The organism is Emticicia aquatilis (genome assembly GCF_014644295.1).
Lineage (GTDB): Bacteria > Bacteroidota > Bacteroidia > Cytophagales > Spirosomataceae > Emticicia > Emticicia aquatilis.
This window is the reverse complement of record NZ_BMKK01000001.1, coordinates 346,030-461,372: the sequence shown is the minus strand read 5'-3', so window position 1 is coordinate 461,372 and position 115,343 is coordinate 346,030. Positions and strand designations below refer to the sequence as shown.

General features: G+C 37.7%; 99 protein-coding genes (1 of these 99 running past the window's edge). 51 read left to right on the top strand and 48 right to left on the bottom strand.

Annotated features, from left to right (window positions below; translation table 11 throughout):
- Positions 1 to 6: 6 nt before the first annotated feature.
- From IEX65_RS01975 to IEX65_RS01965, 3 genes are all read right to left on the bottom strand, one after another.
- Entirely contained in the window at positions 7 to 534 is a 528-nt protein-coding gene (locus IEX65_RS01975; RefSeq protein ID WP_188764114.1) for a histidine phosphatase family protein, read from the bottom strand.
- 1 nt (position 535) lies between these two features.
- Positions 536 to 955 carry a DUF1801 domain-containing protein gene (locus IEX65_RS01970; protein WP_188764112.1) on the bottom strand — a complete coding sequence of 140 codons (420 nt, stop codon included), beginning with the start codon at positions 953 to 955 and terminating at the stop codon, positions 536 to 538.
- Positions 956 to 1,103: 148 nt separating this feature from the next.
- Positions 1,104 to 2,096 (bottom strand): Omp28-related outer membrane protein, encoded by a 993-nt coding sequence (locus IEX65_RS01965; protein ID WP_188764110.1) that lies wholly within the window; start codon positions 2,094 to 2,096, stop codon positions 1,104 to 1,106.
- A 96-nt stretch (positions 2,097 to 2,192) separates the two neighbouring features.
- Between IEX65_RS01965 and IEX65_RS01960 the strand changes: the two genes are divergently transcribed.
- The 4 genes from IEX65_RS01960 (at position 2,193) to IEX65_RS01945 (ending at position 7,742) form a co-directional block, all read left to right on the top strand.
- A complete protein-coding gene (locus tag IEX65_RS01960; RefSeq protein ID WP_188764107.1) occupies positions 2,193 to 2,690 on the top strand; it encodes a TlpA family protein disulfide reductase in 498 nt (165 codons plus the stop codon).
- Positions 2,687 to 4,267 (top strand): DUF6029 family protein, encoded by a 1,581-nt coding sequence (locus IEX65_RS01955; RefSeq protein ID WP_188764105.1) that lies wholly within the window; start codon positions 2,687 to 2,689, stop codon positions 4,265 to 4,267. Before IEX65_RS01960 ends, IEX65_RS01955 begins: the two co-directional genes overlap by 4 nt.
- Before the next feature lie 21 nt (positions 4,268 to 4,288).
- On the top strand, positions 4,289 to 5,347 hold the full coding sequence (locus IEX65_RS01950; protein WP_188764103.1) for a DUF922 domain-containing protein: 1,059 nt from the start codon (positions 4,289 to 4,291) through the stop codon (positions 5,345 to 5,347).
- Between the two features lie 109 nt (positions 5,348 to 5,456).
- Entirely contained in the window at positions 5,457 to 7,742 is a 2,286-nt protein-coding gene (locus IEX65_RS01945) for a T9SS type A sorting domain-containing protein (protein WP_188764101.1), read from the top strand.
- Positions 7,743 to 7,797: 55 nt separating this feature from the next.
- Here the strand turns inward: IEX65_RS01945 and uvrC are convergent, their stop codons facing one another.
- Positions 7,798 to 9,612, bottom strand: coding sequence for an excinuclease ABC subunit UvrC (gene uvrC / locus IEX65_RS01940; protein ID WP_188764099.1), 1,815 nt, complete (start codon positions 9,610 to 9,612; stop codon positions 7,798 to 7,800).
- A 161-nt stretch (positions 9,613 to 9,773) separates the two neighbouring features.
- Here uvrC and IEX65_RS01935 point away from each other — a divergent pair, with 161 nt between their 5' ends.
- The 11 genes from IEX65_RS01935 (at position 9,774) to IEX65_RS01885 (ending at position 19,690) form a co-directional block, all read left to right on the top strand.
- Entirely contained in the window at positions 9,774 to 12,053 is a 2,280-nt protein-coding gene (locus IEX65_RS01935) for a PQQ-dependent sugar dehydrogenase (protein ID WP_188764097.1), read from the top strand.
- Positions 12,054 to 12,211: 158 nt separating this feature from the next.
- Positions 12,212 to 12,904, top strand: a complete 693-nt coding sequence (locus tag IEX65_RS01930; RefSeq protein ID WP_188764095.1) for a DUF1361 domain-containing protein — start codon at positions 12,212 to 12,214, stop codon at positions 12,902 to 12,904.
- Positions 12,879 to 13,238: a diacylglycerol kinase family protein gene (locus IEX65_RS01925; protein WP_188764094.1), complete on the top strand. Its 360-nt coding sequence runs from the start codon at positions 12,879 to 12,881 to the stop codon at positions 13,236 to 13,238. Before IEX65_RS01930 ends, IEX65_RS01925 begins: the two co-directional genes overlap by 26 nt.
- Positions 13,235 to 13,861 (top strand): hypothetical protein, encoded by a 627-nt coding sequence (locus IEX65_RS01920; protein WP_188764092.1) that lies wholly within the window; start codon positions 13,235 to 13,237, stop codon positions 13,859 to 13,861. The genes IEX65_RS01925 and IEX65_RS01920 overlap by 4 nt, the downstream gene beginning before the upstream one ends.
- A gap of 83 nt (positions 13,862 to 13,944) precedes the next feature.
- Positions 13,945 to 14,238 carry a winged helix-turn-helix domain-containing protein gene (locus tag IEX65_RS01915; RefSeq protein ID WP_188764090.1) on the top strand — a complete coding sequence of 98 codons (294 nt, stop codon included), beginning with the start codon at positions 13,945 to 13,947 and terminating at the stop codon, positions 14,236 to 14,238.
- Between the two features lie 73 nt (positions 14,239 to 14,311).
- Entirely contained in the window at positions 14,312 to 15,682 is a 1,371-nt protein-coding gene (gene creD, locus IEX65_RS01910) for a cell envelope integrity protein CreD (protein WP_188764088.1), read from the top strand.
- 5 nt (positions 15,683 to 15,687) lie between these two features.
- Positions 15,688 to 16,152 carry a hypothetical protein gene (locus tag IEX65_RS01905; protein ID WP_188764086.1) on the top strand — a complete coding sequence of 155 codons (465 nt, stop codon included), beginning with the start codon at positions 15,688 to 15,690 and terminating at the stop codon, positions 16,150 to 16,152.
- Between the two features lie 33 nt (positions 16,153 to 16,185).
- Positions 16,186 to 16,563, top strand: coding sequence for a ribosomal maturation YjgA family protein (locus IEX65_RS01900; RefSeq protein ID WP_188764084.1), 378 nt, complete (start codon positions 16,186 to 16,188; stop codon positions 16,561 to 16,563).
- Positions 16,564 to 16,593: 30 nt separating this feature from the next.
- Positions 16,594 to 17,364, top strand: coding sequence for an oxygenase MpaB family protein (locus IEX65_RS01895; RefSeq protein WP_188764082.1), 771 nt, complete (start codon positions 16,594 to 16,596; stop codon positions 17,362 to 17,364).
- A gap of 193 nt (positions 17,365 to 17,557) precedes the next feature.
- Positions 17,558 to 18,820 carry an ATP-dependent Clp protease ATP-binding subunit ClpX gene (gene clpX / locus IEX65_RS01890; RefSeq protein WP_188764081.1) on the top strand — a complete coding sequence of 421 codons (1,263 nt, stop codon included), beginning with the start codon at positions 17,558 to 17,560 and terminating at the stop codon, positions 18,818 to 18,820.
- Between the two features lie 153 nt (positions 18,821 to 18,973).
- On the top strand, positions 18,974 to 19,690 hold the full coding sequence (locus IEX65_RS01885; protein WP_188764079.1) for an alpha/beta fold hydrolase: 717 nt from the start codon (positions 18,974 to 18,976) through the stop codon (positions 19,688 to 19,690).
- A 260-nt stretch (positions 19,691 to 19,950) separates the two neighbouring features.
- Here the strand turns inward: IEX65_RS01885 and IEX65_RS01880 are convergent, their stop codons facing one another.
- Both IEX65_RS01880 and IEX65_RS01875 read right to left on the bottom strand, forming a co-directional pair.
- Positions 19,951 to 20,499: a nuclear transport factor 2 family protein gene (locus IEX65_RS01880; protein WP_188764078.1), complete on the bottom strand. Its 549-nt coding sequence runs from the start codon at positions 20,497 to 20,499 to the stop codon at positions 19,951 to 19,953.
- A 130-nt stretch (positions 20,500 to 20,629) separates the two neighbouring features.
- Entirely contained in the window at positions 20,630 to 21,397 is a 768-nt protein-coding gene (locus tag IEX65_RS01875; protein WP_188764076.1) for a DUF2927 domain-containing protein, read from the bottom strand.
- Positions 21,398 to 21,737: 340 nt separating this feature from the next.
- Between IEX65_RS01875 and lysM the strand changes: the two genes are divergently transcribed.
- Complete coding sequence (gene lysM / locus IEX65_RS01870; RefSeq protein ID WP_188764073.1) at positions 21,738 to 22,196, top strand: peptidoglycan-binding protein LysM; 459 nt, start codon at positions 21,738 to 21,740, stop codon at positions 22,194 to 22,196.
- 66 nt (positions 22,197 to 22,262) lie between these two features.
- Here the strand turns inward: lysM and IEX65_RS01865 are convergent, their stop codons facing one another.
- Complete coding sequence (locus tag IEX65_RS01865; protein ID WP_188764071.1) at positions 22,263 to 24,794, bottom strand: T9SS type A sorting domain-containing protein; 2,532 nt, start codon at positions 24,792 to 24,794, stop codon at positions 22,263 to 22,265.
- Between the two features lie 279 nt (positions 24,795 to 25,073).
- Positions 25,074 to 28,376, bottom strand: coding sequence for a PAS domain-containing hybrid sensor histidine kinase/response regulator (locus IEX65_RS01860; RefSeq protein WP_188764069.1), 3,303 nt, complete (start codon positions 28,374 to 28,376; stop codon positions 25,074 to 25,076).
- Between the two features lie 159 nt (positions 28,377 to 28,535).
- Between IEX65_RS01860 and IEX65_RS01855 the strand changes: the two genes are divergently transcribed.
- The gene (locus tag IEX65_RS01855) at positions 28,536 to 29,537 is read left to right on the top strand and encodes an AlbA family DNA-binding domain-containing protein (RefSeq protein WP_188764067.1); all 1,002 of its coding nucleotides are present in this window, start codon (positions 28,536 to 28,538) and stop codon (positions 29,535 to 29,537) included.
- Positions 29,538 to 29,543: 6 nt separating this feature from the next.
- On the opposite strand, the gene IEX65_RS01850 is transcribed toward IEX65_RS01855, so the two are convergent.
- Together IEX65_RS01850 and IEX65_RS01845 are read right to left on the bottom strand one after the other, a co-directional pair.
- On the bottom strand, positions 29,544 to 31,964 hold the full coding sequence (locus IEX65_RS01850) for a TonB-dependent receptor (protein ID WP_188764065.1): 2,421 nt from the start codon (positions 31,962 to 31,964) through the stop codon (positions 29,544 to 29,546).
- A gap of 378 nt (positions 31,965 to 32,342) precedes the next feature.
- The gene (locus IEX65_RS01845) at positions 32,343 to 33,365 is read right to left on the bottom strand and encodes a DUF3500 domain-containing protein (protein WP_188764063.1); all 1,023 of its coding nucleotides are present in this window, start codon (positions 33,363 to 33,365) and stop codon (positions 32,343 to 32,345) included.
- Between the two features lie 148 nt (positions 33,366 to 33,513).
- On the opposite strand from IEX65_RS01845, the gene rsmA reads away from it, so the two are divergent.
- The 6 genes from rsmA (at position 33,514) to IEX65_RS01815 (ending at position 39,130) form a co-directional block, all read left to right on the top strand.
- Positions 33,514 to 34,293 carry a 16S rRNA (adenine(1518)-N(6)/adenine(1519)-N(6))-dimethyltransferase RsmA gene (rsmA, locus tag IEX65_RS01840; RefSeq protein ID WP_188764061.1) on the top strand — a complete coding sequence of 260 codons (780 nt, stop codon included), beginning with the start codon at positions 33,514 to 33,516 and terminating at the stop codon, positions 34,291 to 34,293.
- A gap of 72 nt (positions 34,294 to 34,365) precedes the next feature.
- Positions 34,366 to 35,721 carry a magnesium transporter gene (gene mgtE, locus IEX65_RS01835; protein ID WP_188764059.1) on the top strand — a complete coding sequence of 452 codons (1,356 nt, stop codon included), beginning with the start codon at positions 34,366 to 34,368 and terminating at the stop codon, positions 35,719 to 35,721.
- An 81-nt stretch (positions 35,722 to 35,802) separates the two neighbouring features.
- A complete protein-coding gene (gene dtd / locus IEX65_RS01830) occupies positions 35,803 to 36,255 on the top strand; it encodes a D-aminoacyl-tRNA deacylase (RefSeq protein ID WP_188764057.1) in 453 nt (150 codons plus the stop codon).
- Positions 36,256 to 36,311: 56 nt separating this feature from the next.
- Positions 36,312 to 36,512 (top strand): DUF8507 family protein, encoded by a 201-nt coding sequence (locus tag IEX65_RS01825; protein ID WP_188764055.1) that lies wholly within the window; start codon positions 36,312 to 36,314, stop codon positions 36,510 to 36,512.
- The gene (locus IEX65_RS01820) at positions 36,512 to 36,931 is read left to right on the top strand and encodes a putative toxin-antitoxin system toxin component, PIN family (protein WP_188764053.1); all 420 of its coding nucleotides are present in this window, start codon (positions 36,512 to 36,514) and stop codon (positions 36,929 to 36,931) included. The genes IEX65_RS01825 and IEX65_RS01820 overlap by 1 nt, the downstream gene beginning before the upstream one ends.
- 30 nt (positions 36,932 to 36,961) lie before the next feature.
- Positions 36,962 to 39,130, top strand: a complete 2,169-nt coding sequence (locus IEX65_RS01815; protein WP_188764051.1) for a S9 family peptidase — start codon at positions 36,962 to 36,964, stop codon at positions 39,128 to 39,130.
- A gap of 98 nt (positions 39,131 to 39,228) precedes the next feature.
- Here IEX65_RS01815 and IEX65_RS01810 read toward each other — a convergent pair whose 3' ends face one another.
- Positions 39,229 to 40,668 carry a sulfatase family protein gene (locus IEX65_RS01810; RefSeq protein WP_188764048.1) on the bottom strand — a complete coding sequence of 480 codons (1,440 nt, stop codon included), beginning with the start codon at positions 40,666 to 40,668 and terminating at the stop codon, positions 39,229 to 39,231.
- A 217-nt stretch (positions 40,669 to 40,885) separates the two neighbouring features.
- Positions 40,886 to 42,253, bottom strand: coding sequence for a Gfo/Idh/MocA family protein (locus IEX65_RS01805; protein WP_188764046.1), 1,368 nt, complete (start codon positions 42,251 to 42,253; stop codon positions 40,886 to 40,888).
- 210 nt (positions 42,254 to 42,463) lie between these two features.
- Between IEX65_RS01805 and IEX65_RS01800 the strand changes: the two genes are divergently transcribed.
- Together IEX65_RS01800 and IEX65_RS01795 are read left to right on the top strand one after the other, a co-directional pair.
- Positions 42,464 to 43,261, top strand: coding sequence for an SDR family NAD(P)-dependent oxidoreductase (locus IEX65_RS01800; protein WP_188764045.1), 798 nt, complete (start codon positions 42,464 to 42,466; stop codon positions 43,259 to 43,261).
- 36 nt (positions 43,262 to 43,297) lie between these two features.
- Positions 43,298 to 43,825 carry a DUF4833 domain-containing protein gene (locus tag IEX65_RS01795; protein WP_188764042.1) on the top strand — a complete coding sequence of 176 codons (528 nt, stop codon included), beginning with the start codon at positions 43,298 to 43,300 and terminating at the stop codon, positions 43,823 to 43,825.
- Between the two features lie 81 nt (positions 43,826 to 43,906).
- Here the strand turns inward: IEX65_RS01795 and IEX65_RS01790 are convergent, their stop codons facing one another.
- The 3 genes from IEX65_RS01790 to IEX65_RS01780 form a co-directional block, all read right to left on the bottom strand.
- Positions 43,907 to 45,631: a hypothetical protein gene (locus IEX65_RS01790; protein WP_188764041.1), complete on the bottom strand. Its 1,725-nt coding sequence runs from the start codon at positions 45,629 to 45,631 to the stop codon at positions 43,907 to 43,909.
- A gap of 217 nt (positions 45,632 to 45,848) precedes the next feature.
- A complete protein-coding gene (locus IEX65_RS01785) occupies positions 45,849 to 47,828 on the bottom strand; it encodes a S9 family peptidase (RefSeq protein ID WP_188764039.1) in 1,980 nt (659 codons plus the stop codon).
- Positions 47,829 to 48,187: 359 nt separating this feature from the next.
- A complete protein-coding gene (locus tag IEX65_RS01780; protein ID WP_188764037.1) occupies positions 48,188 to 49,552 on the bottom strand; it encodes an aldehyde dehydrogenase family protein in 1,365 nt (454 codons plus the stop codon).
- A gap of 171 nt (positions 49,553 to 49,723) precedes the next feature.
- Between IEX65_RS01780 and IEX65_RS01775 the strand changes: the two genes are divergently transcribed.
- Positions 49,724 to 51,532: a MutS-related protein gene (locus tag IEX65_RS01775; RefSeq protein ID WP_188764035.1), complete on the top strand. Its 1,809-nt coding sequence runs from the start codon at positions 49,724 to 49,726 to the stop codon at positions 51,530 to 51,532.
- Positions 51,533 to 51,580: 48 nt separating this feature from the next.
- Here the strand turns inward: IEX65_RS01775 and IEX65_RS01770 are convergent, their stop codons facing one another.
- From IEX65_RS01770 to panD, 8 genes are all read right to left on the bottom strand, one after another.
- Complete coding sequence (locus IEX65_RS01770) at positions 51,581 to 51,925, bottom strand: HopJ type III effector protein (RefSeq protein ID WP_188764033.1); 345 nt, start codon at positions 51,923 to 51,925, stop codon at positions 51,581 to 51,583.
- Positions 51,925 to 52,746: a gamma-glutamyl-gamma-aminobutyrate hydrolase family protein gene (locus IEX65_RS01765; RefSeq protein ID WP_188764031.1), complete on the bottom strand. Its 822-nt coding sequence runs from the start codon at positions 52,744 to 52,746 to the stop codon at positions 51,925 to 51,927. The genes IEX65_RS01770 and IEX65_RS01765 overlap by 1 nt, the downstream gene beginning before the upstream one ends.
- Positions 52,743 to 53,486, bottom strand: coding sequence for a hypothetical protein (locus tag IEX65_RS01760; RefSeq protein ID WP_188764029.1), 744 nt, complete (start codon positions 53,484 to 53,486; stop codon positions 52,743 to 52,745). Before IEX65_RS01760 ends, IEX65_RS01765 begins: the two co-directional genes overlap by 4 nt.
- A 132-nt stretch (positions 53,487 to 53,618) precedes the next feature.
- Complete coding sequence (locus IEX65_RS01755; protein ID WP_188764027.1) at positions 53,619 to 54,755, bottom strand: iron-containing alcohol dehydrogenase; 1,137 nt, start codon at positions 54,753 to 54,755, stop codon at positions 53,619 to 53,621.
- 118 nt (positions 54,756 to 54,873) lie between these two features.
- Complete coding sequence (locus tag IEX65_RS01750; RefSeq protein ID WP_188764024.1) at positions 54,874 to 55,575, bottom strand: zinc metallopeptidase; 702 nt, start codon at positions 55,573 to 55,575, stop codon at positions 54,874 to 54,876.
- A 79-nt stretch (positions 55,576 to 55,654) separates the two neighbouring features.
- Positions 55,655 to 56,140 carry a D-glycero-beta-D-manno-heptose 1-phosphate adenylyltransferase gene (rfaE2, locus tag IEX65_RS01745; RefSeq protein WP_188764022.1) on the bottom strand — a complete coding sequence of 162 codons (486 nt, stop codon included), beginning with the start codon at positions 56,138 to 56,140 and terminating at the stop codon, positions 55,655 to 55,657.
- Positions 56,141 to 56,227: 87 nt separating this feature from the next.
- Positions 56,228 to 57,214, bottom strand: a complete 987-nt coding sequence (locus IEX65_RS01740) for a lysylphosphatidylglycerol synthase transmembrane domain-containing protein (protein WP_188764020.1) — start codon at positions 57,212 to 57,214, stop codon at positions 56,228 to 56,230.
- A gap of 43 nt (positions 57,215 to 57,257) precedes the next feature.
- Entirely contained in the window at positions 57,258 to 57,608 is a 351-nt protein-coding gene (gene panD, locus IEX65_RS01735) for an aspartate 1-decarboxylase (RefSeq protein WP_064198132.1), read from the bottom strand.
- 153 nt (positions 57,609 to 57,761) lie between these two features.
- Here panD and IEX65_RS01730 point away from each other — a divergent pair, with 153 nt between their 5' ends.
- From IEX65_RS01730 to IEX65_RS01720, 3 genes are all read left to right on the top strand, one after another.
- Positions 57,762 to 59,981, top strand: a complete 2,220-nt coding sequence (locus IEX65_RS01730) for a carbohydrate binding family 9 domain-containing protein (protein WP_188764018.1) — start codon at positions 57,762 to 57,764, stop codon at positions 59,979 to 59,981.
- Between the two features lie 97 nt (positions 59,982 to 60,078).
- The gene (locus IEX65_RS01725; protein ID WP_188764016.1) at positions 60,079 to 60,594 is read left to right on the top strand and encodes a gluconate 2-dehydrogenase subunit 3 family protein; all 516 of its coding nucleotides are present in this window, start codon (positions 60,079 to 60,081) and stop codon (positions 60,592 to 60,594) included.
- Between the two features lie 95 nt (positions 60,595 to 60,689).
- The gene (locus IEX65_RS01720; protein WP_188764014.1) at positions 60,690 to 62,408 is read left to right on the top strand and encodes a GMC oxidoreductase; all 1,719 of its coding nucleotides are present in this window, start codon (positions 60,690 to 60,692) and stop codon (positions 62,406 to 62,408) included.
- A gap of 99 nt (positions 62,409 to 62,507) precedes the next feature.
- On the opposite strand, the gene IEX65_RS01715 is transcribed toward IEX65_RS01720, so the two are convergent.
- The 3 genes from IEX65_RS01715 to IEX65_RS01705 form a co-directional block, all read right to left on the bottom strand.
- The gene (locus IEX65_RS01715) at positions 62,508 to 62,807 is read right to left on the bottom strand and encodes a hypothetical protein (RefSeq protein WP_188764012.1); all 300 of its coding nucleotides are present in this window, start codon (positions 62,805 to 62,807) and stop codon (positions 62,508 to 62,510) included.
- A 353-nt stretch (positions 62,808 to 63,160) separates the two neighbouring features.
- Positions 63,161 to 64,090 (bottom strand): DUF4249 domain-containing protein, encoded by a 930-nt coding sequence (locus IEX65_RS01710; RefSeq protein ID WP_188764010.1) that lies wholly within the window; start codon positions 64,088 to 64,090, stop codon positions 63,161 to 63,163.
- A 60-nt stretch (positions 64,091 to 64,150) separates the two neighbouring features.
- Positions 64,151 to 66,598, bottom strand: coding sequence for a TonB-dependent receptor (locus IEX65_RS01705; RefSeq protein WP_188764008.1), 2,448 nt, complete (start codon positions 66,596 to 66,598; stop codon positions 64,151 to 64,153).
- Between the two features lie 212 nt (positions 66,599 to 66,810).
- Between IEX65_RS01705 and IEX65_RS01700 the strand changes: the two genes are divergently transcribed.
- On the top strand, positions 66,811 to 67,401 hold the full coding sequence (locus tag IEX65_RS01700; RefSeq protein ID WP_188764006.1) for a hypothetical protein: 591 nt from the start codon (positions 66,811 to 66,813) through the stop codon (positions 67,399 to 67,401).
- Positions 67,402 to 67,545: 144 nt separating this feature from the next.
- Here the strand turns inward: IEX65_RS01700 and IEX65_RS01695 are convergent, their stop codons facing one another.
- Both IEX65_RS01695 and IEX65_RS01690 read right to left on the bottom strand, forming a co-directional pair.
- Positions 67,546 to 67,869, bottom strand: coding sequence for a phage holin family protein (locus tag IEX65_RS01695; protein ID WP_188764004.1), 324 nt, complete (start codon positions 67,867 to 67,869; stop codon positions 67,546 to 67,548).
- An 85-nt stretch (positions 67,870 to 67,954) separates the two neighbouring features.
- Positions 67,955 to 69,655 carry an N-acyl-D-amino-acid deacylase family protein gene (locus tag IEX65_RS01690; RefSeq protein WP_188764002.1) on the bottom strand — a complete coding sequence of 567 codons (1,701 nt, stop codon included), beginning with the start codon at positions 69,653 to 69,655 and terminating at the stop codon, positions 67,955 to 67,957.
- Between the two features lie 274 nt (positions 69,656 to 69,929).
- Between IEX65_RS01690 and IEX65_RS01685 the strand changes: the two genes are divergently transcribed.
- Positions 69,930 to 70,715, top strand: coding sequence for a hypothetical protein (locus IEX65_RS01685; protein ID WP_188764000.1), 786 nt, complete (start codon positions 69,930 to 69,932; stop codon positions 70,713 to 70,715).
- 106 nt (positions 70,716 to 70,821) lie between these two features.
- Here the strand turns inward: IEX65_RS01685 and IEX65_RS01680 are convergent, their stop codons facing one another.
- On the bottom strand, positions 70,822 to 71,325 hold the full coding sequence (locus IEX65_RS01680; protein ID WP_188763998.1) for a dihydrofolate reductase: 504 nt from the start codon (positions 71,323 to 71,325) through the stop codon (positions 70,822 to 70,824).
- A 169-nt stretch (positions 71,326 to 71,494) separates the two neighbouring features.
- Here IEX65_RS01680 and IEX65_RS01675 point away from each other — a divergent pair, with 169 nt between their 5' ends.
- The 3 genes from IEX65_RS01675 to IEX65_RS01665 all read left to right on the top strand — a co-directional run bounded on the left by IEX65_RS01675 (position 71,495) and on the right by IEX65_RS01665 (position 75,903).
- Positions 71,495 to 72,910 carry an inorganic phosphate transporter gene (locus IEX65_RS01675; RefSeq protein WP_188763996.1) on the top strand — a complete coding sequence of 472 codons (1,416 nt, stop codon included), beginning with the start codon at positions 71,495 to 71,497 and terminating at the stop codon, positions 72,908 to 72,910.
- Positions 72,911 to 73,088: 178 nt separating this feature from the next.
- Positions 73,089 to 74,405 (top strand): putative porin, encoded by a 1,317-nt coding sequence (locus IEX65_RS01670; protein WP_229250478.1) that lies wholly within the window; start codon positions 73,089 to 73,091, stop codon positions 74,403 to 74,405.
- A 226-nt stretch (positions 74,406 to 74,631) separates the two neighbouring features.
- Entirely contained in the window at positions 74,632 to 75,903 is a 1,272-nt protein-coding gene (locus tag IEX65_RS01665; RefSeq protein WP_188763994.1) for a sterol desaturase family protein, read from the top strand.
- Positions 75,904 to 75,965: 62 nt separating this feature from the next.
- Here the strand turns inward: IEX65_RS01665 and IEX65_RS01660 are convergent, their stop codons facing one another.
- Positions 75,966 to 76,880, bottom strand: a complete 915-nt coding sequence (locus tag IEX65_RS01660; RefSeq protein ID WP_188763993.1) for a patatin-like phospholipase family protein — start codon at positions 76,878 to 76,880, stop codon at positions 75,966 to 75,968.
- A gap of 298 nt (positions 76,881 to 77,178) precedes the next feature.
- On the opposite strand from IEX65_RS01660, the gene IEX65_RS01655 reads away from it, so the two are divergent.
- From IEX65_RS01655 to IEX65_RS01640, 4 genes are all read left to right on the top strand, one after another.
- Positions 77,179 to 78,153: a polyprenyl synthetase family protein gene (locus IEX65_RS01655; protein ID WP_188763990.1), complete on the top strand. Its 975-nt coding sequence runs from the start codon at positions 77,179 to 77,181 to the stop codon at positions 78,151 to 78,153.
- 300 nt (positions 78,154 to 78,453) lie between these two features.
- A complete protein-coding gene (locus IEX65_RS01650) occupies positions 78,454 to 79,209 on the top strand; it encodes a serine hydrolase (RefSeq protein ID WP_188763988.1) in 756 nt (251 codons plus the stop codon).
- 122 nt (positions 79,210 to 79,331) lie between these two features.
- Positions 79,332 to 80,498, top strand: coding sequence for an RDD family protein (locus tag IEX65_RS01645; RefSeq protein WP_188763986.1), 1,167 nt, complete (start codon positions 79,332 to 79,334; stop codon positions 80,496 to 80,498).
- A gap of 207 nt (positions 80,499 to 80,705) precedes the next feature.
- Positions 80,706 to 81,488 carry a hypothetical protein gene (locus tag IEX65_RS01640; RefSeq protein ID WP_188763983.1) on the top strand — a complete coding sequence of 261 codons (783 nt, stop codon included), beginning with the start codon at positions 80,706 to 80,708 and terminating at the stop codon, positions 81,486 to 81,488.
- Between the two features lie 75 nt (positions 81,489 to 81,563).
- On the opposite strand, the gene IEX65_RS01635 is transcribed toward IEX65_RS01640, so the two are convergent.
- Together IEX65_RS01635 and IEX65_RS01630 are read right to left on the bottom strand one after the other, a co-directional pair.
- Positions 81,564 to 83,075: a choice-of-anchor I family protein gene (locus tag IEX65_RS01635; protein ID WP_188763981.1), complete on the bottom strand. Its 1,512-nt coding sequence runs from the start codon at positions 83,073 to 83,075 to the stop codon at positions 81,564 to 81,566.
- 95 nt (positions 83,076 to 83,170) lie between these two features.
- Positions 83,171 to 83,971 (bottom strand): Fpg/Nei family DNA glycosylase, encoded by an 801-nt coding sequence (locus tag IEX65_RS01630; protein WP_188763979.1) that lies wholly within the window; start codon positions 83,969 to 83,971, stop codon positions 83,171 to 83,173.
- Between the two features lie 152 nt (positions 83,972 to 84,123).
- On the opposite strand from IEX65_RS01630, the gene IEX65_RS01625 reads away from it, so the two are divergent.
- From IEX65_RS01625 to IEX65_RS01595, 7 genes are all read left to right on the top strand, one after another.
- Positions 84,124 to 86,355 carry a transferrin receptor-like dimerization domain-containing protein gene (locus IEX65_RS01625; RefSeq protein ID WP_188763977.1) on the top strand — a complete coding sequence of 744 codons (2,232 nt, stop codon included), beginning with the start codon at positions 84,124 to 84,126 and terminating at the stop codon, positions 86,353 to 86,355.
- A 103-nt stretch (positions 86,356 to 86,458) separates the two neighbouring features.
- Complete coding sequence (locus tag IEX65_RS01620) at positions 86,459 to 87,436, top strand: hypothetical protein (protein ID WP_188763976.1); 978 nt, start codon at positions 86,459 to 86,461, stop codon at positions 87,434 to 87,436.
- Position 87,437: 1 nt separating this feature from the next.
- Entirely contained in the window at positions 87,438 to 87,662 is a 225-nt protein-coding gene (locus IEX65_RS01615; protein WP_188763974.1) for an ABC-three component system middle component 6, read from the top strand.
- A 2-nt stretch (positions 87,663 to 87,664) separates the two neighbouring features.
- Positions 87,665 to 89,437, top strand: a complete 1,773-nt coding sequence (locus IEX65_RS01610) for a DUF2326 domain-containing protein (RefSeq protein WP_188763972.1) — start codon at positions 87,665 to 87,667, stop codon at positions 89,435 to 89,437.
- A 126-nt stretch (positions 89,438 to 89,563) separates the two neighbouring features.
- On the top strand, positions 89,564 to 91,288 hold the full coding sequence (locus IEX65_RS01605; protein WP_188763970.1) for a GMC oxidoreductase: 1,725 nt from the start codon (positions 89,564 to 89,566) through the stop codon (positions 91,286 to 91,288).
- Positions 91,289 to 91,386: 98 nt separating this feature from the next.
- Positions 91,387 to 91,980 carry a gluconate 2-dehydrogenase subunit 3 family protein gene (locus IEX65_RS01600; protein WP_188763968.1) on the top strand — a complete coding sequence of 198 codons (594 nt, stop codon included), beginning with the start codon at positions 91,387 to 91,389 and terminating at the stop codon, positions 91,978 to 91,980.
- Positions 91,981 to 92,174: 194 nt separating this feature from the next.
- Positions 92,175 to 94,052: a M61 family metallopeptidase gene (locus tag IEX65_RS01595; RefSeq protein ID WP_188763966.1), complete on the top strand. Its 1,878-nt coding sequence runs from the start codon at positions 92,175 to 92,177 to the stop codon at positions 94,050 to 94,052.
- 65 nt (positions 94,053 to 94,117) lie between these two features.
- On the opposite strand, the gene IEX65_RS01590 is transcribed toward IEX65_RS01595, so the two are convergent.
- The 3 genes from IEX65_RS01590 to IEX65_RS01580 are packed head-to-tail and all read right to left on the bottom strand — an operon-like array spanning position 94,118 to position 97,383.
- Positions 94,118 to 95,170: a hypothetical protein gene (locus tag IEX65_RS01590; protein ID WP_188763964.1), complete on the bottom strand. Its 1,053-nt coding sequence runs from the start codon at positions 95,168 to 95,170 to the stop codon at positions 94,118 to 94,120.
- Positions 95,171 to 95,195: 25 nt separating this feature from the next.
- Positions 95,196 to 96,599, bottom strand: a complete 1,404-nt coding sequence (locus IEX65_RS01585; protein ID WP_188763962.1) for a tail fiber domain-containing protein — start codon at positions 96,597 to 96,599, stop codon at positions 95,196 to 95,198.
- A gap of 22 nt (positions 96,600 to 96,621) precedes the next feature.
- Positions 96,622 to 97,383 carry a hypothetical protein gene (locus tag IEX65_RS01580; RefSeq protein WP_188763960.1) on the bottom strand — a complete coding sequence of 254 codons (762 nt, stop codon included), beginning with the start codon at positions 97,381 to 97,383 and terminating at the stop codon, positions 96,622 to 96,624.
- A 177-nt stretch (positions 97,384 to 97,560) separates the two neighbouring features.
- Between IEX65_RS01580 and IEX65_RS01575 the strand changes: the two genes are divergently transcribed.
- A complete protein-coding gene (locus IEX65_RS01575; protein WP_188763957.1) occupies positions 97,561 to 99,543 on the top strand; it encodes a tetratricopeptide repeat-containing sensor histidine kinase in 1,983 nt (660 codons plus the stop codon).
- Positions 99,536 to 100,195 carry a response regulator gene (locus tag IEX65_RS01570; protein ID WP_188763955.1) on the top strand — a complete coding sequence of 220 codons (660 nt, stop codon included), beginning with the start codon at positions 99,536 to 99,538 and terminating at the stop codon, positions 100,193 to 100,195. Before IEX65_RS01575 ends, IEX65_RS01570 begins: the two co-directional genes overlap by 8 nt.
- A 6-nt stretch (positions 100,196 to 100,201) precedes the next feature.
- On the opposite strand, the gene IEX65_RS01565 is transcribed toward IEX65_RS01570, so the two are convergent.
- The 3 genes from IEX65_RS01565 to IEX65_RS01555 all read right to left on the bottom strand — a co-directional run bounded on the left by IEX65_RS01565 (position 100,202) and on the right by IEX65_RS01555 (position 102,048).
- Positions 100,202 to 100,483: a GNAT family N-acetyltransferase gene (locus tag IEX65_RS01565; RefSeq protein ID WP_188763954.1), complete on the bottom strand. Its 282-nt coding sequence runs from the start codon at positions 100,481 to 100,483 to the stop codon at positions 100,202 to 100,204.
- Between the two features lie 10 nt (positions 100,484 to 100,493).
- Positions 100,494 to 100,874: a hypothetical protein gene (locus IEX65_RS01560; protein WP_188763951.1), complete on the bottom strand. Its 381-nt coding sequence runs from the start codon at positions 100,872 to 100,874 to the stop codon at positions 100,494 to 100,496.
- 61 nt (positions 100,875 to 100,935) lie between these two features.
- Positions 100,936 to 102,048, bottom strand: a complete 1,113-nt coding sequence (locus IEX65_RS01555; protein WP_188763949.1) for a DUF2911 domain-containing protein — start codon at positions 102,046 to 102,048, stop codon at positions 100,936 to 100,938.
- 669 nt (positions 102,049 to 102,717) lie between these two features.
- Here IEX65_RS01555 and IEX65_RS01550 point away from each other — a divergent pair.
- The gene (locus IEX65_RS01550) at positions 102,718 to 104,463 is read left to right on the top strand and encodes a DEAD/DEAH box helicase (RefSeq protein WP_188763948.1); all 1,746 of its coding nucleotides are present in this window, start codon (positions 102,718 to 102,720) and stop codon (positions 104,461 to 104,463) included.
- A gap of 169 nt (positions 104,464 to 104,632) precedes the next feature.
- On the opposite strand, the gene IEX65_RS01545 is transcribed toward IEX65_RS01550, so the two are convergent.
- From IEX65_RS01545 to IEX65_RS01530, 4 genes are all read right to left on the bottom strand, one after another.
- Positions 104,633 to 105,109: a GIY-YIG nuclease family protein gene (locus IEX65_RS01545; RefSeq protein WP_229250476.1), complete on the bottom strand. Its 477-nt coding sequence runs from the start codon at positions 105,107 to 105,109 to the stop codon at positions 104,633 to 104,635.
- Between the two features lie 63 nt (positions 105,110 to 105,172).
- Complete coding sequence (locus IEX65_RS01540; protein ID WP_188763946.1) at positions 105,173 to 105,547, bottom strand: hypothetical protein; 375 nt, start codon at positions 105,545 to 105,547, stop codon at positions 105,173 to 105,175.
- Between the two features lie 23 nt (positions 105,548 to 105,570).
- The gene (locus IEX65_RS01535) at positions 105,571 to 106,854 is read right to left on the bottom strand and encodes a Gfo/Idh/MocA family protein (RefSeq protein WP_188763944.1); all 1,284 of its coding nucleotides are present in this window, start codon (positions 106,852 to 106,854) and stop codon (positions 105,571 to 105,573) included.
- Positions 106,855 to 106,950: 96 nt separating this feature from the next.
- Positions 106,951 to 107,565, bottom strand: a complete 615-nt coding sequence (locus tag IEX65_RS01530) for an HD domain-containing protein (protein WP_188763942.1) — start codon at positions 107,563 to 107,565, stop codon at positions 106,951 to 106,953.
- Positions 107,566 to 107,705: 140 nt separating this feature from the next.
- Here IEX65_RS01530 and IEX65_RS01525 point away from each other — a divergent pair, with 140 nt between their 5' ends.
- Positions 107,706 to 108,746: a Vgb family protein gene (locus IEX65_RS01525; protein ID WP_188763940.1), complete on the top strand. Its 1,041-nt coding sequence runs from the start codon at positions 107,706 to 107,708 to the stop codon at positions 108,744 to 108,746.
- A gap of 42 nt (positions 108,747 to 108,788) precedes the next feature.
- Here the strand turns inward: IEX65_RS01525 and IEX65_RS01520 are convergent, their stop codons facing one another.
- From IEX65_RS01520 to IEX65_RS01505, 4 genes are all read right to left on the bottom strand, one after another.
- Positions 108,789 to 109,193 carry an OmpA family protein gene (locus tag IEX65_RS01520; protein WP_188763938.1) on the bottom strand — a complete coding sequence of 135 codons (405 nt, stop codon included), beginning with the start codon at positions 109,191 to 109,193 and terminating at the stop codon, positions 108,789 to 108,791.
- A 49-nt stretch (positions 109,194 to 109,242) separates the two neighbouring features.
- Positions 109,243 to 110,607 (bottom strand): CotH kinase family protein, encoded by a 1,365-nt coding sequence (locus IEX65_RS01515; RefSeq protein ID WP_188763936.1) that lies wholly within the window; start codon positions 110,605 to 110,607, stop codon positions 109,243 to 109,245.
- Positions 110,608 to 110,716: 109 nt separating this feature from the next.
- Positions 110,717 to 111,298, bottom strand: coding sequence for a DUF1287 domain-containing protein (locus IEX65_RS01510; RefSeq protein WP_188763934.1), 582 nt, complete (start codon positions 111,296 to 111,298; stop codon positions 110,717 to 110,719).
- A 70-nt stretch (positions 111,299 to 111,368) separates the two neighbouring features.
- The gene (locus IEX65_RS01505) at positions 111,369 to 112,718 is read right to left on the bottom strand and encodes a monooxygenase (RefSeq protein ID WP_188763931.1); all 1,350 of its coding nucleotides are present in this window, start codon (positions 112,716 to 112,718) and stop codon (positions 111,369 to 111,371) included.
- A gap of 219 nt (positions 112,719 to 112,937) precedes the next feature.
- Here IEX65_RS01505 and IEX65_RS01500 point away from each other — a divergent pair, with 219 nt between their 5' ends.
- On the top strand, positions 112,938 to 114,026 hold the full coding sequence (locus IEX65_RS01500) for a DUF2975 domain-containing protein (protein WP_188763929.1): 1,089 nt from the start codon (positions 112,938 to 112,940) through the stop codon (positions 114,024 to 114,026).
- Between the two features lie 3 nt (positions 114,027 to 114,029).
- On the top strand, positions 114,030 to 114,257 hold the full coding sequence (locus IEX65_RS01495) for a helix-turn-helix domain-containing protein (RefSeq protein ID WP_188763927.1): 228 nt from the start codon (positions 114,030 to 114,032) through the stop codon (positions 114,255 to 114,257).
- An 11-nt stretch (positions 114,258 to 114,268) separates the two neighbouring features.
- On the opposite strand, the gene IEX65_RS01490 is transcribed toward IEX65_RS01495, so the two are convergent.
- Positions 114,269 to 115,135 carry a DMT family transporter gene (locus IEX65_RS01490; RefSeq protein ID WP_188763925.1) on the bottom strand — a complete coding sequence of 289 codons (867 nt, stop codon included), beginning with the start codon at positions 115,133 to 115,135 and terminating at the stop codon, positions 114,269 to 114,271.
- 3 nt (positions 115,136 to 115,138) lie between these two features.
- On the bottom strand, positions 115,139 to 115,343 hold the 3' end of the coding sequence (locus IEX65_RS01485) for a TatD family hydrolase (RefSeq protein WP_188763922.1). Its footprint extends 584 nt past the window's final position; only the last 205 of its 789 coding nucleotides appear in the window; its start codon lies off the right edge, out of view; its stop codon occupies positions 115,139 to 115,141.

The window sequence follows — 115,343 nt, the reverse complement described above, 5'->3', positions numbered from 1 at the left end:
GGGTATCTATTTTTCAAATATATAAACTTTTGCATTGGCAGGGTTACCAAAACCTTTGCCTTTAAAACCTCTTGTTTTTAACTCTTTTTGCAAATACATCATCACAAACCCATGACTCACTACAAGCGTTTGTTTTTCTTCTTGCAATAATAGTTCATCAACAAAGGTCTTAATCGTATTTCTAAATTTTTTTAGCGTATCGTCTTCGGAAGAAGATTTAATACGAATCACTATTGCCCAGACGATAAATGGAAGTTTTAAATTTGTATTAAGTAAAGGAAAAACTGCCAATTCTTTCAATTCATCAATTACTTCAATTTCTCCATCGAAAATTGTTTTTGCAGTTGTCAAAGCTCTCGGCAATGGACTACTCAAACACCTTTCCCAATTTACATTTTTCAAATCTACTGTTTGATGCTCCACATCGGCTAAATCGTATCCCGAAAACCATTCGATAACCTCCGATGCAGTTAATAGTATCTTTTTTGGTGCTTTATGCTTTACTTTAAAGTGTCTGACTAATCCAATTTTCATTTCAAGACGGATATAATTTTTTGAGAGAACTCACCGAAATATCAATCAGCTCATTAAGCACATCGAGATTAATATCCGAGAGCTTTTTTACATAAATACAGCCTTTACCAGATTTAGTTTTACCCAATTTTTGCAATAACTCTTCTCTTTGTTCGGCTGGTACATGAAGATACAACGAAATAGCCGAAGCCCGTGGCGAAAACGCTGCTAATGGAGCGTCGCCCTCGTGTCCGCTGGCGTATTTGTAATGATAACTTCCGAAACCAATGATACTTGGTCCCCAAAGAATAGCTTCAAAGCCAGTATATTTTTTGAAAATATCTACTAATTTAAAAGCATCGCTGCGTTTGGTTTCGTCGTTGATTTGATTGATAAAATCACTGATACTGGCTTGAGTTTCGGTGGTTTTGTTGGTTGCCATAGTCTTTTAAGAAAGAAGGTTTTCAGTCCTAAATTAACAAAAAACCTCTGCATACCAAAATATACAGAGGTTTTAAGATTTTTGAATAATTGAAGAAAGCATAAATTTGCTTTCCTGCGGACCGTTGACTGAAAACTGCTGACTAAACTTAATCCCAATCTTTCAATTGGCCGACTGGAGCAATCTGAACGTTTATAATTTCATTGGTTTTCTGATTCATCAAAAATGCTACTATTTGACAGTTTTCTTTCACGTTAATGCTACTTGGAAGAGTAATCTTAAATAATTTCTTATAAATTTTGCCATTCTTGGTTGTGGCCGATGGAATATTCAAGCCACCAATCAATGGTGCGATAGCATCACGAGCTACATTTTGATGAAGAATATTATCAATCATTGTTGGCAAATTATAGGCCTCATATTTTTGGAAAAGCGAATTTCGACTGGCATAATTTGCTTGCGGAAATCCAGCTACTTTATCTTCAACCAAGTAGATACCCAAACCGTAAGTTTCATCGGTAGCGGTGTGTACTTTTACATGGCTCAAAATCGTCAAATCGTTGCCGTTAAGACTACTTTCGATGGCAATTCCTGCCGCAGTTTTCTCTGTCTGTAATAAATCATTAACATTTACTGACCAGTCGCTTTCGCCAATTATATAGGTGCTTCCAACAATCGACTTCCTACGATTAACCATGCCCGAAGGCCAAGCAGGATACCCATATTTATTTTTTAGAGGGGTGAAAATCTTATCTTTATCGGCTGTCATTTCATCGTTGTAATGAATCTCAACGCTTATCACTCTTGGATTTATGGTTAGCTTATTAGAAGTTTCTTTAGCCAACGGACACCAACCGCACCAAGTACCCGAATGTTCTTCCATCAAAACCTTCTTCGTAAAATCTTGTGGAGTTTTGGTCGAAACTCTACTCACATAATCATACTTACAGCTGCAATCATCTTCGGTAGCGGTTGATTTGAAATTGGTAGCAGCTGCATCAGTACAACCAACATTTGGGTCGGTCGAAACAGGTTCGGTAATAACAATAGGTTCTGGCTCGGAAGCGGTTTCTTTGGTGCATTGTAAAAACACAAATGTGCTAAAAACAAAGACAATCGCCTTGAGAAGTATTTTATTCATCGTGATGTATGTTTTTTCGGAAATAATTACAAAAATCATGCCTTACAATGTTTGGCATCAGAATTGCGTTCTCAATCATAAAAACTTGCTTATCAAATGCTTGCTTTCGTTCGTGTTAATCAATTGCTCTTTTTTCTGCTTTTAGTTTCGTTGAAGCTTTCGGCTCAGAAATCCCTACCCGATGTTTCAATCAAAGATTTACAAGGTCTGAGTTTTTCTACCAAACAACTCGGCGAAAGTTCTCAGCCAACAATCATTAGTTTTTGGGCTACTTGGTGCAAGCCTTGTTTGCAAGAAATGAACGCTATCAACGAAAATTTAGCCGATTGGCAAGCCGAAAAAAAAGTACGATTTATAGCAATTTCGGTGGATGATAGCCGTAGTAAAGGCCGTGTGCCGACGCTCGTAAATAGTAAAAAGTGGAAATTTGAGGTGTATTTAGATGAAAATGGTGATTTACAACGAGCTATGAATGTGCTGAATGTACCGCATACATTTGTATTGGATGCTAAAGGGAAAATAATTTATCAGCATACTTCTTACGCCTCGGGCGATGAAGAAGCCTACATCGAAGCCATCCGAAAAATCAAATGAGAAATATTATTAAAGCTTGCTTAATATGCTATATTTTAACTCCCCTGTTGGGGGTGGAGGGGGCTTTTGGCCAGTCATTTTCTGGCAGTTTTCAATCTGATTTTCAGCGATATATCAATGACAATTCTTTGATATATGAGCAATTAGAATCTAAAATCGCTTCAAATAATTATCTCACACTACAAGGTCAGTATCGAAAGTTTAGAGCAGGTGTAAGATATGAGGCATACCTTCCGCCATTGTTGGGCTATCCGTATAATTTAGAAGGCCGAGGCTTGGTTAATAAATTTATTACTTACCAAAATGATAAGATTACGGCAACGATTGGTAATTTTTATGAGCAATTTGGCAGCGGAATGATACTTCGCACACAAGAACAACGCTTTTTGGGTATGGATACTTCGCTCGATGGTTTTCAGCTAAAGACAAATCCAACTAAAAATTATACCGTAAAACTGATAGGAGGAAAGCAACGATTGGGCTTCAAACACGCCGATGGGGTAGTCATTGGGCTGGACAATGATTTTAGATTAAGTAAAGATTCGGCCAGCAATCAATGGAGCGGAGGCCTAAGTTTTGTGAATAAAAATGAACCTTATGACGGTATTCTGACCAGCGTCAAACCCAATGTTTGGGCAGTGGGAGGTAGGCTAAATTTTCAAAGAAATAATTTTAGTTTTTCTACCGAATACATCACGAAATCGGCTGATGCCACACCCGCTAACCGATACATTACCCGCCGAGGTTCGGGGTTGTTGCTGAGTAGTAATCTTGATTTTGAAAAACTTTCACTGGCTTTAAATCTTAAACGCATTGAAAACTTCGACTTTCGCAGCCAACGCTCCGAAACCCTCAATAATGCACTACTAAGTTTTATTCCTGCCACCACCAAACAACATTCTTATCGACTCCTGACGCTCTATCCGTACGCCTCACAAGTGATGGGTGAAGTAGGTGGACAAATTGACGTGGTTTACTCACCCAACGAAACAACTACTATCACGAGTAATTTTGCGGCACTAAATGCCCTCAACAAAAAAACAATCGAAGGAGAAGAAGGTTATAAGAGTAATTTTTTTGAGATTGGGAAAGAAAAATATTACCGAGATTTGAATATCGAATTCGAGAAAAAATGGTCGAAGAAATTTAAAACCAATATGGTTTTTGTCTATCTCAATTATAACAAAGGTCAGATTTTGGGAACTTACCAAGAAATGGTAAAATCTTATACGTTTATTTTTGATGCGACATACAAGTTCTTGAAAAAGAGAGCTTTACGCTTTGAATTACAGCATCTCGCTACCAAACAAGATAAAGGAAACTGGGCTATGAGTTTGATTGAATACAGTGTTTCACCAAAATATTTTTTCTATATTTCTGATGAAATCAACTATCGAAACTTTAGTTTTGAGAAAGTAACGCACTACCCAAATATTGGTTCGGCTTTTAGCTATAAATCGCACCGATTATCAGTAGGTTATGGTCGTCAGCGAGAAGGTCTGTTGTGTGTTGGCGGTATTTGTCGGCTTATGCCTGCTTACACGGGCTTTAGTGCATCGCTTACGAGTAGTTTTTGATAGAGAAACGTGAATAATTCAATGAGAACAATCAAGATTTTGTGCTTAATGTTGATTTTGGGACTGGAAGCATATTCTCAAAAACTACTGATGCTCAGCCCCGAAAAATTAAGCTTTTCTCCAAGTTTTAGCATTGTAGATGTCACCGATGCTCGCTTACAACGAGAAAATATCGGCCAAGCCTTTATCTCTACTTCCCAGAAAGAACCCATTAATTTTAAAACAGGAATCGAAACTGCTATCAAGAAATTTCTTTCGCAATCATTATCCAATAAAGAAACCCCACTGCTGCTTAGATACCGAATTCTTGATTTTAAAATAAGCGAATCGAAGCTACCAAACGGAAATTTTTCGGGCCAAGTCCAATTAAAAGTTGCCTTTGACCGAATCGGTAAAAAAGACACCGTTTTCCTTACCGAAACAACCATAGGCACTTCGTTTATTCGTTCTGACCCTCAAATGTCCAACAGCAGATACGAATCAATTTTGGGTTCTATCTTTGGTAAATCGGTTGAATATTTCGATAAGTGGCTTACGCTCAATGGCAGTAAACACGAAGCACTCATCAAGGGTGTGAAGATTATCTTTTTGCCCGAAAATGATGCAAACGATAATGACACGATTTATTACCACACCCGAAAAATAAACTGGGATGATTTCAGAGGGAAACCAACCAATACTCGCTACGGAGCAGCCATCTTTGCCAATTTTGCTTATGGAGCAAGTTTTCAAGTCATTGATAATTACATTGTGGCTAAAATTTCGACCAAAACCTATATGGTGCGAGGAATGTCGTGGGTTCAGCCAAACGCTTTGAGCGATTACGCTCTTGCACACGAACAACTTCATTTTGATATTGCCAAAGTTGTCACGGAGCGGTTTAAGAAGAAAATTTCGGCGATGCAAGCCGATTTAATTATTGACCTCAATAGCATGATTCAGTACGAATATTTGGAATCGTATCGAGAAATGAATCAATTACAAAAGCAATACGATAGCGAATCGAACCATAGTATTTATCGACAAGGACAAGCAGATTGGGAGATAAAAGTGAAAAAATGGTTGAGTGAGAAAAGCTAAGAGATTAAAAAATGATTGGGAAACTTAGATTAAGGTTAAGAAATTAAAGAAAATTTTAAGTTTTTGAGTATATTTGCGGTCATTTTTTAACGAAATACAGTATTTACTGATGCGAAACCTTGTTTTGTTTTTTTTCCTATTATTTGTCAACATTGCTGGATTTGCCCAAATTACGATTAATCTGCCACTAACAAGAAGTGTTTTTCAGAGAGATAACAACAATACTTCGAGTATCTACATATCGGGTATTTATGAAGATGCCATCGAGAAAGTCGAGGCAAGACTTGTTCCTGTAAAAGTAGGGCAGGGTGTTGCTACTGATTGGGCTACCGTAACTGACAAACCACAGAATGGTTCATTTGTAGGCTCAATAAAAGGTACTGGTGGTTGGTATCAACTACAAGTAAGAGGCTGGAAAAACGGAGCAGTTGTAGCACAGTCTGCTGTTGAGAAAGTAGGTATTGGAGAAGTCTTTTTGATTGCTGGACAATCAAATGCCGAAGGCAAACGAAACTTTGGCGAAAAAGCTTCAGTTGATGACCGTGTAAACTGCTTTGATTATCAGAAACTTGATTTTTTAGATGAAATACCACCTTTTCAGAGTTTCTCGCACATCGAACGCACATCATCTATTGCTCCACGTGGGCAAGGAACTTGGTGTTGGGGAGAATTGGGAGATTTACTGGCCAAACGCTTAAATGTGCCTATTTTATTTTTTAATGCAGCTTACGAAGGTTCAAGCATCGAAAACTGGTATAGTAGTTCGATTGGCGTGGCAACCAAACACCCATTTTTTCAATTTACATTCCCTCGTGAAACACCATACTCATATTTACGAATTTCGCTACAATATTATATTTCTCAGTTAGGTTTACGCTCGGTTTTATGGGACCAAGGCGAAGCCGAGGCCGAACTCAATACAACTCAAGATTATTATGCAACAGCTCTCAAAAGGGTCATAGACAAAAGCCGTGCAGAATCTGGAAAAAAAATAAGTTGGATGATTACTCGAACCTCTTTGTTCAAAACTAATCAGCTTTACCCTACGGTGATAAAAGCTCAAAATAGCCTTATTAATCCAGCCGATTATATTTTTGAAGGGCCATACACTGATTCAATTCAAAATCCTCGTCCTGAGGGGGTACACTTTACCGATTCAGGAATTACTGATTTGGCAAAAGCTTGGGATGTAAAAATGAGTACAAGTTTTTTTAGTAAATCAGTACCGTTTTTAGCTTCGCCAATTATCGCTTTGAATGCTTCTTGCCAAGTTAATGATAAAGTAACTTTGAGTTTGCCTACTGCATATAGTTCGCAAAGGTGGTCGAATAATACTACTTCGCCCAATCTTGTGGCATCTACAGGTTCGTATAGTAGTATCGTAAGAGACCAAACTGGTAATTATTTCTTTACTTCGACCATTGATGTAAAGAAGGTGTTTCCAACCGTTAAGCCCTTCGCTTATGCCAAGAAAAGTCCACTATTCTGTGAAGGGACAAGTACCGATTTATTGACAGATACACCAGACTATGCTTCATTTGTGTGGAATACTGGCGAAACCCAAAAGCAAATCACCGTAAAAAATGCAGGCTCATATAGTGTGCGTGGTATTAGTGCTTTGGGTTGTGCATCGCCAGAATCAAATATTATACAGGCCCAAACGCTCCCATTGCCAGGAAAACCTGTAATATATCAAAGTGATATTGCAGTTTGTGAAGGAAATCCTATTACATTGGCTTCAACAAGTTTGAAAGAGAGTGTTTGGAGTACTAACGAAACCGCTCCTGTCATTACGCTTCGTACGGCAGGAGATTATCGAGTTACTGTGCGTCAGAAAGATGAAAATGGTTGTTTTTCTGCTGAGTCTGAACCTGCAATTTTTGCTATTAAGCCACGCCCCGAAACTCCCGAAATAATACAAGTAGGCCCCTATACATTACAGGCTAAGCAGAAAACTGAGGTAACCGATTTAGCCTATGAATGGAAGCAAGATGGCGGTACATCTGCCAATAAAACAGCATTTATCAAGATTAATGCACCAAGTTTTATAACCGTTACTGCACTCCGAAACTTCACGGTTTCTAACAAAACTCTTACCTGCCGTTCTAACCTTTCGGGAGCATATTCGTTTGTGCCAAATACCGAATTATCGGGTATTATTATTTATCCGAATCCAACGACCAATGGTATAGTTACACTCGAAGCAAAAGAAAATATTGAAGATTTTACGTTGACAATTTATGATAGTAGAGGGCGATTTATTTATTCAAGCCCAATTCCAAATCTAACCGAACGTCGAGTGGTAGATTTATCGAATTTAGGGCCGGGCAGATACATCGTGAAACTGACTCATGGAGTGTTTGTCGAAACGAAGAATATTGTAATCATGAAATAAAATCAAAACCAGTAAGAATAGCGATGAATCTTTGCTATCCTTACTGGTTAGTTTCTTAACTTTCTTTCTCCAAAAACTCCTTAATTCGGTGGGTTTTATCTTTTCCGATTAATTTTATTAGTTCTTCTTCTGGAGCATTCTTAATATTAGAAATAGTCTTGTATTGTTTCAAAACTTTTGTGGCAGTCAGTTTCCCAATTCCATCTGCACTTTCGAGGCTACTAATCAAGAAATTTTTGCTTCGGCGGTCACGGTGATGCGTGATTCCGAAACGGTGAGCTTCATCTCGACAACGCTGAATGAGTTTCAGAGACTCTGATTTTTTATCAATGTAAAGCGGTAGCGTATCTTCAGGGAAATAAATTTCTTCCAAACGCTTCGCAATGCCAATGATTGGAATTTGGCCGTAAAGTCCGATTTCTTTGAGGGCATCGCATGCTGCCGAAAGTTGTCCCTTCCCACCATCAATAATAATCAAATCGGGTAATTCGGCTTTTTCTTCCAGTAAACGACTATATCGACGGCCTACAACCTCTTTCATGGTTGCAAAGTCGTTTGGCCCTTCAACCGTTTTTGGAATGTAGTGGCGGTAATCTCTCACCGAAGGCTGCCCGTTGATAAAGCAAACCATTGCCGAAACTGGGTTTGTGCCTTGAATATTCGAGTTATCGAAACACTCGATGTGGCGAGGCAGATTTTTTAATTGTAAATCTTGCTTCAACTTTACCAGCACACGGTCACGTTTGTTGGTTGCTCCACTGGCAGCAATCGCTTCTCGCTCGGCTTTTTCACGCTGAAAATACATCACGTTTTTGAGCGACATTTCCATTAACTTCCGTTTATCGCCGATTTGTGGAACGGCAATTTCGGCTTTCATGTCAATTTCGAGTGGAATATTCGTCACAATTTCCTTCGATTCACTCTCATATTTTTGGCGAAGTTCCACAATCAACATCGTCAGAATTTCGTCTTCGGTTTCATCGAGCTTTTTCTTTACTTCCAGCGTTTGGCTTTGAGTAATTGTTCCGTTAATGACTTTCAGATAATTGATATAAGCTGAACTTTCATCAGAAACAATACTGAAAACATCCAAGTCTTTAATGGCTGGATTGACAACCGTGGCTTTGCTTTGGTAATTTTGGAGAAAATCCAGTTTTAGCTTAAACTGATGTGCTTCTTCAAAAGCCAATTTAGCTGCCGATTCTTGCATTTTTTGTGCAAAATATTGTTTAGCAGGAGCAATATTACCTTTCAGAATATGGTGTACCTGCTCAATTTCTTTGTTGTATTCTTCCTCTGGCTGGCGATTTTCGCACGGCCCTTTACAGTTGCCGATGTGGTATTCTAAACAAATTTTATATTTTTTTGCTGCTACATTTTCTTCCGAAAGATTCAGAATACATGTCCGAATCGTATAAAGTTGGCTGAACATTTCGAGCAGGGCATACATGGCTTTTGAATTAACAAATGGCCCGTAAAGTTTGCCTTTACTTTTATCTTCCATGCGGCGAGTGGTAATAACTCTCGGGAAACGCTCGTTGGTTACGCACACATACGGGTACATTTTATCGTCTCGCAGTAAGATATTAAAGCGAGGTTGATATTTTTTTATGAGCGTGTTTTCAAGCAAAAGGGCATCGTATTCGGTCGGAACGATGGTAAACTCAAGTTTACGAATATTTATTACCAAACGACGAGTTTTGCGGTCATGCCTATTGAAGTTATAAAAATAACTACTTACCCGATTTTTTAGATTTTTAGCTTTTCCAACATAAATTACTTCGCCAGTTTCATCAAAATAGCGATAAACCCCCGGTTCTTCGGGAAGTTGTGGAAGCACAGATTTATAATCAAATGTTATTTCAGACATAAATGTATTTGACTGATGTAAGAAACACGTTCTTATTAAACAGTCTCTATCGAAAACAAAATTAACTTATTTTACGGTTCAATATTTTTTTTGAGCCTCTTTGTTTGACAACTTATTGCATAAATTTGTTTCTTAATTTGTAAGAAAATTCAACAGCTATCATGATTAAAAGGATTTTTGTGCTTGCTCTGAGGTGTTTATGTCTGCTACTTTTTAATTTTAATACTTTTGCTCAACCTTCTGGTTTTATAGATGAGGTCATTTCTGATAATTGGACAATCCCTTCTGGACTTACTTTTGATGCCAACGGACGGATGTATGTATGGGAAAAAAGCGGAAAGGTTTTTATAGTTGAAAATGGTGTAAAATCGACCAAACCAATCATTGATATAAGCGAAGAAGTACTTGATTACGGAGACCACGGACTCAATGGCTTTGCTCTCGACCCTGATTTTCTGAAAAATGGCTACGTTTATCTAATGTATGCCGCCAAACGTCATCATGTACTCAATTTCGGTAAACCAGATTACCAAGCTCAAGAAGAAACCCCTTTTCAGACTACAATCGGCCGAATTACTCGTTATTCGCTTACAGTTTCGAGTGGTTTTACCGAAATTGATTTGAATTCAAGAAAGGTATTGATAGGCGAAACTCCATCAACTGGGATTCCGATTTTGGTTGATAATCATGGTGTTGGGTCTTTGGTTTTTGCTTTAGATGGTACACTTATGGCAAGTGTTGGTGATGCCGCTTTAGCAACCGAAGGAGTGGTTGATGATACACAAAGCGATTGGTTTAAGGAAGCCATAAGTTTGGGATTTATCACTGCTGACGAAAATATCAATGCCTACAAATGTCAATCACTAACATCCTTGAATGGAAAAATTCTTAGGATAGACCCAAACACTGGCGATGGAATTGCCTCAAATCCTTTTTTTGAGAGCGGTAAACCACGTTCGGCTAAATCACGAATTTGGAGTTATGGATTGCGTAATCCATTTCGATTTTCAATCAAACCAAACACAGGAAGCACAAACCCTGCTGATGCAAATCCTGGGACAATTTATATGGGGGATGTGGGGTGGTCGCATCGAGAAGAGATTAATGTGGCTACCAAAGGCGGATTAAATTTCGGTTGGCCAACCTACGAGGGCATTGATTTTATCAATAAAGCCTACCAAGACCCAACGTATTTACCAAAAAATCATCAAAAACCTATCATTGATTGGCGTGGCACTTTCGCACAAGGCATTGTAGAGGGCGATGCTTTTGCCGTTGGCTCTCCACAATTCAAAGGCAATAAATTTTCAGGAATTGCTTCGATTGGGGGTATTTGGTATAATTATCAGCAGTTTCCGAGAGAATACCAAAACCTCTATTATCACGCAGACTACGAAGGCTGGATAAAAGCTTTTAAGTTCGATACAAAAGGAAACCCGACCGAAGTGATTGATTTTGTGAGTGATATTCACCCAACGTCGTTTGCAATCAATCCGAAAGATGGAGCAATTTATTATACCAATTATTTTTACCCAAATATTCACGAAATCAGACGTTTGTCTTATAACCCAAATGCCAATCGCCGCCCAACGGTTGTGCAATCTGCTACGCCAATTTATGGAAAAGCACCTTTAACCGTAAATTTCAAAGCAAGCGACTCGAAAGACCCCGAAGGAACAGCCTTGCAATATGAATGGAATTTTGGTGACGGCCAAAGCTCAAATGAAGCTAATCCCAGTCATACTTATAATTCAATAGGAAAAGTAGCCACTTATGGTGCAAGCGTTAAAGTGACCGATGCGGCAGGGCTTTCTTCTTTCAAGACAATGAATATTTTTGTGGATAATACACCTCCCCAAATCATTAACACAAGTATCGATAAATTAGAGATTTTTGATAATACCAAGGATTTTCCAGTAAGCCTCAATGCCCAAGTAACGGATGCTGAGCATAGCAAAGAACAACTTAGTTATTTATGGTCAGTGCTGCTCTACCACGATGACCACATTCATTTCGTGACATCATCTTATCGCTTAACTGGTGAGGCTGTTTTGAATATTGTGCCATGCGATGACCAAATCTATTTCTACAAAGTTACGCTGACTGCCACCGATGCCGAAGGACTGAGTTCTACTTATGAAAAAGTAATTAAGCCAAATTGTGGAGTTTTGAGCGTATCGCCGATAGCTTCCCAACTCAGTGTTGCTCCCAATCCAACCCAACACACGATTGATATTTTTCCGTTAAACGACTTGACAAATAAGGTCTTAAAAGCGACTCTTTATTATAGAAATGGTGGTGTTTTGATGGAAAAAGAAGCTTTTTGGCAAGAAATAAAACCTATTCTTGATTCAAAACTCATTGCCGCCGAAAGCGGAATGTATCTACTGAAAATCTCAACCGATGGTTTTTCTAAGACATTTAAGGTGATAAAAAATTAGTCTCTTTAATTGTAAAATCTTTAATGCTGGCAAGGTTCAAAACCTTGCCAGCATTTTTTTTAGATAAAATTTTAATCAGGTCGTAAAAAAAACTTCAAAATGCTTGCATAATGAGATTTTTAAAATTTACTTTGCAATGCAAAGTTCTTTTTAAAATAATGCAATCGAATCAAATTAAAGTATTTTTCAGAATCAGCCGAGCCACTTTGAGTTTGGCTTTGCTTTCGGCATTGTGCTGCTTGTTGTTGATTATCAGGGCGGTGCAGACCGAGCAGCTTCGAGGGCTGTTTTTACTCTGGAATCTTTTCTTGGCTTGGGTGCCATTATTTTTCGCTCTTGTTGCCCGTCGTTTATCTTCATCAGTATTAGTCACTAAATCAAGGCAACTTTTGATTTTAGTTAATTTAGGTTTGTGGTTACTTTTCTTTCCGAATGCTCCTTACTTGATTACTGATTTGATACATTTAGGCGAATATGAAAGACATATTTTATGGTTCGATACGGTAGGCTTTTTTATTGCGGCTTTGGCGGGGGTTTGTACGGGTTTATATTCTTTACAAGTTACACATCAGGTACTTAATCAATTTATTAATAGTGTTTTAGCTTGGTTTATTATTGCGGCAAGTATTGTGTTATCAGGTTTTGGTTTGTATCTCGGACGTTTCGTAAGGTTCAATAGTTGGGATTTATTCACGAATCCATTTTATTTGTTCCGAAAATCGTTTCAAGAATTACAAAATCCATTGGCTATTCAAACAACGCTGGTTTTTACTTTGGTTGTGGCGGTGCTTTATGTTTCGATGCTCATTTTAATTCCGAATCGTGATGCAAATCTTAAAAATGCTGCGTAGTTTTCGTCATGCTTTTGCTGGGCTTCGATTTCTGATGGAGGAAAACAATGCAAGGTTTCATGTGTTTGTTGGTGTAATCGCCTTGTTAGCAGGGTTTTATTTGAAATTATCAGCCATCGAATGGACAATTATTATTACCCAAATCGGATTAGTTTTGGTAGTAGAAACACTCAATACGGCAATCGAAAAACTCTGTGATTTTGTATCACCCGACTACCATCAATTAATCGGAAAAGTAAAAGATTTAGCCGCTGCCGCAGTATTGATTATGTCGATTGTTGCGGTTATTGTCGGAATTATCATATTTTTGCCTAAACTTTTCATTCATTTATGAACGAACATCTCGAAAATCTAAAAGAAATTCGCTCCTTGATGGAACGCTCCTCGAAATTCCTTTCGTTGAGTGGCCTTTCGGGTATTTCGGCGGGCGTATGTGCTTTATTGGGTGCTTGGTATGCTTATGCTAAATTGCATGTTGATGGCTCAAGTTTGCTAAGTATTCCAGAAGTAAGACACGAAATTGTACCCAAATTAGTGCTTGAAGCGGTTGTTGTTTTAGGTTTCGCTTTGTTTTTTGGAATATTTTTTACAGTCAGAAAGACCCGTAAACAAGGATTGAGTGTTTGGAATAAATCATCAAAATTATTATTACTCAATTTGATGATTCCTTTATGTGCTGGAGGGCTATTTTGTTTGGGAATGCTTTATCACGGATTTTTTTGGTTGTGTTTTCCTGCCACTTTAGTTTTTTATGGTGTTGCTTTGGTGAGTGCAAGTAAATACACATTGCATGATACATTTTCTTTGGGTATAGCAGAAATCATTTTAGGAATAATATCCTTATTTTTGGCAAAATATAATTTAATTTGTTGGGCATTGGGTTTTGGTGTACTGCATATTATTTACGGTACTGTTATGTACTTTAAATACGATATGGCCCCCAAAAAAACTGAGTGAATTTGAAATTACTTTGAAATAAGATATTTATCACTGCTGACCATCGACCGCATCGGCGGTCCGATGTTGACGGTGGACTATTTATGCAAATATTACAGAATTTTAATAAGGCATTTGAAAGCAAGGCTCGACTCGGTATTATGTCGGTGCTGATGGTCAATGACGAGGTAAGTTTCATAGTTTTGAAAGACCTTTTATCAATGACTGACGGCAACTTGGCTACGCATTTACGTGCCTTAGAAGAAGCCAACTATATTGCATTCAAAAAAGAGTTTATCGGCCGAAAACCAAGCACCGTTTACAGCGTAACCGAAGAAGGTAAAAAGGCATTTGAAGACCACCTCAATGAACTCGAAAAGTTTATAAAAGGCTCATAACTATATTTTTTTGCAATCTTACTTTGAAATACAAAGTTCTTTTTGATTTACAACAATTAATTTTTGAAATAATATGGAAAATTCTGAACAGAAATCGACTTTTTTTGAAAGGAATGCAGCACTGATTAAAGGCTTTTTTATCGGCTTTTTAATTTTTTTATTGTTGATTCCTACCTTTATGATACAATCACTTATAAGTGAACGAGAAGGGCGTAAAAGTGAAGTAATACAAGAAGTAAGTTCAAAATGGGGGAATAGTCAACAACTAATTGGGCCAATTTTGAGGATTCCATATTACGAAATTTCAAGAGTAGAAAAGCTAAACACCAATGGTAAAAAAGAAATTGAGCAGACTAAGTCATTGGAATATGCGTATTTTTTGCCTAATAAACTGGTAGTCAATGGCTTAGTTAGCCCAGAAAAACGTAGTAGGGGAATTTATGAAATCGTTGTTTATAATTCTAAAACTATATTTGATGGCGATTTTGAAAATATTTCCCTTGAACAATTTAAGGTGTTGCCCGAAAATATACTTTGGAAAGATGCAAGCGTCTTATTTACTCTCAGCGATTTTAGGGGGATAACCGATGACATAGAACTTACTTGGAATGGCAATAAATCGTTTTATTCGTCAGGTGCAAAACTACCATTTAGTCGTGAGTCAAATATTGCAATTTCTGGGATTTCTACTCCTGTTAACATTAATAATGAAGGAAAAGGTAAATATGTTTTTCATTTTGAAGCGAATTTGAAAGGTTCGGAGTCGTTAAATATTGTTCCAATTGGCAAAACAACTAAAGTTATGCTAAACTCTAATTGGCAAAATCCAAGTTTTATTGGAGCATTTCTGCCAGATAAACGAGTAGTGAACGAAAAAGGATTTGCGGCTTCATGGAAAGTTTTGCATCTAAATCGAGACTTTCCTCAACAATGGACAGGAATCACTCCCGAAACATTGACACAATCAAGTTTTGGGGTAAATCTTATAACACCTAATGATAATTATCAACAAAGTAGCCGTTCGGTGAAATATGCGATTCTTATTATTGCACTTATCTTTATGGCATTCTTCTTCATTGAAATTCTAAATAAAAAGCGAGTACACCCATTTAATTATATCTTGATTGGATTAGCTCTTTGCATTTTTTATACCTTATTATTATCAATTTCTGAGTTTCTAACATTCAATATATCATATCTGATAGCTACATTTTTGACGGTAGGGTTAGTCTTCTTGTATTCAAAGAGCATTTTTCAAAATACACGTTTGTCTGGTTTAGTAGCCTTAGTCATGCTTACACTCTACGGTTTTATCTTCGTAATTATACAATTAGAAGATACTGCTCTTTTGATAGGTAGTATTGGTTTATTTACTATCTTATCAATAACTATGTATATCTCTCGTCGAATAGATTGGCAAAATGTTGGGCTAAAAAGTAACTAATGAGAATGGAGCAAGAAGAAAGTTGGGTTAAAGCTATAAGAAACCTGAATGTTTTGCCAATGATTGTAACGCTTATTATTTTTTGCATTATAACAATAAAAGACCATTTGTGGTGGAATAGTGAGCAAATACTGTTTATGGTATTTTCATTAGCAAGTATAATAGGATACATATTAAGTTTTAGAGCAGTGGTTGGAGAATATAGAAGCTATTTGAATCTACTTACTTGGGTTATTGGATTTATAACTACTTCTTTTTGGTTTGTAGAATTCGCTCAAATTGTAATTTACTCTTATTCTTTTGTCGAAAAATCCATTTTTGTATATTCTATTTTCTTGTTTATAATTTGTTATCCGCTTTGTATGCTTTATTACAATTTTAAATTATTTATGAATGAAATTTCTAAACCATCTTGGCACGCTGATGACGCTGATGTTCCATCGCAGATTGTTACGGATTTTTGTTCATAAAATTTATTACAAACCTGTCCTACAAATAATCTTATGTTTACGTTTAAGTTAAAACCGTTTATTGCTTTTCTCCTGCTGTTTTTAGTAGAAGTCGGAATCGCTCTTTGGGTCGATGATACCCTTATTCGACCATTTTTTGGAGATTTCTTAGCCGTAATTGCTCTATTTTTTGTGCTGAAAACATTTCTAAACTTATCAGATTTAAACTTAGCTTTTACGGCCGTCGGAGTTGCGTATTTTCTTGAGTTCTTGCAATACTGCAATTTCTTGAAGGGTGTTGGCTTAGAAAAATACAAAATCATAGTCATAGTTCTGGGCAGTTCGTTCGACTGGAGAGATGTTTTTGCTTATACCTTGGGCATTTTTGCTGTCTTTCTGTTCGATAAAGAAACGCTGGGGCTAAAGGTCTGACGGAACGTCTGACCCATAAATATTATCAATATGAATTTCGTGAATAAAAACTCAATCGTCCGTGAAATTTGGGGAAATGCCGATACCATTTTGTTTATTTTTGGTGGAGCAGCAGCCGAATTTTCATTAAATAAGGCCGTTGATTGGCTTTATTTTACTGGCAAACTCCCCGCCGACCCACTCGGTCGGTTATTTTCAACGGTGGTTTATGCCCAACAAATTATTTTTTCAGATGAGCGAATAGCCCTTGCGGCTATTGATAAAATTACGGCAATACATCAGTCGGTTGAGCAGAGTAGGGGCATGAAGATTCCTGATTGGGCCTATCGTGATGTCCTTTTTATGTTGATTCATTATTCGATTTCGGCTTTTGAATTGCTCGAAAGAAAACTGACAGATGCCGAAAAAGAAGAAATATTCGATGTCTTCAATCGGGTAGGGGAGCGAATGGGTCTGAAAGATTTACCTCGTAATCATACCGATTGGTTGCTTGTTCGAGAGCAACATTTACAAGAAAATTTACTAAAAAGCACCTTTACCGACGATTTATACAAGCAATACCGTAAGCATTTGGGTTTGCTCCGATACCTTATTTTATGGGAAGGACAAAAACTCGTTGTGCCTTTTCGAGTAAGCAAGCTATTATCAATGAGAAGGTTTTCGGTTTTAAAGCCTTTTCTGCTACTTTATAAATTCACACAAAAAATACGATTCGATAAGTTTCTGAAACAAGCCCTCCTTCCTCCCGATTATGCACAGCAAATTATGGCTTTGGATAGAATGGCTATCGATTCACGATAATTGATTTTCAAGTTGTTAGGGTTTAGGTTTGAAAAGCTCCTTGATATTCGAGGGGCTTTTTTGTTGATTTATGAAAGATACCTTTAAGCTGTTGTTGGTTAGATTCTTAATTATACATTCTTCGTTCTCCATTAGTACCTAAAGCCAAACATTTTTCGTAATTTTGTAGGATAAATCAAAAAAATACGCTCGAATGAATGCTGGACAAGCTTATTGCTCTTTTTGTGGCAGACGTAAAAACGAAGTTGAATTATTAATATCTGGGTCAGAAGCTAATATCTGTAATTTTTGTGTCGAACAAGGTTTTCAATTAGTACAACAAGAATTAAATGGTGGAGTTGCTCCGCAGAAAAAAGAAAAGAAAAAGAAATCAGAATTACCAAAGTTTGATTTAAGACCGCCAGTTGAACTCAAAAATCACCTTGACCAATTTATTATTGGGCAAGATGAAGCCAAAAAGGTTTTGAGTGTGGCAGTATATAACCATTATAAACGCCTAACTCAGCCAAAACGTGAAGACGATGTAATGATTGAGAAGTCGAACATCATCATGGTTGGCGAAACTGGTACGGGTAAAACCTACTTGGCTCGTACGATTGCAAAGGTGCTTCAAGTGCCATTTGCCATTGCCGACGCAACGGTGCTTACCGAAGCGGGTTATGTGGGCGAAGACGTAGAAAGTATCTTGAGTCGATTGCTTCAAGCGGCCGATTTTAATGTAGAATTAGCCGAGCGTGGTATCGTTTATATTGATGAAATTGATAAAATTGCCCGCAAAGGCGATAATCCTTCTATCACGCGTGATGTAAGCGGTGAAGGTGTGCAACAAGGACTTCTGAAATTATTGGAAGGCTCAATCGTGAGCGTGCCACCGCAAGGCGGACGCAAACACCCAGAGCAAAAATTGATTCAGATAAATACCGAAAATATCTTGTTTATTTGTGGAGGGGCTTTCGATGGTATCGACCGCCACATTGGCAAGCGTATGAATACTCGTCCGATTGGGTTCTCTAATACTGGTAAAAATATCGACCTTTCGACAGATACAAGTTTGCTGCGTTTCGTGACTCAACAAGACCTAAAATCATTCGGTTTGATTCCTGAATTGATTGGTCGTTTGCCTTTGTTGACTTATCTCAACCCGCTCGACCGTTCGGCACTTCGTAGAATCCTTACCGAGCCTAAAAACGCTTTGGTAAAACAATACAAAAAACTTTTTGCGATGGAAGATGTAAAACTCGAATTTTCGGAAGAAGTATTGGAGTTTATCGTTGACCAAGCAATGGAGTTTAAACTCGGTGCAAGGGGCTTACGCTCGGTTTGTGAAGCAATCATGACCGATATTATGTACGAAATTCCTTCTGACAAGTCAATCAAAAACTTTACGATTACGCTTGACTACGCCCAAAATATGTTTGAGCGTTCGGCGTTTTATCAGCTAAAATTGGTTGCTTAGTTTTAATAATATTTTCTTCTAAAGTCTCATTTTGCTTGCGAAATGAGACTTTTTTATTTAAAACTTTCTTTGCGACCTTTGTACAATACTTTGGGCGTTTTGTGGTTAGTCAATTAAGCACAGCATATTTCTCAAATTAAATCTACAATCAATATGAACGTTATTTTCTTACACGGTTTTGGCGAAGATGCCACAGTTTGGACTGATTTTTTGAAACTTTTACCCAGCGAACATACTTATTTTTGCCCCGATTACTCATCATTGACTAATATCGAAAGTATTGATGGCTATGCTGATTGGTTAAAAGCATATACGAATGAAAACAGTATTTCCGAATCTGTAATCATTGGTCATTCGATGGGTGGATACATCGCTTTGGCTTATGCTGAAAAATTTCCGAAAGAAGTTTTAGGATTAGGACTTTTTCATTCTTCGGCTTATGCAGATAACGAAGAGCGTAAAGAAATTCGCCTCAAAACCGCTCGTGTGATTGACCAGCAAGGTACGGCCAAATTTATCAAAGGATTTTACCCGAATATGTTTACCGAAGAATTTAAGGAGAAAAATGCTGATTTTATCGAAAAGCAAATCGAAAGTTATGCCTATTTCCCGAAAGAGGCCCTGATGAATGCCCAAGTTGCTATGCGTGGGCGTGAAGATAAAACCAAGGTTTTGAAAGATGCCACGTACCCAATTATGATTTTAGCGGGTGAAAAAGATACTTTCGTGCCGAAATTGGCTGCCCAAGAACAAATAGCTTTATTAAAAAATAACCACAGTGTGATATTAGAAGGTGTAGCTCACGCAGGAATGTTTGAAAAACAAGCCGAAAGTGCCAAGGTCGTAACTAATTTTTTGTCGAAGATTTGAAAGATTAATATGCGACAAACACAATAAAAAGCTTGTAATGGCTAACCCTGTAAGGGTCTTTAGAAATTAAGATAGGGCATCGCCCTATTAATAAAGACGAAGCTCTCAAACAGGGAAGGGCTTCTCTCTTCCCTAAGTGCGTTAAAAACCTTCCAGCATTAAGATAAATTTGAATTGTTCTACACCCACAAAAAGCACAAAAGCCAACATTCCTGCTGGCTTTTGTTGTATATCAATTACTCCCCTTTAGGGGATGGGGGTTACTTCCAACCATCATCCGAAGGTTTTGGTTTTGGAGCTGGTTTTTTGGCTGCTGCATTTCCTTTAGCAGGTGCTACTGATGATGCAGTAGAGAAACCGCCACCACTTGGGCTTGAAGAAGCAACTGCTACGTTTTTCTCAACTCTCGAATACACACGACTTACGATTTTCCATTCGCCATTGATTTTCAAGAGATTCAAGAAATCAACGAATTTGAAAGTTGGTAATTCTTCTTCGGTTACGGCCGTAGCTGCAGTGCCAGCATAGCTATAATTTACAATTTTGCTTGTCCATTTTGCTCCACCCGCAGGCACGGCAGCAATGAATTTTTTCACCGGCATTTCCGAAACTTTCCCTTCTTTACTCAAATTACGGAGATTGGCATAAGGAAAAAATGCACGATTCAAACGAGCCGTGTCGCCCACAGCACCGCCATCTAAGTAATTATTGATTGTTTCTTTAATAGCGTCGTCTTCTGATTGAGCAAAGGTGCTTACCGAAATACCCAATAAAGCTATCAATGCAAATAATGATTTGTTCAATTTCATCGGTATAGATATGTTTTAATCTTGTGGTAAATTAACGAAAATATTTTTTTACTATTGCTATTATCTAATTTCTAAATTTAAAAATTGACTAAGTTTTGTTTTTATGATGCTGATAGCCAAATGATTATTTTTATTTGGCGGCGTATTCCTTTATTACGGCACTAATATTTGCTTCGGTGTTTCCTTGTTTTACTCTATTATCAGACAAGATTTGTATGATTCGCTGGTCTAAAATCGAAAAAGTATTAAAATCATAATTATTACTACTCATCACGGGTATCATTATCGACTTTGTATTTTCGGTGTGACCAATGCCCAAGGCGTGTGTTAGCTCATGGCGTAAAACACCATTTTGCAAATTGCTTGGTGTTGTGGGCGAAAGCCAAACTACTGCTTTGGTTATGGCATCGCTCGACCATTGAGTAAAGGTAGTACCTTGAACCGAACTATTGCTCACCTGAAAGCTGGTATATTTGCTATTATGAGTGGCCGCTTCAACTCTGTTTATGATAATATCAGCTTCAGCTACAACTTCGGTTCTGACCATCTTGTTGTATTTATTCAAAGTATTCATGTCGGCCATCACTTTATCTAAAGCACTCAATAGAGTGGTGGTTCGGCCGCCGTCCCAATATACTTTAATTTGAGTTTTGGTTGGCAACCATTTTCTAATGGTCATTGCTGCAGTGCCTGCCGAATTCTTTAAAGCAAGCCTCACAAAAGTATCGTATATTTCTTGACTACTGGGTTTTACGGTTGTTGTGGTGGATGTTGTTGTTGTATTATTGGTCGAATTGGTAGTTGTATTAGTAGCTGGGGTAATATTTTCTTCTGAAGTTTGGCAAGCAATCGTCAGAAAAACTAATGATACTGCGGTTACGGCAAAGGCAATTTTCATTTTGGCTAAATTTTATTTCACTTGTCTCAATAGAATTTTATAGGGTTTTGTGTGAAAAATCAACTAAAAACAGAGCAAATTTCGTACCATCAAAACCTAAAAAATCTTTTATTTTTTGTGTTTGAGAATAGCGATTATAATTATTTAACGAAAAAAAATATAATTTGTTACTTTCTGAATAAATTACGTCAGAAGGGATGTAAATGTAGAAGGAAGCTGGGATTGTTACCGAAAAGTAAATAAATTTATAAAAAAAATGATTTTTATCTTGCGGAAACTAAGTTTTTAATACATTTGTAATAGTTAAATTTTATTTACTCCAAAACAAAAATTACACAAAATGGGATTAATGTCATTTTTTAAAGGTGTGGGCGAAAAACTTTTCGGACACAAAGAAGAGGCTGCTCCAGTAGAACAAAAAGAAGAATTGAAAGCAAGTGCTTTATTGGCTCACGTTCAAAAACTTGGTTTGCCATTCAACACCCTTACTGTTAAAATTGCTGGTGATACCGTAACCTTAGTTGGTGAAGTTGACAAGCAAGAAGATGCAGAGAAAATTGCATTAGCAGTAGGAAATGTAGAAGGCGTACACGTAGTTGATAACCAATTGGTAGTAGCTACTCCTGAACCAGAAGCTCAATTCCATACTGTTGTGAGTGGTGATACACTTTCAAAAATTGCTAAAACTTACTACGGTGATATGATGAAATATCCTGTGATTTTTGAAGCTAACAAGCCGATGCTTACACACCCTGATAAAATCTATCCAGGTCAAGTATTAAGAATTCCTGCTCTTTAATCTTGTAAAGAGAATTTATATGAAAGCCTTTCTTGCGTTTGCAGGAAAGGCTTTTTTAGTGATTGTTTATTTTTCGATGATAAGTTTTTTGATAGAAACCCGCTTATCGGAGTCGGTTTTGATGAAATAAATACCAGCCGAATAACTACTCACATCGAATACTTCGTGTTGTTTTCCCAGTCCTTTTATATTTCTTGTTTGGATTATTTTACCGCCAACATCAATGATATTTATGCTTGAATTTTGAGATGTGCTACTCACAAATTCAACAAAGACTTGCTCGCTTGTGGGGTTGGGATAAACTTTTACTTGCTCTATAACAGCTTCTTCATCGGCTAATGGCTCTAAAACTGTAATCTTTGCACTACCGTTTACAATACCTATACCACACGAGTTTTTGATTTCTTTTATGCTGTAAGTAGTTGATTTTGTGGGTCTTACCTCAATCGGGAAAGGTGTTTTATTACAAATAAATGAGCGGCCGTCTGACAACTTTAATTCAATCGGTAGTTCGCCTGTGAGGTTTACGTTTAATAAAGTGCTGTCGCCTTTGAGCATCGAAACATCACCACTGATGATTGCAGTAGCAAGCGGGATAATTGTGACATTTATTTTGGCTCTTTTACTTTCACACCCATAACTATTGCTTTGGCTGACATAGTAGCTATAAGTACCTGAGTTTCCCGTTGGAGGAGTAATATTTAAAAATGGTTTTACGTCAAGTTCGCCAGTGTACCATTTTAGGTTTGTACCTGTGGCGGTTAAAGGCGATGTTTCGCTGTTTTGACAAAAACTATAGTTTTCTACAACAACTGGCGGCGACGGAGGGGTAATGATGCTGAATGGCCCCAGAACAGAACTGAAATATTCAGTATTTTTGGCGGCGACTTTTATACGATAACCCGTACCTGTTTGAAAACCAGGAGGAATTTGAGCCGAAAGTGTAAACAACGAAACTTGCGTTGGTAAATCGGTAAAATTATTACCTGTTGGGTCTGAAATTTGAATGACGAGTTGACTATTGCTCGAAAGTTTTCCAACTATTGATATTGATAATCTGATGCTTTGACCTTGGCAAATCGTACTGGTTGATAATGCTTCTGCTTGGATTTGTGGCTGAACTACATTGACTGATGCCGAGTTGCCTGTGCTACCTGTTCCACACATGTTTTTTACCGAAACTACCGAATAAGTTGTGCTTTCGGCGGGAGTTCGAGAGACTACGTATGAATTTTGTCGAAAATTCTCTACCAATGTTCCATCCGATAACTGAAATGACCAAGTGCCACTACCACCCAAACTTACGACCAAATCAGTACTTTCGCCAGCATTAATACTGCTTTTAGTACTTGAAATAGTAGCGTTGGGGTAGGTTCTGACCGCAAAATGCTCGCTTATTGGACTGATGGTTTCGGGGCGTGTGGCTGTTAGGCGAACACGATAGTCGTCGCCTTCGGGCAGAGAAAATGGCAGCTTGATGGCAATTTTATCAGCCACAAACTTTGATTCAATTCGTTGAAAGTTTTTGCCATTTTTATCCGAAATATCTACAAAAAGTTGATTGTTATTCTCAAACATTCCTTCTAAGTCGAAACTAATTTTTAGAGAATCTCCCACGCAATAAACCTTTTTGTCGAGTGTATTGATTGTAAGGAAATTAGCACTTCTTGCAGTAATCTGATATTCAGCCAGCGGAGAAAAACGAATAGCAAACGAAGCTTGCATTTTTTGATATTGTTGCTCGGTGAAGATATTACCACAACGCTGCTGATACGACATAATATTATCAATGGGTGGGCTGAAAGTTTCACCATTGGCATCTTGCAGGTCGGCAGGTGTTTTTTGGTCGCAATTATAAGCATAAATAAGTGGCAAACGCTCAAAAGGGTCGGCAGGAGTGTCGCAAAGTTGGTCGCCTGTTGTTACGCAATTTGAGCCGGCTCCACGAGTGACTAATTCTCTTTTGCTTATATCTGGGTTATTGCTATCTTGAAAAGTATGTAAAAGACCAAAGTAATGTCCAATTTCGTGGAGGAAAGTTTTGTTTTTTAGGTTATTGAAGTCGTCTTCGGTTCGCTCAAAGTATGAATAGAAAATACGATTAGTGCTGGCCGAATAGCTTGGCAAGGCTGCATATCCACTCAGAATAGTGAGGTTTTGGAGCGTAATATATTTGACAAAATAAATATTGATGGCATCAGAAACGTCGTTGGCTTGGCGAAGAGCAGCCTCATCGACTATTTTGAAATCAGCGTATTGGTCGTTTTTGATTTGATAGACTTTATCGTTGTAGAGATAAAGCTGGATATTGATATTTTGAAGATACGTATTGGCGTTATTGATTATCGCCCTCACATCTGATTCGCTCAAAAAACTACTGGCATTATTGGCCGATACTACATTGGCTTTTACCGCTACTCTATAATTGGTAATTGCTCTGCTATTTTTTTGTTGAGTAAACTTCTGAAATAGCTCAAGTAATTCTTTTTTTTGTGCTTCGCTTGGCGAGGGACTACCGCAGACAAATTGTGCCAATAGCATTTTGCCTTGCCCCGTCAGTAGAAGCATTGTAAGTATTAAAATTTTTACTTTTTTCATTTATATAAGGGACTCGCTCAATTTTTTCATCGTGACAACAGCGTGCATTTCATACAGCAAAAATTTTGCCGAAGGATTTTTTTTGACTGTATTTTTCCCTAAAGGTAACAAATTGATGGGTCTTGTAAGGAAATAGCAGCTAAGTTTTGAGTAAACTCGATGATATTTTATTGAGCGGTAAAATGAGAAAGCCCGTGCCAAAAATTACAGATAGGAGATAATTTTAAGTTATATAAAAGAGGTAGTGTATGGGATTTACACTACCTCTTTTGTATTTTATCAAAGCAAAGTCTTATATTTCTCTCTGAAAATCTGAAATTCTTCCTCCAGAAAGACCAGATTTTCTTGAAAATGAGTTAAATCTCCTGTTTTTGAAGGAACTTCGATGATTTCGGTAATGTCATGGATGCGTGCCAAGCCGATAGTTCCAGAGTTCCCTTTGAGGGTGTGAAGTTCTCTTTGAATAGTTTTTACATCATCGGGATACGCATTTTTGGCGTTTTGAATTTGCTCTTCGGCTTCTCGCTCGAAATCTTCAAAGACTGAAATTAGCATTTCTTCACCCACCATTTCTTTGAGTTGATTCACCACTTCCATATCAAAAGTTGGTAATGAAGGATTTATCGGGCTATTCGTATTTTGAGCTACCGATACTTCGACTGGTTTTGGCGTTTCTACTATGGTTTCTGTTTTTGTCTTTGCGTTTGGCACAATTTCATTCACTTTCTGAATTAGAATTGATGCACGAATTGGCTTCGGAACATAGTCGTCCATGCCTTCGTTCAAGAATCTTTCTCGGTCGTGCTGCATTGAGTAGGCCGTCATGGCAACTATCTTCGGCAACGAACTTCCGTATAATTCACGCAAGCGTTTGGTAGTTTCAATACCATCCATCTCAGGCATTTGAATATCCATAAAAATTACGTCGAAGTTGTGCTTTTCGCCAAAAACTTCAATGGCTTTTGCTCCGCTATCGGCCGTAATTACCTCACAACCAGCTTTTATCAGAATCTCGGAGGCAACCTTACGGTTTACTTGATTATCATCTACCAACAATATTTTTGGTGTATGACTACTGAAGAAATCGGTCAGTTTGATTTCGTTTTCGTTGTTTTCGCTCACGCTTGGGCTGATGGTTGTTGAGCGAACCTCAATCGTAAACCAGAAGGTGCTGCCTTTGCCTTGCTCAGAAATCACACCCATATCGCCTTTCATCAATCGGCAAAGTTCACGAGAAATAGCTAAACCGAGTCCCGTTCCACCAAATGATTTTTTGGTCGAATTATCTACTTGCTGGAAGGCCCCAAACAAAAGTTTTTGGTCTGCTTCCGAAATACCGATACCTGTATCCGTAATTTCGCCTCGCAAAACGTGGATTTTACCGTTGGAAGAGACCTTTGATAGTGAGATAGTTACACTGCCATTTTCGGTGAATTTGAGAGCATTTGAAGTAAGATTTGAGAAAATCTGCAACAAACGAGTTTGGTCGGCTATCAGATAGGCAGGCACATCTTCGGCTATGTGGTAGCTGACTTTGTTGTTTTTTTCGATGGCTCGTTGGCGGAAAAGTGCTACTAATCGCTCCAAGATTTCCTTAATATCGAGCGGAGCATTGTGTAAATCCATTTTTCCCGCTTCGATTTTCGATAAATCAAGAATATCGTTTAGAATTGTAAGCAAAGTCTCCGACGATTTTTTGATGGTCTGTACATAGTCTTTCTGCTCAGGGTTGAGTGGCGTTTCGTACATCAAATCTATCATACCGATTACTCCATTCATTGGCGTACGAATCTCGTGGCTCATATTTGCCAAGAATCTTTCTTTCACTTTGAGCGAGCGTTCGGCCTCGTCTTTGGCTATGAGTAATTCTTCGGCAGTTTTCTTTAATTCCGAAATATCACGAGCCACACCTTCTACCTCAATAGGAATGCCTTTTGAGTCCTTAATCATTCGTATATTAAGCATAAACTGGCGGAGTTCGCCATTTTTACGCTTTACAACTACCTCAAAGTTTGTAATACTACCCGCTTTTAGTAAACCTTTGATATTTTTCGAGCTATCAATGGCATTTTCAAAAAACTTGTCCACTTTATTGCCCATTACTTCGCCCACGCTGTATCCCGTGTGAGTTAGCACCGACGGAGAAATCATGGTGATATTTCCGCCCAAATCGGTTCGATAATAAATATCAATGAATGATTCGATGGTATCTCTAAACTTCTGCTCACTTTTTTGGAGCGTTATCGTCGAATTTTTCTTATCAGTGATGTTTTGGGCAATGCCAGAAACCTCTTCCACTTGTCCACTTTCTGACGAAAGAATTGGATTCAAAAAAAACTCATACCAATCGTCGCCACCGTCAATATTTCCCCAGTGCATTTCAAAATACTGTGGTTTTCCTGTGAAAGCCTCGTTGTATTTTTCACGTAAAATTGGGCGGTCTTCGGGCGAAATAAGTTTCCAACCGAGCTTTTCGATGCTCATGTTGATTTCGGGTAAAGTTCCCAAGTTTCGCTGAATCAGATTGACGTAGTTTTTGTTGAAAGAACTTAGCTGTCGCTTCTGATTTACGGTCCAGATTACGTGTGAACCACTATCAAAAACTGCATTCAGGCGAGAAGTTTGGCGAAGTAAATCTTCTTCTTTTTGTTTACGAACGAGGGCAACTGCTACTTGCCCCGAAACGAATTCGAGCAACTCTAAGTCTCTGATATTGAATTTGTTACGGTCGCTGTACGACTTTACGCCGATAACGCCCGTTGTGCGGTCTCCTACATGAAGCGGTACGCAAAGCATGACTTCGGGGAGTGACGAACCATAGAAGTAAATTTTATCAACTTCGACGAGTTTCTTGATGTCTTCATTCGACAAAAACAATGGTTTATTTTGCACCATTGAATACTCTACGATTCCATTTCCGAGTTTCCGACGGTGATAATTTTCTTCGGTTTCGGAGTATTCATCAATAAAATAGGGAAAATGAATCGTACCTTCGTCGGGTTCAAAAAGAGCCACGAAAAAGTTATTGGCCTGCATATTTTTCTGCAATTCGGCATGAACTTGTGTCAAGAATTCTTGCAGATTTGGCGTATTGAGGTTAAGCTGTGCGATAGTATAATAAAGCTGTTGAGCTTTTTCGGCACGTCTTCGTTGGGTAATGTCACGAAACAAGCAACGGAACGCCGTGGGTTTGCCGTTCTCAAATCTACAACTAATATCACCCAGTAAATAAACTCTTTTTCCTTCTTTGTTTCGTACAACTGTCTGAAAATCAACTACTTGTTCGTCTCCATCTTTGATGCGTTGGAGTGTGTCGAGGGTTTCATCAGCAAATTGCGGATGAAGCATCTCTCGAAGCGTAAGTTGCGAAAGTTCGGCATCAGAATATCCAAAAGCTTCACGAAAAGCAGTATTTACAAACAAAAAACGCCCACTCAACGATAGCAACATGATGATTTCGGAGGTATTATCTACCAAATCTTGTAGCTGGTCGATGCTTTGTTGGTGTTCGGTTTGTGAAAGTTGTACTTTTAGCTTTTCGATTTCGAACAAAAGTTCTTCGTTGGATTTTTCTGTGAGCATACCGCAAAACAATAGAATTAATAATGCGGTAAATATAAGAAGAAAGGAGGAGTATAGAAATTTTCAAGTATAATATAGGTTTACTTGGCTGTTTAAAAATAAAATCTTTGAGATTAAGAGAGAATATGTTATGTTGCGAGCAATATAATCTTTAAAAATATGGAAGATGTCATAAAACGATTGATTGAATATGAATCGGAAAGTTTCAAATTAGATTATAAAACAGAACAATATCAATTAGGTAAAAATCCCAAAAAAGGAGAATTACTCAAAGATATTATGGCTTTTGCAAACCATCTTTCAGATGATGATAAGTATATAATTATTGGTGTTAAAGATGGGGTAGAGAAAACAATTCTTGAAGTAGATAATCCTATTGACGATGCCAAATACCAAGAATTTATCAGAGAGTATATTGAACCAGCTATTAATTTTGAGTATAGGTCGATAAAGTATGGTGATAAGTTGATAGCTTATTTTAGAATCTATGATAATGCAGATAAACCATATCTCTTTAAAAAAGATTTTAAAATAGAAAACAACGTACAACAATTCAAGCGTGGTGATGGATATGTTAGAATTGGCTCATCAACAACAAAAATTGGCAGGAAGGAAATAGATGATATCTATAATTATAAATACCATTCAAAAGATAGAAAAAGTGACATAGTTGTAGTTCCTACAATAAGAGAGACAACAGATGAGTACTTATCGGGATATAAATGTATTGATTTAGATATAATAAACAATTCTAATAAATCAATTTGTTGTGATGTAGAAATGAGGGTTTATAAAAATAAAGACTGCGAGTTACTTTCAAAAGTTGACCTTAAAAGGTATCTAAAAACAAAAGAAAGGAAGAATTCTTCATCTCTCTTTACTCCTTATTCAATAGGTTTTGAGACTATGGACGCAGATATTTTTAATGTTACCTATAAAAATTTAGAATTTGAGGTTTTTGTCAAATTGAAAAAACGAAAAAATGAAGCTTCTGCAATTCGAATAGCTCAAAATTCGATTAAGAAGGACGTCTTTTATCAACATTTAATTTACATTCCTGTAAATAGCAAACCATGTAAAGTTGATGCAACTATTACTGTGAGAAGCGATGATTTTATAAAAGGTTCTTTAATTCAAAATATATCATTTGAACTTACTTAACTTTTATCAACCCTCCAATTCCAATTTCTTACCTTTACCTGCACCTTTCGATTGTTTGATGCGGTAGTTGAGCGTTAGGTTAAATTGGCGTCTTCTGAATTGTGAACTGCCTTCGGTACGGAAGGTTGTGCCTTCGGTAATGCTTCTAAATTTGCGGGTATTAAATACATCAAGTACGCTAAAATTGAGTGTTCCGTTACCTTTCAGAATATCTTTACTGGCCGATAAATCGAAATAATAAAGTGGTAGGCGAGTGCCTTGTACGGTCTTTTGTTTGGCTTCGTAGTTGGCTCTTAACTGCATATCTAAGCCTTTTGGAAGCGAAAAACGTGAGGTCTGACGCACAAACCAACTGTTGGTTTCACGTTTGTAGGTTTTGTCAATATTACTACCATCAATTTCGGCATGGAAAAGGTTAAAATTGAAATCAAATTTCCACCATTTGGCAAGATTATACTGGCTCGTAAATTCTACGCCGTAGGCTTGTTCGCCCAATAAGTTTTCTGGTCGAGTGCTTGCAAATCCTGACGCATTTACTTGACGGATACGCTCGATTTTTCCATCTGTATCTCGGTAGTAAACCGACGAGCCAAGTGAGCCTTTATCGAAGTATTTGATGTGTCCGATTTCGTAAACATTGCTAAATTCAGGATTTAGATTTGGATTTCCGCTAAAGAAATTTCGATTATCAGAAAACGTTGAAAACGGACTCAAATCATTATAAAATGGACGACGAACACGGCGACTATAACCGATTTGGAGTGAATTTTCTTGCGGTAAAGCATACGTCAAATGCACACTCGGAAACAAATTTGCGTATTTACGTGGGTTTACTTCGTTGGTTTCTCGGAGGGTTGTTTTTACATCTGTCCATTCGGCACGTAACCCTGCTTGATACGAAAACTGCTTAGTTTTATTTCCCAAAATGGCATAAGCGGCATGAATGTTTTCATCATAAATAAAGTAGTTTTTTAGTCCTGGTACAACCACAAACTGCCCTTGTTCGTTTTTTTGATTTACAACATAATCATTCACCATGTTTCGGAAACTACTTCTTGCACCTGTCTCAAATTTTCCCTCTTTTCCAATGGGCTGCACATAATCAATCTGAAACAACCATTGTTTTTCGTATTCATCATTTAAGGAATTCTGAACCAATGATTTCGAGGCAATCGGTGTTTCGCTTGGCGTGAAATATTCTTGGGTGAAAAGTTGGTTAGAGCTTTCCCAGTTATCTAAGAAACGTACTTCGGCGTTGAATTCTTGGCCTTTTTTTGCGTAAGTTTTCTTGTAACTCAGTACATATTCTGAGTTTGGTTCGGTTTCTCGTTCGTCTTGCTTACGCTTGCTAATGCCCGTCAGATTTGTATTGGTAAAGGTATAATCTTCGTAGCGTAAATTGGTGATTCGGCGAGCCTTGCTTCGGCGATAAAGGTAAGAGGCCGTAAGCGTGTTTTTATCATTGAAAAAATAATCAAGCCCGCCTCTGATGTTGGTATTGAAACCCAAGAGTTCGCCATTATTTTTTTGTTTTAGAAAAAATGTTGTATCGTTACTTCGACGCTCTTGATTAATGGACGAAACATTGGGACGAATATTATAAGCGATACTATAATTGACAAAAAAGTTAACTTTTCGGTGACGATAATTGATGTTTGCCGCTCCGCCATAATTTACTGGTTGTCCCGTAATTATATCAAAAGAACCATTAAATCCTTGTTTTTGGTCTTTTTTCAAGACAATATTAATAATTCCTGCCATACCTTCGGCCTCATAACGTGCCGATGGATTGGTAATTACTTCCACTCGCTCAATCATGCTTGCTTGTAGCGATTGTAATCCTGCACCGCCTTTGAAACTTACTAAACCTGATGGTTTTCCATCAATCAAAATTCTTACGTTATCGCTTCCACGGAGCTTTACGCCACCATCTGGGTCAACCGAAACCGATGGAATATTGGTCAGAATATCCGAAGCAGACCCACCCGCATTCGCCAAATCTTTTCCGACATTGAAAACCCTCTTGTCGAGTTTCATTTCCATCGAACTCTTCTCGGCTTGCACCACAACTTCTTTCAAGGCATTGGCCGATGACTCTAATTTTATTTTTCCAAAATCATGCGTTGGGTTTTCTTTAGTAACCGAAAAACTGGCAGTTTTGGCATTTTTATAACCCATGTATTCAATCTCAACCACATAATTTCCGTAAGGTGCAGGAATCGAAAATTCGCCTTTATCGTTTGTGATATTTCCTGTAACGAGCTTATTATCAGAGCTATTGGAAATACGAATACTCGCAAAGCTCAATGGCTCGCTTGTGGTAGCATCAACAATAATTCCCTTTACTTGTGCTTTCGTATTGGCTTGGGCAAAGAGCAAGTTTTCGACAACAAAAAGCAGACTTAAAGACAGTAAAAACGATTTCATTTAGATTGAGTTTTGAATAGATAGGATAGTACAAATTAAGGCATGAAAGGTGATATTTTATTAATAAATATACATCTGAGACTTAAAATCCTATAAATTGGTAGAATTACTCGACTATTTTGTTTGTCAAGTAGGCATAGAGAAGTAGTTCGCTGTTTGCATAGATTTTCACGGCGATTCATTCTGTGTAAATCTTAAAATCAGTGCTTCCGTGGTAAATAAACTCAAATTTTACGTTTCAATAATAATGATTCTTCCTTCAGAATATTGGCTTGCTTTAAATTAAAATTGGTTAAGAAAAACTAAGTTTATAGGCTTAGATTTATCTTAACCAATTTATTGATTTTTTAAATATTTGATAGTTAATAGATTGATTTATTACTTTTTATGCTCCAGTGCATAATGTCTTCTGAGCATATCTTCGCCAAAATCATTCGTAAAATCTCGGACAACTGTATGCACATGATTGGCATTGTTTTGCGTATTGTCATATTCAATCAAAAGTACATCATTCTGAATTCTGTAATAATGCCCTTTGCCTCCATATTGCTTTTCGCCCATCCAAACAAAACGCAATTTATCTAAGCCCGCTTTTTCAATTTTATTCATAAATTCATCAGCAAAACCAAAAGGATAATTTTTTACATAAAGACTAACTATTTGCATCAATTTTATTTGTTGCTCTTTGGTCATATCTGTGTATAAAATACCTTCTTCGGGTAATCTGCCAAATTGCTTACTATTAAGTGTAAACATATCATAAGGAGCAACTGGTGAGGCAATCGCTTTTTTTAATTGTTTTTCATCAAATGAATTTAATAATTCAAAAGCAAAATTACATTCGTTCTTTAAAATTTGATAACCTTTTTGTTCTCCACTTGGCACAATCGCAGGATTATTTCCCATGAAAAGCGGTGTTCCTGATACAATTTTATTGTTTTCAGAAGTAAAATTGAGTGATAAATGATGTCCTTCTACACGCCATCCCCAAAAGCTTTTAGCATCTGGTTTTCCAAAAATCGTAAAATAATATTTCAATGGATTTCGACGGTCGCTGTTGGGTATATTTTCAAGTTCTTTCAAGATAATTTCCAATTGAATAATAGCAATGGCTTTTTCTTGACCTTGCTCACTTAAAGTTGACTTTAATAAATTCATGGCTGCCGCTTTTTGTACATCAGTCATTGATTTTAACCATAAACCATTGCGTTCTTTCGGAATAAAATACCAATTGCTTCGCTCTTCCGATTCGTAAGGATAATTGATGATGGCGAGTTGCTCTTTATCTAAAGTAGCCAAAAATGCTTTTGCAGCAGCCAAAGAACCTGCCGAACTGTTTTGTGCAAAAGAAATGGTGTTAAAACAGGTGTAAAATAAAATAACAAAAATAAGATTTTTCATTGTTAAAATTTGAGGTTGAATAATCTATAAAGATAAGTGATTAAGAATTTAAAATGGAGAATTGTAAATTGAAAATTGATTAAAAATATCACAAAACCTAAATAAAAAATTTGAGGTAAGTATAAAAAGAAAGACGTAATTTTGACCTATGGAAAAAGTAAAAGCAAAAAAACACCTCGGCCAGCATTTCTTGAAAGATTTAGATGCTGCTCAGAAAATCGTCAATCTGCAATCGCTGCATGGTGGATACAAAAAAGTATTGGAAATAGGCCCAGGAATGGGAGTTTTGACCCAATATTTATTACAAAGAACTGACTGCGAGACTTTTGTAGTAGAAATTGACCGTGAGTCTGTGACTTATCTCAACGAGCATTTTCCGATGCTCAGAGGCCGTATCTTCTCGGAAGATTTCTTGCAAATGAATCTGAGTAAGATTTTCGGTACCGAAAACGAGCCTTTTGGCATCATCGGAAACTTGCCGTATAACATTTCTTCGCAGATATTCTTCAAGGTTTTAGAGCATAAAGATTTGGTGCAAGAAATTGTATGTATGCTTCAAAAAGAGGTGGCTCAACGCATTGCTTCTGGGCCGGGGAAAAAAGATTATGGTATTTTGAGCGTGTTTTTACAGGCTTATTATGATATTGAATATAGTTTTACGGTTTACCCAGAAGCCTTTATTCCACCACCAAAGGTTGATTCGGGCATTATTCGTTTGAAGAGAAATAGCGTAGAGAAACTGGACTGCAACGAAAAGAAATTTGTGCAGGTTGTAAAGGCTGGTTTTAATCAACGACGCAAGACACTCCGCAATGCACTCAAGCCGCTGGGTTTGAATTTTGAGCATGATTTGCTAAACAAACGTGCCGAACAACTGGGCGTGGCTGATTTTATTTTATTGACTAATTTGTTTGCCGAAAATGCTTAGTAAAAGTCTCGAACTCAAAGACTAAAAATACATACACAGCCTACATAAGAATTGTAAACTGAAAGACTGAAAATGACAACTTTCGAGCTAACCAAAGAGTATTTAGAGAAAATAGAAACTGCCATTGAGCAAAAAGACGAAACCTTGCTCAAGGCCGAGATGGAAGAGTTGTATCCTGCCGATATTGCCAGTATATTGCTCGAACTTGATGGTGAACCCGCTCACTATTTAATGACACTCGTCGATACCGAGATGGGGGCCGAAATCTTGTCGCACATTGAGCCAGACGACCGCAAACGATTTATCAAAGAGCGTTTTACGGTCGAAGAAATTGCCAAATACGTCAATCTTTTTGATTCCGATGATGCCGTTGACTTACTCAACGAACAAACTATTGAAGTACGTGAAAAAGTAATTGCCCTCATCGAAGACCGTGAGCAAGCACGATTTATCTTGGATATGTTGCATTATCCGGAAGACGTGGCGGGCGGTTTGATGCAAAAAGAGTTGATAAAAGTAAATGCCAATTGGACGGTCAGTGACTGTGTGGAAGAGATTCGTCGGCAAGCCGAAGATGTCGAAAAAGTTTATGCCGTTTACGTGGTTGATGACGAGCAGAAATTAAAAGGAATTGTATCATTAAAACGTATTATTTTAGCTCGTAAAAACACCAAAATTGAAAATATTTTTGATGAAGAAATAGTTTACGTAGAAACCACTCGCCCAGCCGAAGAAGTAGCCGAAATCATGCAACGCTATGACCTTGACGCAATTCCTGTCGTGAATACTTTGGGGCGTTTGTTGGGTCGAATCACGATTGATGACGTGGTCGATTTTATTACTGATAAAGCCGAAGAAGATATTCAGGTAATGGCGGGTATCACGGGCGAAGCCGAGGAAGACGATAGTGTGTGGCAATTGGCAAAAGCTCGTTTGCCTTGGTTGATAGTGGGCGTAATAGGTAGTTTATTGGCCGCCACAGTTATCGGGAGTTTTGAAGATGAGTTCAAAAAAGTAGCGGCACTGGCGGCTTTTATTCCAATCATGGGTTCGACGGGCGGAAATGTGGGCATTCAGACCTCCTCTTTAATTGTGCAGAGTTTGGCCGAAAAATCAGGTCTAACGACCAGTTTGGGGCAACGTTTGTTTAAAATTATTTTGGTTGCACTTGTAAACGGCATTATAATTGGCTCATTAGCAGGACTTTATATTTATGTCAGTGGCGAAACACAACTGTTTTTTGTTGTGTGTTTATCGCTACTTTCGGTGGTGGTTTTGGCTTCTTTTACGGGTACAGTCACGCCACTTTTATTGGATAGATTGGGTATAAATCCTGCCATTGCTTCAGGACCATTTATCACAACAGCCAACGATATTATCGGTATTGGTACTTACTTGATGATTGCTAATTTGCTCTTGCATTTGTAGGTTTTTGACAAAAGAAGTAAGACAATAGATTTTTAAAATATAAAACTATCGACCGCCGTCTGTGGACAGTGGACTAAGATTATGATTGCAGTAATACAAAGAGTCACTCAAGCATCAGTAACGATTGATAATGAAATAAAAGGCCAAATTGGCTTGGGATTTATGATTTTATTGGGGATAACTCACTCAGATAATCAAGAAGATATTGAGTGGTTATCGAAGAAAATCGTAGGCCTACGAGTATTTGGCGATGAAGAAGGCAAAATGAATTTAGATATTAAATCAGTTGATGGAAATATCCTGCTTATTAGTCAATTCACACTTCACGCCAGTACAAAAAAAGGAAATAGACCTTCGTTTATTGAAGCCGCTCGCCCTGAAATTGCCATTCCACTCTACGAAAAAATGATTGCCCAATTGGAGTTTGATTTAGGAAAACCAATCGAAACTGGCACTTTTGGTGCTGATATGAAGGTTTCGCTGCTCAATGATGGTCCCGTAACGATTATTATTGATTCTAAGAATAGGATTTGAAATAAAACTTTTTGTAGATTTGTTCAGAGTATAATCAATCAAAAATCACTTGTCAAATGGTCAAGGAAGTCAAACCTCCGTTATCTAATATACAGATGGAATTGCTCAAACTATATTCGGTAGGAGTTGATGAGCAAACACTCAAAGAATTGAAAAAAGAAATGGCTCTTTTTTTCTTGAAACGTTTACGTTCGCAAGCTGATGCGATTTGGGTAGAAAAGAAGTATTCGGATGATACCTTCAAAACATTAGAATAATGCCCAAGTTAAGAGTTGTTTTAGATACAAATGTGGTCTTGCGAGCCATTTCGAGCAAATCAAATTTAGCGAAACTATTAGATAAATTATATAGCGAAGAATATGAAGCAGTTGTAAGCACTGAAATTATACTTGAATATGAGGAGAAAATAACTCACTTCTATGGACAAACTATCGCAAAAACTTTTCTTGAGTTTCTAATAATTCTTCCCAATACTCTGCGAATAGAACCTTTTTTTCAGTTGAACCTTATCACAAATGATGTTGACGATAATAAATTTGTTGATTGTGCTTTTTCAGCCAATGCTCATTATATTGTTACCGACGATAAACACTTCAAAGTTTTGAAAGATATTGATTTTCCAACTATTCCTGTTATTAATGCAGAAGATTTTAAAATTTTGCTCAATAAACTATAATTTTTACTTCATCACCCATCCCAAAGTTATATGAAAAACAAAAAACTCTTATTACTCTCATTCCTAATTCTAACAACCCTCGCCCAAGCCCAACAAATCAGATGGACGAAAGATGGCAATGCTTACACACGCACCGAAGGTGGCGAAGTGGTAGCTTATACTTTGCCAACGCAACAAAAAACTACTTTAATTACCAAAGCCCAACTCACGCCCAAAGGTGCCGAAAAACCTTTGAATGTAAGAAGCTATACGCTCAGCAATGACGATTCAAAAGCCTTGATTTATACCAACACAAAACAAGTTTGGCGATACGATACTCGTGGCGATTATTGGGTTTTAGACCTCAAAACCAACGCTTTATATCAACTTGGGCAAGGTAAACCTGCTTCGTCGTTGATGTTTGCGAAATTTTCGCCCGATGGCTCGAAAGTAGCTTATGTGAGCGAACATAATTTGTTTGTGGAAGATTTGGCAACAAAAAAAATCAAAGCCTTGACCACCAACGGCACTCGCCGAATGATAAACGGTACTTTCGATTGGGTGTATGAAGAAGAATTTGCGTGCCGTGATGGCTTTCGTTGGAGTCCAGATGGGAAAAGTATTGCTTACTGGCAAATTGATGCCACCAAGATTCGTGATTTCTTGATGATAAATAATACCGACTCGATTTATTCGTATAACGTGCCAGTTGAGTACCCAAAAGTGGGAGAGAGCCCATCGCCATATAAGATTTTAGTGGCAAATATAGCTACTGGAAAAACTTTACAGATGAGTATCGACGGTGACCCGCAACAAACCTACGTGCCACGCATGGAGTGGGTGCCAAACACGAATGATATTATTATTCAACAATTGAATCGTAAGCAAAATCAGAGTAAAATCATTATCTGTCAGGCATTTACAGGCAAAACTAAAACCATTTCTACCGAATCAGACGAGGCTTGGATTGACACAAAAGAGCGTTGGGCCGATGAACAAGAAGGCTGGGAATGGCTAAAAGGTGGTAAAGAGTTTTTGTGGGTAAGTGAAAAAGATGGCTGGAGACATATCTATAAAATGGATTTGAATGGAAAAGAAACATTGCTTACGAAAGGCAATTATGACATCGTGCATATTCCGTTGATTGATGAAGCTAATGGCTATGTATATTTCACTGGTTCACCACAAAATGCTCTACAAAATTATCTTTTCCGCATCAAATTAGATGGTAGTGCCGAAATGCAGCCAGTTTTACCAAATGCTCCTTCAGGAACACACAATTATGTGCTTTCGCCTAACGGAAAATTTGCTCGACATTCATTTTCAAGTGCGAATATTGCCCCAATGACCGAATGGATAACTTTAGCTGACCATTCGCCATTGAACGAAAAAGAGAGTATTGTTTCAAAATTGGCTAATCTGAAAATAAACAAGCGAGTAGAGTTTTTTAAAGTAAAAACCGAAGATGGAATTGATATTGAGGGTTGGATGGTGAAACCTGTCAATTTCGATTCTACGAAGCGTTACCCGATTGTATTTAATGTTTATGGCGAACCAGCCGCAGCTACTGTAAAAGATTCTTACGGAACGGGCATGAATGGACTTTATAATGGCGATATGGCGAAAGATGGCTACATCTACGCTTCGGTTGATAACCGTGGAACGCCACTACCTCGTGGACGTGCATGGAGAAAAGCTATTTATCGCAAAATCGGTGTAGTGAATATCCGTGACCAAGCGATGGCGGTGAAAGAAATCAGAAAATGGAAATACGTTGATACTACTCGTGTGGCGGTGCATGGCTGGAGTGGGGGAGGTTCTTCGACCTTGAATTTACTTTTCCAATATCCTCAGTTTTATCAGACTGGTATTTCTGTGGCGGCCGTTGGAAATCAACTTTGTTATGATAATATCTATCAAGAACGCTACATGGGACTTCCACAAGAAAACCGTGAAGATTTTGTGAATGGTTCACCCATTACGTATGCTAAAAATTTGGTCGGAAATCTATTGTATATTCACGGAACGGGTGATGATAATGTTCATTATCAAAATGCCGAAATGCTTGTCAATGAACTAATTAAGCATAACCGCCAGTTTCAGTTTATGCCTTACCCAAATCGTAGTCACGGGATTTATGAAGGCGAAGGTACTCGTAAGCACTTAAATACGCTCTTTACTAATTATTTGAAGCAAAACTGCCCTCCTGGTGGGAGATGATATAAGTGTTAGAACGCAGATTATTAAGATTTTTATGATGATGTATGATAATCATAATTAATCATAAAAATCCGCTAAATCTGCGTTCTAATATTATTTTACTCAACCAACCCACTCGCTCTCACATTTTTTCCTTTTCTATTAGTAAGGTCATCACCGAGGTCTTCTCTGGCTTCTTCGGCAATTTTTTGTAGTTCAGCTATAATTTCTGGATATAGTTTTTGTACATCATATTGCTCCGATGGGTCACGGCGAAGGTCGTAGAGTGCCATTGGTGTAAGTACATCTTCGGGGGCATTGCCTGCAAAACCATCATTTCCTGGCAATTGATTCATGTACGAGCGACCTTTATGCTCAAAAACTAATTTCCAATTGCCCATTCTCACGGCTTCCAACGAATTTTTGCGGTAATAATAGTAGAATATTTTTCGTGGGCTTTCACCTAAATATCCTTCTAATAATGATGAAATATCAACTCCATCTATCTTCTGGTTTGGTAATTTTGTACCAGATATACGTGCAATTGTTGGCAGAATATCAATCGTTGAAGCAAGCTGATTGCAAACCACTCCTTCGGGCGTTATACCTTTCCATCGCATAATGCACGGTACTCGTTGACCTCCTTCAAAACTTGTTCCTTTTCCTTCTCGCAATCCACCCGACGAACCTGCATGATTGCCAAAGTTTAGCCATGGACCATTATCACTCGTAAAAATCACCAGCGTATTTTTATCCAAACCATTTTCTTTCAAAGTTTTCATTATCTCTCCTACCGACCAATCAATTTCCATCATCAAATCGGCGTAAAGACCTTGCTGACTTTTGCCTTTAAATTTATCCGAAACTGCAATTGGCACGTGGGGCATCGAATGAGGTAAATACAAGAAAAATGGACTTTTTTTGTTTTTTCTGATAAATTCTACCGCTTTTTCGGTGTAAAGTGTCGTAAGTTTTGCTTGGTCATCGAGGGTTTTTATTTCCTCTTTTTTATCATTATTCTGAATCAACAGAAGCACAGGATAAACAAATTTATTTTGATTCGGTTGTGCAGGAGTACCATCAAAATTTACAGGCCACATATCGTTTGAATAGGGTAGCCCAACGTATTCATCAAAGCCATGTTGCAATGGCAAAAACTGCTTTTGATAGCCCAAATGCCATTTACCGAAAATTCCTGTGGCATAACCTTTTTGTTTGAGCATTTCGGCAATCGTGGTTTCGTTAGCATTGATTCCATTTTTGCTATATGTCATCAAAGCTCCTGAAATACCAACTCGATTAGGATAACAACCTGTAAGCAATGCCACTCGTGAAGCACTACAAACTGCTTGAGCTGCCAAAAAATTAGTAAATCTGATGCCCTCGGAGGCCATTTTATCAATATTTGGCGTGCGATAATTGACAGCACCGTAGCAACTTAAATCGCCATAGCCCATATCGTCCATGAAAATCAAAATGATATTGGGCGTTTGCTCTTTTTTGGGGCTACTACTTTGTAGTAATATGATGGCGAGAAGCGACAAGAAGATTTTTTTCATAGATTATTTTACTTTAAAGTGTAAAAAAAGCTTCCCGAAAGCTGTAAATTTCAAGAAACTTGATGTCAGTGTACTCACTAACATCAAGTTGGATTAATTTCAGATTGATGTTGGGTCGCCTTTGCGATTAAGAATGATTAATTGAAGATTTTTGCAAGAAAATTATTTTCAAATCTTCAATCTGAAATCTTTAATCTTCAATTGTGACTAACAGATTTTACACATTCCCAACTTCGGGGTGTTTCCATGGCCCACGGTATGGTCTTCTGAGTAGCGTATTGGCTTCTTTGTCGTTGACAACTTCTCTTTTTTTCGGGTCATAAACTAACGGACGACCTAATTTCATTGACATATTGGCCAAAATACAACTGGCAGTTGAAATATGTCCTTCTTCAATATCGGCAATCGGGCGTGAATTATTTTCGATGGCATTCAAGAAGTCCAACATGTGCAGACGAGTAGCAGGTGCGGCATTCAATTCTATGCGTTCTTCGGTCAAATCTTCTGGATATTTCTCTTTTTCGTAAACTACATCTCTTTCTATTTTTTCGCCTTTACCTTGCGGTACGAACCTGTATTTCATGGTGCTACCAAAAAGTGTTCCTTTATCACCATAAAGTATAAATGCCCAAGGATAATCATTATTAGCAGGCGTTCCCCACGAGCGGTGTTGCCAAACACAGTTCAGTTCATCATATTCAAAAACTGCCGATTGTGTATCAGAAATATTCGATTTTCCTTCTTTTTGTACATAAATTCCTCCTTGCGAACTCACACGTTTTGGCCAACCGAGTTTGAGCATCCATCTTACGGTATCAAGCATGTGAACGCACATATCGCCCACGATACCATTGCCGTATTCATTAAAAGTTCTCCACCAACGAATGTGCGGCAAACCATCATACGGACGCATCGGAGCTGGGCCTGTCCACATTTCGTAATCGAAAAATGCTGGAACTGGCTCAACTGGCGGGTTTCCGTTGTTTCTCATGTGGTAGTAACAGCACATTTCTACGTGCGAAACTTTCCCCAAAAGTCCAGCATCAACGATGTTTTTCTTTGCTTCAATCAAGTGTGGTGTGCTTTTGCGTTGTGTACCAACTTGCACTACCTTATTATATTTTCGGGCAGCCGCTATCATTGCTTCTCCTTCAATAATATCAACACTGATTGGTTTCTGCACATAAACATGAGCCCCCGATTTCATGGCTTCGATAGCGTGCAGAGCATGCCAATGGTCGGGCGAACCTACCAATACAATATCGAGTTTGTTTTCGGCCAATAGTTTTCTGTAATCACCGTAAAGTTTCGGAATTTGCTTCGATTCTTGTCTTTTGGCTACCAAATCTCCCGCTGCTTTCAGTATATTTTGGTCAGGGTCGCAGAGAGCAACTACATCGACTGAGGCTACTTGTATGAGTCGGAAAAGGTCACTTTTGCCATACCAACCTGTACCGATTAAGGCAACTTTATAGGTTTTGACAGGAGTAAAAACAGGGTTGGCCTTCGTGCCAAGTGTCGATAAGGCAATCGTGGCCGAAACTCCCTGAATGAATTTTCGGCGATTGAGATTAAGGGTTTCCATTTGTTTTTTATAGAGGATTGAATATGATACGAATTGTATTATCCAAATATATTTTATTATCCGAACAAAGACAAATTATATAGATATAGAGCATAAAAAACAGGACGATAGTGCTTATTGAAACAAAAATCTGGTGTAAGATGGGGGAAAGCTAAAAAAGAGTTGTCTTGATTAAAATGGCTCAAAAGCCAAGACACTTTACACAAAATTATGAAAAAGCATATAGTTATTACAGGGGCAAGCTCGGGGCTTGGTCGAGCCTTTGCTATTGCCTTTGCCAAGCGTGGACATCATCTTGTTTTAGTGGCTTTACCAAACGAAAATCTCTCTGAATTTACTGCAGATTTACACAAAGATTATGGTATAAATGTCGAATATTTTGAAGCCGATTTGAGTAATTTTTCGATGATTGAAAATTTTGCTAATTGGCTGAAAAACAACGAGATATGTGTTAATGTTTTGGTAAATAATGCAGGTATTGGTGGCTCAAAATCTTTCCAAGAATCTGAAACTGAGCAACTCGACAGAATCATTCAAGTAAATGTAAAAGGAACGGCAATTCTGACTCGAAGTTTATTGCCTTTTTTGCTTCAAAATACTAACTCTTATATTTTAAACGTTGCAAGCATTGCGGCTTTTTCACCGCTTCCTTATAAAATGGTGTATCCTGCCACTAAGGCTTTTATTTATTCGTTTTCGTTGAGTTTAGGTTCTGAATTGAAAGAAAAGGGTGTAAAAGTTTGTGTGGTCAATCCGGGGGCTATGCCTACCAACGAGGATATTCGAAGAAGAATAAAAACACAAGGTTGGCTTGGCCGCATCAGCATAACCAGTACCGAATATGTGGCCGAAAAAGCCATAGAAGGGGTTTTTTCTGGTAAAACAATTATAGTTCCAGGTTTGGTAAATTGGTTTAATTATTGGATATTTAAGCTCGTTCCGTGGTATTTCATCGAGCCACTCGTCAGTCGAATTATTCGCCGCGAATTAGTGGTATCAGCTTCTTAATAAAATTACTTTATCAGTCTCTTGAAAAGCTACTCTATGAAACAAATAAAAATATTTATCATATTGATAGTCAGTAGTTTACAGCTATTGGCCCAGAAGTACCCTTCACCACCTGCATCGCCCAATCGTTTGTTTTATATTCAACGGAGTAATAATGCTCATACAGTTGTTTATGATGCCAATTTTGTAAACGCTAAGACATTTCATCATGAAAACCCTGTAAATGTATATTGGATTAGATATGATGAAACAACGCATACACAAAAGCTAAATGCAGTAGAAAAAGCACTTGCTTACGGTGTAGAAGTTGAGCGAAATGCCAAAGAAAAGGATAGTTTTGATGTAAAAATTGTGGCACTGAAAAAACGAACGCTGAAAGTGAAAATCAATGACTCAGGGAAGCCAATTGCAACAATGCAAATAAATGGAATTGAAGGGCAATTATGTAAGGTCTTTGTACAACTCGAAAACGAAGATGCTTTAAAACCAACCGTAAAATACATCGAACTTTTTGGTAAAAACCTTTCTACGGGCGAAGCTATTTATGAAAAATTTGTACCGTAATTTGGCAACAACTACTTTAAAATCAAAGCGATTTATACAATTTTCGGTTCTACAAAAGCTGTTTGTTTTGCATATTATACATTATTCTTTTGAAGCAAATCTATCGTTTCTAATCCATAGTTCTCGTGGCGAAGCAAATGTGGTATCTGTTTCTACCAACGTATAATTATTGTGTAGATATTGCCAAAGCTCATTGAATGGTTTCACTTGAAAATCACCCTCCGATAATTTCAAAAATGTTAGAGATATGTTTTCATTTTTAATAAAAGCAACAGGTTTATAGGTGGTAATATCTTCAAGATATGCCTTACGGTAGATAGATTGGGCTTTTTCAGTATTTGAGTATATCGTATGGGACGAATGAAATAATCTGGTACCCCTGAGTAAAGAAAAGAATCCAAAATATTCACCTTTTTCCCACCCCCATATAGCTAAGCGTTCATTGGGAACTGTGTATTTATCTAATTTTTGACAAAATGGGTCATTTTTTAGAAAAAAACTCCTTCTATCAATTGCCAAAACTCCATTGTGTTTTAGGTCGTTTACTTCTTTATCAAGATTAAAACTACGTACCCAAAAAAATACAATCATGATTGAAAATATAGCTTTAGGTAGTATCTGAATTTTTGAGTTTTGAAAGAAAGAAAACGACCAAGAAAAGCAAGAGATGATGGGTATTAACAAAAACCAAGCATAGTGATAATAAGGATATTGAGGCTTAGCTATTGTATAAATACTAACGAGTAGATTTAAGAGTAAGAAAATAGATAAAGTTTTGTTTTGTTGGATAATATTATTTTTGGTATAAAGAAAATAAATAAACTGACCCAAAAATAGGGCGATAAATAAAGATAAGAAAGGGGATAGATAAGGAACCTCTACAAAAAAGTGATAGATAATGCCTAAAAAACTATAATTACGATTCAGATGTTTCAGATTATTGAATAAATAAGCATTTAGAAAATATTCAAAAGCATTGTTTTGATAAATAGAAATAAAAGTAATGAACGGAATAACTAAGACTCCTAAAGAAAAGAAGGCAATCTTTTTCCATTCTTTATCTCTTACTAACAGAAATAAAATATATAATGAATAAAAAGCCGCTAACACAACCGATTGCAGTTTTGCGAAAGGGGTTATTCCAACCAAAAGGCCAGAGAAAAATAGTAAGAATATGCTTACTCTTGAGCCATTAATGAGATAAAGCGTGGTAGAGAATATTATAGATAATAATAAAAAGGGCAGACATTCGCTTGAAAATATGATAAAATCTAATTCAGCGGTTTCTCTACCAACTCGACCTGCACCCAAAAAAGCAATCGTAAAAACGGTTAATATTCTAACATGTTTTTCATTGAAAAACTTACAAAGGACATAGTAGTTTAGGAAAAAAGATGGTAAAATTAATACATTGCTCAAGAAAAGACGCATGGTTGTATAATTTAACCCTACTTTGAAATAATATAAGATAGTCAATAACCAAGAAGAAAAATAGCCAGAAGTATTATTATCAATTGATTTCCACGGTTTAAATTCTTTCACAAGATTAGCTGCTCCAGTCAACCACTCACCTTCATCTCCATTTATTTCAGAATATAAATAAGAAGGGAATCTATTGATATTATACAGAACGACTAAAGAAGCAAAAAAAAGAAAGTTTTTATCGCTTTTTTTATACCAAATTAAGTAGATATATCCGATGAAAGTGAGAGCATTTAAAATGTAGTACTTGTCATCTAAGTGATAATATATACTGCTTAATAAATTATAAAATACTCCAGGGAAATCAATAATTTTAGGCTCCATTTATGCGGTTATATAGCTTAATATTAAGTTAAGGTTTAGTGATGATTAATTAGTAAAAAACGTGGTATGGCTGAGATGTTATTGCCTAATTTGAATTAAGTAGTGTTACGTTTTTTTTGGTTTAATTTTAAGCAAATATATATTGTAGAATTGATAATACGAAATGTGGCCCTTTAAGACCACATTTCGCTGAGTAGAGAAAATTACATTATGGTTTTTATTTCTTCAAATATTTATTAAACCAATTGATGTATCGCTCAAAACGGTCTTTTTGATAACTTGGATTCGTAATTCCATGAAATTGGTCAGGATAAATAATCAATTCAGTCGGAATCCCCAATGAACGGAATGCTTGATACATTTGCTCGCTACCCACCGAAGGAACATTAAAGTCGCTTTGTCCAACCATAAACTGAGTAGGAGTTTTGATACGGTCAGCTTTTAAGAATGGATATGAAAGGGCAATATATTTGTCGAAATTCTTCCACGGAGAGCCTAATTCATGCTCATATTGCAAAATATATTGGTCAACACCATATAATGAAGAAATCAACGACACTCCCGCACCGCTGGAAGCTGCTTTGAAACGAGTATCAGTTGCAATCGTGTAGTTTGTCAAGATTCCACCATAACTCCAACCACCAATGCCCAGTTTTTCGGGGTCAGCAATACCATTTTGAACTACATAATCGGTTGCCCCCAAAATATCCAATACTTCTTTATTACCCCAATCGGCCGAAATAATTTTACAAAAATCTAAGCCTCGGCCACTCGAACCACGGTAATTAACTGCAACAACGGCATAACCCGCTGCCGCCAACATTTGACGAGACATATCATAACTAAATTCATCTTGTGCCACTGGTCCTCCGTGAATAAACATCAAAGTTGGTAATTTCTGACCTTTTTGAGCCATCGCAGGCAAATAAAGCAAGTTTGAAACCGAAGCTCCATCTTTACTTTTTGAGGTAAAACCTTCAACCGTTGCCAATGCTAATGGTGCCAAAAACGCATCTTGGTGTTTGGTGAGTTTTCTGACAACTGCTGCTTCAATAGCATATAGTTCGTTCGGTGTTTGTGGGTCGCTCATGCTTGCAAGCAAGTTTCCAGAAGTATGTCTTTCTATACCCGTAAAACTTCTGTTTCCGCCTACAAACTTGGTCATTTTGCCATCTACCGCCGAAAAATTAGCAATGTATCTCGTACGGTCGTCGGAAACAATGGCGAATATCGAAGTTCCGTCTTTGCTCCATCTTGGGCTATTAACTGGGCGGTCTAAAGATTTACTCAAGAGTTTTGGTTCGCCACCATCTTTCGATACCGTACATAAAATCGACTGGTCGTACATAATATAACTTTCGGCCGAAGTGGTGCGTAAATAAGCAATTTGTTTGCCGTCTGGACTCCATTCGTGGGCATAATCTTGACCAGTAAAAGTCGTGATTTGTTTCATTGTTGCGTTTGGTTTCGCATCAATTACCCAAATATCAGTGTTTTCATTGCGGTCGGGGTCTTCGGTGCGATTGCTGATAAAAGCGATTTGCGTTCCATCGGGCGACCATTTTGGTGAAGTTTCATCATAAATCCCCTTCGTAAGTGTGTCAATTTTCTTGGTTTCGAGGTTATAAAGGTATAAATGCGTAGTTTTTTTCATTAAATAACCTTCCACATCTTGCTTGAAATGAAAACGGTCGATGACAATCGGTTTTGGTGATTTCGACTTTGTGGTATCGGCATCATTGGTGATTACTAAGGCAATTTTTTTACCATCGGGCGACCACGCATAATCCGATAAATCACCTTTTTTAATATCGGTTAATTGCTTGGCTTCTCCGCCACGGCGGTCCATGAGCCAGATTTGGCTACCCGTTAGGCCATTTCTTGAAGAAGTAAATGATAAATATTTCCCATCGGGACTCCAACGAGGTTTTGATTCTCCATCGGGCGAAAAGGTAAGTTGGATAGATTCTTTTCCATCCCATGATTGCATCCAAATATCAGAATTTCTCTTGTTTTTTACCGAATCAACACTTGAAAGCGAATAGGCTACCCAATTACCTTCGGGTGAAATTTGCGGGTCGCTCAAGCTTTGTAAACGATAAACATCAGAGGGTTTGAGTTGTCTTTTGGCAGGAGTTGTTTGTGCAAAAGTACCCAAACTGATCGCTAAAACTGCAAATAGTACTGTTTTTTTCATGCTTTGGTTATTTGTTGATTGGTGAAATGGTTGATTAGTTATTGGAAAACTGGTTACTGGTAAACTTGTGAATTGGTTATTGGAAAATTGGTTACTGGTAAATTGGTGGACTGGTTATCTGTAAATTCTCTTGTCTAAGAAAAAGCCTGTAAGGCTTAAACTTGAATAGCCGTAGGCAACGCCTACGGAATATTTATAATGTGATGATGCAACTCTGAAGGAGTTGAACATATTATTGTATTTTGTTTAACCCCTTCAGGGTTATTTGCTACCTTCATTTCTTGTTTCCGTAGGCGTTACCTACGGCTATTCGTGTTTAATCCTTTCAGGATTTTTAATCTTCATTAGTCAATTAAAAATTAGCCTCTTAAATGCCAAGCCTTTGGCTTTACGAATGCACGAATACCTGCATGCGAGAGCGTGGCTCCAAAGCCAGAATGCTTGCGTCCACTCCAAGGAAGTGGAGCCGAAACACGGTCGCAACAATTCCAATAACCGCTTCCCGCATTTACTTGTTTCAATATTCTTTCGGCACGCTTTTTATCGGGCGTATAAACTGCCGCTGTGAGGCCGTATTCAGTATCTTGCATCAATTTTGTGGCTTCTTTGTCATCTTTTACTTTCATAATACCAATAATTGGCCCGAAAGATTCCGCCTGCATAACATCCATTTTGTGGTTGACGTTGGTCAAAACCGTTGGCTCGAAGAAATATCCATTTCCTTCAATTCTTTTACCACCAGTAAGTAGCGTTGCACCTTTTTTTACGGCATCATTTACTTGTTTTTCGAGAAAATCTAACTGAGATTTTCGGCTCAAAGCACCGATGTAAACACCGTCTTCGGTTGGCTGACCAATTTTGTAGCTTTTTACCTCTTTCACAAATTCCTCAACGTAGCGGTCATATACTTTTTCGTGGACATAAATACGCTCAACGGCACAACAACTTTGCCCATTATTATAGAAAGCTCCATCGGCAGTTCCTGCTGCAACTGACTGAATATCAGCTACATCATCAGCCACATAGAGTGGGTCTTTACCGCCTAATTCGAGTTGGCAAGGCACCATTTTAGGTGCTACTTTTTCATAAATATAAAGTCCAGTTCGGTAAGAACCTGTGAAGAAATAGCCATCGAGTGGCATTGCCAAAAGTTGTTCACCTACTTCTTTTGCACCAACTGCCACCGCAAAAACATCTTCTGGAACGCCCGCAGCTTTCAAAAACTTTTCAATTTTTAAACCAGTCAAAGTCGAAAACTCAGATGGTTTGTAGAAAACGGCATTTCCACCAATCAAAGCAGGGATAAAAACATTTACACCCACCAAAAACGGATAATTCCATGCCGAGATATTACAAACTACGCCCAGCGGTTCATATGAAATACGTTCGGTAAGTCCTTCTTGCTTGGTCATTACTTCATCTTTCAAGTATTTTTGTGAGTTTTCAACAAAAAACTTGATTCTTCCTCTTGCTCCGTTTACTTCATTACGGGCTTGTTGAAGTGGTTTCCCCATTTCAGAAGTGAGCGTTTCGGCCAATTCTTCTATATTTTCGGCCAATAATTCAGAGAATTTGGCGATGATAGCGATACGTTTTTTTAGATTCACTTTTGCCCAAGATTTTTGCCCTTTTTGTAAGGTTTTTAGTTTGTTTTTAAGGCTTTCGTCCGAATCTTCTTGTAAAGTAGCAATGATTTCTTCGGTAGCTGGATTGATGATTTGCATATGAATTTTTTACGTTTAATATCGACTGAATAACGTCGGCAAGGCTCAAAGCCTTGCCGACGTTTTGTGGTTATCACACAAAAATAAGCATTCAGGTGGATAAACTTTTATATTTCATCTAAAACTCCGACATAGTTGCCTATTTTTGCGACAGATACAAAAATTGCTTGCATGGAAAAGACTTATCAAGAAAAAATAGCCACATTACTTACCGAAATAGCCACCTTAAAAAAGAAAAGCGACCAGATTTCGATGTACCGATTATTGCTGATAATTGGATTATTAATTGTGGTATATCAGCTTTTTAAACTCAATGAAATACTTGGAGGACTATCAATTATTGGCGGCATTTTAGGTTTCTATTATTTAGTAAAACATCACGAAAAAATTGATGCCGAGGTTGATTTAAAAGAAACAACGCTCGCCGTGATTAAAAATGAATTGACGTGTTTGGAGGGAATTTCGGGAATGTATTACAATGGTCAAGAATACAGCCGACCAACGCATAATTTTAGTGAAGATTTAGATGTTTTCGGCGAAGGAACGCTTTTTCATCTGATAAACCGAACAAAAAGTAAGTCGGGAAGTGATTACTTGGCTCAACAGCTTTTGGGTGAAAATCAAACTTTTTCAATTGGCCAAAAACAAGAAGCTGCCAAAGAAATGGCGGCCAAAACTGACTGGCGTTTGAGCTTTTTTGCTTCGATGTTTAAGATTTCTAACGAGGAGCGAGGCGTGAGCAAAGTGCTTAACCAAATTGAGCATCCGCCAGTGTTGAAATTGGAGAAATTCATTGCGATTTATGCCAAAATCTTACCTTTTTTGTGGGTAGCGGTCTTTGCTTCTGCCTATTTTGTGTCGCCATCTTTTGCTGGTTATGGTGTGGCAGCTTTGGCTTTGATAAATTTCAGACTTACTGGCATTAACCGCAATCACACGGAAGAATATTTTGAAACGGTTGCAGGAGCGGGGCGTTTGATGGAAAAATTTGGTGTTGCAACTGGGCTTATCGCTCAAGAAAATTGGCAGTCAGAAATTCTGAAAACAGCTCACAAACGATTGCCGATTTCAAAACTAAATACTAAAAATCCGATTGATGATTTTGTGGTGATTCTTAAAAAACTTGATATGCGACGCAATATGTTGGCTTCGCTTTTCTTGACTTTGGCTACTCCCTTTCAGCCAGTTCAGTTAATTAAACTGAGGGCGTGGCTGAAAGAAAACCCTGATTTTTTTGAGAAAATTTTTGACGTAATTGGTATTTTTGAGCTCTATGCCAGCATCGGAAACCTACATTTCAATAAGCCAGATTGGTGTTTTCCAGAAATAAATGATAGTAAAACATTTCAATTAAATGGTGTAGAAATGGGGCATCCACTCATCAATACCAAAAATGTAGTTTGTAATAGTTTTGATTTTGACGAAAAAAATCGACTGACGCTCATTACTGGCTCAAATATGTCGGGTAAAAGTACATTTTTGCGTACGGTTGGGCTAAATATCATTTTGGCGTATACTGGCTGCCCAGTTTTTGCCAAGAAAATGAGTGTAAGTGATGGTATAAAACTGATTTGTTATATGCGAATCAAAGATTCTATTCAGCAAAATGCTTCAACTTTTAAGGCAGAAATTGAGCGAATTAAGCTCGTTTTGGCGGCAATTAATAATAATGAAAATGCCTTATTTTTGATTGACGAAATGTTGAGAGGAACAAATTCGGAAGATAAATTGGCGGGCTCGATGGCTTTGTTAGAGAAAATTGTCAACTCAAATGCTTATGCAATGGTGGCTACTCACGATTTGCGTATGACCGAAATTTCGGAGCAGTATCCCGATGTAGTAAAAAATTATTACTTCGAGTACGCCACGGAAAATGGCGAATTATTATTCGATTATTTGATAAAAGAAGGCGTTTGTAAAAGTTTTAATGCCTCGCTTTTATTGAAGTCTATTGGTTTGCCGATTGGCGAGAAACTCTAAAAATATGCGTGGCACACTCAAATGTGCCACGCATTGTAGATTTTATGTTTATTTCTCCGTCAGTGCTGTTCCTTCAAAAGAAATTCCTTCCCAACCAGTTTTCATAAAGTTTCTGATATTTTGATGGTTCGTTGCATCGGGGTTTTCGAGTACATCTTTGCGGTAAAAATCACCAAAGCAAGCAAGGGTTTGTTCTACCGAAAAACTTTGAAGTTTTGCGAATGAAAATAATTTGCATGAGCCAGAGTTTTGTCCAGCTTCGTTGTGTAAATCTCCATTTTGGAAAGCCGTTGGCGTAAAATCATAGAGTGCTTCCACAACGGCCATAGTATCTGTAAATGCTACTTCTTTAGGGGTTTTGTTGAGTTTTTTTAGAAAAGAATCGAGTGTCATTATTGAATTTTTGATTGAATGTTTTCGACGAAATTTTGTCGAATTTTATAAGAAAAATTATTTTGTTCGGCATTAATGATGCGTTCGGGATGCCATTGTACGAGCATTAAATAGTGATTTTGTTGGCTTAAGATTCGCTGGCTTCGACTTCGCTCAGCCACCGAATCTGGTTCTGTTGGGTGAGCGGAGCCGAACCTAACAGAATCGGCGAAGTCGAAATTTGGTGAGTGAGCGAAGTCGAACTCTAAACCTTCAACAACTCTATCATCAGATAACGCATTGATTTTTAGCGGTTTGGCAATAATATCAGCCGATTGGTGATGTGCCGAATTGACATCTCCAAATACAATATTGGTAATTTTTGAAAGTTCGGAATCGTGTATGATTTCTATATTATGATAACGGTCTTTTCCTTCAAAATACTTTGAATGATTTTCTTTTCCAGCAGTCGGTAAATCTGGAATTAGCGTGCCACCAAGAAATACATTCACAAATTGTAAGCCTCGGCAAATTCCTAAAACAGGGATGTGATTTTTGAAAATATATTCGCATACTTTCCATTCAAATTCATCACGGCGTTCGTCCATGAAATTTGGATTGCATAAACTCAAAAACTCAGGACGGTTGTATAAACTTGGATGCACATCTTCGCCTCCCGACAAAATAATACCATCACACTGCTCTATTTCGTGTAGATTGTTGAGTTTATAGCCAAGTTTGACTACTTCGATGTGCGAATTTCCGACCAAAGCATTTTGCGACAAAATCCATTTTTCATAGATTGGATGTTTTTCTCCGCAATCTGTAATACCTATTTTCATTGTGGATTTTCGAGTGAATCGTAGTATTTGAAAGTACTTACGAGTCCGTTTTCTGTTTTAAGATTAATATTGTTTGCCTTTACATACTGCTCAACTAAAGGCTTTTTGTCTCCAAAAAGATTAAGAAAATTTTTGCTTCTCGGCAGTTGAATCACCGACTCATCTTTTAGAATAAAAAACTTGGAAGACTTTACGAATTCTCCTTCGTAATCACCAGATGCTTCATAGCCAGTTTTGTCGGTGCTACTGCTGTGCAGAATACACGAATGCTCTTTCAGAAGTGTATTTTTACTGATATGAATAACCTCATAATAAGCATTTTCAAACTTACTGAAATGATGTCCCATTATTGTAAATGCTTCGGGTTTGATAGCAATGGCATCTTTGTTGATGTCTTCTACAATATAAAGTTCGTTTTTCTGTACATTGAAAGCCATCAAAAACTCCATATCTTTTCCACTTTCAGTGCTTATTTTTCCTTTGTACCAGCCGTTTTTGAAAAATGGTGTTCCTTTGTAAGTTTTTGTAAATTCCTGATGCGTATTATTTACCACATCTCTCGAATTGTAATACGCCTGAAAGGTCGTATCCCCGTTTTTTTTATTTACAACTATTTTACTATCGCTACTTCCCGCAATTTGCATCTTTCTCAAAAAATAATCATATTTATTATTGGTTATTTGTCCAAAAACTTGGCTGGAAAATAAAAATAAGAGCATAAAAGTCAAAGAGAGTTTCATGACAGTAAAAGTTTAGAGTTACATAAATAAAAGGAGTTTTACGAAATATAGATAGCCACAAACACACTATTCTTTGTGTATTTGTGGTATAATTAATGAATTTTTAAAACAAATGTATAGTTTTTTGATAAATTATAATGCTTCGAGGTAAAGATTTTTGAAGTCTTCTCTCGTGACAGGTTTTGGATTATTTGGGTGAGCAAAATCTGCAATCGCTAAATCGGCCAATGTTTCTATATGCTCTGATTTTACACCAATATCTCGCAAACGGTGTGGAATATTTACTTTAGTATTTAGCTCAAACAAATACTGCACAACCGCCTCGCCTGATTCATCTTTCAAATCAAGGGTACGAGCAATTCGGCGGAATTTATCTTCAAAACCTGCAATATTAAACTTCATTCCGTACGGAATGTTTACGGCATTGGCCAAACCATGATGTGTATCGAGCAAAGATGATAAAGGGTGAGCCAATGAATGTACTACGCCCAAACCTTTCTGAAAAGCTACCGCACCCATCAATGAAGCAATTAACATTTTACTCCGAGATTCTAAGTCGGGTTTGTTGACGGCTTTTTCTAAAGACTCATGTATCAATGCAATTCCTTCCAATGCAATGCCATCGCACATTGGATGCCAGTTTTTTGCTAAAAATGCTTCCATATTGTGCGTGAGAGCATCCATTCCCGTAGCTGCGGTGATAAATGGTGGCAAATCCATCGTAAGTAATGGGTCGGCAAAGATGATTTTAGCGAGCAATTTTGGCGAAAAAAGAATTTTTTTCTGATGCGTTTCGTCGTCAGCAATGATGGCACTGCGGCCAACTTCGCTGCCCGTTCCTGCCGTTGTCGGAATCGTTATAAAATGCGGAACATCGTTGGTTACGTAAACATCGCCACCAATCAAATCATCGTATTTGAATAAATCTTCTCGGTGATTGATTCTCAATAAAATCGCTCTCGCTACATCAATTGCTGCACCGCCACCGATGCCAATGATGCTATCACGGTCAGTGCTATAATAGGCTTCATCGCCTTTATAGACATCTGATTTTACTGGGTTTTTATGAATATCGCTGAAAACTTCAACGCTGACGCCTTTCGATGATAAATCTTGAACAATTTGCTTGAAAAATGGCAAATTGGCTACATTTGGGTCGGTCACGACCAAAGGTTTTGAAAGGTTATTGTCTTTTAGATAAGCAGGAAGTTCAGACACCACACCTGCACCGAATCGGATTTTAGTAGGAAAATTGAATTGAGAAATCACTTTGTTGGCTTTTATTAGTTTGAGAGTGACGAAAATACAACAAAAAACCACGAATTCAACAAAAGGTCTGTTAAATTCGTGGTTTTTTAGAACAATTCTCCTGAATTATCAGAAAGGCTTAATCGTCTCTTCTACCTAAGAAAATACTTACATAGTAAAGTAAATTGGCTACTGCACCTGCGGCAGCTACTACGTACGTTAAAGCTGCCCATTTGAGAGCATCTTTTGCCATATCGTGTTCGCCTGTTGTTACTATTGAGCGAGTTTCCATCCATTTCAAGGCACGGTTACTTGCATCATATTCTACGGGTAATGTAATGAGCGAGAATATTGCCAAAGCAGCATTTGCCACAATTAAAATCATCAATAGCATATTGCCAAACGAGCTACCACGAGAAAGCATATATACTCCTCCGAACATCAAAAACATATTGGCAAAGTTCATAACGTTAGTAGCCACATTTACGGCTGGAACTAATGTCGAACGCATTTTTAAAGGAGCGTAAGCCATGGCGTGTTGCACGGCGTGTCCACATTCGTGAGCGGCTACCGCTGCCGAAGCCGCACTCGAACCCGTGTAAACATCATAGCTGAGGTTTACGGTTTTATCAAGTGGGTTATAGTGGTCAGTTAATTGACCCTCAACTTGTGTGATTCTTACATCATAAATTCCGTTGTCATGTAGCATTCTTTGTGCGATTTCTGCACCAGTCATACCATTACGTAAACGTATTTGAGAGTATTGAGCAAATTTACTTTTCAAACGTCCTGATACTATCATGCCCAGTACCATAAAGACGATACCAATAATTATTACCATATTATTACTAATTTTGAATGTGTGAATGATTGAATGATAGAGTAAATAATCTTAGAGCATCATTCGCTCATGCTATCATTCAATCATTCGAAATTAATTTTATTTTCTGAATAATTGAGCTGGTTGAGTAACCTTTCACCAATGAAATAGTTTTTACCTCGCCTCCATTGGCTATCACAAAATCTGAACCAACGATATTTTCGACCGTATAATCATCACCTTTAACCAAAATATTCGGACAAAGTGTCTCAATTAGCTCCTTTGGCGTTGGTTCGTCGAACAAAATGACAGCATCAATAAAACTCATCGCTGCCATCATGCGTGAACGTGCGTATTCATTTATCACAGGACGACTTTCTCCTTTCAAACGTCTCACTGAAGCATCGGTATTTAGGCCAAGTACGAGTTTATCGCCTAAATTTCTGGCTTTTTCGAGGTAATCAATATGTCCGAGATGCACAATATCGAAGCATCCGTTAGTAAAAACGATTTTTTTACCTTCAGATTGCCATTGTTCGATTTGCTGTTTGGCTTCTGTTAGACTTAATATTTTTGATTCGGTCATTTTTTTTAGGTATAAGAAATTAGGTGTTAGAAATTGAGTTTTAGTGATTTAGATTTAGAAAATTAGGATTTACCTAACTCCTAAAACCTAAATCCTAACTCCTCTTTTCGGCAAAACCAATGTTAGTAAAAAAGCAATAATACCAAAAATAGCTACAAAGACCATTCCTTGCATGGCATGCAGAAATGTAGCGAGCGTAATACCATCTTGTTGAGAAAGCCCGTAAAGCACTACAATACTTCCTACTAAAAAGTGATAACTTCCTATACCGCCTTGCGTTGGTGCTGCCATTCCGATTGACCCCATTACAAAGATTGAAAGTGCAGCCAAAGGTGAAAGATTAGCGGTTTCGGGCAATGCAAAGCAAAGAACATAAGTCATTACGAAGTACATTGTCCAAATCAGAATCGTATGAAAGATAAATGCTGAAGGGTTTTTAAGGTTTCTGACACTCATAAAACCACTGGCAAAACCTCCGATTATTTTAGCAACTTTCTGATAAATAGTATTTTGTGCGATTTTTTCTTGATTTTTCTTGAATAAAAAATAAGCCGCCACAAGTAAGCTAATTCCCACTAAAGCATAGCTGCCGAGTAGGAGGGGATTTTTGAATTTTTCGCCAAAAAAATTAAAGAAAACATCTTTTAGTCGGTCGAATTCGAAAATAAAATTCAAGAAAATCAATAATAAAAGTACCAAAACATCAATTAAACGCTCAGCTATTACTGCTCCGAACGATTTTTCAAAAGGAATATCTTCTAATTTATTAAGCGTTCCGCAGCGAGCCACTTCGCCCGCTCTTGGAAATATTAAATTTGCTCCATAACCTACTAAAACCGCCAGTGTTGTACGAAAAACCGAAGGTTTATAGCCCATCTGCTCAAGCATCAAAACCCAACGATAAGCTCTACTCCAGTGTGCCACCAAAGCCATTACGGCCGAAAGGGCTACCCAACGATAATCGGCTTGTTTTATTTTTTCCCAGAGGGTGTTTAGGTCAATGTCTTTGAACGTAAACCAAACCAAAACAGCGGCAACTGTCAGTGAGATAAGGTACTGGAGTGTTTTTTTCATTAAAAAGAGGTTTTATGTACAATTCTGGAGAATTGTGCTACAATTATTTTACTACCAAGTTATTTTCGTCAGGAAAAACAATCATTGGTTTGTGAGTTTTTGCTTCTTCTTGGGTCATCCAAGCATAAGAAATAATAATTACAATGTCGCCCACTTCAGCTTTGCGAGCGGCTGCTCCGTTCAGACAAATAATACCTGAGCCACGTTTACCTTTGATAGCATAAGTTTCCAGACGCTCACCATTATTGTTGTTTACGACTTGTACTCGCTCATTTTCCATGATTCCTGCGGCATCGAGCAAATCTTCGTCGATAGTGATGCTTCCTACGTAGTTGAGTTCGGCTTGAGTGACTTTCACTCGGTGGATTTTTGATTTGAAAATATTGACTAACATTATAATTGAAAATGCAAAATGAATAATTGAGAATGATGCTACAATAAACGGACTGCAAAATTATAAAATTGCTTGTGAAAGAAACATTTGGCACAACAATAAAATTCAGATTAAAATTTTTAATTAGTTTTGTGGTGAAAAAGCTCATCACAAATGATAAAAAAACTACTCCTCTTTTTTTTAGTAGCCACCACCTCTGTAGCCTTTGGTCAAGATGCCAATATTTTTGAACCCGATTCTGTCAAAAAGAAAATCGAAGCAACGCAAATTAATTCTTCACTACGCATTGATGGAGTAATGAATGACGTCGAATGGCGAAAGGTAAAACCAACATCGGGTTTTATTCAAATCGAACCATTTCAAGGCAAAAAGCCTACTCAAGATACCGAAGTAAAGGTACTTTACAATAAACAATATTTGTATTTTGGCATTTTCGCTAAGGATTCTTTAGGTAAAAAAGCCATTCGTGCCACTGATTTTAAGCGTGATTTTAGCTTTCGCCAGCATGATATGGTAGCTTTATCGTTCGATGGGTTTAACGATAAACGCAATGCGATGGTTTTGGTAACAAACCCGTATGGCGTGCAGCGAGATTTGCTTTCGTTCGATGACCTCTACTACGATGTTGATTGGGACGGCCTTTGGCGTGTGCGTACCTCACGAACCGATTCGGGTTGGGTAGCCGAAATGGCAATTCCGTGGCAAACATTACGTTATCCAAAAACATTGGATAGCCTACACACATGGGGTTTTAATATTTTTCGTAGCCGTCGTATGAGCAACGAGCAGACCGCTTTTTCGCCGTATCCTCGAATTTTTTCTAATTTACGTATGACTTATGCGGGTGAATTGAAAAATCTTCAACCACCACCACCATCGACCAATATTAGAATCCAACCTTATTTTTTGACATCTTTTGACCATTATAGTGGTCAGAAAGTGCCAAAACCAACCGAAACTAATTTTAAATTAGGCGGTGAATTGAAATGGGCAATCAACTCAAATGCTGTTTTAGACCTAACGACAAATACTGATTTTGCCCAAGCCGATGCCGACCGACAAGTGAATAATGTTACCCGTTTTTCGGTATTTTTTCCCGAAAGACGTCAATTTTTTCTTGAGAATGCTTCGCTTTTTGGTGTAGGAGTTGGCCCAAATGATGATTTTTCGGGTGGAACGATGCGTGTACAACCCTTCTTTAGTAGAAGAATTGGTTTAGATGATAATAACCGACCAATTTCGATTGATGCAGGTGGACGTTTTGTGTATCGTTCATTGAAGCGAAATTTTGGCGTAATTGCAATGCGTCAGCGTGGGGTAGGAGACACACCCGCTACGAACTTTTTTGTAGGACGTTTTTCAGAAAACTTTGGCGAACAAAGCCGTATAGGAGGACTCATAACAGTGAAAAATCGTCCAGAAGGCTCAAATATTGTAGGTACAGTTGATGGATTTTTTCGTTTGAATCAGTCGCATTCGGTTAATACAATGGCAACTTATTCAAAAACGACTAATACTGGTCAGCAGGGTTTTTCGGGTTTTGCTCAATATTTCTTTACCAATAATCAATTTAAAGTTTGGTGGACTCAGTCGGTTGTTACAAAAGATTATAATCCCGAAATGGGCTTTGTGTCTCGTACCGATGTGATTGGCACAACACCTGGTATTTTTATTTATAATCGTGGAAATTGGTTGCCTAAAAAGTACATTCGTGCCTTTGAGCCAGGAATTATGACGGAGTTTTATCACCAAGCTTCAACAGGACAGCTGATAGAACGCCAAATTAATATTAACCCTATTTGGTTTAACTTCCAGAATGGTGGTTTTTTTGGGTATTTGGTTAATCCAACTTTCCAACGCTTGACTGAGCCATTTCAGCCATTAGGCGTAACAATCAACGTGGGCGATTTTAACTATGTTCGTCACCAAATTTTTGCGAGCTCCGACCCATCAAAAATCCTTAATTTAGTTGTTGACCACAGTTGGGGAACGTATTTTGATGGAAAACTAAATTCTACTGATATTAGGCTGCAATTTGCACCGATTCCGCATATTTCTGTCTCGGGTCGATACAATCGGAATGGCTTTAAAGGAGTTGGAGATGTACTTGATGTTAAAAAAGTAGATTTATATTCAATTGAAGGGCGTTTTGCTTTAAACCCAAGAGTACAGTTGATAGGTTTTTATCAGCAAAACTCAGAGAATAATTCTAAAAATTATAATATTCGTTTATCGTGGGAATACCAACCGCTGTCGTATATTTATGTGGTTTTGAATCGCCGAGGATTTAATAATGTAAGTGAGCCGAGCGATATTCGTTACGAAAAAGAAAATCATGTGATTGCAAAAATCAGTTATTTGAAGCAGTTTTAAAAGCTAAAACCTGTAAGGTCTTCAAGACCTTACAGGTTTAAAAACAGTAGAATATTCAACGACAATATAATTTATTCAACCTAAAATCAGCAAAACTATGCAAAGACGCACCGCACTGAAAAGCCTATCGGTGGCTCTCGGTGGTTTGGTGTCCATGCCCGCTTGGGCTTCATGTTGGACTCCCGACTCAATCGGCAACGACAAATCTTTATCTGCCAGCGACGAGGCTATTTTAGCCGAAATCGTAGAGACTATTATTCCCGAAACAAAAACTCCAGGGGCAAAATCGCTAAAAGTGCATCAATTTGCTTTACGAATGATTAATGATTGCTACGGAGAAGCAGCTCAGAAAAATCTTCAACAAGGCCTTGCCAAAACTGAAGAATTGGCTAAAAAAACATTCAACAAATCTTTTGTTGAATGTGATGCTCAGCAACGTAAGGATACTATCTTGCAGCTAAGCAAAGCCGATGAAGCAAGCAAAAAGTTTGCGGAAATGATTAAAAATCTAACGATTCGTGGCTACACAAACTCTGAATATTACATGGTCAATGTTCAGAAATACGTCATGGCTCCAGGTTTTTATCATGGCTGTGTTCCTGTAAAAAAATAATGTTAATAATGACGACTGTTTGATGAATAGGCTATTTATGTGGACTATCGACTGCCGTCCGTTGACTAATCAAATTCTATCATTCAACTAAGAAAATGCCAAATTTTAATATAGATTCAGTAAAAGAACGCACATTCGATGCCATCGTAGTTGGCTCAGGAATTAGCGGTGGTTGGTCAGCTAAAGAGTTGACAGGTAAAGGTTTACGTACATTGTTATTGGAGCGTGGGCGTGACGTAAAGCACGTAACCGACTACCCAACCACAATGATGAATCCGTGGGAGTTTGACCACCTCGGACAAATCACAAAAGAGCTCAAAGATGCTAATCCAATTGCGAGCCGATGCTACGCATTCAACGAAGATGCCGCTCATTTTTTTGTGAAAGATGCCGAGCATCCGTACGTGCAAGAAAAGCCATTCGATTGGATTCGTGGCTATCAGGTTGGTGGAAAGTCGTTGATGTGGGCCAGAGGTACACAACGTTGGTCGCAATACGATTTTGAAGGCCCCGCACGTGACGGTTTTGCGGTAGAATGGCCGATAAACTACGCAGATATTGCTCCGTGGTATAGCTACGTAGAAAAGTTTGCGGGTATTTCTGGAAATAAAGATGGACTTCCGCAGTTGCCTGATGGAGAGTTTTTACCCCCTCATGAGCAGTCGTGCGTAGAAAAGCATTTCACCAAAGAAATGGCTAAACATTATAACGGTACTCGTCCGATTATCATCGGGCGTTGTGCTCACCTAACCAAGCCTCAACCGATTCATTATCAGCAAGGTAGAGGACAATGCCAAAACCGAAACCTTTGTCAACGTGGGTGTCCGTATGGTGGTTATTTTAGCAGTAATTCATCAACAATTCCGTGGGCAATGCGTACAGGAAAATTGACTATGAAAACTGACTCGGTGGTTCACTCAATCATTTATGATGAACAAAAAGGCAAAGCCACAGGCGTGCGTGTGATTGATGCTCACACCAAACAAATGACCGAATATTATGCTCGGGTAATTTTCTTGAATGCTGCCACACTCAACACGAACTTGATTTTATTGAATTCTACATCAAATCGTTTTCAGAATGGTTTGGGCAATGATAATGGACTTTTAGGTAAATATATTGCGTTCCATAATTTCCGTACAACGATTTCGGGAGAGTACGAAGGTTTTTTGGATACGACTACCGAAGGTATTCGCCCCAATGGTAGTTATATTCCTCGTTTCCGCAATGTTTTCAAACAGGAAACCGACTTTTTGCGTGGATATGCCGCAGGTTTTAGTGCCAGCCGCATGACTTATCGAGATACGTCAGGCATTGGGGAGGATTTGAAAGAGAGCCTCAATCAGACTAAATATGGTAATTGGAGAGTTGGCTCGCACATGATGGGTGAGACGATTCCGAAAGAAAGTAATTATGTGGCACTTGACAAGAATTTGCTTGACCCGTGGGGAATTCCGCAGCTGAAAGTTTCGGTAGCTTATGATGACAACGACGAGAAAATGATAAAAGATTTTCATGAGCAACTCACCGAAATGTACACCAAAGCTGGCTTTACGAACATCAAAACGCATGATAACCCTGCAAAAGCCCCAGGTTTGGATATTCACGAAATGGGTGGTGTACGAATGGGTAAAGACCCAAAAACATCAATGCTCAATAAGTGGAATCAGTTTCATAATTGCAAAAATGTTTTCGTGACTGATGGTGCTTGTATGACATCCAATTCAACACAAAATCCGTCGCTTACTTTCATGGCCATCACGGCTCGTGCTGCCGATTACGCAGTGAAAGAGTTTAAGAAAGGAAATTTGTAGAAAAAAATAACCCCGTTGGAATCAAGCCCAGCGGGGTATTTGTTTTTAGTGGTTACGATGTTGTATATTAAATGCGTTGTTTCCTGACAAAAACTACCTTCAATTACTCGAAAGGTTTTCTAATAGTTTCCCCCATTTCTGTTTGATTGCATCTTTGAAAGAGATATTATTTTCCTTTTTCAATGCTGCCTTTTGTGCTTCAATTCGCTCTATTTCTGCCTTCTCGATATGTTTTCTCACTCGTTGCTCGTTTTGTAGTCTTTTCAAAATTAGTTGTGCTACTTCCTGCTTTAATTCTTGGTTCATCTGCATCTCTGCTTCAAAATCAGCCTTGTCGTTGGCCGACAAACAATTCGCTACATAATCATAAATAATCTGTTTTTTTGCTAACGTTTCCATTGCTATTGTTTAAAAAAATACATAATCATACTCTTCAAGAAACTTCGTTTTTGATGATTAGGAAAGCACGTTTTTATGAAAATTTTTAATTTTTGGGAGAGTTATAATTGCAGTTTGTAGTTCAAAATATCTTAGTTCATAGGCTTCGTTTTAAACTTTTATATTTTGACTATGGCGAATGTAGGAGGTAACAAGCCAAATATTATTTTGAATAAAATACTTGTTTTAGTTATAATAAAAATTTGATAAGTATAAAATATGTCTAAGAATTGTGAAGAAAAGAGAAAAAATAAACGCTGGCAAGCAGTTCGGGGGTTAAAACCTTGCCAGCGTTAGTCGATTAGAAGAAATATTTATTTCGCATTAAACTCCTGCCAAGTAGCATTATAAGCACCAAAGCAGCCAAAACCACCATTGATGTTGGTGTAGAGCAGCACTGGCTCAGCAAATGGATTATTGTTTTCTCGTTGTCGGCGGAGCGATGTATGATAATTATAATAATGTATATCGGTCTGAAACAAGCCTACTCTTATTTTATCTAAGCGTTTACTTAGGTCTAATTGTTGACCTTGAATATTTGCTCCAATATTAGTTGGTAAATAATTTCTATTCAATGAAAGCAGTTGACCATCCGTATCTTTATCATCAATTGTACGTAAATCAACGATTGTAGAAATTGGTGTATAAATGATGTTTTTGCCATTCTTTGGGTCGGGAATTCCATAAGTTATAATAAATTCACTGATAGCCCGATAGTAATTATTTTCGCCTGCTTTATCTTGCCAAATCACTTTTACGTCATATTCGGTATTGGTAACTGTATTGCCACGTTGAAAATCATTGACTGCTGTTGAATCAATTTTTACTTCTTTTATCGGAATATTATTCGGAACAGTAGTCGAGGCATTTACTTTTCTACCGTCTGGCGTACTTACGGTAATTGTATAAGTTTTTCCTACCGAAATCGGCAAAGCAGTAGGTAAAGCACGGTAATAACCCAATTTTGCATTATAAATCAGTTGGATTGTCTTACTTCCATCTGATAGACTAACACTTGCGTTCGTGATGTCGTCTCGGACGTCGCCCGTAGTGCCAATAAGTACTTTCGTTTCGGTTACTTTAGCTGCCAAAATCGTATCTTGTGGCGAAATAAAGCAAGCCACAACTAATTTAGAATCAGTTTCGGGTAAAATCGATGGGTCAATTTCTTTTACCAAACTTTCACACGAAAGCAGAAAAAACTGTCCAATTATAAATAAACTATATAAAAATATTTTTTTCATCATCATAAATTTTTCTTAGACTCCCCTTTGAGGCTTGTAGGTAGCCGAGCGGAGCCGAGGCTAAAACTTAAAATTATAACTAAAAGAAGGTATAATCGGGAAAATTGAATAACGCTGTAAAATCGTGATAGACTGACTGCTATTACTTGGGTCAACTTTTGAATTGAGTTGATAAAAAAACGGATTCTTACGATTATAAGCATTATAAATGCTTATTTCCCAAGTACGTTCATGTCGGAGTTTCTTTTTGTGAAACTGCACTCCCAAATCAAGTCTATGATACGGCTCGGCTCGGAAAGTATTTTTCTCACCATATTCCTGTACAGCTCTGCCCGCAAAAAGTGGGCTTACAGGCGTGTTAGAATTATTGATGGCATTATTTGCCCCAAAACGAGTATTGTAATTGCTGTAACCATTATATCTTGAAAGCGGCATCGTCAGTGCATTACCCGTACCATAAACCCAAACTGCCGAAACCGTAATGCTTGGTTTTATATCATAAATACCTACCAGCGATATATCATGTCGGCGGTCGTATCGAGGGAAAAATTCTTTGCCAAAATTTAGTTCATCAAATTGCCATTTTGTCCACGAAAGCGTGTACCCAGCCCAGCCCGAAAACTTGCCAACTTTTTTCTGCAATAAAAACTCCGCTCCGTACGACCACCCTTGCCCAGCCGTTACATTATCTTCCCAACGCACCCGAGTATTACTCGTGGGGTCGTTGACAAGCAGAAAACTTGCCCCTTCTTTATAATTGATGAGTTTATCCATCTTTTTATAATACCCTTCAATCGTAAGAGTTAAGCCCTTTTTATCTAAATCTTTGGCAAAACCCGCCGCCACTTGCTGTGATTGTTGCGGAGCAACTTTATCGGTGCTTGGCACCCAGAGGTCGGTTGGTAAGCCAATACCGGTGTTAGTGAGCAAATGCACATATTGGTTCATCATGGCATAAGAAGCCTTAAAAGCCAAATCTTTGCTAAGTTTATAAGCTGCCGAAAAACGTGGCTCTGGACGCAAATAATCTATGCTCGAAACATGATAATTGCTCACCCGTAGGCCAAGATTCATTTTTAATCGCTCAGTAGCTTGCCATACGTCTTCGGCATAAATTCCAGATTCTATTACGTCTATATTATCGATTTTTGTTTCGTATTTGCTGATATCAGAGTCTTGCAACACCACGGCACTCGGTGTAAAACGATGAAATGTCGATTGGATTCCAAGCTTTAGGGCGTGTTTTGGATTCGGAAAATAATCAAAATCGTATTTGACCGAATAATCTCTAATACCTGAATCGTATTTTAGATTATACACCGAAGTTGTGTTAGTTTGGGTATCAGTAGCATTTTGGGTAGAGCTAATATTAAAGCGATAGCGACTATAAATGAGTGATAAATTGCCAAAAAGCTTCTGTGAATAAAGGTGATTCCAACGCAAAGTGGCTGTTTCGTTGCCCCAGTTTAACCCATTCGACGATAAATTATCTGGACTTGTGGTTTTAGTGTGAAATTTATCTTGTCCAAAATATCCGCTTAAATAAACCTTATCCTTTTGCCCAAAATCATAATTCATTTTGGCGTTCAAGTCATAAAAATAATAACCACCCGTAGTTTGTTCGATAGCATCTTTCTGCGAAGCCTTAATGAGTGGCGAAGCGACAATATCTAAGTAAGTACGTCGGGCAGAAATAATGAAAGATGATTTTGCCGTTTCCTGCTTTTTGGTCTTAATCGGCCCTTCGAGTGTTAATCTTGAAGAAATCAGTCCGATTCCGCCTTCACCATGCAGTTTTTCTTTGTTTCCTTCTTTCATATTCATTTCAATCACCGACGAAAGTCGGCCGCCGAAACGAGCAGGAAAACCTCCTTTGGTGAGTTCTACGCTTTTGAGGGCATCGCCATTGAAAACCGAGAAAAATCCAAATAGGTGATTGGCATTATATACCACGGCATCATCTAAAATTATCAAGTTTTGGTCAGGTCCGCCACCACGCACATAAATTCCCGACTGTCCTTCCGAGCCTTTCTGTACACCTGGCAGGAGTTGAAGCACCTTCAAAACATCTTTTTCGCCCATGAAAGCTGGTATTTTCTTGATTTGATTGATGGGTACATCAATTTTACTCATCTCCACCGACTCGCTCACTCGTTCTTCTTGACGTTTTGATGAAACTACAACTTCGTTGAGCTGATTGGCCGATGCTAACTCTATGTTCATTTCGATATTTTTGTTCAGCACGAACGTTTTCTCGATGCGTTCGTAGCCCACAAACGAAAAAACTAAAGTAGCGGCATCATTGGCTGGAAGTGTGATAGAATAAAAACCATAATTATTGCTGCTCGTGCCGAAAGAACTATTGGGTACGTAAACGTTTACGCCTATGAGTTGCTCTTGACTGCCTTTTTCACGTATATATCCGCTGACGGTAAAGGTTCGTTGAGCAAAAATTGTATGGCTTAGAATAGAAAACAGTACTAAAACTACTTGTATTTTTTTTATCATGGGTAGCAGATTATCCTTTCTATTACTACGAAAAAGAGCCTCTAAAAGTTGTGTAAACCTCAAAATTTAAAAATTATGGTATTTTGCGAAGATTAACAATAAAAAAACATTGCAATAGCTTAAATATCAGTTCTTTAGTATTTATTTGTACAAACAAAAATTGTATTTTTACGGCATCATTAAAAAGTCTTACCTTTAATCATAAAATTATTATGGCAGAGAACGAAAAAAGCGTTACAGATAAAGCAACTGAATTGGCTGGAGAGGCAAAAGCCGCAGCAACCGAAAAATTGAACGATTTGAAAGCTGATGCTGCTGAAGCAATCGGTGATTTGAAAGCAAAAGCATCGGAGTTAGTTAGTGACGAAAAAATCAATGAAGTAAAAGCACAAGCGGCTGAAAAAATTGCAGATTTGAAAGAAGATGCAACCGAAGCAGTAGAAGCAGCTAAAGCAAAAGCACAGGAAGTAGCTGCGGGTGCAAGCGAAAAAATTGCAGATTTGAAAGAAGATGCAGCCGAGGCAGTAGAAGCGGCAAAAGCAAAAGCACAAGAATTGGCAGCTGAAGCATCGGCAACAATCGGTGATTTGAAAGCAAAAGCATCGGAGTTAGTGAGCGATGAGAAAATCAGCGAAGTAAAAGCACAAGCTGCTGAGAAAATCGAAGATTTGAAAGAAGAAGCAGCTGAAGCAGTAGAAGCAGCCAAAGCAAAAGCACAAGAAATTGCAGCCGAAGCAAGCGAAACAGTTGCCGAAGTGACTCAAAAAGCCAAAGGTTTTTGGAGTAAATTATTTGGTAAATAATTTGAGCAATAGATATAAAAAATGGTGAGCCTGCTTGCAAGCTCACCATTTTTTATATTCAGCCTTATTATTGATTTTGCTGTAAGTATTTGATTTTTAATTACTTACTTTTCTATTGACTGCCGACTATTGACCGTCGACTATTTACAAAATACTACTCGCAGCTGCCATGGCTACGGCAATCACCACCGCTGGCAGATAACCGTCAATCGTGAGGTCATCGGTAAACGAGTCAATAACTTTTAGAAGAAAGGCCGTTACGAGCATACGAATAATAAAAGTGAGCATGCCTAAAGTGATGAAATTGAGTGGTACTCGAATCAGAAAGCCAATTGTTGCATTCAGAATACCAAGAATTAATGCTACTACAATGGCAAAAACATAGCTTTTTACGTGTACTTTAGGCCACAAATAAGCGATTCCGAGCAAAACGCCCGCATTAAGTAGAATTTCTAATACAAATCTCATGTTGTTTGGGTTTAATGAATTTTAAAATTATTTACGTTTAGACTAAAAAATTGTGCCACAGTAACTTTAATTATTTTTTGCTGACCTAATCTGTGGACCGTGGACTTTCTTTCTCACTTTTCCAACCTGGCCCTTTTACAAATCTCCCCGATTTTACGCCGGTGTGTTGGCCATTTTTAACCACTTGCTTTCCATTAACAAACACATGAATCATACCTTCTGAAAGCTGATGGGGTTTCTCGAAAGTTGCTTTATCTTGAATCTTATTAGGGTCGAAAATCACAATGTCGGCATAATTACCGACTACTAAACGTCCTCTTTTCTGAATCTTGAGGTTATCACAAGGCAGTGAAGTCAGTTTTCGGATGGCTTCTTGAAGCGTAATCACTTTTTCTTCACGCACGTATTTTCCCAAAAGTCGAGCAAAATTGCCGTAAGCTCTCGGATGATTGCTTGATTTCAAAAATACGCCCGAAGGATTCATCGAGGCAGCATCGGAGCAGAAGCTCATGTACGGTAATTGTATCTGTTTCTTTATGTTTTCTTCGCTCATCAAGAAATACACCACATCAACTCTTGAACCATCCGAAACCACCAAATCCATAGCTGTTTCGTACCAAGTTTTTTCCTTGATGGTTGCTACTTCGGCCAGCGTTTTACCAATATATTTTCTGAGCGAATCTTGCTTAAAACCAATCAGAAGGGTTTTGTCTGCTCCCGCTGCCAAACACAAATTTTCCCAATCATTTTGTGGCGAACTCATTTCACGCCCAACTTGCTCTCTAATTGTACCAGATTGTAGTCGTCTGCTCCATTGGTCGAAGCCCCCTTCTTGTACCCACGGTGGCATTGCGGCATCAAGTCCAGTAGCTCCTGCAATGTAGTTGTACATATCGGCAGTTATATTAATTCCTGCTTTTCTGGCACTGTCAATTTTAGCAATTACTTTATCTATTTTATACCAGTTGTTTTTACCTGCGGCCTTTAAATGATAAATTTCAGCGTGAATATTGGCCTCTTTTGCAATTCTTATTAGCTCATCAGTGGCTTCTTCTAGTTTGTTTCCTTCGCTTCTCATGTGAGAAATATAGGTACCGCCATATTCGGAAGCTACTTTCGATAATTCGATAAGTTCGTGCGTATTAGAGTATGTTCCTGGAGTATAAATCAATGCCGATGCCACGCCCATTGCACCTTCTTCCATTGCCAGTTTTACGTGTTTTTTCATACGTTCGAGTTCATCAGGTTTAGGCGGACGGTTGGCATAGCCCAGTTCCATTGCTCTAACGGTCGATGCTCCAACAAACGAAGCCACATTGGTCGAAACTCCACGTTTTTCTAAGTAAGCAAGATATTCGCCCAATGTATTCCACGGAATATCGTACTTAATATTTCCTTGCGATTTTTTTGCATCGACCTTCATTGCATCGCTGATTGGCCCCATCGAATCGCCTTCGCCCATTACTTCGAGCGTAACGCCCTGCATGATTTCGCCCATCGAACGCCCATCTTCAATCAAACTTTCGGTACTCCAACTCAGCATATTTACAAAGCCAGGGGCAACTGCCATGCCTTTCGCATCAACTACTTCGTCGGCGTCAGCATAATAACTTAAGTTTCCCACAAAGGCAATCGTATCATTTTTAATGGCAATATCGGCCAAAATAGGAGTAGTTCCGTTGCCGTCGAAGATAAGACCATTCTTGATGATGAGGTCATATTTATTCTGATTGCAGGAAAATAGCAACAGCAGGCTGCTAAAAAAGAGTAGTTTATGGGGTTTCATGTAGGTTTGAATCAATTTGACCTAAAAATATAGAAAAACCATAAGTAATGAAATCTTTACAGACCATAAAGCGAGATTTTATTTTATCCCGTAGGGATTTAATATCGGTAGTATTGAATAATTCAATTCCTTTTTGATGCCGTATATCATACCATTGTGTCTGGAATTATATTTATTTTTATAAGGAAAGAATCAATAAATTCCGACTTTGAAATCCATCTTTTGCTAAAAAATACGTTATTTGAACTCTAATACCACAAACACTCATTTTGCCATGAAGAACCCCTTTTTGTTATATACACTTTTAATTTTGATGGAAACCCCAATTTTTGCTCAATCATTTCTCGGCAACTGGCAAGGTCAGGTAAAAGGAAGCAATGGAAGTTTGAAAGCTGAATTATCTTTAAAAACAGCCAATACCAATCAAATAACGGGGCAAATGTTGGTGTTTTCGAGTGGAGAAACAAACGCTTATCAAATCAAAGGAGTTTCCACGGGTAACACTGCCACTGGCACACTCACTTACAATGATGGAACGGTATTTACGTTTTCGATGCAGTTACAAAATAATGCCATTCAGCAGAAAATCAGTTATAATAATCAAGTGATTTTAGAGGGTAGTTTTGCAAAAGCAGGAACGCCTGTTTCGTCGCCCACGACCAACACCGCCGTTAAAGCCGACGGCTTGCCACGTGACCCAAATTTAGTTGGGAAATGGACTCATCAAGAAAATTATTCATCGAATGGTGGTTTTTATGGTGGCAGTAGCACGTCTATTATCTTGAATGCTGATGGCACGATTGACGATGGAGCCTCAAGTTCGTATGTGAGCGGCCCAAATAGCTCTGGTAATTCTTCGGGTGGAGGAAATTCGGATATTGCCCAAGTAAAAGCAATGGGAGCAAGGTGGTTTACGAAGGGAAATATTCTTTACTGGCGAGTAAATATCAATGGTAAAATCACCGATGTTCCTAATTCAAAATATTATATAGAAAAAGGGGCATTACTGCTAACTGATGTAAATACTGGCAAAAAAATGCTCTATTATAAAGGAAAGTAATCAGGTGTAAAGACCAAAATTATAGAATAAAAACAAAAAGTGACTTGCTGATAAACAGCATTATTCATTCTCAATTATCCATTTTTAATTGTGCGTCAGCACTTAATTACTTTCGCACATAAGTCAAAATCGAAATATCGTAGGGAGTATTTTGTCCTGCTGAAAACTCCTTACGTTCGGTAATAGTGAATTCGCTTTCATCAAACTCAGGGAAAAAGGCATCTCCTTCAAAGGTTTCGTGAACGAGCGTGAGATAAATCTTATCGGCATACGGAATCGAGAGTCTGAATATTTCTTCGCCGCCCAACACAAATACCTCATCGTCAGATTTGCACTTTTCAAAGGCTTCTTCCAAACTGCTTACAACTTCAAAGCCCTCATCCGCTACATAATCGGCTTGACGAGTAATTACGTAATTGCCTACTTCTGACCAAATTCGGTGCGGATTATCGTAGCTTTTACGCCCCATTATCATTTTTTTGCCTTTTGTTACTTTTTTAAGATTATCCCAATCGGCAGCAATAGGTTCCCAGGGCAGGGCATTGTTCAATCCAATTGCACGATTTTCACTCATAGCAGCAATTAATGAAATAGTTGTTTGTTTTGTCATTATTTAATGTAAATTTTACTTGAAAATGTGCAAATTATTTCAATATTACGCAAGTCTTAACAATTTCATAACATTGGATTTTTCTTGGAATAATCAAAAATACTCAATTTTGTACTAAAATTATAAACACCAATAGAATCAATTAATCTTTAACTAAACTCTAAATCTTATGTTTGGCTTAGAAACCGACATTTTCCTATTACTGTCATTCTGCATTTTAGCCGCTTGTGCATTTGAATTTATCAATGGATTTCATGATACTGCCAATGCCGTTGCAACCGTAATTTATACCAACTCACTCAAGCCAACTCAGGCGGTTGTGTGGTCGGGCCTTGTCAATTTCATTGGAGTTGTCACTGGCGGTGTAGGCGTCGGAATGAGTATCGTAAACCTTCTTCCAGTAGAACTACTAATCGACCAAAATGTTTATCATAGTATTGCAATGGTGCTTGCTCTTTTGTTTAGTGCAATCATCTGGAACTTCGGTACTTGGTATTTTGGTATTCCTGCGTCAAGCTCACATACATTAATCGGTGCAATCTTAGGAGTAGGCTTAGGCTATGCTCTATTACCTGATAATAAAATGGGTATTGCAGCCGTAAACTGGGATAAAGCTAAAGAAATCTTCTCGGCATTATTATTATCGCCGATGGTAGGTTTTGCGATGGCAGTTTTCTTGATGTTTGCTTTACGTCGTTTATTAAGTAAGCCAATCAGAAAACAAGTTTTTGAAGAGCCAAACAAAGATGAAGCTCCACCATTTTGGATTCGTGCAATCTTGATTTCTACTTGTACGTTGGTGAGTTTCTTCCACGGCCGTAATGATGGACAAAAGGGAATTGGTCTTGTAATGTTGATTTTGATTGGAGTATTGCCAACCTATTTTGCTATTAATAAAACAGTTGATTTCAATACATTAAAGCCTGAGTTAGCTACAATTTCGAGCCAAATTGCTCTGATTGATACAACTCACGCCTCAACTGCCGAAAAAGAGAAAATCGCTAAAGTAAATAAGAGCATTAAATTCTTAAATTCAGTTGCTGATAGTGGTAAAGTCGAGAAAACAAATGCTTTGGATATTCGTAAGGCTTTGTTGACAATCAGTAGCAATACTAAGAAATTAGTAGAGGACGACGAAATTGTATTGAGCGATAACAGCAAAACAATTTTAAAAAACCTTGCAACTAAAGAAGAAAAAGGAATCCGTCGTTTCACCGACCACGCTCCAATGTGGGTTATCTTAATGATTTCGTTATCATTGGGTCTTGGTACAATGATTGGTTGGAAACGTATCGTAGTAACAGTTGGTGAAAAAATCGGTAAATCTCACCTTACGTATGCACAAGGTGCCTCGGCCGAACTCGTTGCTGCAACTACAATCGGTTTAGCTTCTTGGTTCAAGCTTCCAGTAAGTACAACACACGCATTATCTTCGGGTATTGCAGGTACGATGGTAGCCAGCAAAGGTATCAAAAACTTACAGGCAGGAACAATCAAAAATATTCTCTTAGCTTGGGTATTGACCTTACCAGTAGCCATCATTCTTTCGGCTTCATTATTCGTATTCTTCCGTTGGTTGTTATAATCAAGGGAGTCTTACAATCAATAATATTAAGATTAAAAAAAATAACAGAGATACCGCCAAGAGGGGGTATCTCTGTTAGTCCATTATCCTGTATAGTTTACCAATAATACTATCAAGGAATACTAACTTATTTATATTACGATACGACCTAATACCTCGTATTTACCAAAACACCAATATGAAATTCTTCCAAAAATCACTCTCATTGAGAGTGCTGACACTTGCTATGCTTATGTTTAGCATTTCTGCAGTTAGCTATGGGCAACAAAAAGGCTCATTAATGGACTTTGATACCACAGTCGTAAAAAAGCTCATATCAACGCTCAAAAAATATGAATATGTGGGCATTAGTGGGTATATACAGCCGCAATATCAATTCATTCAGACCGAAGGAGCTAAATCATTTAATGGTGGCGATTACACGGCCAATACAAATAATCGTTTTACGCTTCGTCGTGGCCGTCTTCGTTTCGATTATGCTCGTTTTGATAAAAATAATCTACCTCAGATAAATTTTGTTTTTCAGTTTGATGGAACAGAACGTGGTGTTGTGATTAGAGATTTTTGGGGACGTTTCTATGAGAATAAATTGAATTTGTTCTCGGTTACGACTGGTATGTTTGCCCGACCGTTCGGTTTTGAAGTAAATTATGGTTCTGCCGACCGTGAATCGCTCGAACGTGGTCGTATGTCACAGATACTAATGAAAGTTGAGCGAGATATGGGAGCAATGATTTCATTAGAGCCTCGTACAAAACAGTCGTTTGCCAAATATTTGAAATTCGATATTGGAGCTTTTAATGGTCAAGGCCTGACAGCTACGACTGATTTTGATAACCACAAAGACCTCATTACTCGTTTTTCAATTAAACCTTACAAGGTTTCTCCAAAATTAATTGTCAGTGGAAGTGTTTCTGGTTTATTCGGGGGCATGGAGCAGTTTACAAAGTACATCTACAAAATGTCGAACAATCAATCTTTTATGGTTGATTCATCGGCATCAAATGTCGGTAAAATTGCTCCACGAAAATACTACGGTGCTGATGTACAGATAAAAATACCAAACCGAGTAGGGCAGACCGAATTTAGAGCAGAGTATATCAGAGGAACACAAACAGCCACACAGAGTTCAAGCGAAACTCCAGCAGTAATTCCAACATCAAACGGTAAAAATGCTCCACTATACATTCGTAATTTTGATGGTGCATATTTTTATTTCTTGCAGCATTTAGGAAGCAAAAAACATCAGTTTGTAGCAAAATATGATTGGTATGACCCAAATAAAAAAGTGAAAGGCACAGAAATCGGCAAAGCATTTACTGCAGCCGATGTCCGATTCAATACTTTAGGTGTAGGCTATGTGGTTTATCCTAACGATAACCTGAGAGTTACGTTTTGGTACGAAATGCCCAAAAACGAAAAAACAAGCTTGACAGATTATTCAACCGATATAAAAGACAATAACTTTACTTGTCGTGTACAATATCGTTTCTGAGGAAATATAAAACAAAGAAGAAAATCCTGCCGAAATCTCCGCAGGATTTTTTTATGCTCAAAATTTTGTTCTTTTATAAAAATCAAAATACTTTTTCATAAATTTGTACAATATTCAGTATGCAAGCATACTAAATTAAGCTTTTGTCAGAAGAATTACTTTTCAAGTTCTTTTGAAAAACTTTAATTCTTAATTTTAAATTCTAAATTCTTAATTGCGTCAGCAAATGGAAACCTACGGTAAAATTCTTACGATTGCCAGTCCGCTATTTTTACTTTTAGTGCTTATCGAAAAGGCGTATGGTCACTTTGCCCGAAAAGATTCATTTAAGGCAATGGATATGATTTCGAGCTTGACTTCGGGTTATACCAATTCGGTGAAAGATGTTTTGGGGCTGAGTGTTTCGATTCTTTCTTACGAATGGATGGTAAGACATTGGACACTCTACAAAATTGAGTCAACGATTTGGGTTTATATCATTGCCTTCGTTTCTCTCGATTTGACTGGCTATTTGGTGCATCGGATGGCTCATTCAATTAATTTCTTTTGGAATAAACACGCCATTCACCACAGTAGCGAAGAGTTTAATTTGGCCTGTGCTTTACGCCAAAGTATTTCGTCGTTTGTAAGCTTGTTTACGATTTTTTTGCTACCTGCTGCATTGCTGGGCGTAGAACCAAAGGTGATAGCCATTGTGGCTCCATTGCATCTTTTTGCACAGTTTTGGTATCATACGGTTTATATTGGCAAGATGGGAATCCTTGAAAAAATCATCGTTACGCCCTCGCACCACCGAGTACATCATGCCATCAACCCTGAGTATTTAGATAAAAACCACGGACAGATTTTTATTATTTGGGATAAACTTTTTGGTACTTTTCAAGAAGAATTACCCGACGTTCCGCCAGTTTATGGTATCACTCGCCCCGCCAGTACTTGGAATCCGATAAAGATAAATTTTCAGCATTTGTGGTTTCTGATAAAAGATGCTTATCGTACAAATAGTTTGAAAGATAAATTCAGAATTTGGTTTATGCCCACAGGCTGGCGACCAGCCGATGTAGCAGCACGTTTTCCTGATAAAAAAATAGAAGACCCGTATAATTTCGAGAAATACGCTCCTAAAACTTCTAAACCAATGCTGGTTTGGATATGGTTTCAGTTTTTGTTTACTTTTGGAATGTTGTATTATTTCTTTGGGAATATCGCCAAATTTGGTGTGCCAAATATGTTTGTTTACGGCGGATTTATCTACCTAACTATTTTTGCTTATACCGAATTGATGGACAGAAACCCTTACGCACTCGCTTGGGAAGTGCTCAAAAATATCATAGGTTTTGCTTTAATATACCAAATGGGCGATTGGTTTGGTAGTAGTGCTAAATATCCGTGGGCTTCGGCCGTGATGATGGCTTACTTTGTACTTTCAACGGCCGTTACGTTTTATTTTGTATGGTTTGAGATTCGAGAAGAAAGCAAGGAAATAACTCTGGCGTAGGAATTTGCTAAGAGGAGTCAGATATAAAGAGCGGCACATCTTTGTGATGTACCGCTCTTGTTTTAATGCCCAAACAAAGTCTGATGCCCATATTCGTAGCCTTGTTTGATGATTTCCTTTACATCTTTGGTCGTAAAATCGGTTAGTTCAATATGCAGTGGTTCTTTTGGTCGAATAACCGTAAGTTTGATTTTCTTCGTAATACTAAACGGCCCAATACTCGCATAGTTTTGGGCATAATTTTCGGCCCATTCAATATCACTATTCTCAAACTGATTGACCGTAATATCTTTTATACGCTCAATCAGGCTAAAAAAACTACGATAATTAAAATGCTCTAATGGACGGTTTTTCGGGTGAGTAGCCACACAATAAATTTCGGTTGCTCCATCTTCAATGGCTTTGCGGAGCGGCACAACTTCTCGCAATCCTCCATCCATGTACGCCTGACGGTGGTCGCCGCCAATCTGAATGGCTGGCATAATAAACGGCAACGAACTACTGGCACGCAGATAATCCAAAAAATGCTGTTCGAGCGGGTCGGTGTAGTGCATTTCGCCCGAATTTATATTTACAGCCCCAACTTTTAGTTTTATGGGGCTTTTTCGCATCGTCGTTACATCCAAATATTTTTTAAGTTTTTCGTGTAATGGATTAGTATCAATCAAGCCATCAAATCGACTCAAAAGGGTATCAATTCCCAACGAAAACTTCGATTTCAGCACGCCAATATCCGAAGGTTGGGTAATATTTTCGAGCCAAAATTGTAGTAGTTTTTTATTCACCAAATCCCAGTCGATTTTACCTTTTTCGAGGTGCTGTTTGCCCGCTTCATTGACCATGAACGAGCCATTTAAAGCTCCCGCCGAAATTCCATAAATCATTTCTGGCTTGAAACCCGTATCTAAAATTGCATGAATCACACCTACTTGCCAAGCCCCTTTGAGTGAGCCACCACCTAAAACTAATGCCCTCATTTATAAAAGTATTTTTTTATCACGCCAATAATACGACGAAAATAACTAATTTTGAAAAAAAGTTTAGCAAATACACTACTCAAAAAGTAAACCTTATTGTCTGACAGTATGTTTACTATTCAAATGAGCGTTTTTACTCAAAAAATATCAAAAATAAGTTTTCAAAATTGATATAATTCAAGAAAAATTTGAACAAAAGCATTAAAAATAATATATTTTTCTTTAATCTGCTCAATAAGTCAGAAATCAATCGTAAAATTGCACACGCAGGGCAAAACAACATTTTGCTCACCTCTTCATGTCGTTAGATATTAACCAAATACAAGCCCCAATCGAACAAGATTTGGAGATTTTCGAGAAGAAATTCCGCCAGTCGATGAAGACCGACGTGATGTTGCTCGACCAAATCATGAAATACATTATTCATCGGAAAGGCAAGCAAATTCGTCCGATGTTTGTATTTCTAACCGCTGGAACTATCGGGCAAATCAACGAAGCTACGTATCGTGGTGCAGCCCTTATTGAACTCTTGCATACGGCTACCCTCGTGCATGACGATGTGGTTGATGATTCAAACTACCGCCGTGGATTTTTCTCAATTAAGGCACTTTGGAAAAATAAAATTGCCGTTTTGGTGGGCGACTATCTACTTTCTCGTGGTTTACTTCTAAGCGTTGATAATGGTGATTATGATTTACTAAAAATTGTTTCGACTGCCGTAAAAGAATTGAGTGAAGGCGAATTACTACAAATCGAAAAAGCTCGCAAACTCGATATTACCGAAGACGTGTATTATGAAGTAATTCGCCAAAAAACAGCCTCTTTGATAGCCTCTTGTTGTGCAGTTGGAGCGGCCTCAGTTGGTGCAAGTGCCGAAGTTGTGGCCAAAGCCAAACTTTTAGGCGAAAAAATCGGCATGGCTTTTCAGATAAAAGATGACCTTTTTGATTATGGCGATGCTGAAATCGGCAAACCAACGGGCATTGACATAAAAGAAAAGAAAATGACTTTGCCGCTGATTTATGCCCTCAATCATGCGTCGTGGTCTGACAAACGCAATATTATTAATTTAGTAAAAAATCACTCTGAAAATCCTAGAAAAGTAGCGGAAGTGATTGATTTTGTAAAAAAATCAGGTGGAATTCAATATACCACCGAAGTAATGAAACGCTTCGTTCAAGAAGCCAACGATATCCTCTTTACATTTCCCGACTCTGCTTTCCGTCAATCATTACACGACTTAGTGCTGTTTTCTATTGAACGTACTAAATAACTTATAAATTCAAAATAAACTATTTGTTTAAATGTTCCATATATCTTATTTAAATTAAATATATTGAATATATAGTTTGATTTATAAATTTAATTTGAGCTATTTATTTTGAATATATTAATGTATTTGAATTGATTATTTAATTAGTCTTAGTTGTATATATTGCATATTTTGAAATAAAAATATATTTAGAAGTTTCAATAAAAAATGAAAATTATATTTAAAACTTTAATAATGAGCCTGTTAGTAAATAGCGTAATAGCTCAGACAACTGAAAAAAAGGTTAATAAAGTCCAAATAATGGACTATCTCGCTAAACTTCCATCAGGAATAAAGGTGACAATGGCAGTGGAGAACATGGAAGGTAAATCTTATTTTGAACACAGAACTGATGTAAAAGTACCATCGGCAAGTGTTATAAAAGTGCCGATTCTGATGTCTTTGATGGAAAAGGCACAATTGAATGAGATTAATTTATCGAAAGTTCATCGTTTGACCAATGCCGAAAAGGCTGGTGGCTCGGGTGTTTTGATGAATGCTTCGGAAGGAAAAAAGCTGACAATCCGAGAGATTGCCCAAGAGATGATTCGCACAAGCGATAATACAGCTACTAATATTCTGATTCGTGAAATCGGAATGGAGACGATTAACCAAAATCTAACAAAATGGGGGGCTACAAAAACACGCCTAAATCGTGTGATGATGGATGTAGAAGCCGTGAAACAAGGACGTGAAAATTATGTTAATGCGTTGGAAATCAATGCTTTGTTACGAATGATTTATGATAAGAAAGTAGCAAATCCGATACTTTGTGATGAAATGATAAGCATGTTAAAAAACTGCGAGGACGAAACGACGATTCCGAGTCAGCTACCTAAAGATTTAGAGATTGCTCATAAAACTGGTACGCTCGCATACGTTAGGGGCGATGCTGCTATTGTTTTCACTACCCAGCCTTTTGTGATGTCAATCTTTATTGAAGGCTTCGACAAAGAAGCAACTGCCGAAAAAATAATTGGAGATTTAGCTAAAATTTGTTGGGAGGGCTTGAAGTGAGGTTGATAATATAACGTTTGGTGCTTGATTGGTATAAATATTGATAAGGATGTTTGTTTTACAAAAGTATTTTTTAGTTTTACTTTTTCTACACTAAAACAAAAATCTAAGCACACGTTCTTATGAAACACTTTTTCCTGAACACAATCTCATTTTTAAAAAGAATTAGCTTTCTTTATCGATTAGTTGGCATCGTGATGGCCTATTTTGTTATTTCAAGCATAGCAATTCCCGATATTAGATTTAACATGGCATCAAGCAAACCTGTTGAGATGACGCTTGATGAATTATTTAAAACCCCAAAAGAACAACTTCCCCGTTATTTGAAAATCAAAGATGCTGTTGTACCTGCTGGCTCCTATGTAGAAACCAGAAAAGGTAAAACAAATTCCCTTCAAGAGATTTATTACCCTGTTTATCCAAGTCAAGATGTGAAAATTCCGCTCTCGGAACTTAATAAAGAAGGAGTTTCGACTCAGCCAAATGGTTCAAAGATTGTTGTGGATACAACTGGAAAATTATCACTCGTTAAAAACACGGATAAAATAAATGCAAAGTTGGTTATCCATGATACGCACATACAAGAAAGTGATTTGGATAGTACAGGTAAGTATTTTTCTTCGCCAGATTTTACTATTGAAGGTAAATTTGATGGTAGTCAACTTGGTAGTGATATTGTGAAACTATTTACAGATGCAGGACTTAATATTGAAGAAGATGCGATTTTATTGCACCGTGGTGATAGCGGAATGAGTACACCAACTGCTATATTATTGACTTTAATGGCTGCTTTAGTTGGGATTTTAGCTATTCTTACTTTTATTCCGCAAGATAATTTACTCAAATTTGCTGGAATTGGTGGTACTTGGGATGAGTACGTAGCCGCAAATACGGTTACGCTCGAAGGAATTACACCAGCAAGTATGGGGAAAAGAATTGGAGCTTATGTGATTGACTACATTATTTTGTATGCTATTTTGTATGTTTTTTCGGGTAATGATTATGTGTATGTCATATTTGTAGGAGCAAGTTTTGTTTATTTTTCTGCTTGTGATATTTTCCTAAGAGGGTCTTCGGTAGGAAAAATGATATTTAAGCAAACTATATCGCCAACTAAATTAGGCGAAGAAATAACTCAAAATACGCTTTTGATTAGAAATCTGATAAAATCAATATTCAGTTTTTTCCCGTTAATATATTTGGTAGCTTTGGCAAATCCAGCAAGACAAACTTTGCATGATATGGCAGCAAAAACAACAGTAATTGACAAAAAGTCTGAGAAGATATAAAGACTTATAATATTTAGATTTCGCTCCAACAGTATCATATAGTTTACACATGGATTATATGATATTGTTGGAGTTTTTTTGTCAGAAAATAATGTGATTTATCTGAGTACAATGATAATAGGCGAAACCCGAAAAGCCTCATAATGTGAGTAGGGACGGATTGCCGAAAACGTATAGAGTAGGCATTATTTAAGCTATTATAGAGTCATGAAAAAAAGTATTTATTTGTTTACATTCGTTTTTTATTTGGCCTTGAACGGTCAAATTTTTGCCCAAGGTTGGGAACAAGTTGGGCGTGAAGGCGACTGGAAAAATACGGCAGGAATTGTTTCGATGAATGGTTATTTGTATAGCCTTGAACACGATGGTACACTTTTCAGAACCGATAAAAATGGTAGATACGAACAACTTGGGAAAGCAGGAAGCTTTGCCAATGTAGAGTTTGGAGTAGCCTTAGATGGCGAAATTTGGACAATTGAAAACGGGAATCTATACCGAAATGATGCCCGCACATTGGCTTGGATTCAGATTGGAAAATCTGGTGACTGGAAAAATACAGCGGCCGCAGCAGCAATGGATGGTAAATTATATACGATTGAAACGGATGGTACGCTTTATGAAACTTCAAAAGATGGTTCGTGGCGTCCGATAGGAAATAAGGGTGAATTTAAGGAAGTAAGTATGCTCCAAGCAATGGATAGTTATTTGTGGACGATTGAAAATGGTACTTTATACCGCACAAGTATTAAAGCCATGCGATGGGAACAGATTAGTAAAGAAGGTGATTTTGCCGAAACGATTGCAATGGTGGCTGAGGGTGGTTTTTTGTGGAGTGTTGAGCAAGATGGCACACTGTTTAAAAATGATAAAAATGGTAATTATCAACAAGTTGGAGAGAAAGGACTACTCAAAGACGTAAATATGATTGCAGCAATGGGAGGACGACTTTATGTAGTTGAAAATGGTACACTTTACAGAACTACCAATTAAGAATTGATTGGTAGTTAAGAAAAATGCCCGCTACGAAATAGCGGGCATTTTTCGTTTATTTTGTTTTGAAACCGATTATAACTTAGTTGCTTTATAAACTTTTATCAAACCATCGTTTTCACTACTTACAACGATTAAACTTTGTTGAATAGGACTTTTGGATGCCGAAATAAACAAAACACCTTCGGGTGCATCGCCAGTTTTAATCATTTTTATGAATACGGGTGCAGTCGGATTTGTGATGTCATAAACTGCCAAGGCATCGACTCTTTCAAGGCCAACATAAGCTACGAGTTTTGAGCCTACTCTGCCGATAGTAATTGCTTCTGGCTCAACTGATTTATCATCGCTGCGGGTATCATCATAAACACCGAGGTCTTTAGCTTTGATGTCTAATTCGTTTTTGCTGTCAAAAACAAGTTGCCCCGAAGTAGCGTTCCACACTGAAAACGACCTCGCTCCAAAACTATAAAGTGCATCGTAGTCGCCATCGCCATCTTTATCACCGAGTGTGCTTGTTACGTTCAATCTTCCCATTTGCGTATCACCTTTCAAAATAGTTGCATTTGGGAAGGCAGTTGGGTCTAAATTTAATGTTCCAACACGCTTTACTTCACTAAACGCCGTATATTCACGAGAATCCCCTTCGTTAGCCGTGAATAAATAGGGTGTACCATTATAGTTTGTATAGGCAATAGCATCGGGCATATAAATACCGTAAGCCTTCCAACTATTAAATGCAATAGTGTTATCTCTGTCGCTGATGTCGGTTGCGTTGGTGGTGACTGAATAATCTTTAAAACCAAGTGGAGAAATTTTGGTGATAGTCCCCGTGGAGATATTGATTTCGGCAATGGCATTGTTTTCTTGAAGTGTAACCCAAGCAGTTTTTGAGTCATCAGAAACCGTAATGTATTCAGGCTCAATATCTTTTACAAAATCTTTATTTGGGCCAAAAACTCTAAAACCTTTGCTTGTTAGGTCGGTTAGTTGACTCGCAAATGAGGAGAAATTGACAGTTTTTACTGCATAATTATTGACTACATCAATGATTGAAATCGAACCATCGGGGTCGTTAGTGTAAGCTGCATTTGGCTCGCCTTCGTTGGCCGAAAGAATGTATTTTCCATCGGGGCTATACGTAACCATATCGGGCAAAGCTCCGACCGTAATCACCTTTTCTTCAGCATAGGTTGAGGCATTGAAAATGACAATTTTACCAGCTGCTTGTTTATCTGTTGACTCAATTGCAGCGGCTACTTTTCCGTTATAGGCCGAAACACTATTTACGTAGCCACCGTAAGGTGTCATACTAATTGAATGAATGACCGAAATACTGGCAGGGTTTGAGAAATCAATGACATCAATTTTGTTTTCTTTGCCATTATTTACAGCAAACAAACGCTTGGTGGTAGGGTCAAAAGTAGTGATTTCGGCAGCTCCAGCACCACCTAAATTTAGTGAAGCAATCTCGGTATAAGAGCTGAGGTCTTCGTTTACTGTAAATTCCAGAGCAGGAACTTCTTCTTTATTACAACTTAATAGTGTGGCAGCAATGACTGAAGCCAATAGGATAATTTTTTTCATTTACTTTGGTTTTTTGGCAAAAGTAAGTGTCGAAAATTAGCCTAATATTAAGTAATGGTCATCAAATTGTAAATGAGAATAAGTTGTATTAAGCCTTACTGCTGTCGATTCTTGCAAAAGAACGTAGTGCGGCCGCCCACTTTTGAAATACTGATTGTTTCGCCACATTCGGGGCATTTTCCTATTAAATCTTGTTGTTGAATTCCCCAACCTCGTGCGTGAATGAGGAAGTTTCGTGGAAAATCATCATAATTTGCTTGGCAATCAATGGCGGTTTGAATCACCAATTTGATGGCTTCATGTATTTCAACTATTTCATTATCAATTAGTTGGCTCGAAATGCGTTCGGGATGAATTTTTGCTTGAAACAACACGTCATCAACAATCCAATTACCAATTCCTGCTACGGTCGATTGGTCGAGTAGAACAGATTTGATGGGTGCGTTTTTCTTCTTTAGCGTTTTACTTAATTCTTGCACTGAAATTTCGAGGGCATCTTTGTTTATTTTCTTTCGTGTAAGATATTCATCAATGTTTTCTACGATTCCAATTCTTTCAAATTTTCTTGGACATAAAAATCCGAGTTTGAAGCCATTGGCAAAACGAAAAACTATTCGAGCAAAACGTGGGGTATCTTCTTCGTCTCGGAAATAAGCCAAATCACCCGTCATACCGAAGTGAAAATGTAGCCAATAAGGAGCATCGAGTTGAGCAAAAAGGTTTTTACCGATGCGTTTGGTACCAATAAACTGCTTATTTCGTAGTTTTTCTACCAGAACATCATAATCGGTTGTGAGAAGTTTGGTGTCTTGCACATAGACATCAGCAATGGGCTGATACAAACTTGTTTCTTCAAAATATCGGCGGTAGGTTTCTACTTCTGGAAGTTCGGGCATACTATTTTGTTTTCGCTTTCAAGGTTTAACCCCTTTTTGTGGGTTTTTGTTTTTGGTGTTAAAACCATTGACTAATATTCTGCTGACTAATAGATTTTTGTATCGAAAAATCTTTAATTTTGGTTGACTCATCAATTTTAGATTTTACCACTATGAAAAAAGTTTTCCCTATTCTTTTTATCACAATTTTACTGACCAATACCCTGACGTTTGCACAAAACCTGCTCGGTTTTGATGCTAAAAATGTGCAAAAACAGTTGGATTTAGAAACCAAATTCGATGCTCGTTTGAATGCCAAAAATCTGCAAGAATGGATGAAGCAAATGTCGTCTAAACCGCATTATGTGGGTTCGCCGCACGACCGTGATAATGCCGTGTATATGCGAGACTTGTTTCGTTCGTGGGGTTATGAGGCTCGAATAGATACTTCTTACACACTCTTTCCAACGCCCAAAACTCGACAATTAGAGTTGGTTAGTCCAACGATTTTTAAAGCCTCGTTGGTCGAACCTGCATTAAAAGAAGATGCTACTTCGAACCAATTGAAAGACCATTTACCTACTTATAATTGTTTTTCGGCCGATGGCGATGTAACAGCAGAATTAGTGTTTGTCAATTACGGTACGCCTGCCGATTATGAAGTGTTGGAGAAAATGGGGATTAGTGTAAAAGGTAAGATTGTGATTGTAAAATATGGTAATTCATGGCGAGGATTAAAACCAAAATTGGCAGCCGAAAAAGGTGCGGTTGGCTGCATAATATATTCTGACCCAAAAGATGATGGTTACGGTCAAGGCGAAGTATATCCGCAGGGCCCATTCCGTAACGAACATGGCGTGCAAAGAGGCTCGGTATTAGATTTGCCCATACAACCTGGCGACCCTCTGACACCAAACTACGGCCATACAAAAAACGCCAAAAAATTAGATTATAAAGAGGCAACCTCAATCATGACGATTCCTGTATTGCCGATTTCGTATGGCGATGCTTTGCCTTTGCTCAAAGCCATTGGTGGCCGACTTGCTCCCGAATCTTGGGCTGGACAATTACCGATTGCTTATCATATTGGGCCAGGGCCTGCAAAAGTTCATTTGAAATTAGAGTTTGATTTTAAGGTTGAGCCATTATTTAATGTGATTGCGGTAATGAAAGGCTCGGAGTTTCCTGACCAATGGATTTTACGAGGAAACCACCACGATGGTTGGGTTTTTGGTGCGGCCGACCCGCTCAGTGGCATGGTGGCAGAAATGGAAGAAGCCCGAGCGATTGGTGAATTGGCCAAAACAGGCTGGCGACCTAAACGTACAATTGTATTTTGTGCGTGGGATGGCGAAGAACCAGGACTTTTAGGTTCGACCGAATGGGCCGAGACATTCCAAGATGAGTTACAAAAAAAGGCAGTTGTTTACCTTAATTCTGATGGAAACGAACGTGGATTTTTATACGCAGGAGGCTCGCATACTTTGGAGAAGTTCTTCAACCAAGTTACTCGAAATGTAATCGACCCTCAGAAAAATATCAGTGTTTCTGAGCGTTTGCGTGCAAATATGCTCGTAAATGGTTCGTCAGAAAGTAAAAAGGAGGCCAAAACTCGTGGTGATTTACGCATCGGTGCGTTAGGTTCGGGGTCTGATTTTACGCCATTTTTACAACACTTGGGTATTTCGGCCATGAATGTTGGTTTTGGTGGTGAAGGAGAAGGCGGAGAATACCATTCGATTTATGATTCGTATGATATGTATATCAGATTCAAAGACCCTGATTTTGCTTATGGTGTGGCTCTTGCCAAAACGATGGGACGTACGGTTTTGCGTTTATCGGAAGCAGAGGTTTTACCGTTTGATTTCCAGAGTTTTGCCAATACGATGCAAAAATATGGCAGTGAAGTAGAAGAATTGCTTGAATCTCAGAAGGCTAAGACCGAAGAAAACAATCAGTTGGTGAAAGACGGAACGTATGCCGCAGCTACCGACCCTAAAAAGCCATATACCATACAAATGCTCGATGAAGTGCCATATATCAATTTTGCACCATTGAAAAATTCTCTACTCAGACTCGAAAAAAGTGCTAATGCTTATACTTTGGCAGTGAAGAACTCAGATAAATTGAGTGCCGCAGAGTTGAAAAAACTAAACGAGATTTTGTATAAAGCCGAGCGTTCGCTTTTATCGACAGATGGCTTACCGATGCGTCCGTGGTACAAGCATCAGATTTATGCCCCAGGATATTATACGGGTTATGGTGTGAAAACGATGCCTTTGGTACGTGAGTCTATCGAGCAACGCAAATGGAAAGATGCCGAAGAAGGAGTGAAAATTACGGCAAAGGCTTTAGATAATTTCACAAATCAAATTGATTTAGCTTTGGAGGTTTTGAAGAAGTAGAGAGATTAAGATAATAACTCATTGCTAATGTATGTTTTTTTGAATTAGTAAACTGTAGAAATAGAAAAATCCTTTACTTTTGTTAAATATAAAGCAATTTATAATGACTAAATCAGATACAGCAAAAATTGTAGAAGACCATATTAGAAGTATCGAATCTCAACTTTTCCAAGGTTTTTGTGATAGATTGTTAATCAAGTTATATTCTGATTATACACCAGTTCGGGCGGGTGGCTCACATGGTGATATGAAGAATGATGGATATCGTTATTTAGGTAGAGTTTTTTTTCAAGCTCATGCTTCAAGAGGTGAATCTGCTTCAAAAATAAAGACAAAGATAGAAACTGACTTAAAAGGTTGTCTTGATAAACAAACAGATGTTCAGAAGTTTATCTATTTGACAAATGATACTCTTATTGGAGAGATTGAAAAGTTTATAGATGATTTGAGAAGAAAGTATGGAATTGATATTGAAACATGGGAATACAAGAAGTTAGCGGATAAAATATCGGATTTAGACATTAGTGATGTAGAATACATAATTGACAGAAGATTAGTTCTGATTAAGTATGAACAAATTACTGTTGAGGAAGAAAAGGATTATGGAATAATTGAAGAGATATTCGATTTCATTTTCAAAAAACTGGGAACTACTTATAGAGGAGAAATTTCAAATAACCGACTGACTGAAATCCTTGAAAAAATAAAATTAAATTTTTCCTCTGAAAATCAAAAAGTAGTTAGAAAACTCGTTTCTGACTTGTGGGAGCATAAAAATTTAGTAGAAACATTTGTTCAAGAGCAAAGTCGAATAGATGAAAATGAAGTATTAGCTCTTCAGATATTTATTACAAATAGGTTTTTGGAAATCAGAGGAACAAGTTACATTGATGAGAGTGTTAGGAATTATCATATTTTTGAAAAAATAGCACTCACTTTAATACCTAATAAACACGTCAAAAACTCCAAATATATTATTAATAGTACAGCAATTGTTCTATATTTTTGGGAACTGTGTAATTTTGGGAAAAGAACTAAAAATCAGGGTGAACAAACAGACTTATTTAATCAAATAGACTAATATGCTAATACCAAGTAAATATGAAAATTTAAGAAATAACCTGTTGGTTATCGGGGCTGACGTATTAGAAAAATTAAAGAAAAAGCCACATAATATTGACGATTTGTATAATATTTTAAAGAAAAATAAAAGTATCAATGCTGAACAATACTATGATGTTTTGACTTTTTTATGGCTTTCAGACATGTTAAGGTTTGAAGATTATCAATTATCAATTATCGAATAAAAGTGATACTTAAAAAAATATATACTGAACCCAAACAATTATTTGAACCCGTTAAATTTATTGACGGGATAAATTTTATTTTTGGGAAAAAGGAACAATCCACCGACACCAAAAAATCATTAAATGGTATAGGAAAATCTACATTTTTAGATTTGTTAGATTTTGCTCTATTATCTTCTTATCGTAGTGATACTTCTCCAAGGCTCATGGCGGCTCAACAAAAAGGAATTTTAAAAGGACTTTCTGTTGTTTTGGAATTTGAAGTAAATCAAATTGAATATGCCATAAGTCGAAGCTTTGAAGAACCTAATAGCGTAAAATTCTCAATAAACGACTCTTCTTTCGAAGATTATTCTGTTGATGATTTAAAAAGGAAGTTATGCAAAATTATTTTCTTAAAAAAAGATTATGAAGGCTATTTTGATGAAAAATGGTTAAGGTATTTACTACTTTTCTTCTTAAAAATCCAAAAGCCCAAAAAAGAAAAATTTACCGACCCCGTCAAATATATTAAAGAGTTAACAGCAGCGGAACTGAATCAATATTTACTATTTTTAATGGATATTGATAATAAATTAGCTCACCAAAACTTTAAATTACAGACTGATTTAAAAAATATTGAACCAACCATCAAAGGTATTAAAAAGTTCATTTTGGAATCCTATGGAATTCAAGATATTGGAGAAGCAAGTAGTCGAGTAAAAACTTTAATAATTGAAATTGAAGAAATTGAAAAAGCTATAAAATCATTTAATTTAAGCAAACAATATCAGATTGATGAGAGTAGAGCAAATAAACTGACAGCTGAAATAAAAGAACTGTGGTTTTTAAATCATCAAGATAGGAAGAAAATTGATGCTTACCGAGACAGCGTACATGAGGAGATAAATGTGAATCCTTTGAAAATCAAAAGAATGTACGAAGAACTGAATAGTCTTTTAGCAAATAATATTAAAAAGAGCCTTGATGAGGCAATTAAATTTAAGAAAAAACTGATATCGTCAAGGCAGGAGTTTATCGAGGAAGAAATAAATCAGCTTGTTGAATCTATTAGAGAAAGAGAATTAGAAATTGAAAAGAAAGGTATTGAGCGTAGAAGCTTTTTTGCTATGTTAGAGTCAGAAAAGGCTATTACTGATTTAACTGAAGCATTCAAGTCCCTTTCTAACAAGCAAAACGAAAAAGCAAGTTTAGAATCACAAACAAAAATCTATCAAGATTTAATCAGAGAGAAAAACCAAATTGAACAAGAAGAAAAAAAATTAGAAGGGAAAATACTTGATTATTCATTAAAAAATGAAAAAGAAGAATTAGCATTTTCAAGATTATTTAGGAGTATTTATAATTATTTGTACCCAGATTTAAATGACCCTTCGATTTTTAGTATTTCACCTAATTTGGATGCTGATTCTAAGTTGCAAATAAATATTTTGCCAAATAATGAAATGTTATCTAAAGGCAGGAATCAAGGTCGAACATTGATTTATGATTTGGCTGTATTGCTCAATTCTATTGATAAAAAGATAAATGCCCCAAGATTTTTAGTTCATGATGGCATTTTTGATGGAATGGATAAAGCACATTTCATTAAACTATATGAGTTTTTAGAAGAACAGAAGTTGCAGGGGAAACGCTTTCAATATATTCTTACTTATAATGAAGAAGGGACACTGACTGATAATTTCGGGAATGCTGATAAAGTCACAACTGAAAAGATTGAAGCCGAAGCAATTCTTGTTCTGTCGCCTAAAAAGAAATTATTGGGCGATTTTTGATTACTACATAACTCTAAAAAGACCTAAATACTCATATTAACTTAATATTGATATTTAGGTCTTTTATTTTATTAATTTTTTAACAGCTTTCTCTAACTTGTACCCTATTCAATCTTAAAACATAAAATGGCAAATCTGAATACAAAATTAAACAAAACTAATACCTACGATGCCATCGTGATAGGCTCAGGCATGAGCGGTGGTTGGGCTGCCAAAGAACTTTCGGAGAAAGGACTAAAAACTTTGGTACTCGAAAAAGGTCGAATGGTGAATCACATAGAAGATTACCCAACCATGATGCTCGACCATTGGGAACTCGAACACCGTGGAGCATTGACTGATGAAGACCGTAAGCGTCATCATATCCAAATCCGAAGTGGCTTTGTGGGCGAAGCTGCTAAGCATTTTTTTACGAATGACTTGGAAAATCCTTACCAAGAAATCAAGCCTTTCGATTGGATTCGAGGAAACCACGTAGGCGGACGTTCGATTACTTGGGGAAAGCATACTTACCGTTGGAGTAATTATGATTTTGAAGCAAATGCCCGTGAGGGAATAGCTATCGACTGGCCGATTCGCTACAAAGATATTGCTCCGTGGTATTCTTATGTTGAGAAATTTGTAGGCGTAAGTGGCGAAAAACTGGGTTTAGACCATTTGCCTGATGGCGAATTTTTACCACCAATTCCACTCAATTGTTTAGAAGACCATTTTAAGCAACAACTCAAAAATAAATTTAAAAATCGTATCGTAACGCCTGGGCGTGTGGCTCACCTAACGCAACCAACCGAAGTGCATTTGGCTTTGGGTCGTGGCAAATGCCAGAACCGAAACCGTTGTTCGAGAGGCTGTCCGTACGGAGCGTATTTTAGTAGTAATGCTGCAACTTTACCCGCTGCCAATAATACAGGAAATTTTGTAATCAGACCCAACTCGATTGCTAAGGAAATTATTTTCGATGAAGCTACGCAGCGAGCAACGGGCGTACGTGTGATTGATTCCGAAACCAATGAAGTGCATGAGTTTAAGGCAAAAATCATCTTTTCTTGTGCTTCAACTTTGGCTTCTACACAAGTGTTGCTCAATTCAAAATCAAGCCGTTTTCCGAACGGCATGGGCAATGATAGTGGTGAGTTAGGCCATAATTTGATGGACCACCATTATCACGTAGGAGCAATGGGCGATTTTGATGGTTTGGAAGACCAATATTATAAAGGACGAAAACCCGCAGGGCTTTTTATTCCAAAATACGTAAATATTGATGAGGCATCGAAGAACCCGAATTTCTTACGAGGCTATGATTATCAAGGTGCAGGTGCAGGCCGAGCAGGCTGGGGCAGAGGTGCCGACGAACACGCCATTGGGGCAGATTTTAAAGAATCGCTCTATAAACCGGGCGGCTGGAGTATGGGTTTGATGGGCTTTGGTGAAGTATTACCTTACCACGAAAATAAAGTGACTTTGCACGAATCAAAAGTTGATAAATGGGGAATCCCGCAGTTGGTTTTTGATGCTGAAATAAAAGATAATGAACTGAAAATGCGTAAGCAAATCATGGCCGATGCCGCTGAAATGCTTGAAGCGTCAGGTTTTAAGAATGTCCGAACTTTTGATAATGCTGGTGGTTTGGGCAATGGCGTACACGAAATGGGAACGGCTCGGATGGGTAAAGACCCAAAAACTTCAGTTTTGAATGAAAACAACCAGATTCATGCAGTAAAAAATGTTTTCGTAACTGATGGAGCTTGTATGACTTCATCTAACTGTGTAAATCCTTCGATTACGTACATGGCTCTTACGGCACGTGCCGCCAATTTTGCCGTTTCGGAATTGAATAAGAAAAACCTTTAGTTTTAATGGAAAATTGATAATGGAAAATGAGTTTGTGTTATTTGAAAAAAACGTTGACTTGTGGACTGTTGTCAGTTGACTAAATAATCAGAATCATCATGAATCGTAGAGAATATATAAAAAATACTGCATTGGCACTGGGTTTGGGGGTTTCGGGCGTGGCTTTTTCCGAAATCTTTATTGCTTGTGCGAAAGATGCTAAATTGACTTGGAAACCTGTTTTCCTTTCACCCAATCAGGCTGCCACGATTGCCGAAATTGCCGAAACGATTTTGCCTAAAACCAGAACTCCAGGGGCAAAAGAGCTGGGCGTACCACAGTTTATTGACAAGATGGTCAATGATACTATGGATGCTGCTGGCAAAGAAAAGTTTACAAAAGACCTCGAAGATTTTGATGAGGTTTGTAAAGAAAAATACGGTAAGAACTTCGTAGAACTCGAACCAGCCAAGCGTGAGGCATATTTACTTGAACTCGAAAAAGATAATCCTCGCTCAGGGATGAATTTATGGGGAATTAACCTCGAACCCGATGCCCCTAAACCAACGTTTTATAAGACCGTAAAAAGCCTAACACTTTTTGGCTTTTATACATCCGAAAGTATTGGTAAAAATGTGTTGGTCTATGACCCAGTTCCGGGTGAATATATCGCATGTATGCCACTCAAAGGACAGAATGCTTGGAATGAGTAAATTTTTTTATTTAGTTTTGAATTAACCGTTGCCTGAGCGGAGTCGAAGGCAACGGTTTTCAGACTTTCGCTCAGGCAATGGTTTTTGACCTTTCATCACTCTTTAATAGCTACTTAATCAATTTTTGGAGTTTTTTAGTGGGCTTTTCGTTACTTTTGCCGAAATACACTTTTAAAATCTAAAACATATAACCTATGCAAAAAGCTCTGATGGTTCTGACGTTTGGTATGCTCATGGCGGGCTGTACCAAAAAAGCTGTCGTCAATTCTTCACACTCTTCTCATGGCTCATCTTCATCTTATCAGTATTCGGTTGATTTAACTAAAGTTGATAACGATAAATTGGATGTAACTTTAATAAGTCCAAAAATCACGACTGATGAAATTACTTTCCGTTTGCCAAAGACTGTTCCAGGTACATACTCCACAGATGATTATGGCCGATATCTATCTGATTTCAAAGCTTTCGATGCAAAAGGTAATCAGCTTACTGCCAATAAATTAGATGTAAATAGCTATACAATCAAAGATGCTAAGAAACTCCACAAAATCAGCTACAAAATTGATGATACGTGGGATTCTCCAGAGATTAAAGGCACGAAGATTTTCGAGCCAACGGGTTCGGACATCGTAGCCAACAAAGAATATTCAATCAATACACATTGTTTCTTTGGGTATTTCGATGGTATGAAACAAGTACCCTATCAGGTAACTTTCACGAAACCAAGCGGTTTTTATGGTTCAACTTCGTTGGTAGCAAAAAATAGTAATGCTACAACTGATGTATTTGAAACTGAAAATTACATGAATTTGGTAGATGCTCCGATTCTTTACACTCAGCCCGATACTACGGTTTTGAAAATCGGTGGTGCTGATATTTTGGTTTCAGTTTATTCGCCTAATAATAAAGCTACTTCTAAAGAAATTGCCGCCAATATCAACATGCTTCTTGAAGCACAAAAAGAATATTTAGGGGGTAAATTACCGATTAAAAAATATGCTTTTTTGATAGTGTTATCTGATAATCCAAATCTAACAAGCTATGGAGCTTTAGAGCATTCGTATTCGTCGTTTTATTACTTACCAGAGGCAACTTCAAAAGACTTGGCACAAACCGTAAAAGATGTAGCATCGCATGAGTTTTTCCATATCGTTACGCCGTTGAGTATTCACTCAGAAGAAATTGGTAATTTTGATTATAACGACCCTAAGATGTCGAAACACCTTTGGATGTACGAAGGTTTGACCGAATATGCGGCTGGACACATGCAAGCAAAATATGGTTTGATTGATTTGCCAAAGTATTTGGATATGCTTCGCCAGAAAATCACAACCATGAAGAGCATGAAAGATGCTTTACCATTTACCGAAATGAGTGCCAATGTATTGGATAAATACAAAAACCAGTACATGAATGTTTATAACAAAGGTGCTTTGATTGGCTTGTGTTTGGATATTAAACTTCGCCAACTTTCGGGGGGTAAATATGGTACACAAACTTTGATGCAAGACTTGGCAAAAACCTATGGTAAAGACCAGTCTTTCAAAGATGATGAATTATTTGATAAAATTACGTCGTTGACTTTTCCAGAAATTCGTCAGTTTTTTGCTACTTATGTTGAGGGAAAAGACCCACTTCCATTGACTGATATACTACAAAGTGTAGGTATCGAATATTTACCAGAAGCAACTGTAAAGCAAGCAAGTTTGGGAGGTATTTCGATTGGTTTTAATCAAAAAACAAACCGTTTGAAAATTACAAGCATCAATAACATAAATGAGTTTGGAAAACAAATGGGCTACAAAGCTGATGATGAACTCGTTTCGGTCAATGGCGAAGCTATGGAAATGATGAAAATTCAGTCAATTATGACAGAATTTGGTAGCAAAACCAAAGAAGGTGAAATCGTAACGGTTGAAGTAGCTCGCAAAAATGCTGATGGCAAAGAAGAAATCGTAAAACTTTCTGCTCCAGCAATTTTAGTGGAAGCTAAACAAAAAAATGTGTTGAAATTAGCCGAAAACCCAACTGCCGAGCAATTGAAGTTGAGAAATGCTTGGTTGAAGCCGTAAAGTTTTTGGGAAATATATAAATTGAAAAAAAGCCATCTCGAAAGAAATCGAGATGGCTTTTTTTCTTACTGCGTAAAAGACAGCAACCGCCATCCACTACTATCATAGATATAAATGGCACTGCCATTATCAGTAATTGTAATATCAGCACCATCATTATTTAAAAGTCTATTTGCTGGGTTTGTACCAGCTGAATGTTGAAGTCTTACAAATCCAGTTCCAGCTACTAATAAATAAAGCATAGTGCCATTCCCCGAAGCAGGAGCTGTAATACCCCTCAAAAAAACAGTTGAACCCGAACCCGCAGCAGTAAAATTGATAACATGATACGAGTTATTTTGTCTATCAAGAGGGTCAAGGCTAATAGAAGTATTAATGTCTAATTTTATTCTTGAAAGTTTAACATCGCCTACTACATCTAATTTTGCTTCTGGGGTATTTGTTCCAATACCCACATTGCCCGCTTCTGTAATGACCATTCGTGTGTCGTTGGTTGAAGTACGGAACAGTAAATCTCGATTTATATTATAAATAATTCCTCCGCTTGCTCCTCCAAATGATGGTCTGCCAAATAAAATACCACTTTCTTTGTTATCAGGAGTTCCAAAACTTATATAAGTATGATTGATATCTTCTATAAATGCTTTTGTGTTTGACGAGGGTGTTACACCAGAAACTGCATTTGAGATATGAAGTAAAGACGTAGGTGAACTTGTGCCAAGACCTACAAAACCATTATGGTCTATGGTCATTCGTATATTAGTGCCTGTGCTTGATATTGAAGTCGTTGAAAAATGAATCTTTGTCCCGTTGTCATTACTGGTCCAGTCCTCGGCGGCTTTAAATTCTATGCTTGCTCGATTTCCCGTAAATGCAGAGCCGTTATATCCTCTACCATTAAATGCCAATAGAGTAGTCGTATTGGTTGTGGGTAGTGGAGATGCTAAAGAACCATTAAATTTGACTCCTACAATATTGGGATTACCAGTAGTTCGCAATACAATATCATCGGTATTGCTTTGGGTGGCAGTTGTACTACTTGGCGTAATTTCAATGCTTTGACCATTAGAAATCAACAATCCAAAAGAGAATACGAAAGATAAAATGCTTTTCTTCATCGTAATATTTATTTAGAAATGAAAACTATTTTACAATCAACTTTTTCAATTCATCAATTTGAGCTTGTAAATTATTGATAATTGCTTGCTGCTCTTGAATTGCTTTGATGGCAATTATGCCAAAACCAGCATAATCCATCATTAGAAAAGGCTCTTTGGTTTCTCGGTCTTTTCTTTGATAAACCAATTCTGGAAAATACGGTAATACATCTTGTGCCATAAAACCGATTGATTTTCTATCCGAATCTTCACTTTTTAAGTAATTGTATTTATAAGCATTGAGTTTTAGAACATTGTCTAAGACAGGATTTAATCCAATAATATTCTTCTTGAAATTTCTATCAGAAAGATTAGTATATACACCCGTTACACGGTCAATATTGGCTCTTAAAGACCCGTTGTAATAAAAATTCAAAGAACTATCAGTGTAACTGGTATAAAATCCCCATTTTAAAACAGTACTGTTTGGATGCAATAAACTCAGTTGGTCGCTATTAACCAAACCTGTTATTTGTAATCGACCGTTCGCAACGTTTCCGCCCGTAGAACCTACTGTTGGAAGAGGCACTGCACCAATACCCAAAACCGTAGCATTATTGAACGCATGAGTATAAGTTTTGCTTTCGTCGGTATCCCAAGATGGATTCATGGGTTGCCAAGTTGTACCATCATTAAACCAAAAACCTTTAAGAGTTGTGTCATAAACAACTAAGCCAGCAGTAGCAGCTATTGCGTTTCGTTGTGCGGTAGTCATACGTGGAATGAGCATTCCTTTAGTGGTGCTACTTATATCAAGCATTGCATTGGTATTGGGTGCAGCACTTGTAGCATTGATACCAATACTTTGAGCTAAAACTGTACCCGCCACATCTAACTTCTGAGTAGGAGTTTCATCGCCGATACCAATGTTTCCATTACCTAAAACTGTAATTCTTTCATTATTATCTGTTCCGATGCCGATTGTAGCATTTTCGTAATTCCACAAAAAGCCTTTCCCGCTACTGGTATTACCTATAAATAAACCATCATTTATAGTCGTACCTGTGCCAGCATTACTAAAAAGTAGAGACGGATTGTTTGCTTTAAATATTTGGAGTGATGTCAGTGGTGTATTTGTGCCGATACCCACATTTCCCGAATTTGTATTCGACAAATTAGTTCCGTTTACTGCCCATCCAGTAGTAGAGTTTGACAATGCAATCCAGATACTTCCATTAAAATAAGATAAATTACCTGTGGCATCATCAAAAACAACCATACCTTTTTGAGGACTTGTGATAGCGGTTGTCGCCAAAACGCTCGGCATCTGCACAGCTTTGTTGGTGGATGTAGCTTCAATGAGTTTAGAGCCATTATTTGGTGAAATGGTTATGCTTTGCCCAAATAGAGAAGCACTTGAAATAACTATTAGAATGAAAGCATTTTTCATGGTTATTGGGATTATAGAAAATTTAATTTATCACAGTAATAAAAAAGTTCATAGCCGCTGGGTCAATAGCAGTTGCTTTGACATTATAAAAGACAACTTCTACGGTTCCTGCAACAGACACACGAGCATGAGCTATAATTAAGCCTGCGGGTAAGGCACTTGCTGGTGAAATATAAACCGAAGAATTTAGAGCAGCATTGGAAACCGCAAACGTAACTGCCTGTTGGTTATCAGCAGCAACTGAAGGAATATCTTTGTTTACCGTTACTTTTATGATTTCATTGATTGCAATGCCGTTTGTACCGATTTTTGCCGTGCCGTTGATGTCTAATTTAGCTGTTGGCGAAGAAGTACCAATGCCTACATTTCCAGTGCTTAATTCTATCTCTATTTTTGCAGGCAAGAAATTAGAAGCTATAAATTGAAGATTATTATTTGTAGGAGAATTTCTGATATTCCACTTGATGCTCCCATTATTAGCAAATCTCAATGCTGCATCACCACTAAAAGCGTCGATATCAAGTGCTGAAAAATTCGAACTTGATTTTACCCTAATTCCAATTGAACCACTATGAAGTATATCTAATTTGTAAGTTGGATTTGTTTGCCCGATACCGATATTTCCGTTTGTATTTATTTTTAGTCTTTCAAGTCCATCAGTTGAAAAACTCAAAGACTGATTGGTTTTTGCTTCAATAGTTGTGTTTTCGGGCGTTAGCGTAATACTACCTTGTGCGAATGAAATGTTTGATACTAATGATAGTAATAGAATAAGTTTTTTCATGGAGTTTAGTGATATTTTACTAAATGTACTTGTTCCACAAATTTACTTCCATCAGTCAGCCCCCACAATCCCACAAAATTTGTATTTTTCATATCCCTGAAAACTGGTATTTTTTTATGTGGCTTTGGATTTCTTTGATTATTCGTATAGCTTTATTCCCGAACCGAAAATCAGCCAATGTATCGCCATTTTCCGAAATTAATTATAGCTCTAATTCTCATCCCTTTGCGAGTAAACGCTCAAGCCGATAGAATTAAAGCCTATCAAGATAGCTTGCGTTTGACTACTAATGACAGCATTAGGTGGCATCACAAACTATGGCTTGCCGATGCGACATTTAAGGCAGATACTGCAAAAGGTAAAATAGCGTTTCAACATCTAAAGGAGAGTGATGAGTATAAAAGTAGCCAATGGAAGCAATTTTTTTATCATAGGATTTGGGGTGGGCATTACTTTGAAATTGGCGATTATGTAAATCAAATTTTAGAATTAGAAATCCAAGAATCGCTGCTCAATTCATTACCCAGTAAACGCCAAAGAAATGTGCTTTCAGCTCTTATAAAAGGTGATTTTGGAGCAACTTATGCCAACATCAACGAACCAGAACTTGCTCAAAAGTATTACGAAGAGTCAATCAGCATTCAGAAAGAAATCAATGATGAAAAAGGCTTAGCCACCAATTATTTCAATTCGGCATTTTTGTTTATTGATGTGCAGGAATGGCCACAAGCTTACCAGTATTTAAGAGAATGTGATGTTATTTCAAGAAAAACCAATATTGGCTGGATGACCATCATTAATAGGTCAAGACTCGCTGCCGTCTGTGCGAAGCTAAATAAAATTTCAGAAGCTAAAATACTTCTCAACGAAACTGGAAAGCTATTACCAAAAGCAGTTTATGATTTAGAAAAAGTTTATTTCTATAATGCTAAAGGCGAGTTAGAGTTTGAACTAAAAAACTTCAAACAAGCATTAAAATATCATCAAAAGGCTTTTGAATTGGCGAATGCTTGGGCTGACCCTTATTATATTGCAGATGAACTCATTGCTTTGGGAGATTCATATCAAAAACTTAATCAACAAGATTCAACCCTCAAATGCTATCAAGAAGCCCTAAAGATTTCGGAGCGAAAGGAATATATGCCCAAAGTAAGACTCGTTTTAAAAAATATGGCGGAGTTTTACGAGCAAACTGGAAATTATAAAATGGCCAACGAATACCGAAAGAAATGGGCGATTTTCAATGAAAAATTTATAAAAAAACAAAACCAAAATCGTATCCAACTCAACGAAGCACGTTTTCGTTCGGCCCAGAAACAAGAAAAAATTAATACTTTAGAACAAGAAAATCAGATTAGAGAATTACAGCTTGAACAAAAAAATTATATACTTATTGCTCTGATTATTAGTGTTTTAGTTCTTTCGTTATTAGCATTTTTATATTTTAAGAATTATAAAAAAGAAAAACTTTTGGCCGAACAAAACAACGAAATTCAGCAACAAAAAATTCGTGAACTCGAACAAGAAAAGCAACTCATCAGCATGAATAGCATTCTGAAAGGTCAAGAAGAGGAACGCAGTCGAATGGCAAAAGACCTCCACGATGGACTCGGAAGTATGCTCAGCGGAATCAAACTAAACTTATCGGCTATGCACCAAAATTTTGTTATTCATTCGAGCGAAGTTTTTTCGTTTGAAAAAGCACTTACTCAACTCGACAGTGCCATTGCCGAAATGCGTCGAGTAGCCCATAATATGATGCCTGAAGCATTACTGAAATTTGGCTTGCACGAAGCTATCCAAGATTATTGCGATGGTATCAATCAAAATGGTACGCTAAAAATGCAATTTACGGCCATTGGCGATGGCAAAAATCTTGACGCAACAATGCAGAAGGTACTTTACCGAATTTTTCAAGAACTCACCAATAACGCCATCAAGCACGCTCAAGCTAAAACGATTTTTATACAAATCGGCCACCACGAGCAAGGAATCACGCTGACTGTTGAAGATGATGGCAAAGGATTTGACACCTCAAAAACTAATGGTGCAGGCCTAAGCAATGTAAAATCAAGAGTTGACTATTTGAAAGGAACTTTGCATATTGACACAAGCCCCAAAAATGGGACTTCGATAATCGTAGAAATACCAAATGGATAAGAATTTGAATATTCCCCCTTCGGGGGTTAGGGGGCTTGCCAAAATACTACTTCTCGACGACCATTTTATGGTGCTTGAAGGACTAAAATCAATATTAACTCAAAGTGCTGATATTGAGATAATTGCTACTGCCGTAAACGCTTTTGATGCACATGTTTTGTTGAAGAAACATCCAGAAATAAACTTAGTGCTAACTGATATAAACCTGCCCGATGTCAGCGGAATAGAATTTTGTGCAAAAGTAAAAAAAGAATTCCCACACATACAAGTAATTGGCATCAGCACTTTCAAACAACGCAGCTATGTATCGCAAATGATGCAAAACGGGGCTTCGGGCTACGTAGTAAAAAGTGCAAATGCCGAAGAAATAATCTTTGCCATTCGTGAAGTATTAAACGGGAAGTTTTATTTCAGCAGCGAAATTAACACGGCCGAAAACATCATTTTGCCCGATTCAGCCCCAGCACTCACTCGCCGAGAAAAAGAGATTTTATCACTAATTGCTCAAGGCCTGACCAACAATGATATTGCCGAGAAGCTATTTCTGAGTCCATACACCGTTGATACTCACCGCAAAAATCTACTCTTCAAATTTGAAGTTGCCAATACCGCTCAGCTCATCAAAAAAGCCACTGAGGTGGGGTTGGTTTGAGTCTTTTCAAAACCTCACATCTTGGATTTCTGGTGTTCGCTCAAAGAGAGCCTTAGCAAACGGACAAAGCGGAAGAATTTTGAAGCCATTAGCACGGGCATATTCAACGGCTGCCATCACGAGCTTTTTACCAACGCCTTTGCCTTCAAATTCAGGAAAAACTTCGGTGTGGTCGATGATAAATTTATTCTCACCTGCCCATACGTAAGTCATTTCGCCTGCAATTGTATCGTTTTCGATGGCTTTGAAGATACCGTTCTTTGAGTTGTTTTCTTGTGTGATTTCCATGATTAAAATTTTATCTGTTAAAGGTGCGTTTCCAATTGGTTTTAACAATTATTGTAGCTACAATCAAAAACGGAAGTGTCGAAGCTATAATTTTAAAATTCTGACTTATTAATCCAATAAATAACAAAAATAGCATAAAAATGCTCAATGAAGCTACTGCAATTAACCTAAGGCGTGCATTTGTACTATCTTTTATGATGATATATAAAAACAGTATTTGTCCGCATAATGGCACTAAAATAAAAGGATGCAAGAATGTCAATGGCGACTCAAAGATTTTGCTAAAAAGCTCATATTCAGCCTGAAATATAAATGTATGCTTGTCTGTTCCCCATTCTAAATAACCAATGAGAAATAAACCTAATAACCCAATATTGAGTAGTCGTTTCATGGATTTTGTAGTGTTATAGAGTTGCTCGGAATCAACGAGCAACTCTACACCAATTCAACGTTTAATTAATATCTTTACCTTCTTTCAACTTGGCAATTTGTGCTTCTAAGGCTTTCTTGGCTGCTTCATTTGGTGTTTGTTTCAAGGCCATTTCGGCATATTTAACGGCATCCATAAATTTACCTTTGGCTGAATATCCACTCATCAAACCGCTATTTACTCCCAATACATCGCCATATCTCTTCTGCGATGCCAAAAATATGTCCATTGCTTTGTCGGTACGTTTTTGCCCAATCAACTGGCGACCATAAGTAGTATATTGATTAGCTGTAGCAATTTGTAAGGCTTCATTCATTACCGAATCTGCTTCCGAAATTCTATTTAATTTCTCGTAGGCCGTTGCTAAATTTCGTAATGTGACAAAAGTTATTTGTCCGCCAGTACCACTTACTGCTTTTTTGCTCCACACCAAAGCTTCTTCTAAATTGATATTTTTACTAAAACAATACTGTGCTGCCGACATCACAAGTATCGGATTGAAACCTTTACGGCTTGTTAATTCTTCTCTGATTCTTGCCAAAACTATATTATCAACATCTACTTCAACCCTAAATGGCACCGAAACTTTTTCCCATTGCATGGCTATCACACACGACTTTTCTTTATGCTCAATAAACTCATATTTGAGCCATTCTACGCTTTTATCCAAAGCCACTGGTTTTACATTTACTCTCAGAACATCATCTTTTTCGTCATAGCTAAAGCTGCCCCATGCTTCGGTTTGTTTCGAGAAAATTACTGTTACATTCTCAGCACCCATTGCCATGAAGATTCCGTAAGTACCAGCTTTGATGGGCTGACCTTCTACTTTTACATCATGTTCAAATGTAATTGTCGTACACTCGTTTGCACCAGCTCTCCACGGCGAGTTATTCTTACCCGTAGAAAAGTTAGCCGACGAAAAACCATAAGTTACGGGGTTTCCATCACCATAAATTTTGCCTTCACGCTTATTTACATCGGGGCGACTGTATTTGATAGTAATAGACGTTATACCAACTTCTTCCGAAACGGTAGCTCTTGGGTTATTGGCCGATGCAGGTAAATCTAATTGTGCTTGTGCAAGTTGAAGTATGCACAGTAAATTAATCGCTAAAAGGAGTACTTTTTTCATAATAGAGAAAGGATTGAGGGTGAAATAGTTTTAAGTTTATATTATTCTAAGTTTTTTAGGCTTAAAGAAACCAAAAGAAAAGTAAAAATAATATTTGTTGTGAAACTATTGATAATTACCTCCTAAAACATTGATAAGCTGTATGAAGAAATATAAAAATAGTTTAGAAGTTTTCGCTTTAAATACTTACCAAATCTTCAACTGTATTCTTTTAAAAGCATAAATCAGAATTTTGTGTAAATATCATATGCCCAAATAAAATTCTTTAATCTTGAAAAAGTTATATATATTGTCGTTTCAAGACTATTGTTGTTTTGCCGAGAAATACCTTATAAATAAGTATTTATATTGCCTTTATGTCAATAAATATGTGGGTTTCGATAGCAGACTTTAGTGAGCCGTCTAAAAAAAATACAAACTTTCTTGCAAACACTTGCTTTATAAAAATATTGGCCGTAATTTTGCGACTGTATTAAAAAAGGCACATCCGTTATCGGGCCTCTGCGTCAATAAAAATCGTTTTGAAGTTTCTCTTCATTCAATTTCCTTTCAGGGCAGCAACGGATGGTTCTCATCGTTCGCTTTATCATTTTTTTTCGGCTATCGGGGCAATCCACGGTTTTGCGTGAGGACGACAGTGTACGTTCCGACTAAAACATTTTATCCTTAATGGAACAAGTAAAATTTTCTGACCTTCCAGTATCAGAGTACATCCTTCGTGCAGTTGAAGAAATGGGTTTCGAGTACACAACTCCAATTCAAGCACAAGGTATCCCAGTTGTAATGCGTGGTGGTGATTTCATCGGACAGGCTCAGACAGGTACAGGTAAAACAGCGGCATTTGGTATCCCTGCAATCGAAGCAGTTGATGTTGATAGCAAAAGCACACAAGTATTAGTAATGTGTCCAACTCGTGAGTTGGCTCTCCAAGTAAAAGAACAAATCCAGAAATTAGCAAAGTACAAAAGAGGCCTCAACGTGGCTGCCATTTATGGTGGTGAGTCGTATGAGCGTCAGTTTTTGGCTTTGAAAAAAGGTTCACAAATTGTGGTCGGAACACCTGGCCGTATCATGGACCACATCGACCGCAAGACCTTAATATTGAGCGATATTAAGTTGGCGATTTTAGATGAAGCTGACGAAATGCTTAACATGGGCTTCAGAGAAGATATCGAAAAAATCTTGTCTTTCGCACCAGAAGAGCGTCAAACAGTGTTATTCTCGGCAACAATGTCACCAGAAATCCTTTCGATTGCGAAACGTTTCCAGAAAAATCCTGAAATCGTTCGTACTTTGAAAACAGAGGTTTCAAACGCAAACATTGAACAGTTTTATTTCTCGGTTCGTCGTGAAGCGAAAATGGAAGTAATGACTCGTTTGATTGATGTTCATAACTTGAAATTGATGTTGGTATTTGCCAATACAAAATCGAAAGTTGATGAAATCGTAAGTGATTTACAGATTCGTGGCTATGCTGCCGAAGGCCTACACGGCGATATGCGTCAGCAAGTACGTACGCAAGTAATGAGTAAATTCCGTGCTGGTACAACCACAATCTTGGTTGCAACCGACGTAGCTGCTCGTGGTATCGACGTATCGGGTGTTGATGCAGTATTCAACTACGATGTACCGCAAGATTTAGAATATTACGTTCACCGTATCGGTCGTACTGGCCGTGCTGGAAAGACTGGAAAAGCATTTATGTTTATTTCGGCTCGTGAGCGTGGTGCTTTGCGTGGAATCGAAAACTATACAAAAGCAAAAATCGAACAAGGTGTTATCCCGACTTATGCTGAGTTAGTGAAAACTCGTCACCAGAGATTTGTTGACCAAGTAAAAGAAACCCTTACAGCAGGTGTTGATACTACTTACGATGGAATTATTGCACAATTGAGCGAAGAAGGTTATTCTGATGCACAAATCATGGCTGCTTTGATTAAAATGCAAGTAGGTGAAGTGAAGAGCGAATTTGCTGACCATCAATTATCTGATACTTTCCGTGAGGCAAGAGGTGGCGATAGAGATGCAAGATTTGGCGGAAACAGCCGTGACTCAAGAGCTCCATACGGACGTAGAGAAGGTGGTCGTGATGGCGGACGTGACGGTGGATTCCAACAACGTGAGCGTCGTTTCGAGCCAAGAGAAAGACGTCAGGAAGGTGGACGTGGCTCAGGTAATGCTGACATGGTACGTTTGTTTTTGAGCTTAGGCCGCAAAGATAACGTTGCTCCAAATCATATTGTAGGTGCAATCACTTCAGAAACTCGTATTGCGGGTCGTGCGATTGGACAAATTGATATTTACGACAAATTTAGTTTTGTTGAAGTACCGCAAGCAGATGTAAAGCGTGTATTAGAAGGAATGCAAGGCAAAACTATCAATGCTCGCCAAGTGAGCATGGAAGTTGCTAAGTAATATTAACTGTGGTGCGAACTTTTAGTTCGCCGACTGATAAATAAAAAAGCGAAGTGGAAGTTTTTCGAGACTTTTGCTTCGCTTTTTTGTTAAAATCAGGCCTTCGACAGCTTCGGCTGTCCGATCCGCTCAGGCACCGATTTTAACCAAAAGCGTTTAGTTTTGCTGTTTATTCGAAAATATCTGGTCGTTGGGTCGAGTGATTTGCTACCTGAGCGGAGTCGTTCGGTGCATGAGCGGAGTCGAAGGCAGCGTTCAAATAATGACTTTCATTTCGGCACTCTGCAAGTTTATGCAGTACCTCAATATTACCTTTGGTTAAAGCTTCTTTCTTTTTTCTACTCCATTTTTGAATCTGTTTCTCTCTGAGAAAAGCTTCGTCAATTCTGTCAAACTCTTCATAACAAACAAGTTTTACTGGGCGATGCTTTCGAGTATGATTTGAACCCTCTCCATTTTGGTGTTGCTGAATCCGAAGTTCGAGATTGACAGTACTACCAGTATAATAGCTACCATCAAAACATTCTAAAATGTACATGAAGCCACGCATAAAGTTTTCAAAAGTGTTTTTCTTGATGCCTTCGGCTCCGCTTAAGCACCGAGAAAAATTAATGTTAAATTTTTGAGTCGTATTTATATATTCCAAGAGCGAAGTGATTCGATGCCTGAGCGGAGTCGAATTTTCGGTGCCTGAGCGGAGTCGAAGGCATCACTTCACATATTTCTCCTTCACAGTCATTTCCCAATCGCCCAAACTGCCGTATAAAACCATTGAGCCGAAGCGGAATTTATCAATGATTTCCGTTCCTTCCGAAACCGAATCATAAAATTCTTTATCGACTGGCAACTCAAATTCTATTGCATTTACGGCATCTTTAATATGCTTTTTGATGCTTAATGAAAGATGTGACTGCTTCAATCGAAGTTTGAGCATATACTTCGGGCCTTTGGCATTTACACCTTCTTTGAGTGCTTTTACTTGAGCAGCTAAGGCCGCATTTTCTTTTTTTAGATTTTCGAGTTCTTCATTATTTCCGCAAGAAACAAGGAAAAATACAGCAAGAATTGTGATAATTGTTTTCATTGTGGTGATTATTTGATGGTGAATTAAACTAAATCCCAACCTTTGCGGGGTTCTCTCGAAAGTAGAGTATTGGCATCGGCATCATGGCGGAATTTTTCTTTTTTAGGATTCCAATGAAGTTCTCTCCCCAGACGATACGAAATCAGCCCCAAGTGCATTGGCATTGTCATTTTTCGTGCGTATTCAAGGTTCGATTGTGGTTGTGTACGGTTTTTTACGGCCGTCACGAAGTTCTGCTGGTGTCCTGTCGAGCGTATAATTGTTTTTGGAATTTCGGGAATATCTGTCATCGTTACACCATTAATTGTTATCTCTTTACTGCTATAATCACAAATCAATGTGCCTTTTTCGCCCTCAAAATATGCACCGATGCCACGTTTTTCCGCTCCTGGAACATTTGGGGGAGTTGATGTCCAATAGAGTTTGAGGTCTTCAAAATCATATTCAATGTCAATCCATTTCGGAGCATCGCCCGTTCCTTCGGGGGCTTCACCTTTAGCACTGATACGAGTGAGGTTTTTCGGGTCGATTGCCCACCAGACTACATCGGCAATATGGCACCAAAAGTCTTGGAAAACGCCACCCGAATAGTCAAGAAAATAGCGGTACGTAAAATGGCATCGCTCGGGAGTGTATTGCGAGTAGGGGGCTGGCCCCAGCCACATATCCCAGTTGAGATTGGCGGGTGGCGTTTGGTAATTTGATGGCCCCAAAACTGGTGGAAAACCTGTTTTCCATAATCTTACCGTTTTTACTTTACCGATTGCCCCCGATTGTATGATTTCGGCCACTCGGTGGTAATTTTCGCCTGCGTGTATTTGCGTGCCAAGCTGAAAAATTCGGTCGTATTTCTTCATGGCTTTTAGCATTTGTTGCCCTTCTCGCACATTATACGAGAGCGGTTTTTCGCCATAAACGTCTTTTCCTGCCTGAAAGGCCATAATTGCTACCTGCGAGTGCCAGTGGTCGGGCGTAGCACAGGTAATTGCATCAACGTCTTTGCGTTCGAGCAGATACCTGAAATCTTCGTAAGTTTGGGCTTTATTGTCGGGGTGTATTTCTTGAAGAACTTTTTGGGCTTTGGCCAGATGATTTTTGTCTAAATCGCACAAGCCAACTACTTCAACTTCGGGCAGATTCGCAAACCATTTAAGGTGCTGAGTTCCCATGCCATTGATGCCGATGTGAGCTACTCGTAGGCGGTCGCTGGGTGATACTTTTCTGGCAAAAGTTGGAGTAAAAGCCAAGCCCAGAGCAGCAAGGCTGGTTTGCCGCATAAAATCACGGCGATTGATGAGAGTTTCCATTGAATGAAGGTATTTTTAGGCGTTGAATATTGTTAAGCAAGTTAGAAATAATCGTGAGACTTTGATAAATCTATGTGCGTATTTATTCCTAAAAATTTAAAGCAATCCCAATTCTCGTGCTAAGTTTTCTTTGGCTTTTTGCTCAAATTCTTGATAGAAATAGTCTGTTTTGTAGATGCTATCCATTGCAAGAAAGTGTTTTAAAACCTTTTTTCGGCCAGTATTGTAGATGATATTTGGGTAAATGGCATATTCTTTTCTTACATTTTTGTAGTAATTGATATACGTTTCCCAGTCTTGTCCCAGTACTGATAAATCGGCATCGGTGAAGTAATTTGTATCAGAATTGGCGTTTGGAAGATGTTTTTTTGTAGCTAAAATCTGAGCTTTGCATTGCTCAATTTGAGATTTTTCGATTCCGATTGTTTGCATTCTTACAATCGCCAGTTCGGCACTTTTTTCTTCGTTATCACTTTTCGTTGCATTATAAATTACATCATGATAAAATAGCGTAAAAAGTAGCGTATCCCAATCTTTGATTTTGGTTTTGATGGGTGTAAGCATCTGAAATAAATTTTCAAGATGCTCTAAAGTATGATAATACCTTTTGCGATTTGTATAGTTTTCCTCTATTTCCGACCAAAATTTACTGACCAAACTTTCATCATTGGTATATTTTTTCAATAAATCGAAGAAGATATTTTTTAGCATGACTGTATGATTGAATGGTGAAATTATTTACCCCGTATAAATACCTATTTTTGAATTCAAGCATTTGTACGTATGAATATTCTGAGAAAGAAATGCTAATTTGTGTCTTGTAAATTTAATCAGAAAAGTATCTAAAAACCATGAATACTATCACAGAATATAAATTAAATTGGCCTTCTGCAAGTAAGATGTCCACGCACGAGCTTGTCTGCGATGCTTCGGGTATTTATGTTACGGGACAAAATATGAATTGTTTGGCAAAAGTAACTTACGATGGCCACATAACTTTTCATCAGTTTCAGGGAAATCCCGGCCCGCATGGCTTATTGATTGATGCCAAAGGCCGACTTTGGGTGTCGTTTGAATTTGAGGGTAGAGTGGTGTGTTTGGATAAAGATTTCAATATCGTGCAGTCGGTTGATGTACGAATGTACACGCAAGGAGCAAAAACTCCGATAAACCCTGCACCGCACGGAATTGGACTTGACGCCGACGGCGAAACGATTTGGTTTACAGGAAAACGAACAAGCACGCTGGGCAAGATTAACCCTAACGGAACAGTCGAGCATTTTGAGTTACCTCAATTGGCTGCTATGCCGATTTTTCTTTCGGCTGGACCTTATAATGTACCTGATAAAAAGATGTGGGGAACGCAATTGTTGGGTAATAAAATTTACAACGCTACCAAAGATGGTGTTGTGACAGAATTCCCAATTCCAACTGCCAATAGCCGCCCGATTGCTATCATACCAGACCCATCTGAGCCTTTTATGTGGTTTACGGAAGAGGCAGGGAATAAAATCGGACGAATTGATATGGATGGTAATATCACTGAATTTAGTGTGCCGATGGTTCAGAAAAATGTTATTTTAGGTTCACTTTCGTTCGATAATGAAGGAAATATTTGGGTACAATGCTACGTAAAACACGATGCACCGATGAGCATGGACCATCATGATATGGCTACAATGCAACAGTCAGTAGCTGAAAATGATTATGTGGTGAAGTTTGATAAGTCTATCCGCCAATCGCCGAACGGAGATATTGCTGGTGTGCCGATTTTTTGGTACAAAACACCCTCACAACGAACCATGATGCACCGCATACGCATGGGAATGGACGGAAATTTGTGGTTTACTGAAATGGATACCGATACACTGGGTAAGATAACTTTGGGGTAATTGGAAAATCCCCATTTGTTTCAATAGCAAATGGGGATTTTTTCAGAAAACAATCGGCTTGAACTGAATATCAACCCTTCGGTTTCGTTCCCGACCTTCCCATGTATTGTTGTCATAGGCAGGGGCATCGAAAGCAAAATCTTTAAATTTAATCTTCTCTTGCGGAATATCCATTGCTTTGAGCAGGTCAATCACCGAGGCACTTCGCATTCGGCTGAGGTATTCGTTAAATTCACGTCCGCCAATATTATCGGTGTGGCTCATGATATTGATTTCGTAGTATTCGAGGTGCTTAATGTTCTTCACAAAATCATATAAATCTTGGGCTTGTTGTTTACTGATGTAGGCACTACCGCCACCAAAATAAATACTTCGTACCATTTCTTTTACTTCCTGACTAAAGGCAGTATTCAAAGAAAAAAGGAGTAAAGTCAAAAGCGTTTTCATGTGATTGTAGTTTTGAACAAGTGCTTCATCAAATTTATGAAAAAAAATACTACAATCGTTCAATATTTTCATCAATCCAATGAGCGTGTTCTTTCAACCAAGATTTCATTCTATTAATTTCTTTTTCGTGCGAACCCTTTGTTGAATTTGGCGTGATTCTTTCATTCAGAATATCCCATCGCTCGAAGTTTCGTGCCACCATTCCTTTTTCGGTAATTTCCTTATTAAAACCATCAATCGTTTTATCGAGTTGATTATCAGATAATTGTTTTGCTCGCAAAGCTTTCCATCTTGTAATTAGTTTGTTTTTGAAAGCTTCATCTGAGATTAAACGTTTCCACCAAAAAGGCACCAGCCAAGCATCGCCTGAGCAATATTGATTGTACTGAAATACCCAAGCGTGGCGATTCATTCCATCACAAAAACCATTGTCAGAGCCAAAGGCAATGTCAAAGTCCCAGATTGGGCCCATTTGTAGTTTTTGGCCCCGGTCTTTTTGTAGATAGGTGCTGAGCCGATAGCCATCGTGGTTTTGCATGAGTTCGGTCAAGATGAAAAAATCAATGAAACTATCAACATCAATGTAATTTTGATAGCCTTTTTCGGGGTCTTTGAAATTTTCGGAAGCTAAGGCATTTTCAAAGGTCGAAATGTAGTTTTGAATGTATTTCCGTTGAATAGGATTAATATTTTTTACCTTCGGATATTCATACAAAAAGTGTGTTTTGCTTCGTTTGCTGAGTTTCCCTTTGGCATCATATTGAGAAACGAACGAGTTTTCTTCATTATAATCTGAATCATTGCGGTCGTTTCCTACAGTTTTGTCAATTTTCAGAATATATCCACCCGTGATTTTTTCGGCAGTAGTATCGTTTTTGCTCAATTTAGCAATTTTGATTCTATCGTTGTCTTGTTTGAGTTTTTCCATCAAGACATAAAAACCCAAATATTCGCCATTGATTTCTAACTCCACAAATTTTGTGCGGGCGGCATAGCGACCAATGTCGTTGGAGAGTTGATACGCAACGGTATTTCGGAGCAAGGTTTTATCGCCATAAGGACCGTGCAACACCCAAGCCGAGTTTTTGGGTAAACCTAAAAGCGAGGCCGCCGATGATTCATCTTTGGCATTGCGAAGTTCAAAACCATAAGATTTTTTGTCATAAAACATCTGCGAAGTCGCACCACGAAGCTCAATTCCGATAGGCGACTTAAAAACTGTACTATCTTTTAGTACGATTTTCATGGCAGCTTTTCGCTTTGGGTCATCAACGATTTCTTTCTCAGATTGAATGATGATGTAGGGAACGTTTTTGTTCTTGGGTGTTTGCAGAACGTAGTCTTTCTGATGCGAACTATTACAGTTCAGCAACCCCCATACCACGAAGAGGGGGAAAGTTACAAGTAATTTCATTTTTATAGCTTTTTCAATTTGTGCTGTAATTTATAGATTTCATCAGAAATCCACAAAAAAAGCGTAGCAAGTTTTAAGTTGCTACGCTTAATAATTAGCACAGGGTTTACTACCTCTGTTTTTGATAGGCATAATGTCCGATAATTTTATAATTAAACAAGCAATCTTCAATTACTTGTCCCGCACCTATATTATGTACAATCAAATTTCGCTGGCCATCGACCGATTTTTTATTGATAACAATGCCTATATGCGTGAGATTTCCTTCTAAATTCCAACAAATAATATCGCCAGCTTGATAATCTTTTGGGTTGGAAGAAATCGACTTCACCGTTCCGAATCTTGAAAAGAAAGTCATGAGATTCGGAACTCTGCGGTGGTCGATGTTTTTATCGGTTTGTTTTAGTCTCCATTTCTGAGGATATTTCTTGAAATTGGCTCGCATATCTTCGTGAACCTCTTTTTGCAAATCAATTCCGAGTTTTCGGTAAGCTCTTACAACTACATCGGTGCAAACGCCTTTATCGCTCGGCACATCGCCGTTGGGGTATTTTATCACAAAATAGGTGGGGTCATATACTACCTTTTGCTTCGTAAGTTCAACGGCCGCTTCAGAAAGTTTTGTCGAAAAATTGAGTTGTGAATAAGCTGTTTGCGAGAAGCATAAAAATAGTAATAGTTTTATTTTCATGTGCGATTCTGTATTTAAGGAAGGCTTCCCTTCGAGGGGACGCCCAGTTGGAAGCCTTCCTTTTTGCTGATTATTCCTCGTAGTAATAGCCAAAAATTATCCCCATTTCGTCTTCGGTGGTAAGTCCGAATTTTACGGTTTTATCAGAAGTATTGTTGTAAGTAATTCTTGAAGTCAATCCCTCGCCTTTTTTGAGCGAAATGTAAGGCGAATAATTGATTTTTTCGGGGTGTTCCCAGTTGGTAGAGGTATAAACTACCTCACCATTTCTTACACCACCCTTGATTAAAATCTCAAATTTTTCACCAAATTTGTGTGTATGTGAAAAGAGCATCACGATTTTTACATTTTTATCGAAAGTAAAATCCTTTGTCAATACTGTTCTTGCTTTTGGTGGAATCGACAAGTTTTGATTGCCAAAATCAATCACTTTTAGAACATTCTTAACATTTTCCTTTTTGGTTGTAAAAAGGTTGATATTTACCTCGCCTGATAGTGCTTTTGTGCCTTTATTGTAATAGTGCGAGTTCATATCGAAAGTGGCATTGGCAGGGACTTCAACGGCTGTGCCTTCTGGAAAAGTATAATCAGAGTTGGCTTCACTTCCTCCGAAATTAAAAACGTGATTGCCCATTTGAGCAAATGTGACAATATTATATGAGCCGTCGGAATTGCGTAAATCACGTACTTGGTTGAGTGGGGCGAGATTTACATTATTTCTGAAACCGTATAAAATAAAGTGGTGGCTTCCTGGACGCATACTTATTTGTACTCGATTGACATAGACAGTTTCGGTGTTACCCAAAGGTTTCCTGACAAAAAACTCACGCTCAAAATCGGGGGCAACCTCAAACTTATCTAAAGTCATCTGGTAGCCAGTGCCTGCTGCTGGAACAGGCAAACTCGTAAATGTTGCGGTGCTTGGAGTAGTATCATCGAGCAAAGAGGCATCGGCAACACTACCAGTTTCGGGAGCTCCAGCTTCTATCCAACGTCTAACAAATTCAATTTGCCCAACCGATAATAAATCTCCACCGAGAGGCATGATTGCTCCATAGCTTTTACCATTATGGTGGTTTGTGTCATAAAAAAGCTTGTGATACAATAAACTTTCGAGCGATTTGAATGCCTTTACTCGTTTTAAACCATCTTGTTTTGCCCCGATATTTGTTGGGTCGATACCAAAAAGATTTTTATAGGCTTGTCCTTTGGCCAGAACTAATTTGTGTTGAGCATAAGTACCGTCAGTCTCGGAGGCATGGCAACCAGTAATGGCACAGCTTTTTGTCAGAATCTTTGCTTGTATTAAATCAAAACTGGCAGAGTTGGCTGAAATTTGCTCTTTCTGAGTGCAAGAATTCATCAGCGTCGCAGTCAGAACCACGGCAGCAGATAGCGTTGATAAAAGTGTATATTTCATAGAAATTGGTCAGTAGAATCTTATGCTTAAACGAAGTTAGCCACAAAATGTTACTTTTTGACCAAAAACTTGATGAAAGGTTTAATTTTAATGGATAATTTTAAAAACTTCTATAAAGACTTTTATATTGATTTGTAATGATAATTTGTTGTAAAACAATAAAAAATACTTGACTTATAATAAATAGTTTGATAGATTTACAAAAAATCCTATCGATATATGAAATCTACTCCTAAAATCTTTGGACGAATTGCACTTGTTTTACGAATCATTCTTTGGATTCAAGTTCTGCTATTTATAATTTATCCAATTGCTATTATATCTTCTCTGGGTGGTTTTAAACATTTATTTGGAGAGAATAGACTTCAACTTGATACTGCGGGTTATTATAAGCACGCTGTGGCTTTAGCAAATAGACATAAAGGTTCGGAATTTTCCAGCATGAGTAGTCAGATTTATTCTCCCAAATTAAAGAAGGTAGCAGATTCTCTAATTGCCAGAAACAAACAACTTAAATTTTATCAAAATGGTAAATTAATCTATACGAAGAGTATTGATAGTTTGAATAAAGCAAACCCGAATTGGGTTTTTGAAATGCAATTGAAATTAGAGATGGATAGGTTGAACTCCAACATAAAATACACAGATTCACTCCTAAAAATAGGGCATTTGACCTCTGCTTATTTTGACAGTACAGGTTCAATGAGTTCTCATGGTGCTACAAGAATGTCTCTCCCAATAAAAGGAGGTATTAATTTTTTTAGTGATGAGAAAATAAATTACGGTGATGAAGCAATGCAATTATCAAGAGATTTTAGCAATTCAAACTTACCACCAGAAGTTGTTTTATCGCAGAATGTTATTTTAACAAAAATTGCTGATAAACCAAAAATTGAAATAATTGCAACGGGAAAAGGTACTTTTGAAGATAAGTTAATTTATTTCATGTCATTATTCTCTTTTTTTTATTTATTATTTGTAATTTTTAGTGTAACTTTTTTGCTACATCGATTCTTTGTTAGACTTTCAAAGGGGGAGATTTTTTCTGACCGTCAAGGTAGAGTATTTACTTGGATTGGGTTTATTTTTTTGCTCAATTTACTACTTTGGTTTTTATATACATTCCATCAAAAATATTTGATTACCAAGTATTTAGCAGTGAAAAATGCGGCACCGTATGATAATATCACATTTGAAGAATGTATTGTGCCTATAATCTACCTAATCGTTGGCTTATTTTGTATAGCATTGGCACAAGTTTTTAAATACGGCATGAAAATCGAGAAAGACAACGAACGAACTATCTGAGAAATGGCAATAATTGTGAATATTGATGTGATGATGGCTAAGAGAAAAATGTCGTTGTCAGAGTTAGCAGAAAAAGTTGGTATAACGTTATCCAATATGTCAATTTTAAAAACTGGAAAAGCAAGAGCCATTCGCTTAGAAACCCTCGATGCTATTTGCCGAGCATTAGATTGCCAACCAGGAGATATAATTGAATTTGATGCCTCCAAACCTTATGAAGAGCCAGATTAATGCTTTTAGATTCATTTACTAAGTTTCTCTCGCTGACCAACATACAGCCCCACAATCACTAACGCAGTACCAAGAAAAGTGTGGTAAGTAATGGGCTCATCGAGAAGAAAATAAGAGTAGGCGAAACCAAAAATTGGACATAAAAATAAGAAAAAAGAAGCTTTTATAGCATCGACTTTTAATAAATATAACCAAAGATTTACGGCTATAACTGAGACTGGAACAATGAGCCAAAACTCTGATAAATAGAATATTAGGTCATAATTATTAGGTTTTTTGTGCATCAAAAATGTAAGTGGCAACATCAGCAATCCACCCAAGAAAACTTGCCAACCGTTGATGGCCGTGCGTGAAAGTTTCCAATCAATATTTGAGTAGTAAATAGTGCCGATAGAGTAGGAGAGCATACACAAAAACATATACAGCAAACCCAATGGTGTGGCATAACTATTTTGAATGAGCGGATAACAAGCCAGTCCTACGCCAATCATGCCCAAAATAACTGCCATCCACTCCGAAGATTTTACTTTTCTACCCAACCAAACGGCGGATAAAATACTGATAAACAGTGGGTTCGTAGCTGTTGAAAGGCTACCGATTCCAGCCGCTACTTCGCTCACACCCAGTACAAAAAAACTTAGGTAGAGTGTTACGTTCAATAAACCAAAAATCGTTAGTTCTTTCCATTCTTTGCCTTGCGGAAGTCTATCTTTGTGAATGAAATAAGAATAGGCAAGCATACCTATTCCAGCCACCAGAAAACGAACTTGAAAAAGCACCAAAGGCTCAACCGAACGCAAGCCAATTTTGGCTGCTGCCGATGCTGACGCCCATAAGGCCGCAAAAAGAATTCCGAGGAGTATAGTTTTTAGATTCAAAACTTATAATTTTAGACCGACCAAAGATAAGGCATTTTGGGTAGTTTGTTGTACAACTTCCTCGAAATCTATTGCTTTGATTTCGGCAATTCGGCGAGCTACCAACTCTATATAAACTACTTCGTTTCGTTTGCCACGATACGGAACTGGAGCAAGATAAGGCGAGTCGGTTTCGAGAACGATGTGTTTCAAATCAATATGCGGTAGA

What these genes read in the sequence shown, in the direction of transcription:
- IEX65_RS01865 (WP_188764071.1), bottom strand. Translation starts at nt 24,794, where the DNA reads ATGAAAAAAGTAAAAATTTTAATACTTACAATGCTTCTACTGACGGGG.
- IEX65_RS01935 (WP_188764097.1), top strand. Translation starts at nt 9,774, where the DNA reads ATGATTAAAAGGATTTTTGTGCTTGCTCTGAGGTGTTTATGTCTGCTA.
- IEX65_RS01595 (WP_188763966.1), top strand. Translation starts at nt 92,175, where the DNA reads ATGCAAAAAGCTCTGATGGTTCTGACGTTTGGTATGCTCATGGCGGGC.
- IEX65_RS01925 (WP_188764094.1), top strand. Translation starts at nt 12,879, where the DNA reads ATGCAAATCTTAAAAATGCTGCGTAGTTTTCGTCATGCTTTTGCTGGG.
- IEX65_RS01690 (WP_188764002.1), bottom strand. Translation starts at nt 69,655, where the DNA reads ATGAAACCCCATAAACTACTCTTTTTTAGCAGCCTGCTGTTGCTATTT.
- IEX65_RS01520 (WP_188763938.1), bottom strand. Translation starts at nt 109,193, where the DNA reads ATGAAAACGCTTTTGACTTTACTCCTTTTTTCTTTGAATACTGCCTTT.
- clpX (WP_188764081.1), top strand. Translation starts at nt 17,558, where the DNA reads ATGAATGCTGGACAAGCTTATTGCTCTTTTTGTGGCAGACGTAAAAAC.
- IEX65_RS01900 (WP_188764084.1), top strand. Translation starts at nt 16,186, where the DNA reads ATGTTTACGTTTAAGTTAAAACCGTTTATTGCTTTTCTCCTGCTGTTT.
- IEX65_RS01510 (WP_188763934.1), bottom strand. Translation starts at nt 111,298, where the DNA reads ATGAAAATAAAACTATTACTATTTTTATGCTTCTCGCAAACAGCTTAT.
- IEX65_RS01795 (WP_188764042.1), top strand. Translation starts at nt 43,298, where the DNA reads ATGAAACAAATAAAAATATTTATCATATTGATAGTCAGTAGTTTACAG.
- IEX65_RS01710 (WP_188764010.1), bottom strand. Translation starts at nt 64,090, where the DNA reads ATGAAAAAAATATTTTTATATAGTTTATTTATAATTGGACAGTTTTTT.
- creD (WP_188764088.1), top strand. Translation starts at nt 14,312, where the DNA reads ATGGAAAATTCTGAACAGAAATCGACTTTTTTTGAAAGGAATGCAGCA.
- IEX65_RS01950 (WP_188764103.1), top strand. Translation starts at nt 4,289, where the DNA reads ATGAGAACAATCAAGATTTTGTGCTTAATGTTGATTTTGGGACTGGAA.
- IEX65_RS01515 (WP_188763936.1), bottom strand. Translation starts at nt 110,607, where the DNA reads ATGAAATTACTTGTAACTTTCCCCCTCTTCGTGGTATGGGGGTTGCTG.
- IEX65_RS01550 (WP_188763948.1), top strand. Translation starts at nt 102,718, where the DNA reads ATGGAACAAGTAAAATTTTCTGACCTTCCAGTATCAGAGTACATCCTT.
- IEX65_RS01715 (WP_188764012.1), bottom strand. Translation starts at nt 62,807, where the DNA reads ATGGAAACGTTAGCAAAAAAACAGATTATTTATGATTATGTAGCGAAT.
- IEX65_RS01915 (WP_188764090.1), top strand. Translation starts at nt 13,945, where the DNA reads ATGCAAATATTACAGAATTTTAATAAGGCATTTGAAAGCAAGGCTCGA.
- IEX65_RS01525 (WP_188763940.1), top strand. Translation starts at nt 107,706, where the DNA reads ATGAATACTATCACAGAATATAAATTAAATTGGCCTTCTGCAAGTAAG.
- IEX65_RS01855 (WP_188764067.1), top strand. Translation starts at nt 28,536, where the DNA reads ATGGAAGATGTCATAAAACGATTGATTGAATATGAATCGGAAAGTTTC.
- IEX65_RS01685 (WP_188764000.1), top strand. Translation starts at nt 69,930, where the DNA reads ATGAAGAACCCCTTTTTGTTATATACACTTTTAATTTTGATGGAAACC.
- IEX65_RS01555 (WP_188763949.1), bottom strand. Translation starts at nt 102,048, where the DNA reads ATGAAAAAAGTACTCCTTTTAGCGATTAATTTACTGTGCATACTTCAA.
- IEX65_RS01655 (WP_188763990.1), top strand. Translation starts at nt 77,179, where the DNA reads ATGTCGTTAGATATTAACCAAATACAAGCCCCAATCGAACAAGATTTG.
- IEX65_RS01625 (WP_188763977.1), top strand. Translation starts at nt 84,124, where the DNA reads ATGAAAAAAGTTTTCCCTATTCTTTTTATCACAATTTTACTGACCAAT.
- IEX65_RS01965 (WP_188764110.1), bottom strand. Translation starts at nt 2,096, where the DNA reads ATGAATAAAATACTTCTCAAGGCGATTGTCTTTGTTTTTAGCACATTT.
- dtd (WP_188764057.1), top strand. Translation starts at nt 35,803, where the DNA reads ATGATTGCAGTAATACAAAGAGTCACTCAAGCATCAGTAACGATTGAT.
- IEX65_RS01780 (WP_188764037.1), bottom strand. Translation starts at nt 49,552, where the DNA reads ATGCAAATCATCAATCCAGCTACCGAAGAAATCATTGCTACTTTACAA.
- IEX65_RS01760 (WP_188764029.1), bottom strand. Translation starts at nt 53,486, where the DNA reads ATGAAACTCTCTTTGACTTTTATGCTCTTATTTTTATTTTCCAGCCAA.
- IEX65_RS01945 (WP_188764101.1), top strand. Translation starts at nt 5,457, where the DNA reads ATGCGAAACCTTGTTTTGTTTTTTTTCCTATTATTTGTCAACATTGCT.
- IEX65_RS01825 (WP_188764055.1), top strand. Translation starts at nt 36,312, where the DNA reads ATGGTCAAGGAAGTCAAACCTCCGTTATCTAATATACAGATGGAATTG.
- IEX65_RS01495 (WP_188763927.1), top strand. Translation starts at nt 114,030, where the DNA reads ATGGCAATAATTGTGAATATTGATGTGATGATGGCTAAGAGAAAAATG.
- IEX65_RS01640 (WP_188763983.1), top strand. Translation starts at nt 80,706, where the DNA reads ATGAAAAAAAGTATTTATTTGTTTACATTCGTTTTTTATTTGGCCTTG.
- rsmA (WP_188764061.1), top strand. Translation starts at nt 33,514, where the DNA reads ATGGAAAAAGTAAAAGCAAAAAAACACCTCGGCCAGCATTTCTTGAAA.
- IEX65_RS01695 (WP_188764004.1), bottom strand. Translation starts at nt 67,869, where the DNA reads ATGAGATTTGTATTAGAAATTCTACTTAATGCGGGCGTTTTGCTCGGA.
- IEX65_RS01960 (WP_188764107.1), top strand. Translation starts at nt 2,193, where the DNA reads ATGCTTGCTTTCGTTCGTGTTAATCAATTGCTCTTTTTTCTGCTTTTA.
- IEX65_RS01740 (WP_188764020.1), bottom strand. Translation starts at nt 57,214, where the DNA reads ATGAAAAAAACACTCCAGTACCTTATCTCACTGACAGTTGCCGCTGTT.
- IEX65_RS01605 (WP_188763970.1), top strand. Translation starts at nt 89,564, where the DNA reads ATGGCAAATCTGAATACAAAATTAAACAAAACTAATACCTACGATGCC.
- IEX65_RS01620 (WP_188763976.1), top strand. Translation starts at nt 86,459, where the DNA reads ATGACTAAATCAGATACAGCAAAAATTGTAGAAGACCATATTAGAAGT.
- IEX65_RS01505 (WP_188763931.1), bottom strand. Translation starts at nt 112,718, where the DNA reads ATGAAATATACACTTTTATCAACGCTATCTGCTGCCGTGGTTCTGACT.
- IEX65_RS01750 (WP_188764024.1), bottom strand. Translation starts at nt 55,575, where the DNA reads ATGGTAATAATTATTGGTATCGTCTTTATGGTACTGGGCATGATAGTA.
- IEX65_RS01970 (WP_188764112.1), bottom strand. Translation starts at nt 955, where the DNA reads ATGGCAACCAACAAAACCACCGAAACTCAAGCCAGTATCAGTGATTTT.
- IEX65_RS01630 (WP_188763979.1), bottom strand. Translation starts at nt 83,971, where the DNA reads ATGCCCGAACTTCCAGAAGTAGAAACCTACCGCCGATATTTTGAAGAA.
- IEX65_RS01645 (WP_188763986.1), top strand. Translation starts at nt 79,332, where the DNA reads ATGAAACACTTTTTCCTGAACACAATCTCATTTTTAAAAAGAATTAGC.
- IEX65_RS01845 (WP_188764063.1), bottom strand. Translation starts at nt 33,365, where the DNA reads ATGAAAAATCTTATTTTTGTTATTTTATTTTACACCTGTTTTAACACC.
- IEX65_RS01500 (WP_188763929.1), top strand. Translation starts at nt 112,938, where the DNA reads ATGAAATCTACTCCTAAAATCTTTGGACGAATTGCACTTGTTTTACGA.
- mgtE (WP_188764059.1), top strand. Translation starts at nt 34,366, where the DNA reads ATGACAACTTTCGAGCTAACCAAAGAGTATTTAGAGAAAATAGAAACT.
- IEX65_RS01885 (WP_188764079.1), top strand. Translation starts at nt 18,974, where the DNA reads ATGAACGTTATTTTCTTACACGGTTTTGGCGAAGATGCCACAGTTTGG.
- IEX65_RS01575 (WP_188763957.1), top strand. Translation starts at nt 97,561, where the DNA reads ATGTATCGCCATTTTCCGAAATTAATTATAGCTCTAATTCTCATCCCT.
- IEX65_RS01720 (WP_188764014.1), top strand. Translation starts at nt 60,690, where the DNA reads ATGCCAAATTTTAATATAGATTCAGTAAAAGAACGCACATTCGATGCC.
- IEX65_RS01820 (WP_188764053.1), top strand. Translation starts at nt 36,512, where the DNA reads ATGCCCAAGTTAAGAGTTGTTTTAGATACAAATGTGGTCTTGCGAGCC.
- panD (WP_064198132.1), bottom strand. Translation starts at nt 57,608, where the DNA reads ATGTTAGTCAATATTTTCAAATCAAAAATCCACCGAGTGAAAGTCACT.
- IEX65_RS01615 (WP_188763974.1), top strand. Translation starts at nt 87,438, where the DNA reads ATGCTAATACCAAGTAAATATGAAAATTTAAGAAATAACCTGTTGGTT.
- IEX65_RS01705 (WP_188764008.1), bottom strand. Translation starts at nt 66,598, where the DNA reads ATGATAAAAAAAATACAAGTAGTTTTAGTACTGTTTTCTATTCTAAGC.
- IEX65_RS01975 (WP_188764114.1), bottom strand. Translation starts at nt 534, where the DNA reads ATGAAAATTGGATTAGTCAGACACTTTAAAGTAAAGCATAAAGCACCA.
- IEX65_RS01560 (WP_188763951.1), bottom strand. Translation starts at nt 100,874, where the DNA reads ATGAAACGACTACTCAATATTGGGTTATTAGGTTTATTTCTCATTGGT.
- IEX65_RS01675 (WP_188763996.1), top strand. Translation starts at nt 71,495, where the DNA reads ATGTTTGGCTTAGAAACCGACATTTTCCTATTACTGTCATTCTGCATT.
- IEX65_RS01680 (WP_188763998.1), bottom strand. Translation starts at nt 71,325, where the DNA reads ATGACAAAACAAACAACTATTTCATTAATTGCTGCTATGAGTGAAAAT.
- IEX65_RS01815 (WP_188764051.1), top strand. Translation starts at nt 36,962, where the DNA reads ATGAAAAACAAAAAACTCTTATTACTCTCATTCCTAATTCTAACAACC.
- IEX65_RS01790 (WP_188764041.1), bottom strand. Translation starts at nt 45,631, where the DNA reads ATGGAGCCTAAAATTATTGATTTCCCTGGAGTATTTTATAATTTATTA.
- IEX65_RS01570 (WP_188763955.1), top strand. Translation starts at nt 99,536, where the DNA reads ATGGATAAGAATTTGAATATTCCCCCTTCGGGGGTTAGGGGGCTTGCC.
- IEX65_RS01880 (WP_188764078.1), bottom strand. Translation starts at nt 20,499, where the DNA reads ATGAAATTGAACAAATCATTATTTGCATTGATAGCTTTATTGGGTATT.
- IEX65_RS01800 (WP_188764045.1), top strand. Translation starts at nt 42,464, where the DNA reads ATGAAAAAGCATATAGTTATTACAGGGGCAAGCTCGGGGCTTGGTCGA.
- lysM (WP_188764073.1), top strand. Translation starts at nt 21,738, where the DNA reads ATGGGATTAATGTCATTTTTTAAAGGTGTGGGCGAAAAACTTTTCGGA.
- IEX65_RS01635 (WP_188763981.1), bottom strand. Translation starts at nt 83,075, where the DNA reads ATGAAAAAAATTATCCTATTGGCTTCAGTCATTGCTGCCACACTATTA.
- IEX65_RS01585 (WP_188763962.1), bottom strand. Translation starts at nt 96,599, where the DNA reads ATGAAAAATGCTTTCATTCTAATAGTTATTTCAAGTGCTTCTCTATTT.
- uvrC (WP_188764099.1), bottom strand. Translation starts at nt 9,612, where the DNA reads ATGTCTGAAATAACATTTGATTATAAATCTGTGCTTCCACAACTTCCC.
- IEX65_RS01955 (WP_188764105.1), top strand. Translation starts at nt 2,687, where the DNA reads ATGAGAAATATTATTAAAGCTTGCTTAATATGCTATATTTTAACTCCC.
- IEX65_RS01725 (WP_188764016.1), top strand. Translation starts at nt 60,079, where the DNA reads ATGCAAAGACGCACCGCACTGAAAAGCCTATCGGTGGCTCTCGGTGGT.
- IEX65_RS01650 (WP_188763988.1), top strand. Translation starts at nt 78,454, where the DNA reads ATGGACTATCTCGCTAAACTTCCATCAGGAATAAAGGTGACAATGGCA.
- IEX65_RS01785 (WP_188764039.1), bottom strand. Translation starts at nt 47,828, where the DNA reads ATGAAAAAAACAGTACTATTTGCAGTTTTAGCGATCAGTTTGGGTACT.
- rfaE2 (WP_188764022.1), bottom strand. Translation starts at nt 56,140, where the DNA reads ATGACCGAATCAAAAATATTAAGTCTAACAGAAGCCAAACAGCAAATC.
- IEX65_RS01660 (WP_188763993.1), bottom strand. Translation starts at nt 76,880, where the DNA reads ATGAGGGCATTAGTTTTAGGTGGTGGCTCACTCAAAGGGGCTTGGCAA.
- IEX65_RS01765 (WP_188764031.1), bottom strand. Translation starts at nt 52,746, where the DNA reads ATGAAAATAGGTATTACAGATTGCGGAGAAAAACATCCAATCTATGAA.
- IEX65_RS01850 (WP_188764065.1), bottom strand. Translation starts at nt 31,964, where the DNA reads ATGAAATCGTTTTTACTGTCTTTAAGTCTGCTTTTTGTTGTCGAAAAC.
- IEX65_RS01805 (WP_188764046.1), bottom strand. Translation starts at nt 42,253, where the DNA reads ATGGAAACCCTTAATCTCAATCGCCGAAAATTCATTCAGGGAGTTTCG.
- IEX65_RS01670 (WP_229250478.1), top strand. Translation starts at nt 73,089, where the DNA reads ATGAAATTCTTCCAAAAATCACTCTCATTGAGAGTGCTGACACTTGCT.
- IEX65_RS01895 (WP_188764082.1), top strand. Translation starts at nt 16,594, where the DNA reads ATGAATTTCGTGAATAAAAACTCAATCGTCCGTGAAATTTGGGGAAAT.
- IEX65_RS01535 (WP_188763944.1), bottom strand. Translation starts at nt 106,854, where the DNA reads ATGGAAACTCTCATCAATCGCCGTGATTTTATGCGGCAAACCAGCCTT.
- IEX65_RS01775 (WP_188764035.1), top strand. Translation starts at nt 49,724, where the DNA reads ATGGAAAAGACTTATCAAGAAAAAATAGCCACATTACTTACCGAAATA.
- IEX65_RS01875 (WP_188764076.1), bottom strand. Translation starts at nt 21,397, where the DNA reads ATGAAAATTGCCTTTGCCGTAACCGCAGTATCATTAGTTTTTCTGACG.
- IEX65_RS01530 (WP_188763942.1), bottom strand. Translation starts at nt 107,565, where the DNA reads ATGCTAAAAAATATCTTCTTCGATTTATTGAAAAAATATACCAATGAT.
- IEX65_RS01600 (WP_188763968.1), top strand. Translation starts at nt 91,387, where the DNA reads ATGAATCGTAGAGAATATATAAAAAATACTGCATTGGCACTGGGTTTG.
- IEX65_RS01700 (WP_188764006.1), top strand. Translation starts at nt 66,811, where the DNA reads ATGGCAGAGAACGAAAAAAGCGTTACAGATAAAGCAACTGAATTGGCT.
- IEX65_RS01860 (WP_188764069.1), bottom strand. Translation starts at nt 28,376, where the DNA reads ATGCTCACAGAAAAATCCAACGAAGAACTTTTGTTCGAAATCGAAAAG.
- IEX65_RS01730 (WP_188764018.1), top strand. Translation starts at nt 57,762, where the DNA reads ATGATAAAAAAACTACTCCTCTTTTTTTTAGTAGCCACCACCTCTGTA.
- IEX65_RS01930 (WP_188764095.1), top strand. Translation starts at nt 12,212, where the DNA reads ATGCAATCGAATCAAATTAAAGTATTTTTCAGAATCAGCCGAGCCACT.
- IEX65_RS01540 (WP_188763946.1), bottom strand. Translation starts at nt 105,547, where the DNA reads ATGAAAACAATTATCACAATTCTTGCTGTATTTTTCCTTGTTTCTTGC.
- IEX65_RS01565 (WP_188763954.1), bottom strand. Translation starts at nt 100,483, where the DNA reads ATGGAAATCACACAAGAAAACAACTCAAAGAACGGTATCTTCAAAGCC.
- IEX65_RS01590 (WP_188763964.1), bottom strand. Translation starts at nt 95,170, where the DNA reads ATGAAGAAAAGCATTTTATCTTTCGTATTCTCTTTTGGATTGTTGATT.
- IEX65_RS01665 (WP_188763994.1), top strand. Translation starts at nt 74,632, where the DNA reads ATGGAAACCTACGGTAAAATTCTTACGATTGCCAGTCCGCTATTTTTA.
- IEX65_RS01920 (WP_188764092.1), top strand. Translation starts at nt 13,235, where the DNA reads ATGAACGAACATCTCGAAAATCTAAAAGAAATTCGCTCCTTGATGGAA.
- IEX65_RS01770 (WP_188764033.1), bottom strand. Translation starts at nt 51,925, where the DNA reads ATGACACTCGATTCTTTTCTAAAAAAACTCAACAAAACCCCTAAAGAA.
- IEX65_RS01810 (WP_188764048.1), bottom strand. Translation starts at nt 40,668, where the DNA reads ATGAAAAAAATCTTCTTGTCGCTTCTCGCCATCATATTACTACAAAGT.
- IEX65_RS01905 (WP_188764086.1), top strand. Translation starts at nt 15,688, where the DNA reads ATGGAGCAAGAAGAAAGTTGGGTTAAAGCTATAAGAAACCTGAATGTT.
- IEX65_RS01580 (WP_188763960.1), bottom strand. Translation starts at nt 97,383, where the DNA reads ATGAAAAAACTTATTCTATTACTATCATTAGTATCAAACATTTCATTC.